We start from the raw sequence: 115,343 nt of genomic DNA, 5'->3' as shown, positions 1-115,343 counted from the left end.
AATCTTCATGGTTTCACGGAGGTTGGCGTCAGGAATCGGCATGCCGCCGCGTTCCGAGTGGTTACGGTCGCTGCGGGTATGGCCGATGCGATGGATCGCCGAAGCGATACAATTAACTGCTCGTTTCAGTGATTCGCCGGGAAATTCGGACGACAAGGGTAACTTTGATGGCAGCAAGCACAGCCGAGACGGCGTTTCCAAAGCTGAACGAGCGTGAGATGGAGATCGTGTCCGAAATCGGGGATCTTCGTGACGTTGCCGATGGGCGTGTGCTTTTTCGCGAAGGTGATCGTGAGTTTTCTTTCTTCGTTGTTCGCGAAGGAACCGTCCGCATCACCGAGGCGTCGTCGGGAAGTCCAAACGAAATCGCGGTTCACGGCCCCGGCGAGTTTACCGGCGACGTATCGATGTTGACCAATCGCCCTTCGGTTGTAACGGCCGTTGCGGTCGGGAATTGCCAGTTGATCGAAGTGCCGTATTGCCAAGTCCGCCAGATGATTGCGGATCTGCCGGAACTGAGCGACCGTTTGTTGGACGCCTTTCAGGTACGACGCCGTATGTTGGAGGATTCGGGATTTTTGGGAATCCGAGTCGTCGGCGCGGCCAATTCTGGTGAAACGCTACGCTTTCGTGAATTCTTTTACAAAAACAAAGTGCCCTACACATTTATTGATGTGGCCAGTCCCCAAGGGCAATCAGCGATCAAGGATTGGGGCATCGAGAACGAGCAAACACCGGTCATCGCATGCAGCCAGAATGTCATTCCGCGACCGTCGCTTGCAAAGGTCGCCGAATGCTTGGGGATCGCCAGAGATGTCCGCAGTCGTCCCTACGATGTGGTCATCGTCGGGGCCGGGCCGGCCGGTTTGGCAGCAGCGGTTTACGGTGCCTCCGAAGGTTTAGAAACGTTGCTGGTCGATAGTGTCGGACCCGGCGGTCAAGCGGGTCAAAGTTCACGTATTGAAAATTACATGGGGTTTCCGGCCGGTTTGCCGGGAACCGAGTTAGCCAATCTCGGGTTTCTTCAGGCCATGAAATTCAATGCTGATTTCTTAGCTCCCGTTTCCGTCACCTCGGTCACTCCGACATCCGACGGCATGCATCAGGTGCAGTTTTGTACGGGACAATCGGTCAGGACCAAAACGATCCTGATCGCCACCGGCGTTTCTTACCGACGGTTGCCCGTCGATGGTGCCGATCGTTTCGAAGGATCGGGGCTCTACCATTCCGCGACCACCGTCGAATCGCGGTCATGTCGGGATTCGATGGCGGTGGTGGTGGGAGGCGGAAATTCCGCTGGTCAAGCAGCGATGTATTTGTCGGGGCATGCCAGCGAAGTTCGATTGCTGATTCGCGGTGACAATCTGCGCAAGAGCATGTCGGACTACCTTGCGCGTCGAATCGAATCCAACGCAAACATCCACGTCATGTTGAATACGGAAATCGATCGGTTGGATGGTGAAGATTGCGTCCAGCATATTGTGGTTCGCAACAACCAAGATCAATCATCCCAAACACTCGGCTGCCAGGCCGTTTTCGTTTTTGTCGGCGCCAAGCCGCACACCGATTGGCTGGGGGAAACGCTGGCACTGGATCGTCGTGGTTTCATTTTGACGGGGCCTGCTTTGCGACAGGCGGACGCGTGGCCGGTGTCGCGTGAACCCTGCGAATTGGAAACCAGCCGACCGGGAATCTTTGCCGCCGGTGATGTCCGCAGCGGAACGACAAAACGTTGTGCGTTTGCCGCGGGCGACGGCGCACTGGGAATCACTTGTGTTCACCAATACCTTCAAAACCATGTCGAACACTCGGCAACTTCGGATCACCCGAACTGATCACGACTGTTTGGGTTTCATCACCGGACAGTGCTGAGGGATTTATAAAACGCGGGCTCGGAGATACCGACTCCGGAGTCAAGCGTTGTTGGTTCCACCGACGCAAACCGCTGCGGTGTTTGTTCTCGTGTCGACTCTTGCGACGGGTGGGTAAGTCGTTTCCAAAGGTGGCGACTGCGACGATTTGCGTCAGCCACCGCATGGCCGATTTCGGTGTGAAAGCCGCTATGGTGCAAGTTGGTCGTTCGGCACGCGACGCTCGCTGGCACAGGGCACTGCTGTGACCGCCACCGCATTTTGACCGTCTTGGCGGAACGATCTTCTTTCCGGTCATTGATTGACTGAATGTGCGACATGTCGTGATGTCGCGATGTTTTTGCTTTGTGGAGTGTTCTGATGGATCCGCTGGCAGTCGCGTTCGGTGCGATCGTCGGTTTGGCTCTGGGGCTGACCGGCGGTGGGGGCGGAATATTCGCCGTTCCCTTGCTGGTCTATGGGTTGTCGGTTTCACCCAGGGAAGCCGTGGGGATTTCTCTGGCGGCGGTGGGGGGAACCGCATTGCTGGGCGTCGTTCAAAGGGTCGCTCGGCACGAAGTGGAGTTCCGAACGGGAATCCTTTTCGCCGTCGCCGGTATGGTCAGCGCCCCGGTTGGTGCTTTTGTTGCAACGCGGTTGCCGGGCGGGTTGCTGTTGGTGTTGTTTGCGATCTTGATGCTGGTGGTGGCTTGGCAACTATGGCACAAGGCGAATCATGCACCCGATGTCGCCCCAAACAATTGCCAGTCGGAAGACGGTGAAACTGATCGTCGACGTTGTCAGCGGGATGCCGATGGTCAGCTTCGTTTGACTTCCCGGTGCGCACGCTTGTTGCTGCTGATCGGCCTGATGACGGGTTTCTTGTCCGGAATCTTTGGGATCGGCGGCGGGTTTGTGATCGTCCCGGCATTGGTCTTGGCCAGCGGTATGTCGATCCACCGAGCCGTCGGGACATCGTTGTTGGTCATCGTCTTGATCAGTGTTAGTGGCGTCACGTCACACCTCGCCGGGGGCAATCACATCTCTCTCTCGATCACATCGCTGTTCATCGTTGGTGGTTTCGCCGGCATGTGGCTGGGAGGGGCGGTCGGAAAGCACTTACCCGCCGCGTCACTGCAGAAGGTCTTTGCCGTCGCAATCGTGTTGGTTGCCGTCTTTATCGTGTCGAAACAGATCGTCTTGCAAATGTCCCTATAGACAGGAGTGTCCAAGGTGTTGTTGAAATATTTTTATGATGACAAGCTGGCTCATGCCTCGTATCTGGTCGGGTGTCAACGAGCCAACGTTGCTCTGATTGTCGATCCAGGGCGTGATATCGAACAGTATCTGGCCGCTGCCAAATCCGAGGGCATGGAGATCACGGCGATCGCCGAAACGCACATCCATGCGGACTATGTTTCGGGCGCGCGTGAACTTGCGGAACGAGTCAATGCGAAGCTGTACGTTTCCGACGAAGGGCCCAGCGATTGGAAGTATCAATACGCTTCCCAGTATGACCATCAACTGCTTCACGACGGCGATGAATTTTTGATCGGCAATCTGAAGTTCACAGTCATGCACACGCCCGGACACACGCCCGAAAGTCTGTCCTTTTTGCTGACCGACATGGGCGGTGGGGCTGATCTGCCGATGGGGATTTTCACCGGGGATTTCGTGTTCGTGGGGTCGATCGGACGGCCCGATCTTTTGGAGGAAGCCGCAGGAATCGCGGACACCGCGGAACCCGGTGCTCGTGATCTGTTCGCATCGATCGAACGGTTTCGTGCATTGCCCGACTATCTGCAGGTATGGCCGGCACACGGGGCGGGCAGCGCTTGCGGAAAAGGATTGGGCGCGATCCCGTCGTCGACCGTCGGGTACGAAAAACGGTTCAATCCGGCGCTGCAGTATCAAGACGAACAGGAATTCGTACGGTACATCCTGGCGGATCAACCGGAGGCGCCAAAGTACTTTGCGGTAATGAAACGCGTCAACAAAGAAGGCCCGAAAGTTCTTGGCCCTGACCACCGGCATCAGATGTTGTCGGCGTCCAAGATAGAAGACGCCATTGCAACGGGAAATGTGGTCGATCTGCGTTCCGCCGATGCCTTCGCCGAAGCACACGTTCCTGGATCAATCAACATTCCCGTCGGCATGCTTGCGGGATGGGCGGGGTGGTTGTTGGACTATGCAAAGCCGACCTATTTGATCACCGGCGAAGAAACGCTTGAGGAAGCCGCCAGGGTATTACACAAGATCGGATGCGATCAGATCGCCGGTGGTTTTGATGCAAGAGAGTTGATCGTCGGCGGGCACGCTTCGGAATCCTATCGCAATCAATCCGTTGATCAACTGAGCGAAGCGGTGTTGTCCGGCAAGGTCACTTTGCTGGATGTGCGATCGGCGGATGAATGGAATGCCGGTCACATTGAAAACGCACGCCATCATTTTCTAGGACGCTTGCCGGACACGGTCACATCCGTCTCGGCGGATCAGCCTGTCGTGGTGCAATGTCGCAGCGGGGCCCGATCTGCGATCGCCGCGAGCGTGCTGCAAGCAGCGGGGATTAAAAAGGTGACGAACCTAACAGGTGGTTACATGGCTTGGAAATCCGCGGGCTTGCCCACAACCACACAAGACAAATCTGTGCCCGTGTGATCGTCAGGGCTTACCCACCGACAGAACAAACCTGACAACTTTGATTGATGATGAAAGAAAAAGAAACGATGGAAACCTTGGCTCGGTGCATGTCCGTTCGCGCCGTGGCGTATTGTGGTTTGGCTTTGATGGCGGGCGCTTTTTCCACAGCAGCCTTTGCCCAAGACTTAGAACCGCTGCCCGATTCCGCAGCCTTATCATCAGATACCGTTGCGAAAGTGCAACTGGGAAAGAAACTGTACTTTGATCCGCGTCTGTCGGTGACCGGTACCGTTTCTTGCAATACTTGCCACAATCTGATGGAAGGTGGCGATGACGGTCGCATCAGTTCCATGGGCGTGCACGGGCTGACCGGAGCAAGAAATGCGCCGACGGTTTGGAATTCGGCTTTTCAAGAAGCGCAGTTCTGGGACGGTCGAGCCCCGACGCTGGAAGAACAGGCCAAAGGTCCGCTGGTTGCGGACGTTGAAATGGGCATGGCACACCATGATCAAGTGCTTCAGCGTATTCGTAAGATACCGCAGTACGTCGACGAATTTGCCAGCGTGTATGGATCCGACGAAGGTGTCACCATTGAATTAGCGGTGGATGCGATCGCAGCATTCGAGCGTACGTTGATCACCCCAGACTCTGCCCTGGACCGATACCTACAGGGCGATGCAACCGCGTTGATGCCCGCCCAAAAACGCGGCATGGAACTGTTCGATGGCGTCGGGTGCACCGAGTGCCATGGCGGACCCGCCCTTAACGGATGGACCCCCGGCGAAGAGATCGAATACGCGGAGTTTCCGCGGTATGTCGATTCGCCGCTGGTGACAAAGTATGACTTGGCTTCCGACACAGGGCGTGGCGCACTGACCGAGGAGGCGTTGGACGAAAATATGTTCAAAACACCGACGCTGCGGAATATTTCACTGACAGCCCCTTACATGCACAATGGTCGAGTGCCGACGTTGGCTGAGGCCGTTCGTGTGATGGCTGTAAGTCAGTTGGATATGGATTTGGACGAACGGGACGTCACCGACTTGGTACGCTTCTTGGAAGCAACCGAGGGGCCGTTTCCGGAAATCAGTCTTCCAAGGCTGCCATCGTTGTCGGGCCAATCGATCGTCAAGGATTGATCAGTCCAAAGCAGCGTGTGTCGGCGTGTTGAATCCGGTCCCATTTGTACCGGATACAATGAACGAGACTTCGTTGGTCCCTGTGCTTCAAGAGTACGTTTGCATTGACTGTTCGCCGGATTGTTTTGTTGGGCATCGGTCACACCAATGCCGATTTCGTCCGGCATTGGATGGATCATCCGTTGCCCGACGTGGAATTGGTCTGCGTTTCAAAGTTTGACCAAGCGACGTACTCCGGAATGCTGCCCGGAACCTTGGGTGGGCAATTCCGCCCTGATCAGATGCAAATCGATTTGCGTCGTTTGGTGGACGATGCTGGGGGTAGTCTGGTCGTCGGCAACGTGGTCGCGATGGACGCGATAGCAAAAGAGTTGCAGTTGGACGGTGGAGATCGTTTGCGTTACGACGTGCTGTCGATCGGTGTTGGTTCCATCCCGGCGGGGTGTGAAAACTACACGGATGTGTCGGGCTTTGTTCCCATCAAACCGATGCAGACGTTTCTGTCTCGCTTGCACCGGGCACTGGACCTTGATCGTGCTGCAAGGACGCCATCGATCGCCATCGTTGGTGGCGGAGTTGCGAGTGTGGAAATCGCCTTCTGCCTTGACCAGTGGATACGTTTGCGTTCGTCCCAATCGTCGGCACAACTTCAGATCTTTTGTGCCGATGAACACGTTGCAAGCGGAATGTCGCGGCAGAGCGTCAAGCGATTGGAAGTGTTGCTGGCGAATCGTGGAATTAATGTCGTCGCCAACGCTCGGGTGACCAATGTCCAGACCGGCAAAGTCGTTGTAAATGATGAAAGTCCTTTTGACGCCGACATTGTGGTTTGGGCGACCGGGGCCGCGCCGCCTCACGTCATTCGATCGCTGGGGCTTCCAACCGATTCGCGAGGTTTCATTTCCACCCAGAAGACTCTGCAATCAACGGGCGACCCTGCCGTGTTTGCCGTGGGGGATTGTGGAACCGTGGTGGATTCGCCACATCCCAAGGCTGGTGTCTATGCCGTCCGGCAGAGTCCGGTGTTGTGGCACAACATCCGCGCTTTTCTCGGCGGCCACACTCTGAAGGAATTTCAGCCGCAGAATGATTTCTTAAAGCTGTTGAATACCGGCGACGGGAAAGCAATGTTGGAGTATCGCGGTTGGACGATTCATTCCCGATGGTGCTTGTGGCTGAAAAATCGAATTGATCGAGGTTTCATCCGCCAGTTTCAACGCTAGGGCTGGCATTGTCGCCTTTGGTCGAAATCGCACCCATCGGCTTTTCCAATCGATGGCATTTATGGTTGGGCGTAGTGAAGGCTGTGGTCGTAGTAAGGGTCATCGAACGGTGTTTCGATGGCTAGTGGCTTCGCTTTTCGATCATCCAAGTCGATGATGCCCAGGGGATGTCTTCCGCCGACCCAGTGATTTGTGTTGGCGAAGCGGACCGCTGGTTCACCATTTGCGGGATCCAAAATGGCTATCGCCAGGGCATACGACCCCGTCGTCGCAGGAAGTGAAAACGTCTGTTTCACGGGAATCGTCTTTGGTGGGATTTTCCATTGGGTCGTTTTCGATTCCCAGGTCCCAGCAACTCCCGGCCAATCGTCGCTGGTGTTCCAGATCGGAGGCGTCCATTGATCCCCAGGGAGCCACGACCGCAGATCGACGTTCGTAAAAATTTGTTTCCAAACAGGCTTTTGGGTATTCAGATCAAGTAGCGAGATTTCCAATGGCCAAGCGTAGTAAAAGGGAGCGGAGCCCTCGTTGCGCACCTTTAGGGAAACGTCCAGTTGAGCGCCCGCGACGGAAAAACTTGCTTCTTCGATGACGAAACGATAGCCCAGTGCCTTTTGAACTTCTTCAGCACCGGCGTTCGCCCCCGGGGCGTCGGGATCATACTTCGCAATCCACTTCAGTTGGGTGCAATGCAGCCAACGTATGCTGTTGATCACGTGGTTGCGGTGAATCGGATCGACCACTGAATCGGTGGGCGAACTGCCCGGTTGATTTTGGTAGTCGCCCCAGTTGTAAGCCACCTCGCCACCAATGTAGGCGTGTTTCCATCGGCCATTCTGATTTAGCTTTGCGATCGCGTTTCCGTGCGGCCACATTTGTTGGATGTGCGCCCACGAATCCCAGTACGCACCGAACGGTTGGCTTTGAAATTCCGACCAGGGATGTCGGACCGATACCAATTTGTCCGGAAATGCTTCTCGAAAGGCGTCCGCCGCGATTGATTGCATTCTGGACGTGGGGGATGGGGAATGTTGCTCGCCCCATTTTCCAAAGATTCCCAGTTCGACGAATGCGACTCGTGGATCGTTGTTCCAGCACTGACCCAACCGCTTGATCAGCCGCAGGAGTCGCTTTTCAAACTGCGGACTGGTGTAGTCACCGGCGGACATGTCGGAGGGCCAAAAGTACTGGTCTTCCTTTTCCCAGTGCAAGTAAACCCGTGGAATCGCTTTGATGTTCTTTTCCTCAAAGCCATCCCATTTTTGATTCGATATCGCAATGATCCGATCGATGCCGTCCGATTCATCATCCTCCAACTCGTTCCAACGAATGTAGGTGTGTTGCAACGTCTGCCATTCGCTTCCTGAAGTGAATCCTTTCAACGGATTTCGAAGTGCACGGGGATAAGCGACCGGCCGGAAAACGACCTCCTGCGCCAACAGCGTCGGTGCGATGATCGCCAACAGGAAGCAGCAGGCAATCCAAAAGATCGGCCGACGGTTGGGCAATCGTTTCATCATGGCTTTCTTTGGGGGCAGATTCCCGGAATGGTGGTCCCGCAATGGATTGCCGGTGCTGTTCGATGCCCATGCACACGGCTGTCTTCTATCAGGCGTCTCGTCGAACCAAGATCACCCAATCCCGATCAGGTTGGTTTGGTGGCAGGCCGATGCCTTGCGACTGGCCCCCTTCGACAGATTTGACGGTTCCGGTTTGCAATTTGCCACCGTTTCGCGGATCCAACCATTGTATACGGTAGGAGTGTTCCGAATCGGGAAGGTCGATGGCCAACTCCGGTTCAGATTCCTTGGCCGGTCGGTAGATCACGTAAAGGTCTCCCGGTTTGCACAGGCAGTAACCGTTGCCTCGAACGATCAAGGCATCGTCGTTGGAACAATCCATCAACGGGAGTTTGGATTCGAAAAACTCTTTAGCAATTCGGGTCTGTTGCCATAGGGATTCCCGTGAACGCCAATCTTCCGCCATCAGATCGTTATGGTCGTATTCATAGCCGAAGTACCATTCGACGCCGGACGCACCGGCCATCAGGCTCCCCCATAGTACAGGGCCGCGTACTTGGTCGTGCATTGGATCGTCGGCATCGGGAACGGCACCTCGTTTAGCAGGGCCGATTTCATCCATGGATTGAATCCATGGGTGTCCTGACTCGGTCGACAAACGTCGCCATTTCAATACATCCGAATGGACCCGTTGGGGATCGCTTACTTGCAACGAAACGCCGTCAAGCGTGTCATGACCCAACAGTGGTTTCAGGATGTGTTCCTGGGCATCGCGGGCGGCGTGCGAGTGAATCAATACCGGGTGGTCATAGGGATCCGCACCGGCGAAAAAGTCGGACATTGCCATTTCTTGTTGAGTCGTTTGCCCGATCGGCGAAAAGTTTGCCGGGCCGTTTTCTTCACCCAGGTTCCAGACAACCGCCGGGTGATGGGCAAAGCGAGAGATCAATTCGTGGTAATACAGTTGTCGAAATTGTCCGGTGTCGCCCTCATCAAGCAGGGTCTCGTTCTCCGTTTCTTGGGTAACGATGTGCAGCAAAATCCCTTTTTGTTGCATGTGTTCGAAGACAATCTCCCACTGGTCCAACTTGCTACAGTCAAAGCGTGAAAAGTCGTCCGGTGAACGGTAGGGCCACACGTCTTTCCCATCGCCGCCGATGTTCATTGTTAGGAAGTAGCACGAATTCATTCCCACCTGGGACAGGTAATTGAACGCGCCGATCAGTGACTTCCCCTTGCCGTCTTGCCAGGTCGGGTCCCCTGAGTTCCAGTCGGTCAAGTGTGCCGTGAATTGATGCAGGTCCTTGGTCGTCTTTGCTTCGCCACGGTTTTCACTTTTTGCCATCCGATAGGTGTCATCAAAGTCCGCGTAGGCCAACAAATTTTCCGGCGAATTTGCACCGCACTTCAGAAAGACCTCACCGCCGGGGGACATTCGGAAATAGTGACCGTCGGCAACGATGCGGCCACGGCGACGAAAATCGACGTCGTCATCGGTCGGCCAATCGGAAACCCGAATTCGACCGCTGCTGGAATCCAACGGCAACTCCGTGCCGGTATCGGGATCGGATCGGATCGCGATCCAATCACCCCGCCGTAAACTGGCTTCATAGGTCCAGTCGCCCGGTTGGTCCAAGGCGACGCGGCATTGCCAGATTCGCCCGCTGTCAGCGCTCGTTTCTGCGGCAGTTCCGTCCGCCGCATAGAAGCCCCGGACGATCAACTCCTGGTCTTCGTGTTTTAGTTTGACCAGCAAGCGTGTATCGGTGAACGGGTTCTCTTCGGCTGTTTCGGATGTATCGGGGCCCCGAAACGTTAGTGTGATGGTTTCCAGGGTTTTGGCATCCAACACGGAATCGGACGCTTGTCCGTGCGACAATCCGGTTTGGACAAAGACACCAAGAAGTAACGCAAGCTTGGACAAATAGGAACGAGTCACGACCATGGAGCAGACCTGAACGATAGCGTGGGATCAATGTTAAGCCCACTAATTGTATCCGTTCCGGACGGCTAAAGATGGAGGGATACCAGCCCTACAGTGCGTGGCCGCGGGAACGTTGGTGTCACGTTCTGGCCGACACGTTTGGTTTGTTTTCGCATCAAACCACCGAATGATCCGCTGGCAATGATCGGCAACCGGAGCCTGGCCGCTTTACGCGTGAATCTTGGCGACTTCGCTGAACCATTGATTGACAGCTTTGTCGTCGCCGTCGTCCACATCGATGGTCTTGAACATGCGACTTGCCCCGCTTGATTGCAGCCATTGATCCAATTGACGACCAAAGGCGCAGTATTCGTCGTAACTGCTGTCACCCAAAGCCAGCAACGCGTATCGCAGCGATGTCAGTGGTTGGGGACGCCCCATCACTTCCAAAGAAAAGTCGACCGCATGCCCAGGCGGTTCGCCTTCACCCGCGGTGCTTGCAATAAAGAAAACCGTGGACGCATTGGCAAGCGAATCAATAGATACGGCATCGATGGGTAGCATTTCCAAATTCGGAAAGCTTTTCCGTAGCCGCGAAACTGTTTGTTGAGATAGTTCTTTTGCGAATCCGGTTTCGGTGGCATAGATGACACGTGCGTCCACGCGAGCCTGTAAGGCCAATTTACCGGAGGCCTTGGATGGTGTCGAAGAAAAACTGGCGAGGAACCATCCAAGGGTTGCGAGGTAGACCGCGGCAACCCCAATGGCCAACGAAATGCGGTCGGACATCGGTGTCGCGACCAGCCATGGACCTTCATTCCAATAGGCAAGTCCCAGTGCAATCACCGATAGGATCAGCAACAGGGTACCGTTGACTCGTTTGGAATTCCAATGAAACAGCATCATTGACGAAAGACGAAGTTCGAAACGGCTGTGAAGACAAAATGTCCGGCATGCCACGGATGGCGTGCGATCACGATTCCATCGTTAAATGAGTTCGATCGATCACTGTGGAAGGACTTCCAGGGTGGCGGTGTAGCCCAGGCGGCGCGAATTCGCTTGATCCACACTGGTGTGTGAATCCTGGATGCTGGTTTCGATCCAGTACATGCCAGGTTTCGGCCACGTGATTTGAAATTCACCGTTCGCGTCCGTGGTCACGTGGATCTCATCCTGTGCGTTACGATAACGAGTTCCTCCACGCAAGATGGTGACTTCCAGCCCTTTGGATGGCTCCGCGTTGACGACCAGGCGAAAGGTTGCCTGTTCCCCTTCGAACAAATCGTTTGGGTGTGTTATGGGAACCAATTCAATGCCATTGCCAGTCGGCTGAAGATTTTCCGTTGTCAGTGGTCCGTTGCTGACAAACGTCTCGATTCGACTAACGCTTTCAGTCACCCGTAAATTGGTGGCTTCTTTCGGGATCTCGGTTGCCATGGATTCCGGCTTTCCACGCCATCGCTTTCGTTCACCATTCAATTCGTATCCGGCGAAGACGCCATTGCTGACGCGTGCAATTCGATAGGTGCCCCGTTGAGTCAGTGGCACATCAAAGACGCTGCGGTATTTCAGCTGTGCAGCGTTTTCAGGTTCAACGGAATTTCCGTCGGGTGCCGTGATCTGCAAGCCTTCCAGCCCCAATGGGAAATGGTTGAAATAGAACAGGTCATTGGATACCGCGGCGTCAACGGTAAGCCATGGATCATTGCCGGAAAATACCGTCTGCGAGGGAAGCAACCATGTCTTGTGTGCAGATGCTGTGATTGGAATCAGGCATCCGGCGGCAAGAATGGTAAGTAGGAAACGATGCATCAGAAGCTCCTGAAAACTGCTGGTAGAAAGTACGGAAAACGCTATTTCGAAGGTTGGATTTTTAATGCGGCGACGCCCAGTTCTTCTTTGCCTGTTGACTGTGCCGATTGGCCGGTCGTCGCAGGCCAATCGAACGGTAGTTCAAGGAGTTCCCGTCCCCCGACTTCCCGCGATGCTTCGATCATCACGCTGTATTTTCCTGGGGACAGATTGGTCAGCCGTTTTTCGTCCAAGGCCAATTCAATCGAATGCTTCCCCGCCGGGCGAGTTGCCCCCGAAACGCCATCAACGGGCATGTCCAGACTTCGGCCCGATCGTCTCCACCACTGTCGCAAATCTGGCAACCATTTGGTTCCGCCCCCTTCGGAAGATCGTTTCATTTGGTACCAAACGGCCAAGTTGGCAACCGCCTGTTTGTTTTCGTCCTGAATCCAGACGGCAACATACGGTCGGTGATACTCGGAGACGTTCAGTCGTGGTATTTCTATCGAAACGGCGAACTTGCCTCCGGATTCATCCGCATAACTTGGCAGTGAAGCGAGTAAGAACAGGATGGCGGTGCATCGAATGGATGGCATGACATCTCGACGGGGTAACAGGGAATCAATGAATCAACAGGATGGCCACAAGCATTGGTGCAGCAATGCCCAAGCCGACCATCGGCCAAGTCAGTTTCCGGCGTGGAGCATGCTGTAACAAAAGCAGCAGCCCGGTAATGCAAAACACCAGCGTCGCAAGGGCATAAAGATCCAAGACCCACTTCCATGCGGCGCCGGTGTTCCGCCCTTTGTGTAGGTCGTTAAAGTATGAGATCCAACCACGTTGGGTCTGTTCAAATTCGACGTCGCCAGTTTCGCGATCGATGGCCAGCCAAGCGTCCGAACCCGGGCCGGGCATCGACAAGTAAAGTTCGTTATCAGACCAGTCTGCGGCGCGAGATCCGATCGGTACGTCAAGTTCATCTCGCAGCCATGCCGCAATTTCCCGAGGAATTGCGGCAGCCCCGTCGATGTCCTGTTCAGCAAGCAGCGCATGCAAGTCTTGGGGCAGCTCGAGTTGGGACTGACGAACCGACGGCGTCGTTTCGATCTGCGAAGCATGGTTCAGTGTGATGCCGGTGATTGCAAACAACAGCATGCCGAACAGGCTGACGGCTGAACTGATCCAATGCCATGCGATGATGGTACGTGACCAGGACATGGAGGAGTTCTTTTTGCCAGACGGCTCGGGGCCTAATGATGATGTGCCAATCGAAGCGGTCATTTACTGCGCTGAGGATATGGTTTGAACTTCGCGTCCGTGTCGCGTCCAGCTTGCGTGCCAGGCATCCTTGTCAATGGAATCGGTGACGTTGTTGACGCTGCCATCAGCCATTAGGACCTTCACAAGTCCTGTGTGATAGCTTCGAGGGCCGGTCAGTTTGGATGATCGATAGGACAGATCGGGAATCACGCTGTTGGGCGTCAAGAATCCATTCATGACCGGGCCGTTAGGCACGCTGCCACGCAGCCAATAATGATTCCGATCGCCCGACCAGTTTCGGATCGATGCGGTGATCAGTTCATCGTCTTTGTCTTCAGCGGCAGCCAGCAATGAATCATTGAATGAAGTGGTGGTGGCGGCGCGGTAACCGCGAACGTCCATCATCGCTGTGGGATCGGTCGATTCAGCACCGGCCCCGATGGTTGATTCAGCAAAAACGATGGTATTGGATGTTCCGTCAATGATGTCGCGAAAGCGAACGCGAGCATCAACCCAACACAGTCCGTCCGAAGGCGTGCCGTTTCCCGGGTGAAAGACGCCGTCTAGGCCACTGCCCTGGTTCATGCTGTAGCTGGTACCCGCGATTTGGATCGTCTGGCCCGAGGGCATTTCCAAATCATGCAAACTAGAACCAATATCGCTGGGGCACTCGAACGTTGAGACACGCGTACCAGCCGCGACGTGTAACTCGACGGGTAAATCCGCGCGGGCAGGGTGCCCCATGTAGATGTTGAAATCGATCAAGTCTTGAAGATTGGACTGTTCCATGAACGGCAACAGCTTGGCATGGGGCGAATAATCGCTCGGATAGCCGCCGGGCCAAGAGTAGCCGTTGTTCGGAAAGGCCCCTTTGAACGCCGAGGCGTAGTTGTGCAAGGCAAGTCCGATCTGCTTTAGGTTGTTGCTGCACTGCATCGATCGTGCCGCCTCACGCGCCGATTGCACCGCCGGCAAAAGTAGTCCCACCAGGACACCAACGATCGCAATGACGACCAGCAATTCGACGAGAGTGAAGCCCGATTGATTCACACCCACAGTCGAAGATTGAAGTGTTTTTTCCCCGGTGAGAGCGGGGGACGGGAAACAGGGGAGCGTCGATCGGTTGCTTTGCAAACGGTACATCGAATTGACCAGCCTCGTGAAAGGAGTAGCGCACTTGTGGTTAGGGCCTGTCGGCAATTGCCGAATCGAAGCGTGGCACCCGTTCAGGCCGAACGTAACGTGGCTGGCTAAAAGACCCTAAAACGGGCCCGTGGCTGGCTAAAGATCATTCTCGCTGGGTGCTATTGCGAGTCGTTCTCAACAAGATTGCGGTTTTCACCCTAGGACACAAGCCCCGTCTTTGGATTTCTTCGTTTCGACCATCGTCTGTCACTTTCCCAACAGTGAAATCGCAGCAGGCCCAGGGACAAGTTGGCGCTTTTCCCAGCGTTTTTAACGTCGCTGTCCCTCCCAACCGACTTCGCGGTATTTGTCGCCTTCAGTAATTTCGCGGCCTTGCCTTCAAAGCCAAATAGCCACCATGCAATCGACTTTCCGGTTTTCGTCCGCCTTGCTGGGCAGCCTTTTTTTCACGCTGACGTCGACGGTCTGTTCATCGCAATCGGCCGATAACGCGCCGCCGATCACAGTCGCAGACCAAACGTCATTCGATGACAACAGTGACACCGGCCCGGTGCTCCGCGGTCGTTCCAGGGGAAATGGCGCCCGTGAAGGTGGCAGGAGTCGAGGTGGTGGAGGGAGTGACGAAGGGCCGACAGTTTTGGATCGGCAGTTCATTGAAGGCAAACTGCCTCGCGGCGTCCGCTACGTTTCCGATGTGTTGTTCAAAGAAGTGGATGGATTGGAGTTAAAGCTTGACTTGCTTTTGCCGGCGAAAAGCGAGTTGGAAAAAACACCGGTTGCTGTTTGGATTCACGGTGGTGCGTGGATGCGTGGCAATAAAGCCCGCGATCTTCGACGCTTCGATCAATTGGTTGCCCGCGTGCTTCGTCGTGGCGTTGCATTCGTCTCCATCGAGTATCGTCTTTCGGGGCAAGCGACGTTCCCGGCACAAGTAGTCGACTGCAATGATGCGATCGCCTTTCTGCACCGGAACCGAGATCAGTACAACCTTGATGTCGGCTCTCTCATTTTGATGGGATCTTCGGCAGGTGGGCACTTGGCGACCCTGGTCGGCGTGACTCATGCCAAGGGCATTCCCGGCTTTTCCAGCGGCTACGATTCGTCCGATGTCCACATTATGGGTGTCGTTGATTTCTATGGTCCCATTGACTTGCTGAAATTGCAGGGCAAGCGAGATGCGGTTGACCTGAGTTCCGATCGTTCGCCCGAAGCAAGGTTGTTGGGGCATTCGCCGCGGCTTCGACCTGAATCGGCGCGGTTGGCATCGCCGTCGACGCATATCGATCCTGAATCGCCACCGTTTTTGATCTTCCATGGCGATCAGGACAAGCGAGTGCCACTGGACCAGTCCGAGTTGCTTTTGTCATTACTTCAAAAGCATGGTGTGCAAAGTCGTTTGGTGATCGTGGAGGGAGCCGTGCACGGGGACGAAAAATTCGACGAGACGTCGTACAACGATGCCGTCCTTACATTCATGGATTCTCTTCTACGCGAATCGCCTGCCAAGTAGCTACCGCGAAGACGGTAACCTCCTTCTTCGTCACCACACGCTGGTGATGGTGATCCAAAGCGTTCTCTATTGATGACCTGGCCAACTCACAGGTTTTTGTGTGTGTGGCGCACGGATCACAGGCCAGATTGTTAAGATAGGCCACGTTTGGAGTCCGTCTCGTTTATTGAGGAGGCTTGGGTGGTAAAATTCTTCAAGTTACCGTTGATCGTCACTGCGATCGTCCTGCCATTGATGCTGATTGTTGGCGTCCTGGTCATGATGTGGTTGGACGGCCAGGGGCTATCCAATCGTGAGTTGTCCGAACGAGCGTCCAAGCTGGGATCGGCGACCGCGGTCATCGGATGCATCATCATCGCACCTTTTTGGTTGATCGCTGCGGCAAAATTTGGAAAAGCCAAACGCGAATCGCGTCTCTAGCCGTTCACGCGGCTTGGACAGCAAAAATCACAATTGCGAAATTGGCGTGATCCAAGCTTTGCACGTTCGTGATCCAGGCGTTTCGCCGAGCCCGACCGTCAAGGTGTGCTAAACCGCTGGATTATCACCTGATGGGGGCCCTGATTCGTGGCACCAAAGACGACGTCAACGGAAAACGAGAACTTCCCGCCAGGCAAAGCCATTCGGATTTTGTGACCGCGTCGTTTTCCTTGCTGAATGATTAGTTTTTCTGCGTGGTCGCCTGCTCGTATCGTGGCCTGACCGGAGTTTTGCGCGTCGGTGAAAACCAATTCAACGTCGTAGGTGCCGGGTTTCATACTTTCCAACAGCCAGAACCCGTTGGAATCGGCCGCCCAAGCTCGGCCTTTGGTGTGACGCCAGTCTTGTCGGGTCAAGACGGTTGTCGGTTCATGGTCAGTTCCGATAACGATCCGCGGCGGGGCATAATTGTTCGGGCGTGTTGAGCTGACGTCGGCGAACCAAGCTTCGTACGCCTTTTGCAATCGGGCTTTCACATCGGGGAATTCGTCGGATACGTCATGCTGCTGTCGAGGGTCTTCGCGTAGGTTGTAAAGCTCAAGCTTGGGCGAACCGGGAAAAGTTTCTTTCCCGAAGCCGCTGGGATGGACCAGCTTCCACGGATCTTCGTGCAGCGAGAAGTGATGATACTGTTGCGGGACATCACCACGGTGGGCTTGGATCACGACTTGCCGTTTTGGCCAATTTGCTTCTTCGTCCATCAATAGCGGCAAAAAGCTACGACCGTCAATTTGCAGATCCGATGGAAGGTCCACATCACACGCATCCATCAGCGTCGGTAGAAGGTCGATGTGGGCACACAATTCATCTCGTACAATTGGTACGGCGATCGCAGTCGGCCAGTGGAATACCAGTGGTGATCGTACGCCGCCGTCATCGACATGCGTTTTCATGCCCCGCATGTCGCCGACATACCGCAGCGTGTTGGGTCCGTTGTCATTCAAGTAGATGAGAATCGTGTTGTCACGGATCTTTAGATCGTCCAACTTGCGCAACAACCGCCCGACGTTTTCGTCGATGTTGGTGATCATCGCCGCAATCCGAGCAAGCTTGTCGACCTCCGCTGGCACTCGCTTTGCAGGAAGATCCTTGACGAAAATCTCGCTTAAATCGGCCGTCAGGTATTCCTTGTAAAGCTCATCGGGGACGTCATGGAATGGTCCGTGTGGCGCATTGGTGGCGATGTACGCAAAGAAACTGTTCTGTTCGGCGACCGCCGATTCGATGAACGACATGGCGGCGTCGAAGTAGATGTCAGTGCAATAGCCTTTCATCGGGGTTTCGACCCCATTTTTCAACAGCGTCGGGTCGGTGTATTTGCCTTCGGCGCCGATTGGATCCGACGGTTGTCCGATACCGCCGCCCCGATGCACCAGACAGTCTTGAAACCCTTGATCCATCGGTCTTAAGGGGTAACTATCGCCCAGGTGCCACTTTCCATAGATTCCCGTTTGATAACCGGCGTCACGAAGCAACTCTGCAATCGTGACTTCCACCGGGTCCATCATTGCGCGTCCGACATAGGTGTCGATGCATCGGGTCCGATAGTTGTATCGACCGGTCATCAAGCTTGCCCTCGTCGGGGCACAGACCGGGCTGACGTAGAATCGGTTCATCAGCGCACTATGCTGAACCAAGGCATCCAATTCGGGAGTCTTGATGACTTCGTTGCCCATGAATCCGTAGTCGCCGACACCCTGATCGTCACTCATAATGACAATGACGTTTGGACGTGCCAACGCCGATGCCATCCAGGCAATCGACGTAAGTGTCAGTATGGCGGTGCGGAAAAGCACGCGATGGTGATCACCAATTTTCATGCGAACGATCCTCTGTTTGGATGGACTTGGGGTTGGTCGATTTGAGTTCAAAGATGAATTCCGTTCCACGCGTTGGACGAACAAATCACCAAGCAGGATCCAGTCTCAATGTGACTCTCGTCTGGGGGACGGAGCGTGCAGTGTGACGCACTTGTATCGTTCCTGGCACGACACGATGTCAAAGGAGACCAACCGCTGGTCTGGCCGAGCCGCGCTGATGGAAACGCTCAGTCGTTCTATCGCCAGGTAGTATAGCGACCGCGTGTTCAGTCCGTGGCGTTTCGGACGGTGGTGATCCCGTCAGAATGACCGGATAGGGCCGTCCATTCGTCGGTGGAACACCGCATGTCTTCGGAGGTTCGGATGCAGCCACACGCCGGACTGGTGCAAAATTGCCGGCAGATTTTTGGCTTGCCGAGCACCGTTGCGTTTTGGACCAATCGGACGCCTGCTACAGTGGCGTGACTTCCGCCTGTCGTCAACTTCCATGAATCGGGATTCGTGATGTCTTCTCGTTCGCCTGCGGTGCGTGTCGCGTTTGTCGTTTTGCTGATTGGATGGTTGACTGCTGGCGAAAAGCGTCTGAAAGCAACGGATCCGGATCGCAGCAAGGTGCCGATGCGTTTGACTCCGTTTGAAGGAGAAATCGGCAAGACCTACAAAGACTCGGTGTCCGACTGGCAAGGGCCCGTTGCCGCACCAGAAGGAGCCCCCAATGTTTTGTTGATCCTGTTGGATGACGTGGGGTTTGGCCAGACTTCCACGTTCGGTGGATTGATTCCGACACCGAATTTGGACGAGTTGGCATCCGAGGGCATTAAATACAATCGATTCCACACGACGGCAATTTGTGGGCCTTCGCGTGCGGCATTGCTGACCGGACGGAATCACCACCAATGTGGAAACGGATTCTTGATGGAGTGGGCCACTGGGTTTCCCAATTATTCCACGATGCTGCCAAAGAATACGGCAACCATCGCGGAGGTCTTGAAGCACAACGGGTACAACACATGGTGGTATGGAAAAAACCACAACACGCCTGACTGGGAAACCACTGTTGCCGGTCCTTTTGATCGCTGGCCGACGGGGATGGGTTTTGAGTACTTCTATGGCTTCAATGCCGGGGAGACCCATCAGTATTACCCGGTCGTTTTTGAAAACACGGTGCCTGTCGAGCCAAACAAGACGCCCGACGACAGGTACCACTTCATGACCGATATGACCGACCGCGCAATCGCTCGGATGAAGCTTGCCAAGTCGGTTGCCCCGGAAAAGCCATTCTTCATGTATTTCGCTCCCGGTGCGATGCATGCACCCCATCACGTCACCGCGTCTTGGCGTGACCAATTCAAAGGCAAATTTGATATGGGGTGGGAGAAGTATCGCGACCAGGTGTTCCAAAACCAGTTGCGGATGGGAATCGTTCCCCAAGGAACACAGTTGACGCCACGTCCCGAGTGGGTGCCGGAATGGGAAAGCCTGAGTGAAGAACAGAAAAGCGTTTACTGTGCGTTGTTTGAGAATTTCGCTGGCTACTTTGCCTTTACGGATCACGAAATCGGACGGTTGTTGGATGCGGTGAAGGAGTTGCCCGACGCTGAAAATACCATGGTGATCTACATCGTTGGCGACAACGGAGCATCAGCCGAGGGTGGGCCCGACGGAACTTTGAACGAAATTCGCAACTTGAATGGGTTACCGACGGATCTGGACGAAGTCGCAAAACATCTGGATTTGTTGGGTGGCCCCGAGTCGGAGCCGCACTATCCCGTCGGCTGGGCATGGGCGGGCAACACCCCATTTCAGTGGGTCAAGCAAGTGGCGTCGCACTTGGGCGGAACCCGAAACCCGATGGTGGTCAGTTGGCCGGCGAAGATTCAGCCCGATGAACGTTCCCGCGATGCATTTCTGCATTTGGTGGATGTTGTCCCGACGATTCTGGAAGCCGCAAACGTCCCGATGCCAAAACAGGTCAATGGAATCACGCAGCTTCCATTGGCGGGTAAGTCATTCGTGGAAAGTTTTGACAATGCCAGCTATCAAGGCCGGCAAGAACAATATTTTGAGATTTTTACCAACCGGTCGATTTATGCCGACGGTTGGAAAGCCAATGCCCAGCACACCATCCCCTGGCGACAAGACTTGGCACCGGGGAACTGGGATCAAGACCGTTGGGAGCTTTACAACTTGGAATCAGACTTTTCGGAAGCAAATGATCTGGCGGCAAAGATGCCTCAGAAACTCGAAGAATTGCAAGAACTTTTTAATGCAGTCGCGGAACGGAACTCGGTTTATCCGTTTGATGATCGCGGTGCCGGTCGATTGGCCATTCCCAAGCCATCGGTTCCGGGCTGGGATCAAGAGTCAAAGACGTACATTTATTACGCAGGAGCCACCCGGATCGCTGAGCCAGCTGCTCCGCCCATGAAAAACCAAAGTTGGTCGTTGACGGCCAACATCGATGTCAATGAGTCGACGGCCGAAGGTGTGATCATGGGATTCGGTGGGGTTGCCGCCGGAATGGTGCTTTACTTGAAAGACGGTGTGCCGGTTTTTGACTACAACTTTTTTGAAGAGCACACGTTCATTCAAAGTGATAGTCCGGTTCCGAATGGGAAATCAGTGATCAGAGTAGATTTTGATTATGACGGCGGCGGTGCCGGGAAGGGGGCGACCGTCCGGCTTTCGGTCGGTGACCAAATGGTCGATTCAGCCGTCATGTCGGCGACCGTTGGGGGCCGTTTTGGGATCGACACGTTTGGAATCGGTGCTGATACCGGACAACCCGTGACCAAGGACTATCAGCCGCCATTCGAATTTGTCGGTTCGATCGACAAGGTCGTGATCGAGATTCGATAGCCACGTGATGGCGGCCCAACTGTCCCGCTTTGAAATCACCGCTTGATGTGTTCTCGGGGGCGGGTGCGGCATTCGTGGGCGAATCAAGCCAGGGATGCGGCACAGTCAGCTGCACCGTCGGGCCCGATCAGCTGCAGGTTGTAGGTGTCCTGCAATCGCTTCATGATATTGGGCGAGATGAATGCCGGCGCCGCAGGACCGATGCGGATGTTGGTGACCCCGAGCGACAGCAGCGTCAGCAAAACGGCGACCGCTTTCTGTTCGAACCAACTGAGGACAATCGTCAGCGGAAGATCGTTGACGGAGCAATCGAATGCGTCGGCCAAAGCCGATGCTACCGCGATCGCGCCGTATGCGTCATTGCATTGGCCCATGTCCATCAGGCGCGGAAGGCCCAGGTGGGTACCGTAATCAAAGCCATTGATCCGATACTTTCCGCATCCGAGGGTCAGGATAAAGCTATCGTGCGGCGTGGCTTGTGCAAAATCGCTGTAGTAGTTTCTGCCGGGTTCTGCGCCGTCGCACCCGCCAATGAGAAAGAAGTGACTGATCTTGCCCTCTTTACAGGCGGCGACAATCTCCGCGGCGCGATCCAACAGGACTTCACGATGAAATCCGATGGTGCTGGTGCTGACCCAGTTGTCATCACAGGGAACACATCGCAATGCCGATTCGATGACCGGACCATAGTCATCACCGTCGATACGAACACCCTCGGGGACGGCGGTGACGCGTGTGTGGAACAGACGGTCTTTGTAACTTTCACGTGGCAGTAGCAGGCAGTTCGTTGTGGCCAATACCGGTCCGGGGAATGCGGCGAACTCGGTCTTTTGTTTTTGCCAGGGGCCACCAAAATGCCCCGCCAAATTTGGGTGATCGCCAAGGACCGGATACATATGCGCCGGCAGCATTTCGCCGTGCGTGTAGACGTTGATGTTGGTGCCCTCGACCTGCTTCAACACATTCAGCAAGTCCAACATGTCGTGACCGGTCACCAAAATTCCCGGACCTTCGGCGGTGCCATGCTTCACCTCCGCGGGACGCGGGTGGCCAAACATTTCGACGTGTCCGCTGTCAAGCAGTTCCATGACGCGAAGGTTGATGGTCCCGCATTTCAGAACGAGTTCCAGAAGGCTGTCGACATCGAAGTTGACGTTCGTCACTGTTGAAAACAGTGCCTCTTCGATAAACTCGCTGACCGATTCATCCGTCTTTCCCAGGCGGCGTGCGTGGTGTGCGTAGGACGCCATGCCTTTGAGACCATATAGCAAGATCTCCTGCAGTGACTGAACATCCTCGTCTTTCCCGCACACGCCCGGGTGTTCGGCAATCATGCATCCACGCCCCTTGGAGGTTTGTTCGCATTGGTCGCACATCAGCGGCGGTCGGAATTCATTCATCGACATTGTTGGATTCCCGTGGAAGGGTGAATGGCATCAGGTTCCCAGCGGCCATTATGGAGCCCGCTTTGGATTTGTCCTTGACCAAGATCAAGGGGGCCACGCGATGAAAGAAGTTTCTGATCCGCGGCCTGTTCGTGATGTGTTGGCCGCGTGTGGTTTGTTTCAGGGGCTGGATGATCAACAGATGTCGTTGCTGTGCGACATGGGGCGTCGGTGCCGATATCGGGCCGGTGAAACTGTATTTCAACAACAAATGCCCTGCCCCGGCATCTTCGTTGTCGATCGGGGGTTGGTGCGTGTCTTTCGCAGCGGCCCGAACGGACAACAGCATGTGTTGCACCTTTGTGGCCCCAACCAAACGTTCGCCGAAGTCGCGGCCATCGGTGGTTTTCCATTACCAGCATCCGCATCAGCCGCCGAGCCGACCGAATGTGTATTGATTCCCACAGATCGGTTGCAAACGGAGTTGTTGTCCAATCACGCGTTGTGCCACCAATTGCTAACGGGGATGGCGTTTTGGGTGCGCCACTTTGTTCAGCTGGTGGAAGACATCGCCCTGCGTGACGCGATGTCGCGTGTGACCCGTTTGTTGTGTGACCTGCCTTGTGACGCGAACGGCAGGATCGCCCTGCCCGGGTCAAAGAAAGACATCGCCAACCACCTGAACTTGACCAGTGAAACGTTTTCACGCGTGTTGCGTCGTTTAATGGAAAAACAGGTGATTGAATCGGAGGGAAGTCGGACGATTCGCGTATTGGATGCGGATGCCTTGGGCGACATCAGCGATCATCGAGAGTAAGCGGCTGCCCGGTCGGCTGGTCCAGACGCAGTGCGGCTTGACCAACAGGGCTCGCCGGCGAGTGCGTTGGAATTGGGGGGGGGCACACGGTTTGCTGCGAAACCGTGATGTCCATAGAGGGCCGCAATACGTGGTCGATTGACCTGCCTCAGTTCGATTCCGCCAGGCTGGCCAAGCGGTCAGCTTCGTCGATCGTCTTGGCCACATCGGCCGGTGCCGACGGACCCATCAGCTTGTAGCACATGGCGATTGCTTGGCGACTGTAGTCGACCGATTCGGCCAGGATGCGGGCGGCTTCCTGGCGGGCGTGGAATCCTTTGCTGTTTTCGCTGGCGATGTAATCCAGCCGCCACATGGCCTTGCGTTGCAGGTCACGAACCGGTGCCAAGTCGTCGTCGGAAACGCCGGCTTCCTGCGCCGCTATGATCGCGTCCAGCATCTCGGTCATTGCTGCGGCAGCACGATCGATCAATTGTTCCGTTCGGTCTTGGATCACGGCCACGCGATCAACGATCTCTTGTTCGGGAATGTTGTGGCACGTCTGGCACGCTTTGTTGATGTTCAACATCGGGCTGCGGACCCAGTGGCTGCTGACCTTAGTCGCACCCTTCTTTTCGTAAGGCATGTGACAGTCGCTGCAACTGACACCGCTGCGGGCATGAATCCCTTGACTCCAAAGCTCAAACTCGGGGTGTTGTGCCTTATAAACCTTCGTTCCCGTTTCCTTGTGGACGTAGTCATAGAACTTTCCGCCGTCGGGAAATTCGGTGCTATCCCATTCGGCTTCCAGTTGTTCCATTTTCAGGCCGTTGCTCCACGGAAACGTCAGCGTCATCTTGTTGGCACAGTAGTACTCCACATGGCACTGGCCGCAGACAAACGATCGCATTTCCTGGCGGGTTGCCATGGTGTTTGGATCGTAGTTGCCTTTGCTGCCCTTGTCGCGCCATTCCTGGATGCTTGGCAGGTGCGGGACCGGAGCATCGCTTTTGGCCAATTTGTCGATCCCCAAGATGAATCCCGGGCGGGTCACTCGAATCGACATCGTTTCCGGGTCATGGCAGTCGATGCATGACACCGGGTGAGCGCCGCCCATGTGCGGATCGCCGTCTTCCGCTTTGGTGACACCGTCGGGCGTCTTGGTCAGTTCGGCGTGAACTTCTTCGTAGTTCTTTTGACTGACCGCTTGGAACCCAGCCAAAACCGCGTCCCATTGGTAGCCTTCGGTCATCGCTTCTTCAGTCGCTTCTTTGCCCATCGATTCCAAGCCGATTCGTCGGTACGTGGGAATGATCGATGCGTGGCAGTGAAGGCAAGCGCCGGCTTGTTGAACCTCGGTGACGCGTTTGGTGACCTCTTGGTCGGACAGCATGTGGGCATGGCCACGTGCTTCGCGATAGTCAATGCTGAACGCATATCCGGCGAACAACCGCTTCAGCCAAGGATGCTTTTCCAGCTTGCTGGGCGGCAACGCGTGGTTGCCACCAAAGTCGGTGTAATCGTCGTTCACCGTCTTTAAGTAATCTTCGTATTGCTGGGGGAAATTCAGGCCCCAGGGTTTAGGGTCGGTGCTGACCTCGGTGACTTCGGCCACCTTCACGAATGGATTTCGAGCTTCTTGTTTCCGCTCGAAAATGTTCACCAATAATGCGACCACGCCGAACGTGACCGCAGCCACGATCGCGGTTAATAGGGCCAGCCAGCCGAAACTGCGTTGGGTGTTCGATGACATGGTGATGCTGGATTCGTGAAGGGATGAAGAAAGAACAGTGGATGGCAAATTGCTTCGGTCGGCGGATCAGCGACCCGCGTGGCCGACGTCGGCATGGCAGTGGACACAAGACTGCATGTCGCGGCCGGCGGCGTCGGGCAACATGCTGTGTACGACCGATTCGTGACAGTGGACGCAGGTGCCTTGTGTGACACGGCGATTGCGGGGTTTGATTCGGATCGGATCTTTGAATCCACCCGTTGTGAACGCGAGCGAGTGAAAGAACCCGTTGTCAGCTTTGGTGACCCATTTGCCGATGGGGTGATGTGGCAAGTGACAATCGTTGCAAACCGCGACGTGGTGGTGGCTGCTTTGTTGCCATGAATCCATGTGACCCTGCATCACGTGGCAGTTGACACACGTTTTGGGATCGTTGCTCAGATAGCTGGCTCCCTTGCCGTAGCCGAAGGTGAATGTTCCAACGCCGGCAAGAAGTCCCAGACAGCCTGCGAACAGATAGGCGCCGGGCCCAAACAGCCGCTTGCGCGAAGGCTTAGCTGTCATGGGGTCGTCTGGTGAATCGGAGTCCGACGATGTTCCATCTTGATCGGATTGCATTACCGCTGTCTCCCGCCCCGTTCGGCAATGGCGACCTGGAAATGGGCTGCAAAACGATTGGTACGCCCAAGGTCGGTCGCTGGTCTACGCAGAGTCTATCGAATCGGCCGGCTGGATTCCATCAGTCACCGAGGCCGTGCTTGATCTAAGTCAAGTTTCGTGATGATCGGCGGCCAGTTTACGCCTGAATACCTTGGTTTTGCGAGCAACGCGATCCGTCGCGAATCCAAGTCGTTGTGGCTCGCCAATGTCTTTGCGTGTCAGGGATCGGACAGAAGGCTTGACCAGCCGCACGCGATCGCAACCGCGACCTGGGCCGATTGAGTCTGCAACAACCGGCGCTGCAACAACCGGCGCTGCAACGACGGGCCGCGAGTGCGCGGTCCAGCGTCTGGATTGCGTTGGGGATCCCAACACGCGGGCACGGGTGGAAGGGGGGGCGTGGATCTCTCCGATGTGATTGCCTGCAGCAGCAATCTGTGCATCGGTATGCTCATTGTCCGCGGGTGAAAAAAACACAGCGTGCCTGTGAATTGGGCCGGGGTGCTTAGGCACTGCGCACGCAGAGGCCCCCGTGAAACTTTTGAGAAACGGTTTCGGCGTGGCACTACGGTTGTCTTCGGCCACCTTGTGTCGATTTAGCGATCGCCGTCGCCGCCTTCGCTCGAGAAATCGGAAGACCGCGACGTTCTGGCGCACTGCCTGCGATGTCAGCAAGTCACGTTTCGGTCTCGGGCGCCTCGTTGCACCGGAGGCATTTCCGGTTTCTGGGGCGACGGCATCAATTTCAAGGCACAAGAGTTGTTAAGCAATATCAAGGGTCAGTTAGAAGAGTTAGGTCGCTGGTGTACGGCAAAGCGGTGGCGCACAGCGACCGTCGGGAGGGGCATGACGCAGGCCGGTGTCGCGTTAACGGTCTTGGCGTTGTCCGGGTGTGCACCCGATAGCGTCACATTGGAAGATTTGGAGGCTGCCGCGGCAAAGGTCGATCTGGGCGATTTGGATGCCGAGCAGTTGCTGCAAGAAAGTTCGACAAAGCTGGATTTGGAAAAGACCGACCTAAAGTTCGGCTTCATCAAGTTGACCGATTGCGCGCCGCTGGTGATTGCTAAGGAGAAAGGCTATTTCGCCGACGAGGGATTGAATGTCGAAATTGAAGCCCAGTCGAACTGGAAGGTTCTGCTGGATCGGGTGATTGACGGGCAGTTGGACGGAGCTCACATGCTGGCCGGCCAGCCAATTGGCGCGACGATTGGTTTCGGTACGAAAGCCGACATCATCACCGCTTATAGTTTGGACTATAACGGAAACGGCATCACGGTCAGCAATGAGATTTGGGCCAAGATGCAGGAGAACGATCCGAAGTTGGCTGTCGACCAACCGGAGCACCCCATCACGGCAGATTCGCTGAAGCCGATCGTTGAAGAATACAAGCAGGCCGGCAAAGACTTTCAAATGGGGATGGTCTTTCCGGTCAGTACCCACAATTATGAAATACGATACTGGTTGGCTTCATCCGGAATTCATCCGGGCATGTACACCGCCCAAGATATCACGGGGGTGCAGGACGCCGATGTGTTGCTTTCGGTTACCCCGCCGCCGCAAATGCCGGCAACTTTGGAAGCCGGCACGATTTTAGGCTACTGCGTGGGGGAACCCTGGAATCAGCAGGCGGTTGTCAAGGAAATTGGTGTTCCCGTCACCACCAACTATGACATCTGGAAAAACAATCCAGAAAAGGTGTTCGGGGTGACGCAACAATGGGATCAGCAGCATCCCAACACACACGTCGCCGTTGTCAAGGCATTGATGCGAGCGGGCAAATGGCTGGATGCCGTTGATGAGGACGGCGTCTTTCTGAACCGCCAAGAAGCCTGCGAGATCTTAAGCCGAAAAGACTACGTCGGTGCAGACGCTGATGTGATCGACAACAGCATGACGGGAACGTTCGTGTTTCAAAAAACGGACGTTCGGCCCATGCCTGACTTCAACGTCTTCTTCAAGCACAACGCGACTTTTCCGCACTACAGCGATTGCGTTTGGTTTCTGACGCAAATGCGTCGCTGGGGTCAGATCACCGAATCAAAGTCGGCTGAGTGGTATGACGAAATGGCGAAGAAAATCTATCGGCCTGACATTTATCGTCAGGCGGCAGATTTGCTGATCAGTGAAGGAAAGCTGGATCCCAAGGAAATCCCGGCGCCGGGCTATGACGGATATCGCCCAGCGTCCACCGATTTTATTGATGGGAAATCCTACGACGGCAAAGACCCGCTCGGATATTTGGCTGGCTTTGAGATCGGTCACAAAGAATAGCGTGTTCGGTTGCGATTTTTGACGGGCACGCGTTGTTCGTCGTCACGGAAGTCTGGTGCCGCAAGGATCGCGGCTGATCAAAAAGCGACGATGGTCGCATTCGATGACCACCTTTCAACAGATAAGAAGATAGTGATGAATTGGCGCGGAAACGCATTGCGATTTTGCAACGTTGCGGGGTTGCCCGTGTTGGAACCGTTCGTTCGGCTTGCGGCCGGCGAAGATCCGAAAGAGCAGATGGCGGGGATTGCCAAGTTCATTCTGCTTCCCATCGTGACCGTCGGCATCTTTTTGGGGCTCTGGTCGTTGGCAGCGAAAACCATCGTCACCGGAAGTGCCAAATTGCCCGGTCCGGCGGCAACATGGAACGCCGGCGTGGAATTGTTTGAAATGCATCAGACGCAGAAGGCCGCCGATGCCGAGATGCGTCAGGAAAAGCTGAACCAAGCGGTGGTGGCGATGGCCAAGGCACGCTTGATGGACGAGGCTGCGGCAAAGTCCAGCGGTGAAGAAGCGGAGAAGTACCTGGCGTCTGCCACGACGTTTCGTCAGGAGGCCGTTCGAGCGGCCAATTATGTACCCTCCAGTGCACCAACTTTTGTGGATCAAATCCTTACCAGCCTGAAGACCGTGTTTTTCGGCTTTGCCATCGCAACCTTGATCGCGGTTCCGCTGGGTGTGTTGTGTGGTATGAGTCCCTGGTTCAATGCGGCCATGAACCCGTTCATACAGGTTTTCAAGCCGGTCAGCCCGCTGGCTTGGCTACCCTTGGCGGGGCTGGTCATTATCTGGGCGTATTCGGGTTCGACAGCGGGAGAGACGTTTTTCGAGAAGGCGTTCTTGATTTCTGCGGTGACGGTTTCCTTGTGTTCGCTGTGGCCCACGCTGGTGAACACCACCCTTGGGGTCGCAAGCGTTGATAAGGATTACATGAACGTTGCGAAGGTGTTGAAGCTTTCGTGGTCACAGCAATTGTTCAAGATCATCCTCCCGGCCAGTCTGCCGTTGATGTTCGCCGGGCTTCGTATCAGCCTGGGTGTTGGTTGGATGGTGCTGATCGCCGCCGACATGTTGGCCCAAAACCCTGGTTTGGGGAAATTCGTTTGGGATGAATTTCAAAATGGCAGCAGCCAAACGTATGCACGAATCGCGTTCAGCGTGATCATCATCGGCGTGATCGGGCTGGTCCTGGATCGCATCATGATCTGTCTGCGAAACATGGTCAGCTTTGGGAATCCTTCCCCGGCATGATGCCTTGTGCGCAACCGCTATCCGTTTTATTTGAAGATTTCCAGTGGCAATCACACCTTTCATCCGCGTCGCTTTGCTAGATGGCTGGACGGAGAACGTATGAGTATTGCAACCAGTTCGGAGATTACGGCCGATCACTTGGCTGTCATTCCGAAGTCCGTCGAGACGCAGCCTCCGGCACCCGCGCCGATCATGGCGGTGCGGAATGTCAGCAAAGGCTACGGAAGTGGCGCGACACGCGTTGGTGTGTTGAACGGGATCAATCTGAACTTGCGGGAAGGCGAGTTTCTGGCTGTCGTGGGTTTCTCCGGTAGCGGAAAGACCACTCTTGCGCAATTATTGGCAGGGCTGGTCAAGCCGGATTCCGGCGAGATCACGATGGATGGCGAACCGGTCACTGGCCCGGGGCCGGAACGGGGGTTGGTGTTCCAAAATTATTCGTTGCTTCCTTGGTTAACGGTACGTGGGAACATCGCGCTTTCGGTCGACCGTGTCTTTCAGTCTTGGTCCAAGACGCAACGCCGCGAGCACGTCGATCGATTTGTTGAATTGGTGGGCTTGACACACGCAATTCATCGGCGGCCGCATGAGTTGTCCGGTGGGATGCGACAACGCGTTTCGCTCGCACGGACATTGGCCATGAAACCAAAGGTTCTGTTGCTAGACGAACCGCTGTCGGCGTTGGATGCACTGACACGAAGCGTCATGCAGGATGAGATTTTGAAGATCTGGCAGGAGGAGAAACAGACCTGTCTGATGATTACCAATGATGTGGATGAAGCAATCTTGGTGGCCGACCGGATCGTACCACTGAATCCGGGGCCTAATGCCGGCTTGGGACCGGCGTTCACCGTTGGCTTGGAGCGGCCCCGAGATAAGACCGAGCTAAATCACAACGAGCGGTTCAAGCACCTGCGAAACGCAGTGACCAACTATTTGGTCGCCGTACGGCAAAGGGCACGATCCCGAGAAACGCAGAAAGGCGGCGCTGTGGAGATTCAGCGTCCCGACATCCAACCGGTGGATCTGACGTTGCCTCGAAAAGCAATACTGAATTCACCCATCTGAAAAGGCGGTCACCGATGAATGAATTTGTAGAGATTTTCAATCTCGGAAAAACATATGATACGACCAATGGGCCGGCGGTCATCGTCGAGCAATTCAACCTAAAGATGGCTCAGGGTGAATACGTTTGTGTCCTGGGGCACAGTGGATGCGGCAAGAGCACCGTTTTGACGATGGTGGCAGGCTTGAACTCGATCACCACCGGAGGTGTGGTGATCGCCAATCGTGAAATCGATGGCCCCGGTCCCGACCGTGGGGTGGTATTTCAATCACCTTGCTTGATGCCGTGGATGACCGCGATTGATAACGTTTTGTTGGGAGTGGATCAGGTCTACCCCCATGCGAAAAAGAGTGAACGCCACGACATTGCTGCGTACTACCTGTCTCTGGTCGGCCTGGGAAGCTCGTTGCACAGTCGCGCGGCGGATCTAAGTCAGGGCATGCAGCAGCGGGTCGGGATCGCACGAGCGTTTGCGCTCCGTCCAAAGATGCTGTTGTTGGACGAACCATTTGGCATGCTGGATTCGCTGACGCGGATGGAGTTGCAAGAAATTTTGTTGGAGATCTTGGTCAAGGATCAGGTGACCACGATGATGATCACGCATGATGTCGACGAGGCATTATTCATGAGTGATCGCGTAGTGATGATGACCAACGGGCCGCGGGCACGTGTCGGTAAGATCTTTGAAGTTCCCTTTGATCGTCCCCGAGTGCGTACTGAGGTGCTGGAGCATCCTGATTACTACGACTTGCGTGGCGACATGATCGGATTCTTGGAAGAACAGGATCATAAGAAATTGGTGGCCGATGCTGCCAAGCGAGAGCACGCTAAAGCGTCGGAAGAACAGCAGATGGCGTCGGTGGGATGATGCACCGATTCGTCAGTCGTGAGAGAAATGGGGGAGACACCCGATGAACCAAGTCGCAACCTTGTCGTTGCCGCCACACAGCTTTCTAACCGACGCTGTGGTGGCGAACGTCTCGGCTGAGGGTGTTTGTACCTTTGGCGACCTGAAACTAGATGCTGCCGCGGCCAAGTGCATTGCCGATCGCAATGCATTGGTGGTCAAACAGCCGTCGGACTTGCCCGACGCTGTCGCGTCAGCGGTCTTCATCCCCGTTTTTGTGGAACAACGCATCACGTCGCTGGTGATGCTGACATCCCGCGATCAGATGCCTGCAGATTCGGTTGTTCCCGAACCCGTCGGTGTGTTTGAAGTTTGGCAGCCCGTGGGGCCGTACGAAGAAGTGGCGCTGTCAGGCGGTTACTACGGAAGAATGGAACGATTTGAAAATGTCAGTTCATTCGTACGTTTCGAACGCGGTACCGGTTTGCCTGGTCAAGTCTGGGAAAAGCTGACTGCGGTGATTCACGATGATCTGGGAAATCACCCGGGGTTCCTGCGGGCCGCTGGCGCATCCGCCGACCTGCTGCAAACCGCGGTCGGCATACCGGTGGTGGATCAGGATTTCATTTCCAGTGTCGTGTTGATCAGTTCCCATCGGTCGCCGATCTTTCGTGGCGTCGAAGTATGGCAAGCGGCGTCCGACGGATTTGACTTATTAGGTGGTGCATACGCTGAGTTTCCTGATTCCATGACGCTGAATCGTCCAGTGCGTATTGCGAATGATGAAGGATGGCCCAAGTTGTTGTCCGATGCGAAGGCGGCGGTGTCTAGTTTGGACGTTGGAACGATCTATCCGGGGCGTGAAGCGGGGGCCAGTGAAACGCTTCCGGATTCTGCAATCGCGATCCCTCGGTTTGACGGACAAACGCTTCACAGTTTCATCGTTTTGATGTTTTAGGTTTGCCGTCCGCCATGCACGCAACAGACGTCACGAATGAACCGGAAACAGCCAGCGAATCGAATTTCGATTTGGTGGATTTGTTGTTGGAAGAACAACAACAGTTGTCTGCGGTCGAACTGTTTGCACGCCGTCACGAGAGTGGGCAATGCGAGTTGCCCGCAGACCGTGCCCCAGATCAAGCAAAATACTATCGGTCATTGCTACCCGCGTCATCGCCCACGCCTGAGCAGCAGTTCGCTTTCGAGGTGGACTTGGACGCCTGTAGCGGTTGCAAGGCGTGCGTTGTCGCCTGCCACACTTTGAACGGTCTCGAGGAAAATGAGACTTGGCGATCAGTCGGTGGTGTGATCGCTACCGAATCAGCATCGGGTTCCGATTCGGCGACCGAAGGCTTGCCGATTGCCATTGGTGTACGTCACGTCACGACCGCGTGCCATCACTGCGAAGATCCCGGGTGTTTGAACGGGTGTCCTGTCAAAGCCTACGACAAAGACCCCGTGACAGGGATCGTTCGTCACTTGGACGATCAGTGCATTGGTTGCAAGTACTGCACGATGATGTGTCCATACGAAGTTCCCAAGTACAGCAAACGTTTGGGAATCGTTAGAAAATGTGACATGTGTTACAACCGTTTGGCGGTGGGGGAAGCGCCGGCGTGTGTGCAGTCTTGCCCCAACGAAGCGATCAAGATTCGTCTGGTCGACCGCAGCCTTACCGAAGCCGACCGAAAGGTTGCTGGTTCGCGAATGATGGTTGCTGGCGCTCCGTCGTCGTCACTGACCCTTCCCACCACGCGGTATGTCAGTCAAGCGGAATGGAACGGTGCCGCGGCGATGGATTTGGGCATTGATGAAGTGTCCGAAAGCCACTGGCCGCTTGCGGCACTGCTGGTTGCAACACAGATCGGTGTCGGGATGGTTTTTTGGGACCGAGTGGGTGCCCTGATCAGTCTTGTTGCCGGCGATGACATTTCGGGCGGTGCAACGCCAGTTTTGGCCTTGGTCGCCTTGTTGGTCAGTGGAATCGGGTTGAACTTGGCTCCGCTGCATTTGGGGCAACCTCTTCGCGCGTGGAGAGTTTTCCTGGGGTTGCGAACCAGTTGGCTATCACGCGAGGCCGTGGTGTTGGGGAAGTTCGTCGGCGCCCTGGCTTTGGCGTGTCTGTTGCTAGGCTTGCCGTCAATCCAGGCCTGGTTACCTGAGAGTATCAATGAAGCGGTCGGAAACTACATTCCGAGTTGGGCCGGCTCGGTGCTGCTGTGGGCTAGTTTGCCTTTGGGCATTGTTGGGCTGTACTGCAGCGCGATGATTTACATCGCAACGGGCAGGATTTGGTGGCGTTTTGATCGAACGATGGTTCGATTCGCCGGTACCTTTGTCGTCGTAGGATTGATCGGGGCCTTGGCGGTCGCCGCGTTGACGCAGCTTGCCAGAAATGATGCGGGTGTTGAGGCATCATCGGTGGCATTGATGCTGGGCTCGATCGTCGCGTTGGGATTGGTGATCGCAAAATTCGTCTATGAATGGCGGATTCAATTGGGGCCGTCACGAAGCACCGATGATGCGATCGATCTGCGTTCACGACGATTGACGATTCGCTCGCTTTCCCAGTTGCGATTGGCCCGTGTTTTGACATTCAGTCTTTCAGCAGTATCCCTGTTGGTCGCGACGATCGCGATTGCCACGGTTGGTGCACTCACACCACTGGTCGGGCTGTCATTGGGGATCGCTTTTGTTGGGGCGGCAGGTGGCGACATGATTGAAAGATTGCTGTATTTCATGGCCGTCGTCCATGATCGGATGCCTGGAATTCATAGGTAACGGAGCGTTTCGATGAGTCTAGTGCCACCGGAATCCGCTTCGGCGGACCTAACAAAGGGAACGGACGAAGGGTTCCGATTCCAGTTGCCTCAGTTTTTGCAAGCTCGTAGCGGGGCGATGACCCGCGAACTGCTGTTGCAACCGGGAAAGCATGGTCTGGGGATGACACCAGATTCGCTGCTTGCCGACACCACCACCACCGCCACGTGCGGGTACTGTGCGACCGGATGTGGATTGCGATTGCATCTTCGTGACGGGCAGGCTGTTGGCTTGACTCCCGAAACCAACTATCCGGTCAACATGGGGATGGCATGTCCGAAGGGTTGGGAGGCACTGCGCGTATTGGATTCGGAGCATCGGGCCACACATCCACTGGTGCGTGATCCGTCCGGGGAATTGGTGACGACCGATTGGAAAGAAGCACTTCAGAAGTTTTGTGATGGATTTCGGAAGGTTCAGCAGAACCATGGGCCTGAATCCGTCGCGTTTCTATCGACGGGCCAGATCGCTTGCGAAGAAATGGCGTTCTTGGGTGCGTTGGCCAAGTTCGGGATGGGGATGCGACATGGTGACGGGAACACGCGTCAATGCATGGCGACCGCAGTCACCGCGTACAAAGAATCGTTCGGCTTTGATGCGCCACCTTTCACTTATGCGGATTTCGAACAGAGTGATTGCCTGGTATTCGTCGGGGCCAATCCGTGCATCGGTCACCCGATCATGTGGGAACGCGTGCTTCGCAATCCCAATCAGCCTGACATCATCGTGTTGGACCCGCGACGCACCGAAACCGCGAATGCAGCCACGCAGCACCTGCAACTTCGACCCAAATGTGACTTGAAGGTCCTGTATGCGATCACGAATGTTTTGATTGCCGAAGGATTCGTTGATCATGAATTTGTCAACTCGCATACCAGCGGATATGACGATCTGGTGCGTTGTGTTCGGGACTTCTCGGTGGAATCGGTTGCCGAAGAATCGGGGCTGGAAGCCGAACGCATTCGCGAAGCTGCACGGACCATCGGTCGATCCAGCGCGGTGTCGTTGTGGTGGACGATGGGTGTCAACCAAAGTTATGAGGGCGTGCGAACGGCACAGGCCATCATCAACATCGCACTTTTGACTGGAAATATCGGACGACCTGGCACAGGTCCCAACAGCATCACGGGGCAATGCAATGCGATGGGGTCACGGTTGTGGAGTAACACGACAAATTTGTTGGGGCATCGCAAGTTTGAATGCGAACAAGATCGAATGGACGTCGCCGACATCCTTGGGATTGATGTCGGCCGTCTTCCAACGGAAGGAAGCTGGGCCTACGACCGAATCATTGATGGGATTCGAAACGGCGAAATCCGTGGGCTGTGGGTGATTGCGACCAATCCGGCTCACAGTTGGATTCAAAGAAACGAGCTGCGCGAATTGTTGGGGCAGTTGGATTTCTTCGTCGTTCAGGACATGTATCGAAACACTGACACGGTGGCACATGCTGATTTGGTGCTTCCCGCGGCAGGTTGGGGCGAGAAGGATGGGACGTTTATCAACAGCGAACGGCGGTACGGGCGCATCAAGAAGGTGAAGCGAGCGCCGGGGCTGGCGTTGGCGGATTTTCAAATCTTTCGAGCGATTGCCCACGCTTGGGGATGCGGCGACATGTTTCGTGGTTGGACCGATCCCGAAAGCGTCTTTCAGATAATGAAACGACTCAGTGCGGGCCGACCTTGCGATATCACCGGTATCGAAGGGTTTGATCAATTGGATCAATGTGGCGGTATCCAGTGGCCTTGGTCAACCGAGGATTCCCAACGCGGTGCGCCCGACCAAGAGCGGCGACTTTTTGCCGACGGTGCATTTTGTACCGACGACGGTCGTGCAAAACTAATCGTCGACCAGGTTTCGCCAGCGCCCGAGACGCCCTGCGACGACTATCCGTTCTGGTTGTTGACCGGGCGTGGTTCAGTCAGCCAGTGGCATACACAAACCCGCACCGACAAAAGCCCGGTTCTGCGAAAGCTATATCCCAACCAGCCCTACATCGAAATCAACCCGAGCGATGCGGCCCGGTTGATGATCACCAACGGTGGGCTTGTCAGTGTTCGTTCACGACGCGGGGAAGTCACTGTGCGATCCGCCGTGACAACCTCAGTTGCCGCCGGGCAGCTATTCATGCCGATGCACTATGAAGAAGCCAATGTGCTGACGCTTTCGCATTTCGATCCGCATAGTCGTCAGCCTAGCTATAAGGATTGTGCCGTCGATTTGGAACCTTTGAAAGACTAAGACGCGATATCAAACATGAACGGTTTTACGGAAGAACAAAAGCAGTACCTTGCCGGCTTTACGATGGGCAGCGACGTCGCGCGTGCCGTCAACGGTTTGCCTGTGGTATCCGGAAGTGGCGCGACGACTTCGGCAATCCGTATCGGATCTGGCGGAGCGTCAGTTGATGGGCAACCTCTGGTTGCGGGACCCGATCAGTTGGCGTTGGAGGCCCAGGATCGCTTCACCGCTGCGGGGCAGAAGTTAGCAAAAGAAGAGCAGGCGAAGCGGGACAAGAACCCGTTGGATATGTGGGACGAAATCATCGCGCGCAGCGACGCGGGAGAGTTTCCGAAAGGAACTGATGTGTTCCTTCACAAATTCCACGGCATGTTCTACGTGACACCTGCCCAAGATGCCTACATGATGCGTTTGCGAATTCCCGGAGGCATGCTTCGCGGTTGGCAACTGACCGGCCTGGCTGATTTGTCGGACCGATCTGCGGGCGGCTATTTGGACATCACAACTCGCGCGAATCTGCAACTGCGAGAGATCCCTGCTGACCAAGCCCGCAGCGTCTTGTACGGCGTTCGCGAACTGGATTTGGTCAGTCTCGGCAGCGGAGGAGACAACATTCGCAATTGTACGGCCAGTTGTCTTTCGGGAATTGACCCTGACGAATTGGTGGAGACGATTCCTTATGCCCGCCGAATGCACCACTACATTTTGAATCATCGCGAGATGTATGGCCTGCCCCGCAAATTCAACATCGCTTTTGATGGCGGTGGACGCATTGCATCGTTGGACGACACCAACGACATCGGGTTTCGCGCCGTTCGTGTGCCGGAATCCAGCGCGGGGCCCGATCTGACCCCGGGGGTCTATTTTCAATTGACCTTGGGCGGTATCACGGGGCACTGCGATTTTGCACGGGACACCGGGGTCTTGTTGACGGGTGATGAAACCATGGCCGTTGCCGGTGCGATTGTCCGTGTCTTTGTCAAGAACGGTGATCGAACCGACCGCAAGAAGGCACGCTTGAAATACCTATTGGATGACTGGGGGTTTGACAAGTTCTTAGAAGAAGTTGAAGCCGAATGGGGCCAAAAACTTCGGCGTATCAGCGACGACCGCGTCGAGGCGGTGGACCATGAAGATCGCTTCGCGCATGTGGGGGTCCACCCGCAAAGGCAAGTCGGCAAAAGCTATGTCGGCGTCGTCTTTCCCGTGGGACGAATGACCAGTGATCAAGCGAGGGTTCTTGCCCAGTTGGCGGACCGCTACGGGAATGGAGAGATCCGGTTGACGGTTTGGCAAAACCTGATCCTGCCGAACATCGACGACGCCGATCTTCCCGCGGTCTTGCAGCAGATCCGTGATTGTGGATTGGAGTGGCAGGCCAGTTCGGTCCGGGCAGGATTGGTTGCCTGCACTGGGTCGGCGGGTTGCAAGTTTGCAGGTGCTGACACCAAGGCCAATGCAATGGAACTAGCAAAGTTCCTGGAATCGCAATTCGACTTGGATGTTCCGATCAATATCCATTTGACCGGTTGTCATCACAGTTGTGCACAACACTACATCGGTGATGTCGGGTTGATCGCATGCAAAGTTGAGAAAGGCGATGACATGGTCGATGGCTATCACATCGTCATCGGCGGTGGTTGGGGTAGTCGGCAAAAGATCGCAAGGCAAATCTATGAATTCGTCCCCTTTGAGAATGTTCCGGCGGTCGTTGCCGCGGTGATTGCCGCATACATGGAAAAACGAAACGAGGGCGAATCGTTCGATCAATTTGCCGCCCGCCAAACGAATGATGAATTGAAAGGAATGGCCGTGGCCGCGACCTGAATGCGATTGACCAATCGATTTCGAATTCAAATCTTTCTACTCAAGCTTCAATACATACTATGTCCAGCTTTATTCCTGAATCGGCGCCCTTTAACGAAGAACAGCGTGCTTGGTTAAATGGATTCTTCGCGGGACTGACGGGGATTCAGGGGGATGCTGGAGCGACCGGTCAAGCCGTGCTTGCCGGTGTCGACCAAGCCGCAATCACCGCTGCAACTGTGGAGGAACAGGATGATGATTGTCCCTGGCATGATCCTTCGCTCCCGATCGTTGATCGGATGGACATGGCGGCGGATCGCCCGTTGAAGCGAAAGCTGATGGCCGCGATGGCGCAACTGGATTGTGGGTCTTGCGGCTATGTATGTGAATCTTACGCCGAGGCTATTGCATCGGGTGATGAATCGAATTTGTCGCTCTGCAGTCCAGGCGGCAAAGAAACCAAACAAATGATTAAAAGGTTGTTGGCCGATGCACCCGCGGAGGCCAATGGGGCGTCGTCGGGAAATGGCAGTGCGATGTCCAACGGGAACACTGCAGCGAAAAATGGCGATTCCGGGTACAGTCGCAAGAACCCGTTCACCGCGAAATTGCTGGAATCGCGGTGTCTGAATTTGGAAGGTTCCGCCAAGGACACTCGGCATGTCGTTATTGATCTGGTCGGGTCCGGGATGAAGTACAACGTCGGCGACGCGTTGGGGGTCTATCCGACGAATTGCGGTGATTTGGTCGAGCAGATCGTACGGACTTTGGCGGCCGATCCGAATGTTTCGGTGGAATCTCCGCTGGGTGGGATGAAACCCTTTGCACAATCGCTTTGCGAGGATTGTTGCCTGAAAGATCCCAGTGACGAATTGCTGGAGTTGCTAGCCAGTCGCGTTGTCGATGATTCGGTTCGCGATCAACTGAATCAGCTGATCCGTGACGGTGTGCCCGACGGGTTTGATGTTTTGGATGCGTTGGAGATTGCGAAAGACGTGCGTGTTGCTTCCGGTGAGTTCATCGAACGTTTGGAACCGCTGAACCCGCGCCTATATTCCATCGCCAGCAGTATGAAAGCGGTCGGCGACCAAGTGCATTTGACCGTCGGCAAAGTGACTTACGATCGTACCGGTCGCACCCGAAAAGGCGTTGCCAGCACGATGCTTGCCGATCGAGTTCCACAGGGCGATTCCGTACGTGTTTTTGTGCAGCCGAACCATGCCGGATTTACGGTTCCATCGGACCCCGCATGTCCCATGATCATGGTCGGCCCAGGGACCGGAATTGCCCCATTCATCGCGTTCCTGCAGGAGCGTGCCGCCACCAAGGCAACCGGTGAGAATTGGTTGTTCTTCGGTGACCAACACGAGTCAAGCGATTTTCTGTATCGCGAGGATCTCCAACAGTACAAGGACGATGGTGTGCTGACCCGTTTGGACACCGCGTTCAGTCGTGATTCCGAACAGAAATTGTATGTGCAAGACCGAATGGCACAGAATGCGTCGGAATTGTACCAATGGTTGCAGCGCGGGGCTTGTTTTTACATCTGCGGTGACGCATCGCGAATGGCGAAAGACGTCGACCGAACGCTGCGTAAGATCATTGCGGACGAAGGCCAGATGTCGCCCGAAGCTGTGGACAAGTTTGTCGACCAGATGATTGCCGACGGACGATACCACCGCGATGTCTACTAGCGGTAAAGCCCACCCGACAGTGTGTGCTCGGACGTCGCATTGATGTCGATTGGCCTGTCAGACTTTAACGATTGCAGCAGATCTGGAGGGGTTGGGCCATTTCCGGCAGCATGTAATGAATTTTCTTTCCTGTAATTCTAGGTCCGTGGCCTTTCAACCGGTCGATAGATCCATGTGGACACGGAAGGGTTTTGTGCGCCAGGCGGGAAAGATTGGGTGGCTGTCAAACGGCGGTGCCCCGTTCGGTCGTATCGATGCACCGAGGAAGAGGTAGCAATTCCCGCTGTTCCGTGTTTGGAACGACCACTTACCTCTTGCATGAGTGCATGGAGCAATGCATAGATCGAAAATTTCACGGATGCTTTGGGACTCGCGGTGGATCGCCACTCCATTGGCCGCGGTGCTAATGGCCGCCGGTGCCAACGCGAATGACTACTTGGCGTCGGAGGGCGAGCTGCAGTCGGTCACCGTCCAGACGTCGGGCGAAGAAATTGCCGGCGAATCCATCCAGCCGATGGTGGATTTTGAAACGCTGGAGTCTGAGCAGGCGTACAACGCCCAGGTCGGGTTTCACGAATTTGCACCCGCCGCGTCGTGCAACTGCTGTCAGACGACATGTTGCACCAAAGAGAAGAAAGAAGCCGCCACGAAGGCGATGAAATCGGCATTCGCCGGTGTTTTCTATGCCAACAAATTCGACTATTTGAATGATCCCTGCTATGACGGTCCGTCATTTTGCGGTGATTGTCTGAAGGGGATGTCGACGCCGCTGGGGACGTTAAGTTTGGGTGGCGAAACACGCTTTCGCTATCACAACGAGCGGAACCACCGAGGCGTCGGTATCACCGGTCGTGACGACAACTTTTGGTTGTTCCGTCAACGGTTGTACGCGGACTGGAAGCTGAACGACATGGTTCGGTTTTACGCCGAGGGCCTGCATGCGGAATCGATGGGCGAACAATTCAACGCTCGTCCCATCGAAGTCAACAACATGGACTTCTTGAACCTGTTCGTGGATGTCAATCTGCTCAGCGGTGACGCCGGTAAATTGACGGCTCGTTTGGGGCGCCAAGAGCTGTTGTATGGTGCCCAGCGAACGGTATCGCCTTTGGATTGGGCCAACACACGGCGAACGTTCGAAGGTGTTCGTTTGCTGTACCAGAACGATGACACGTCATTGGACGGATTCTGGACGGAGTTTGTGCCTGTCGACCCGCGTGATGGTGATGAAGGGGACAACAACCAGCAGTTTTATGGTGTCTACGGCACCCAGAAGAACACCGCATTGGGGCAGTTGGAAGGTTACTACCTCGGCTACGACAACGACACTGCGAATTTTTCGTTCCACACCATCGGCGGTCGCAGCAGTGGCAGTTCCGATGGCGGAATCCTGTATGACTTCGAAAGTGCGTACCAATTCGGTGAAAACAGCAACGGCTCAGATCACTCCGCCGCTTTCGTCACCGCCGGCTTGGGGCGCAAGGTGAACACGGCGTTATGGAGTCCCACGGTTTGGTTGTATTACGACTACGCCAGTGGTGATGATGATTTTGCCAATGCCGCACCTGGTGACGACGGGTACAACCATCTGTTCCCGTTGGCCCACAAGTACAACGGCTTCATGGATTTGTTCGGGCGTCGAAACTTGCACGACTTGAACGTGTTTTCATTGACGCCGCTGAACGACAAGGTCTCATTGATCCTTTGGTATCACTACTTTGCTTTGGCCGAAGCGACAACGCCGTACAGCGTTGTTATGACGCCTTACAACACAACGTCTCCCGCGGGCGATCGAGAGCTTGGGCATGAAATTGACGTGCTATTCAATATCAACCTGAATCCACGTAACAATATCTTGGTCGGGTACTCGCACTTCTCCGCTGGTGACTACTACGACACGACGATGGGCTTGCCCGCCGGCGTGGCGGACGATGCCGATGCGGACTTCTTCTACGCCCAATTCCAAACCCGCTATTAATCGGCAGTGATGGCTTAAGGCTACGAATCGGGCGACGCCATTGGGTGTAATGCTTGATTGCAAAATCGAAACGCGACGGGTGGAAGTTCACTGGACTTTCGCCCGTCGTTTCTTTTTCGACCTACGTGTGGCGACTGAGTGCGTCTAGATTCGTCAGAATGGTCGACACTTTTTGACGTTCGGTCGGTTTGAAGTGATGGAACGGTTCGGCCATGAAGTCACTGCAGATTTCCAGGATGGACAAGGCGCTCTTGGTTGCCTTGATATGACGCGATGCGTATTTGCCGATTTCGTAGATCTGTTGCAGATCATCAATCGAACATTGCAGACGGACGCATGCGGCTTCATCGCCATCGCGAGCGGCTTGAAATACCTGGGTGAAGATCTGTGGGAAGATGTTTGCACCGCCGTTGACTCCACCGTCGGCTCCCATCTGGACGCCCGGGATCAACAGGTGTTCGGGACCCAGAAAGAATGACCAATCCGGCCGATCATTGCGCAGGGTCAGCAAGTCGGCGAAATAATCCATATCGCCGCTGCTGTCTTTGACGCCGATGATCTGATCGACCTCTGCCAATTTCCGCAGTGTTTCCGTTTCGAACTGAAGCTTTGTCAATGCCGGCATGTTGTATAGCATCAATGGCAATGGAAGCTGTGGCGTCAGTCGACGGATATAGCCCAGCAGTTCTGTTTGTCCAACCGGAAAATAGTAGGGCGTCGTCAGCACAAGTGCGTCGGCACCCGATTCGGCGGCGCTGTTGGCCAGCGAAACGCTTTCGACAAACGCGGTGTCACTGATCCCAACCAAAACCGGCACGCGTCCGTTGACCTGACGACAGACGAGGTCGATCAGTTCACGACGCAGTCGGTAACTAAGGTTCGGGGCTTCGCCCGTGGTTCCAAGTAGAAAGATCCCGCTGACTCCGCCCGCGATCACATGTTCGACCAAGCGATTAAGCCCATCATGGTCCAGAGAGTCGCGATCCAGCAACGGTGTTACCAGGGGTGGGATGATACCCTCAAGCCGCTTCATTTTTGGGTGTGCCTTTGAAGAAGATGCCGACCGCAAAGCCGACAAGAATGATGGTGGTCGTGCCGATCACAGGAATCAAGAATGCATGCAGTCGGTCGTCCGTACCCGCCGCGGATGCCGTTGCGGACAGTTGCGGGATCGAGAGCCAGAGTATCATTGACACTCCGGCGACGACGCCGGCGATCGCCCCAGTGTTTTGGACTCGTCGGCTGATCATGCCGAGCAGAAACAGACCGCACATGCCGCCGCCAAAAATGCCCGACAGTGTCCACCACATGTCCAACGCACTTTGGGTCAGTCTTACGAGTACCAGCGAAAGAAGCGTGCCAAGGATACCCCACAGAATCGTCCCGGCATAAAGGACTCGCATTTGCTGTTGCTCCGATGCTCGGGGCGAAACAAAGCGTCGGTAAAAATCGCTCATGATCAGCGTGGCCGATGAATTCAAGCTGGTCGACACGGTGCTCATCGCGGCCGCAAAGACCGCCGCAATCAACAGTCCTGTCATTCCCGGTGGTAAAGACGTTCCGATGAAGTGCGGAAAAACACGGTCTCCGATGTCGGCAAGCTTCAGGTCGACCGCCGTTTCTGACTGGAAAGCGTCAAATTCGGGTGTTCCCTCGTCCAGGCCTGATTGAAGAGCTTGTTGTCTGGCAACGATATTCTCCACCGCCGCGATGCGATCGGATGCCTGCGGTCGGTCGGCGGCGTAGTAAACGTAAAGGGTGGTCCCGATCAGAAAGAACAGTGCGCTGACCGGAACGTACAACAGTCCGCCAAGCCAAAGACTTTTCTCGGCTTCGCGGTCTGAACTCGATGCGACGTATCGCTGGACATAGCTCTGGTCGATCCCAAAGTTTTGAAGATTGATGACAATTCCATAGATCAGAACCACCCAGAACGTTGGTGTGGTCGTGGACCATCCGAAATCCCCCAACGAAAACTTATCTCGGCTCTTGGCAACTTCGATGACCGCAGGCAATCCGCCAGGGACGTTCGCCAGCATCAGTCCCAAGCAAAGGACTGCACCGGCCATCAAGACAATGGCTTGGATCGCATCGGTCCAAATCACCGCCAGGATCCCGCCGATGAACGCATAGAAGGTCACGCAAATCCCCGTGACGACAAGAACCACTTGTATGTCCCATCCGAATAAAACCTGCATGGGCAAGGCCATCAGGTATAACACCACCGCAATACGTGCAATTTGTGTCAATAAGTAAAAAACGCTGGCATAGACACGCGCCCACACGCCGAAACGAGTTTCCAACGCCGCGTAGGCTGATACTTGCCCCGAGTTTCGGTAGTAAGGAAGGAACCAACGGACGGCGATCCATGTGACCAGCGGGATGGAAAGCGAAAAGACGAACGGGTTCCAATTTTCGGCAAACGATTTTCCCGGAAGTGCCAGGTAACTGATGCTGCTAAGGAACGTCGCGAAGATCGACAATCCACAAACCCAACCCGGCAGCGCATGATTGGCCGCGGTGAAGCCTTCGGTGTTGCGAGTCTTTCGATAAAAGAATGCGCCGATACCCATGGTCGCCACGAAGTACAGGCACAGCACGACCCAGTCGGCGGGATAAAACGATGGGGTGTGCATCGACAGATGGTCTCCTTGCCGGCGGGCGGATGGCGAAAGCGTTTGGGCGGGTGTGGGCGGGTGTGGGCGATGTCGCGCTGAAACTAACCTAGCGACTTGAAGCATCCCACCAGCGATGGTCGTCGTCGGTGATCCCAGCGAGCGAAATTTCAAGGCCATTGCGGATATGCACCGCCATTGCATCGCGGGCCGCGTCGGGTTTCTTGCGTTGCAGTGACGTTAGGATGCGTTTGTGGTCGTCGCAGGTCGCTTGCATCACCCCCGCGTCGTATCCGTGACGGGCCACCGAGAATATTCCCGTCAAAAGGTGTGAATTGCCAACGGTTCGCAGCATCGTGCGATTTCCCGTTGCTTCGATGATCAGCATATGAAACGCCAAGTCAGCTTGTTCAAAACTGCGAACGGTCTTCTTGGGTACGCTTTTCGATGATGATTGACGCGTCCGTTCGGTCAACTGGGTCATGCGATCCAGTTGCTTGCCGATCTGATCAAGTTGCGATTGTTCGATCCGTTCGGCCGCTCGCGCCGTCGCGTAGGGTTCGATCGCTTCACGCAATTCGTAAAGCTCGATCACTTCGTCGCGACTGATTTGTCGAACCACCGCGCCGAGTTGCGGAACCAATTCGACGAATCCTTCGTTGGCCAATTGGCCGATTGCTTCGCGCACTGGCGTTGCACTGATTCCCAGTTTTTTTCCGACCGGTCCGTAGCGGATGCGTGCGCCCGGAAGGAATTCGCCCTGGACCAGGCAGCTTCGAAGATAGTCATAGGCCCGTTGGGCGTTCGTTTCCTGCATCTGCTTGCAGTCTCCATAGAAGTCTATAGACTTAAGGATTGTACGGCCAACTTGACGCCTGTCAAAGGACTCTCAACATGATGACCGCATTTCGGATCGCATTGCTTCTTTCCATGCTTGGTGTTTCCGCCTACGGCCGAGCGATGGCTGCGGAGCCCGATCAGTGGAAGTTGCAGCCGCTGAAGTACAACCATCCTGGGTTGCAAGTGGACTTGGGCGTCGGGCTTTGGGCCTGGCCGCTGCCCATGGATTACGACGACGACGGGGATCTGGACCTGTTGGTTTCGTGTCCTGATAAGCCGTCCAATGGTGTGTATTACTTTGAGAACCCCACACAGGATCCGTCGGTCAAAATGCCGGTTTTCAAAGCCGGGGTTCGGTTGGGGCCGACCAAAACGAACACACAGGTCAGCTACGTCGATGGGCAACCGCGATTGCTGGTGGAAAACAATGAACTGACCGCATTTCGCGACGGTGACTTTTCCACCCAACGCAGCATCTATCCCGACGCGAGTTTTCATGTCGGAAAGACAAGGGCACGGATGTGGCGTTATGTGGATTGGGAAGGCGATGGCGACCAAGATCTGATAGTTGGCATTGGCGACTGGTCCGATTACGTCTGGGATCAAGCTTTTGACGCGCAAGGACGCTGGCAAAACGGGCCGCTTCACGGCTATGTTTATTTGATCGAACGGATCTCCGGCGATGACTACGCACGGCCACGAAAGATCACCGCCGGTGGATCACCGATCGACGTTTTTGGGTGGCCCAGTCCGAACTTTGCTGACTTCGACGGCGACGGCGACCTGGATTTGATTTGTGGCGAATTCCTGGACGGGTTCACCTATTTCGAAAACGTGGGGTCGCGATCGCAGCCATCCTATGCGGTTGGCGTCATGCTGAACGGGGACGACGGACAGCCGCTGGTGATGCATCTGCAGATGATCACGCCCACCGCCATCGACTGGGATCGTGATGGAGACGTGGACCTGATCGTTGGTGATGAAGACGGTCGCGTGGCGTTGGTGGAAAATGTCGCGTCCGGTCAAACAGGCACCCCGGTGTTTCGGCAGCCGGTCTATTTCCAACAAGAAGCGGACACGTTGAAGTTCGGCGCGCTGGCCACGCCCTTTGCGCACGATTGGGATGGGGACGGCGATGAAGACATTTTGTGCGGCAACACGGCGGGCAACATCGCCCTGTTTGAAAACCTGGACGGCAAAGGCCAGCGTTGGTCGGCACCCGAATTGTTGCAGGTCGACGGTAAGGTCTTTCGAATCATGGCGGGGCCCAATGGGTCGATTCAGGGGCCTGCAGAAGCCAAGTGGGGATACACCACGTTGTCGGTCGCAGATTGGAACGGAGACGGCGCTGACGACATTTTGGTTAATTCCATTTGGCCTCGCTTGACGCTGCTGCGCGGCACTAAGAACGGATTGACCGAACAGCCGTTGCCGTTTTGGAATCGGGAACCGCCGCCGCGTTTTTATTGGTGGAATCAACCCGCGGAAAACCAGCAATCCCAGTGGCGGACGACGCCGTTGGCCACGGATTGGGATCAAGACGGTCAGCTGGACTTGGTCATCTTGGACCAGGAAGGTTATCTGACGTGCCAGAGTCGAGCGACCGATCAAACGCGAGTCTTTGTCGACGAAGATGGCAAGCCCGTCCGCATGAATGCGAAATCTGCTGGAGGTAGCGGGCGTATCAAGCTGGCGTTGGTCGATTGGGACGGTGACGGACGACAGGACATCTTGGCCAACAGCGAGAACGCGGTCTGGTGGCGGAACTGTGAAGAACGCGATGGGAAAGCGGTGCTCAAGCGGATCGGCAATCTAGCCAAGCGGAATGTTGCCGGTCATACGTCCAGCCCCGCCGTTTGTGATTTTGACGGCAATGGAAAGCCGGACCTTTTGGTGGGAGCAGAAAACGGCAGGATCTATTTCATCCGTCACGAAGACTGCACCCAGTTTCCTACCGACCAGTTGGTGGCACGAAAACCGAAGCCGGCGGACACGCCGCGGTTCCCCGGTTGGGTCGACGACGAATTCATCTACACCAATGCGCCCTTCCCGCAGTGTCATGCATCGACAATCTGCGAAACGAATCGCGGTTTGGTAGCAGCATGGTTCGGTGGGACTCGTGAAAAGCATCCCGATGTCGGGATCTGGTCCAGCTATCACGATGGGAACCAATGGAAGCGACCGGTCGAGGTGGCCAACGGGATCCAGCACGATGGCCTGCGATATCCCTGTTGGAACCCAGTGCTGTTCCAACCACCCGGTGACGCGCCGCTGATGTTGTTTTTCAAGGTCGGTCCGAACGCACGCGATTGGTGGGGCGAGGTCATGTTCAGCTATGACGGCGGGCGGTCCTTTCGCGATCGTCGTCGCTTGCCGGAAACGATCGACGGTCCGGTGCGTTCCAAGCCGATGCTTTTAGGTGATGGTACCCTGCTCTGCCCGTCTTCCAGCGAACACGATGACGATTGGCGGATGCATTATGAGATTCTGTCGGATCTCAGGCACCCTGAACTGGGAACTTCGTGGCGAAGAATCGAACCGGAGAATCAGCCGTTTCAAGTGATTCAGCCCAGTTTCTTGACGCATTCCGACGGCCGCATCCAGGCTTTGATGCGATCGAAGCATTCGAAGATCTTTCAAGCTGTCACGACGGATTCCGGAAATACCTGGAACGCGATGACGGAATTGGGATTGCCCAATCCCAATTCGGGTATCGAAGCGTTGACGTTGGCCGATGGTCGCCACCTGTTGCTTTACAACCATGCCGGTGGCAATCGCAAGGACGGTTGGGGATCACGACAGACGTTACATCTTGCGATCAGTTCCAATGGCATCGATTGGAACAAGGCCGCGGTGGTCGAACACGTCGATAAAGGTGAGCTGTCATATCCGGCGATGATCCAGTCACGTGACGGCAAAGTCCACGTGACGTACACCTGGATGCGCAAGCGAGTGAAGCACTTGGTCATCGATCCCGATGGTTTGGAAACAGGTGCCGAGCTGGGGTTGGACCCATGGGAAGCGAACTGAATCTTCCGACGCAGGCTTCAATGGTCAATTGGCAAAGACAATCATAAAGGGGGCCCTGATGTGTTGGCGACGAATCGTATGGTTGGTTGTGGCGGCCGTCCCGATCATTCCATTGACCTGTTGTGGGCAGGCGACAGCGGATGCGAAGGCGGGATTCGGATCGCCAGAGCGTCCCAACGTGATTTTGATCTTTGCGGACGATTTTGCGCTGGGGGATTTGGCTTCGAACAACGGTGGTGCCAGTCGGACGCCCAATTTGGATCGGTTGTCGGCCGAAAGTGTCCGGTTCAATAACGCCTACAGCGGATCTTGTGTTTGCGCACCGGCTCGTGCAGCGATGTTGACGGGGCGTTACCCGCATCGCACCGGCGTGGTCACGTTGAACCAAGAAAGTTTCCCCAAGTTGTCTCGATTACGTTTGGATGAAACCACGCTTGCCGATGTGCTTCGCGCGAACGGTTACGCGACCGGGTTGGTCGGCAAGTGGCACTGTGGAATCGAACCGGATTATCATCCAATGAAACGAGGCTTCGATGAATTCGCCGGTTTCATCGGTCCCAACTCCTATTTTGGTTTTCGGTTGGATGTCAACGGAACGGTTTCCCATGGCAACAAAGGGTATTTGACCGAGGAACTGACTGAGCGAGCGATCCGTTTTGTTCAACGACACCATCGCGACCCGTTCTTTTTGCACTTGGCCCACTATGCGCCGCATCGGCCGCTGGAGGCACCGCAGGAATTGATCGACTTCTATGTCGATCAAGGATTGGAGCAGTCAACGGCGACGATTTACGCGATGATCGAGGTGATGGATCAAGGCATCGGCCAATTGCTGGCCGAATTGGATCGTTTGGATCTGTCACGACGAACGTTGGTGATCTTTGCCAGCGACAATGGGCCGGATCCCGTGACGGGAACGCGTTTTAATCTTCAGCATCGCGGCACGAAGTATGAGGTCTATGAAGGTGGAATACGTGTCCCGTTGTTCTTTCGCTGGGCTGGCCAATGGCCGTCGGGCGAGCGAGAGCAGGTGGTGCAGTTCATCGATTTGTTTCCGACCATCCTGGACGTCTGTGGTGTTTCGCATCCGCCGAAGCTTCCGATCGACGGTACCAGTTTGAAGGGTGTTTTATCCGGGGCCTCGGACCCACTTTCACGTCCCTTGTTTTGGCAGTGGAACCGGGCAAACCCCAATTACACGCACAACGCAGCGATGCGAGATGGCAACTGGAAGTTGGTGAAGCCTTTTGTAACCAGGAAATCAAATCCAAAAGATTCTGATTTGAAGCCCGTCTTGTTCGACTTGTCCGCCGAGGAACCGGAACAACGGGACGTGTCGGAACAGCATCCGGAGCGATACGTAAAGATGTTGCGGGAGTTGAACGCGTGGACCCGGGGTGTGGAACGGTCGCGAAAAAGAAAGATGTTTGCCAACGGACAGTGATGTGACACAGCGAGACAAACGAGATTCGGAAATTTCAATTCTCAAGCTTCGATGTCAACGCCGTTCATGCAGTCGGCTTTGCACAATCGCCATCATGCTTGTGTGTGGTATCGGGGTGGAGACCACGCACGCGAGTGACAACGTGCTGCTGATTTTGGCCGACGATTTGGGGTGGGCGGATTTGGGGTGTTACGGCAACCCATGGTTTGAAACGCCTCATTTGGATCGTTTGGCATCCGAGGGCGTTCGTTTCACTCAGGCTTATTCCGCGGCACCGATTTGTTCCGCTTCACGAGCCAGTTTGCTGACGGGAAAATCCACCGCTCGACTGGGGTTCGAATTCGTCACCAAGGACAGGCCCGGATACCAGCCGGTGGTGGCCCCGCTGCGTGCGCCGCCCTTCACCTTGGATCTTCCGCTGAGGGAAGTCACCGTCGCGGAATGCCTTCGCGATGCAGGGTATGAAACCGCGTTTTTCGGTAAGTGGCATTTGAATCGCCACCACGAACGATATTTGGGTTGGAGCCCGACGCATGGTCCCGCGAAGCAAGGGTTCCAGGTCGCCGAGGAGGATTTCGGTTGTCATCCCTATTCCTACTACAGCGACCATGCAAAGCGTGGTTGGGTCGAAATACCCGACGGTGAATTTCCGGTCGATTCAATGACCCGGCGGGCGATCGGTTTTTTGAAGAAGCCGCACGCTGGTCCGTTCTTCTTGATGGTGTCACACTTTTACGTGCACACGCCCGTTCATACTCGGGTGAAGTGGCTTTATGATCGCTGTTTGGCAAAAATCCCAGAAGGTCATCCGCGGCGTGAAGCGTTGGCAAATTACGGGGCCATGGTGACGACCCTTGATCATCATGTGGGTGAATTGTTGGCAGCGTTGGATGCATCCGGGCACGCAGATACCACTCTGGTCGTGTTCACATCGGACAATGGCGGGCATCCTGAGTATGCCGGCAACGCTCCGCTTCGCGGGTCCAAATGGAATTTGTACGAAGGCGGCATTCGGGTGCCTTTTCTAGCTCGGTGGCCTGGGAAAACGCCGCCAGGGGAAACCTCCGCTGCCATGGTGACGGGCACCGATCTGTTTCCGACCTTTGCGGAGGTGGGGAAGGCGTCACTGCCGGGCAATTTGGACGGCCAGTCGGTTGTGCCCGTGTTCTTGAACCCCGAATCATCGCTTCAGCCGATGCCCGTGGTTTGGCACTTTCCGTACTACCATCCGGAGAGACGGTTCGCCAAAACGCCGCGAGCCATCGGGATCGATGATGGGTACACCAGTCAAACGCGTCCTCATTCGGCGATGCGTTCGGGATCATGGAAGCTAATGCACTTTTATGAAGACGGCCGAGACGAACTGTACCATTTGCCCACCGACTTGTCGGAACAGACGGAACGATCACAAAGCGATCCCGCGATGGCGAAGCAGTTTCGTGCTGACCTGGAACATGCGTTGAAGCAGCGCAAGGCTCGCATGCCGATACCGCATCCCGATTGGCAGTCGCCGTCACAGTGATCCGTCAAGCGAATCGCTCAATCGGCTTGGCGGTTTACCAAAGCGCCGGCTGGTGCGATCCGTTGGTGGTCAGTCGTGGGTGAATTCCAAGCGGCGGCATCGCGGGTCATCAAAGTCTTTGGGGCCCTCGGTTTCACCGGGGCGGCAGGCGGCGATTTCCAGGCGACCATCGGCGAATCGATAGATGCCCAGCGATTCTTTGCCTTTGAATTCGTCGATCGCACCCTCCTTGATCATCGCGTTGATTTGTTTGGGCGATGTGGACGGATCCAAACTGAATTCTGCCTTGAACCATTCGCCTGTTTTCGGGTTGCGATATTCCAAGTTGTTTTTGGCGACCACCATCACGACCGTTTCTTCGTCGTCGATTGCGGTCCATTCACCTTGCATCCGCTTCAGATCCGAATCGGCGGAATCCTTCACCGCGAAAGCCGCCAGTATTCCGGCGGCAAAAAGAATCAGCATCGTTTTCATGGAATCTTCTGCGTGTAAATCTGGCGGGACGAATTGGCGAATTTGTCTAGGTTGCGGCTTCCCACCGCAAGGCTTCCGCTGCGCCATCATAGGGATCTGGAAGCCGTGGGCGGAGTCGCCAGTTGGATTTGGTGTGTGTTCGGGCGTTCACTGCTTTTGCGAGGCCGTTCTTGCAGAATTCCACTCTTGGTTGGTGGCGGCGACGCGGATGATGAAGAACCCATGTGCGGGCATTGCTGGGAAAACCAAATGCGTTGACCCTTCGTAATGACGCAGGCATACTGGATTCCGCTGTAAATATCGGCTGGGACCGGTCGCGCGTCGCCGTGCGTCGCTGCTTGTGCATTCTGGTCCTCTTCTTGCGCTGTAGTAATCTGTGTTTCCGTTTCAACGAGCTGTCGCCAGCCTGACCGTGCTGCTGTTGCTGATAGGCAACTTTGCCGGGTGGCTGCACGTCGGTTGCGTGAGTTCGTCGCACTGCGAGTGTGTCGGCGAGACGGAGTTGTGCTGCTCGGGTGACGTTCATGGCGGGCAAGTCCATGTCGCGGCCGGGACGCGGCATCATACGTCCGGACACACGGCGGAATGCTGTGACCACGGGCATCCGGCTGACGCCCAGCAATGCCAGTTGCCGCCGGGCGAATTGACGCCCGAAATGCTTGCCGACGCGGCAGACGCACCCTCCGGTGATTCGTCGCCGGGGAAATCCCATGATTCGGATCGCTGCAGCGTTTGTCAGAATTTTTACACCGCGCGGCACGCCGCTCCGGTTGTGATCGCGGCCGTCTGCTTCGGCACCATCGACGTCGCCTTGGACGAAATTTGGGTCGACGTTTGTCTTCCTCGCGAAGTTTCTCTCTCAAGCATCTCGTTACGAGGACCGCCGCGAGTCTGAACGACTTGCTGCCTTTTTCTTCGTTCTCGTAGATAGCTTGAGATGCGCTCATGTCGATTGCGCCTGATGCGTCCAAGGCATCCAGTTGGTTGGTCCGTGCGTTGACCACCGACTTTTGTCCCTGGGCGAATCGATTTGTTTATTGGTTGAAGGAACCCGTCGGCTGGTTCGTCTTGGCGACGGCGGCCAGCGTGATGATTGGGGCTTTTCTGGCTCCGATTGGCTGGACGCTTGCGGCCGCTTTGGCGGCGGTCATCTTGGTGGGAATGGTCTGGCCGTGGGTGGCCGTCCGGGCGGTGTCCTGTCGTTTGACCCCGGAAGTCGATTGTGTCCACGAGGGCGATCGATGCCACTTGGCTCTCTCCGTTCGAAACGTTTTGCCGATGCCGGTATGGGGCTTGGCCGTCGAAGGGTTTTTGGATCGTGTTTGTGATGAGGGGATGGCCACGCATCCGCCCACGGCCGCGTTGGCGTACGTCCGACCCTGGGCAGTCAGCACGTATCGCTTTGGCGTCCAACCCGAATTGCGCGGACACTATCCCGATGGTGTGACTTCGTTGACGTGTTCCTTTCCGTTCGGTATTTGGACGGCGCGGCGTCGGATGGGGGACGTATTGCGAGTGACCGTTTGGCCCAAGGTGTATCCCATTACGGGCCAGACCGCGTTGACCGGGCGTCGTCGAGCCGAGACCGGCGACGGGAACCGGATTGGCCGATGTGGGGACATCGTCGGTGTCCGTGAATACCGGTTGGGCGATGCGGCCAAGCAGGTGAACTGGGTGGCAACCGCACGCGCCGATCGGTTGATCGTTTCCGAGCGTAGTGGTCCGGAATGTCCCCGGATCCACGTGGTGATCAGTGATCAGGCCGGAAGTTCACGGGCCGAACTTGCGGACCGGATTCGAGTTGCGGCCAGTTTGATGGCGAATTTGCATCGGTCTTCCATCCCGCTTCGGATTCGCATCGGCAATCGTCAAGTCATCCCACGAGTGGGGCGTGACGGATTCGTTCAGATCATGAACGCGTTGACCGATGTGCCGATCGATGGTGTGGATCAAGTCACGCGGATCGGCCGAGCCGACGGTCACACAATGATCGCGATTGATTCCGATGCCGACGGGAATCCGAGGGTCAGTATCAGCGACCCCGGACGGAACCATCGCGTCAAAGCCGAACACGACGATCGGGTGATCCGCCGTGACTTGGCTTTGGATGACCAGTTGTTGGCGTTGTGGACGGAGGTGCGTGATGCCAACTTGGTCGCGTAAACGTTTCGAAGCCATCGTGCTTTCGCTGATCGCCTTTGCTTCCCTGGTGCCGCTGCGGATGCCTGTGGAACATCGGCCAACGTTTGTTTCCGAATTGGTCTGTGTATTGGTCCTGACCATTGCGGCGGCCTGGAAGCCGTCTCGGGTGCAACGTGTTGCAACGTTATTGTTGCCAGTGACGCCAATCGCGTTCGCCGCCCTGGCGCGGTACTTCACGACGCCGATCGCCTATGAAGTCACCATGTTGTCGGTTTTCGGTGCGGCGGCCATTGCGATGGCCGTCGGCGGTCGCGGGGAACGCTGGCATGCACTGTCGCTGGTGTCCAGTGGTTTCCTGGTCTTGTTTGCCGCCTCGATTTCCGATCACGCCTATGCCGTGGTGTATCCGCTGGCGTGGATTTTGGTGTGCGTTTGGCATTTGGTTGCCAACCATTGGGAACGCTTGGATCTGGCAATGCCCGATCAAGTCACGCGAACGTGGACGCTACGTCCGGGATCGGTCCTGGTTGCGGCGGCCGTTTTAGCAGTGGGTGGCCTCGCCGTCAAAGACCGGTTTACCGAATCGAAACACTTGACGTTTGGTTTCATGCCGACCAGCGGCGGATCAGATTGGTCTGACCCCGCAGCCAAACGTGGCGTCGGTTCGGGTGACGCCGCGATCGCCGCAAAGGACTTTGCCGAATCTTTTGGTGCGGTGGATTCAGAACTGTTTCTGGAGTCTCAGGAGTCGACTCTGTTTGACATGTTCAATGATTTGATCGGCGAACCGAAGAAGAAAAAGAACAAGATGGAACGTCGCCAGGCGATGGCGAACCAAAAGATCATCCCCAGTCATGAACGTGCCGCCAAAAGCGAGCAAGGTGGCGGATCGTTTTCCACCGACCGTGTACCGCCGGAAAAACATCAGCACTTTGATGATGCCAATGATCCGGGAATCGTTCAGTGGGATGGTCCCGTGGGAATTCGTCTGGCCATGCATCGTTATGACGCGTTCGATGGCATCGATTGGACACAAGAAAAGGATCTGTCCGAAGACGAGTTGTTGCGAGTCGATTTCGGTGAAGATGCTTGGTTCTTTGACCCGGGGCGAAACGATCTGATTCATCAAGATCCGGACAAGGTGCAGGTTGGGTTGCTGAAGGCGATCAAGTTGGGATCGAATCGTTTGCCTGTGCCGATGCTGACCGGTGGGATTCATATCAAAGAGGTCAATCGTCAAGATTTCTTCGGCATTCAGTCCGACGGATCGTTTTACATGCCGGGCCGGGACAAGGTGCCACCGCTGACGGTGGTTCACATCGCAAGTGAAAAGCTGACCGAGGATGAGATTCGAGAACATTTGGTTCCGTCCGAAACGGTCATTCCCTGTGGCATCGGAGAAATCGCCGACCTGGCGGAGCAAATCGTCGATGATCATGATCACCCCTATGATCAACTGCGGGCTTTGATCGGTTACCTACGAAGCAACGGTACGCTGGATCGACAGGCCGTGAGTGATTCGGATTTGCCGATCAGCGAGTTTGCTGGATCCGCGCGAGGCGGCAGCCATCTGTTTGCCACAACCGCTGCGTTGTTGGCCCGAGAAATCGGATTGCAATCACGTCTGGTCACCGGTTTTTACGTCCGCCCCAGCGGATTCGACGTGATCGCCGGTCACACATCGGTTCGGCCGGACGATGTTCACGTGTGGGCTGAAATCCGGCTGAGTGATGGTCGCTGGTTCGAAGTGGAGCCCACGCCCGGGTACCGTGAACCTCATTACCATCCGTCGCTGTGGCTGCGTTGCCGCCAGTTCGTTGCCCGGCAGTGGCCAGCCATTACGGTTGGTACCGCCGCTGCATTTCTGGCATATGTGACCCGCCGGATTTGGATCGACTGGACGTTGTATCTGGTCTGGTGGCTTGCCCCGATGCTTCGTCCACGACGTCGACTTGGTTTGGCAATGTGGACGATTGAAAATCGCGCCAAATTGGTGGGCCAACGTCGACCACGAGGCCAAAGTCAGCGTGATTGGATGGAACAACTGACACGCGATGATCATGGTTTGCAAACGGCGTGTCAGCAATTTTGCGATGCCGCCGATCGCCTTTTCTATGGCGGTAACGATGACCGGGTTGAAAAGTCATCCACCCGAATCGTTCGGCTTTTAAATACACAAACGATATCCAAGATTACAAAGGAGGCAGCCGTATGAGCGTTGCCACCGACGAAGAACAGTCAGATTGCCAGTCGCACGCCCAGTGGATCTCGGGGCTTCAGTTGCATTTGCGGCACGTGTTGCTGGGCAAGGACGAACAAATCGATTTGGTCATTGCTTGTTTGTTAGCGAAGGGGCACCTGTTGCTGGACGACCTTCCCGGGACGGGAAAGACGACCTTGGCAAAAGCCATCGCCGATGCGCTCAACAGCCGTTTGGCCCGTGTCCAGTGCACCCCCGATTTGATGCCCGCGGACATCACCGGTTTCAGCGTCTTTAACCAGAAAACACGGGAGTTCGAATTTCACGCGGGGCCCGTTTTTGCGGACGTCTTGCTGGCGGACGAATTGAATCGGACAACGCCACGGACACAAAGTGCACTTTTGGAAGCGATGGCTGAACGTCAGGTCACCATCGATGGAAAGCCGCATCCGCTGTCGTCGGCGTTCTTCGTCATTGCCACGCAAAACCCGATTGATTCGCATGGTGCCTATCCATTGCCGGAGGCACAGTTGGACCGCTTTTCTATCAAGCTGAAAATCGGCTATCCGGACCGTCAGGCTCAACTGCGAATCCTGGAACGTCAGGTGTTGGGCAGCGGCGACGAATCCGCAAATGGACCGAACCCGACCGCTTCGTCGCTGACCCTGGATCAGTTGCGGCGTTTGCAAATGGACGCGCAAAGCGTGAAGGTTCACCCGCGTGTCAGCGAATACTTGATCGATCTGGTGGAAGCATCACGCGATGACGCCGGTGTCGAATTGGGCGTCAGCCCCCGTGGGATGCTTTGCTGGCAAGCAATGGCCCAGGCTTGGGCGCTGATGCAGGGGCGGGATTTTGTGACTCCGTCTGATGTCGCCAAGGTTGCCCAGCCCGTTCTTTCGGTGCGGTTACTGACTCGGGGTGAAGACGTCGACACGGTCATTGATCGAATCATGAACTCGGTCGACACCCCGGAGTACAAGTGATGAATCGTTACGTGGTTTTTTGCACCGCTGTTGCTGAACACCTTCCGCCCATTGACTTGGTGGTGCATCGTGTCGCCATGATGACACGATGCGGGGTGGGGATCTTTTTCTTGTTGCTGCTCGGTTGCGGCGCATCTGATTCTTCGTCGCCGGCGACCCCGGTGGGGCACGATGGCGAGATGGTTGATTTGCCTCTGTCTCTTGGTCAGCTATGCGCGGAATCCAGAAACCTTGTCGGGAAATTGAAAGATCAACCTGATCATGTCCCGTCGCAGCAAAGACTCTCGCAATTGGTCTCGCTGACACCAGAGTATGCCGCGGATACCGCCATCACCGAACGTCAGTGGATTCCAATCTATGAGCTGAGCGAGACAATTCGAACGTCGATCAATCGTCAGCCCGAGCAGTGGGACGCCCCACGGATCGACGAAGTGATTCGGCTGTGCCAGATCAGTGAAGACGCGTGGGAAAGCTTGGGACCGGAAGGCCAGAAAGAACGGTTGCTGGCTCTTGAACATCAACATCGTGAGGACGAGCACCACGATCACGATGACCATGATCGGGACGACGACCATGATGAGAATCATGACGGGCGGGCGGAGGATGCAGATCGTCGACCCCCAGGGGATGGTCAGGCACGTCGTGGCGGTCGCCGAACCGATGGTCTTGGCTTGGCATCGGTGTTGAACTTGCTAGCTGAAGGAGGCCTGTCGTGAACAACCCGGTTTTGAATGCGGTCTTCGGCGGTCTTTTGCGAATGACCGAAGCGTTGATGGCATCTGCACCGACGCTGTTGGTCGGCCTGGCGGTCGCTGCGATCTTGCGGTTTTACTTGGGAGCCAACGGAACACGACGTCTGTTTGGTGGCGACAGTTTGCGTGCACTGCCCCAGTCATGGGCGGTGGGCATGTTGTTGCCGGTGTGCAGCATCGGCGTCCTGCCAATCTTGATCGAGATGCGTCGTGCAAAATTGAAAGCCGGAGCGTTGTCGGCTTTTGCACTGGCCGCGCCCTTGTTCAATCCCCTGTCACTGCTTTACGGCGTGACGCTATCGCGGCCCTACGTGATCTTGATGTTCGCGGTCGGTTCGTTGTTGGTCGTGACGTTGGTGGGGATGTTTTGGGATCGCTATTCGGCCGCTCGAGAACGCGAGGACGACAGCCAGGCCCTGGCGAGTGAAAAAGATCCTACGGATATCGGTGTGCGTCGCTTGTTTGCGGTGATCGGTTACATGTGCCGGCAACTGGTCGGTCCGGTCGGCGTCTGGACATTGGTGGCGGCGTTGGGCGTCGGGCTACTGGCCTGTTTTCTGCCGTGGGGGGCATTGCAGCACTCGATCAATCGTGACGACTGGTGGGCACCCGCGCGGATGGCCGGTGTTGCGATTCCCGCTTACGCGACGCCGATGTTGGCGATGAGCCAACTTGGGATGATGTTCCAGCACGCCAATTCACCCGGCGCCGCCTTCATTTTGCTGGTGATTGGCGCCGGGGTGAACCTGGGCACCATCGGATGGTTGGCCCGACATTTCAGCAACCGAAGTGTTGCCGTTTGGTTCACATGTTTGATGGTCATCGTGGTGGGCATTGCCTATGCACTGAACCGGCCGCTGATCCCGCCGGGGGTCACACCATCGGACCACACGCATGCTTTTGATATTTATACGAATCCGATTCACTTTTTGGATTCGAACGTCGGCGCTTTCGCACGCGAGAAGCTCGCAGAGAAGTTTGGGCCGGTTGAACAGATCTGCCTCGCCATCTTTGCTGCGATGGGGTTGGCCGGGGCAGCCTTACGTTTGCTGGATCGGACCAAAGGCGATGGGACGGAATCGGTATCGGCTGGTTCGGAATCCGTCGATACGCCACCCCAGTCAACGATGCTGGGATACGATCGCATTGTCAGTTCACAGGTCGTTGGCGGCACGATGATCATTGGATTGATCGTCATCAGTGTGGTGATGTGCTACAGCTTCTACCCTGCCCCGGAAGAATGCATGGAAGAAATTCGGTTGATCCGAGCCGAAGCGATGTCTGCTGCACTGAGTGGCGACACCGAGCATGCCAAGTTCTGGGTGCCGCATTGGGACCAGTGGTCACGTCGTGCGGAAGTCGGAGCGTTTTTGCGTCGTGGCACGATCACTCCCTATCAACGGATGCAAGGGTTCTTGTTGCGTAAAAAGTTGGACTTGTTCGAACACGAATTGGAACATGAGCACGACGACCCGTTTGAGATCCGTGGCTTCGTCGACGATGTGATGGCAACCGACACTCGTTGGCGGACTGCGTATCGCGAACCCTATGGATCCAGCGATGAAGAAGTTGTCGTCAACAATGTGGTCATCCCAAGCGATCAGGACCTTTAACACGGTCTTCGTGCAGAGGAATCTTGGGTGATCTTGGTGACACGGAAGCGGTCGCTCCATGCGATCGTATCCGGAGTGCCGGGTGACGTCGGTGAATTTGGTATGGACTTTGCTTCTGGAAGATTCAAGCAAAAACGTACCCTTTCATCACCGTCAGAATCCCCACACAACCCATCATGTCGATCTCTACGCCTGCGAAACACTCTGCGTCGTCCAACCAAGCCAACGCTTCTGATTTTTCTTGGCACGGATTCAAGACACGATCCATGCCCGAAGTCCCGTCTTGGGTCGAAACCTTCGGGCGATTTGGTCATGTGGCCAAGGGCGTTGTCTACTTCATCATTGGGCTCTTGGCGTTTCAACTGGCGATCGGTGCCGGAGGTGAAATATCCGGCTCGCGTGACGCTATCCGGGAAATTGGCCAGCAACCGTTTGGTCAGTTCTTACTTGGATTGATGGCGATCGGGTTGATCGGTTTCACCGCATGGCGATGGGTGCAAGCGGTCAAGGATACCGAAGGCGCCGGGAACGAAGCCAAGGGGATTGTGAAGCGAATCGGGTATACGGTCAGCGGTTTGGCCTATTTGCTGCTCGGCTGTTTCGCCGGCTCGCTGGCTCTCGGATTCGGCAGTCCTTCCGGTTCGGGCGGTAACAACGCCGCCAGCAGTCTGCTTGATTCAACCTGGGGACGCGTCGTCCTGGGAATCGCCGGCGCAGTGACGATCGGTGTGGCCATCTACTTTGTTTACAAGGCGTACAAAGCAAAGTTCATGACGAAGTACCGTATCGCCGAAATGAGTGACACCGCGCGAGAACTTGCGTTGAAGGCGGGACGATTCGGTTTGTCGACCCGTGGCGTGGCGTTTGCGATCATTGGAGCGTTTATCCTGGTTTCGGCGATTCGCGGCACCGCTGATGGACAGGTCGCGGGGATCAGCGATGCCTTGGCCGCGATCGCCGCTCAATCCTACGGGAAGCTGTTGATTGGCGTGACTGGATTCGGGCTGATGAGCTACGCTGTGCACCTGTTTTTGATGGCACGCTATCGCCGTTTCAACGTTGCGTCTTGATCGTCGACGTCAAAGGATCGCAAGCGTTTGGCCAGACGCCCCGTGGCCTTCTCGGTGCGGATGTCTGCGAAAAGGACTCCCGCTTCACCGTAAGGTTGATGCGTTATCAGAACACCGTCAGGATCCACCACCGCCGACGTTGTTGATGCGCCCGGCAGGGCGCAATTGACCGTGGCAAAGTAACACGTGTTTTCCGCGGCACGACACAGGGCCGCCTTCTCATGAAAGCTGTTCGTCGGATCGGCAAAACCTGATGGAAAATAGTCCGTGGCTTCGACGACTTCGAAATGCGGGTGAAACACCACATGTGCACCATTGTGTGCGGCCCAGCGAACGGTTTCTGGATAACGCCAACCCTCGTGGCAAATCACGACGCCGAACACCAGTGGCCCGCAATGGAAGATCTTGCGGCTACGCCCGCTGATATAGACGGCTTCTTCGGATGGGTCGAGTTGAACCTTGTCTTGAAAGCCCGCAGAACTGCCGTCGAGGTTTGTGACCCGTGCCGTGATCTTACGTCCGTCTTTTGCGACTCGTTCGGTGCCCAGGATGACACAAATCGAAAGGTCGGCAGCTTTTTCATCCACCACGGCCCAGGCTTGATTCAGCCACGTTTCACTTGGCTGCCGTACAGAAGGCTCCGTTCGATACCCCGGCAAGAAACACTCGGGGAAACAAACGATGGACGCACCTCCCTTTGCCGCCGCCACCATCGTCTCCAATACGATTTCCAAAGCATGATCGGCGTCGCGGGCGGGCCGCACGTTGGCAAGGGCGATGCGGATGGACGGCATGTTCGGATGGTGGGGTGATGCGATTTGCAGCAGAAATGGACACGTCAGCGGGCGCTTGTACTCAAGACCACTTTCGTCCTTATCCATGGTTCGTGAAGACGAATGGATGATCGCAGAGGTTCGCGTTCGAAGCCGAAGGGTCCGCGTGGTCGATGAAGTATCGACATGAGAAGCCAGCGGTCACCGTGATAAGGCGGGGCTGAGCCGTTGTTCGATGTAGAACTGGCGAGTCATGTAAGTGTCCACATCCGGATAACCATCGGAGGTGGGAAGCAGCGTGTCCCAATGATTCGGCCGAAACATGGATTGGCGGACAAGCGTTTGCCGCAGTGCGTCCTCTGTCGGTTCTTCGGTGGTGTCCAGCATTGTCGGCGGTAGGGTTCCGTCGCCCTCGCGGCGGACCGCCCACCGTGGCGTTCCATTGGCATCGACATCAAATTGCGCGGCTTCTTGGGTGTGAACCTTGGTGGTCACCGCGATGCCCAGGCCCCGGTCAACGCCCGGATGTTCAAAACCAACCATGAACGCGTAGCGACGTCCTGATTGCAACGTGATTTCGTCTTCGTCAGTCAAGTCGAATCTTACATATCGAAGATGGCCGTCTTGAATCCCAAAGGGTTCGCCGGGACTGCGGCGGTACGCGTACCGTGTGGTCGGTGGGATCGATGTCGGAAACACGCCACCGGTCACGCGGCGGATCGGACGATAGGTGACGCCTTCGATAAAGTCATCGGCACGGTTGTACTTCATGTCAAAGCCATGTGTGGCACGTTGGCCCTTGGTCGTTCCGTTTTCGTTGATGCGAAGTGTCTGTTCGGGAAAATCAACGACTTCGAAGAACTGCAGGTACATCTTCGCGCCGGGCGTTCCCGCCATCACTGCGTTGTTGCCGCGTGCGGTTCGCAAGACGATCGCATCGATGGTCACGTCATCGCCGTCAGGAATGTTGATCACTTGGCCTAGATCGCGATTGCGTTGGAAATAGCCGAATCCGTTGGCATTGGGATTGCCTTTCCAGTCCAAGTGATCGGCGGATTCATTGCGAATGCTGGTGTTACCGCCGATCACGTCTTCGTCGCGTTCGATGTGATTCCGCAGATGAGCAGGCGTGATGCTGGGGTCAAACGTGTAGTGCTTTCCCAGATCAGAAATGACCAGTTCTCCGGACGACGGTGTGTTGCACGAAGCCATCCATAGGACCAGAAACAGACCCGACAGGGGACGGAGCGTGCTGCGGCGGAACATGGCGGATCCTGGGGGGCCGATGTCGAAATGGGACGATGCCAAAGTGTAATGCGCCAGCTAACCGCCGGCACGCCTTCAGACATTCGGCATGCGCCCTTGGTCGGAATCGGTTCCGCAACCCCTTCGCCCCGCACGCTCAGCCAGGGCTCGCATGCATCGCACACGAATTGCATGTGCAGGGTGTTTGCTTTAGTCTGTGCTGTCTTTGGAGGTTGCGGCCTCTGGCAGTGAATTTCGATCTTGGGTGGCCTTTGCTTTGTTGCCAAGCATGAGTATCGACACGGCTGAGTGCACCGGTTCGGATCCATTTCGCACCACGTTGGTCGGCGAATACATCCGGGTGTTGTTGTCGGTCACCGCGGTGGCAACGGTTGCGTGTTGGTCGCCGTCTGCGATGCAGGGGCCGGTTGCCTTATGGTTGGTGGTGGCTAATCTGGCGGTTCTGGCCACCTGTATTGATCTAGGTCCATGCGGGTTGCTGCGGATGCTGGGCCTGGTGACGTTGGCGGTGGCTGCGTCGCTGCGTTTTTCGACCGAGGATGTCCCTTGGTGGGGCCCGATTTGGTTCATGTCGCCTGGTTCGACATTGGTGTCCCTTGGGGTTTTGGCCGCGCGGGATCTGCTGGCCATGCTTTCGCGACGAGGTCGCGATGGAAATGGAAGGCAGGACTCGGGCGAATCGATCGGGATCAATCAGATGAGTGAAAAATCGAGCGAGGACGGGGGGCGGACATCCGCTTGGTCCTATCGACGGATTGCCATCGTGTTGGCTTGTATCGGGATGACCATCTACATGATCATCGTCCCATCGGGATCGGCGGTAATGGAATCGTTTGCCGAGCGCCCGACCAGTTACGCGTTGGAAGACCTGACGGTGCTGGAACTCTTGCGGGTTCGTACCGCAAAGCTTGCCGTGTTTCTGGTCTTTGCCAGTTTTGGGGCCTGTCTGGGCAGTTTTCTGAACGTCGTGGCGGCAAGTCTTCCGCGTGGCGACTCGATCGCGCTGCGGTCGTCGGCATGCCCCCAGTGTCACACGCCAATCCGACGAATCGATAATCTGCCGATCTTCAGCTATCTGAATCTTGGTGGACGTTGCCGTCATTGCCAGGCGGCGATCCCCGTGCGTTATCTAGCTGTCGAAGTCTTGGCGATGCTGATCGTGTCGCTGTTGTTTTTCTGTGAATTGATCACCGGTGCGGCCAACGTTCCCGGATTTCCCTTTTATCAATTCACCGGAATCGTTTGGATCATCCTGTACACCAAGTGGCCGGTGGTCGGGATCTTTTTTTTCCACGTTGCCATGATGTGCATGGTGATGACGGTGGCGCTAATGGAACGCGACCGTCTGCGGCCTCCGGTCTGGTTTGCCATCACGTTGTGGGCGTTCTTTGCGTTGTTGCCGGTGCTGGTGCCGACGCTGCGCCCGATCGACTTTGGACGGCATCTGCCTTCGATACTGCAACTGACGATTCCGGAAGTTGCCGACCGGGCGGTGTCTAGTTTGTTGGGCGGAAGTGTCGGATGGTTGATGGCATTGTTGGCCGACAGGATCGTCAAAGTTTCGCGAAAGCGCGGCTTGGTGACGGCGTTTGTCCTGGTCGGCATCGCGATGGGGTGGCAGGCCGTTGTCACAATCACCGTTATCTATTGGTTGATGGTGTGGGCCCTGTCGCTTCGATCCTTCGGCCGGCGGTGGATGTTTCGCAATGGGGCGACCGCGGTCCTGCTTGCCGCGGTAGTTTTGCATCATCCGTTTTGGAAAATGATCGATCGATGCTGGTGATGCACCGACATGAGATGTCGGATCGCTAGAGAGCCACAAATTTCGGAGCGTCACAAGTTACTGCGACGCGCAATTCTTGCAGCGTCCGCGAAGCAGAATTTCGGTCACTTCGCCCACCTCTTCGCTGGCGCGCCGGCTGCTCGCAGTTAGCTTGACGCTGTCCATACAGCAGACCGAGCCACAGACGGTGCAAACGAAGTGGGGGTGGGCGTCGGCGACCGTTTCTCCCGACCTCACTTCTTCGAAGCGATAGACGTGGTCCCCCAGCTCGGTCCGTCGCAGCAATCCCACGTCGGTCATGTCGCACAGATTGCGAAACGCGGTGGCTTTGTCGATCCCGTTTTCGGCCAGACGCTCGGCGACCTCCGCGTGCGATAGCGGCGAATCGGCATCGCGGACCATCTGTAGCGTGGCCAAACGCGCGGGGGTCGCACGCAGACCGGCCGCTCGGATCGAATCCCGGATGGAATCCGTTGTCGTCATCGCTTGTTTCATAAAGAGAAGGGTGGGGATTCGGAAGCGTCGCTTCAGCTGACGACGTTTACCGGACCATGGTCGTCGCAGTGGTCGCCATGGGGGTGGTGCAAATGACCGTCGACCAAATAGTCGATGTGATCCCCATGCGGAATCGGTTCGTGGCCACAGCCCGGACCGTGCACGTGGTTCGGGTCATGCCCGCTGCACTGGTGTGCCGGGGTGCAAGTGTCGGGGTTGGTCTCGGTGACTTCTACGGCATGTTCGACCACCGTTCCGTCAGATTCAACGTGATGCATGTGACCATCATGAAGATAGTCGACATGGTCGCCGTGCTGAATGCCCGTGTGTTCACAATCGGGCCCGTGTTGATGGTCGTGGTTTTCGTGAACGTGCGACATGTCAGTTCCTTGGCGAAAAATTTGGAATGGTCAAGCGTCTTCCATTGCATGCATCACGCCGTTGGTCACCAAACGCGAAATGTGACCGTCGGCCAGACTGTAAAACACATGCTTGCCTTCGCGACGCGATCGAACGATCCGCTCGCTTTTCAGGACGCGCAGTCTTTGCGAAATCGCCGGAAGCGGTTCTCCCAATGCTTCGGCCAATTCCGAAACACAGCAAGACCTAGCCTCCAACATGATCAGCAAACGCAGGCGTTGTGGGTCGCCGAGCGCACGAAAGATTGCCGCGGCGCGTTCGCAGGCGACGTCATCAAAACCCGTCAGCGGATGCTGATGGTCGTCGCTGCAGCAGCTGGGCGAATCGTCTTCGGTCGCGGCTGATCGGTGATTGGTCGGCGTTTTTTGCATAAGCTTACAGTTGCATGACTGTGCAAGTGTAGGATCGTTTGCCGCTCGGGTCAAGCAATCATCTTGTCCGTCGCTTGCGTTTTCTCTGGTGGACTTGCAGCCGGCGGATAGGCTCGGCCTGCGACAAAAACCGGATTCGGCAGCCCATGACGGCATATGAAATCCGATTGCATCTGGGTATTTTGCCGGGATGAATACGTTTGCACTGCTTGCCGTCTATTGCTGTCTGATCGCCTTTGTCTCCTTGGCCGGTGGGCGTCTGACGTCGCTGATCCGGATGACGCACCTCCGAACCCAGTTGCTGATGAGTGGCGTGGGAGGATTAATGTTGGGCATCGCTTTGCTGCATTTGCTGCCACACGCCACTGAGATTCTGGGATCGCCCAGTCGGGCCGGTACGGGCGCACTGTTGGGGCTGACGGCGATGTTCCTGTTGATCCGGCTGTTTCACACGCACGACCATGCCGTGCCCGTGGTGGATGATTCGGGGGAAGGGGCGTCGTGTGATGGCGACGGATCCGACCGTTCACACGGCGATTCGGGACGTGGTCACGCGCCGGTTTGCGACCATCACCATCACCACGGCGTGAAAGGTATTAGTTGGGTCGGATTGTTCTTCGGGCTGTTGCTTCACACGTTGGTCGACGGCATCGCGCTTTCGGCCAGTGTCATTGCCGAAGCCGACCACGGTGCGTGGCTGGGGTTGGCGGGACTGGGGACGTTTCTGGCTGTTGCCCTGCACAAGCCGTTGGACGCGTTCGCGATCACTTCGGTAATGAATCGCCAGCGATGGTCGGTCGCCGCACAATGGGCCGCCAATTCCGTGTTTTCCCTGGCGTGTCCTGTCGGAGCGATCGCGTTCTATTTTGGCGTCAGCGGGTTGGTGGACCATTCAGATCTATTGGGGTGGGGATTGGCCGTGAGCGCCGGATTCTTCATCGGTATCGCCCTGGCCGATTTGCTGCCGGAGGTCGCGTTCCATGATCATGATCGCGGCAAGCTGACTCTGGTGTTTCTGTTGGGAATCGTGGTGGCGTTTGCCATCGAAAATCTGCCAGGTCATTCCCATGATCATGGCCACTCCCACGGCCATGAATCGAGGGCAGATACGCACGACCACGGCGAACATGATCCCAGTCACGCGGATGGTCATTCGCACTAGCGGACTCCAGTCCGAATACTTGTGCGATCGGTCTGTCGCTGCGGCGAAGCCCTTTGGATGTATCCGCATCCGGCATCGGCGGCTCATCTGTCGACCTACATGTATTCGCGTGCCGCAGCGACACCGGTCGTTGATGCAAGTGGAGTGTACGCGTTCTTTGAGTCGGAGGATTTCCTGGGGCTGGACTGGTCAGGCCAACCGCGCTGGCATCGCAATGAAGCCGATGTGTTTGGGCAATTTGGCAACAACCACGACATCGGTTCGTCGCCCGCCGCCGATGATCATTCGTTGTATCGATTGATTGAGCATGACGGTCCGTCTTCCCTGGTTTCCATTTCAAGGAAACCGGTGAACCCCAATGGAGCGTCGATCGTCCGTCGGTCAAATCGTGGTCGTCGCCGATCGTTACCAACGTCGATGGATTCACTGTAGCGACCGCCGGTCAAATCCGATGTGCCGCCAATCCCAGTGATGCCACGTCGCTTCACTCCGGCGGTAGCGGGCACATTACGCTGGCTGCTGTTCCGAATCGTGTCGCCTGTGCGGCCTGGATCGCCCCCGCCGGGGTCGATGCGGGACGAGTGGACGTGGTCGGTTTGGGGGAAAACCAGGGACGTGGGTATTCGTTCCAGTCTCCGTCCGGAATGCTGCACGGTGCCGCGGTCAATTCCGGCAAAGCCTTTTTCGCTCCCGCCGACGGAGTCTGCTGGGTATCGGTGGACCCGGAAGTCGACGACGCCGACAACGTCAGCGTTCACCACCTTTCTCTAGGGACGGATGCCGACGATCAGCCGCTGCGAACGGGGGCAGTCGAAGCGATCGGACGCCATGTTTTGTTCGCCGCCGGCAAAGGCATGACACCAAATTTCGTGTCATCGAAGCAAACGCTGCGAAGCCCACCGTCGACCGCCTGGTTTTTCCGTTGTCCGATGGCGAAGCAATGACAACCCCAGTGGCCACCAAGACGCGGTACGGTCAGACGTTGGCCATTGTTTTGTCGAACAGAAAGATGCACCGGAGAATGACAGGCTGAAGATCATCGATCAGGATGTCAATCGTGACGGCAGCTTGTGGGTGATGTCGCTGACGGATTCTGACGTCTTGGCCAAGTTGGTCTCTGGCGGCGCACCGACCCGCGTCGTCGCCGTGGGTGGCCCGTGATCGTGGGTGGCCCGTGATCGTGGGTGGCCCGTGATCGTGGGTGGCCCGTGATTTGGTTACATCTGGTCGCGGCTGTGCGAATGATAAGGCGGCACCTGCCGAACGGCCGAATCAGACGACCAGTCGCGCGGTGTAAAAGACGCCGATGCACAGGATCAGCCCGGCCCGAATGTAAGACCAGGGCAGTCGCGACAAATTTGATTCGGCCGAAAACAATCGAGTTCCAAACACCTGCACGATGATGCCAAAAAAGGTGATCGAACAGGCAATGCCGGCGGCGAACAGCCCAATGACGGCGTATGCCGCCACCGGTGTCCCGGTCGACATGCTGGTGAAATAAGCGGCCATCGCGGACGGACAGGGAAGCAGGCCAAATGCGACACCCAAAAGTGCGCTCATCGAATAACTGGTGCGAGACCCAAAACCTTTCTTGGTGTCGCAAGCTTCGTCATGATGGCCGCCACAGCCGCACTTCGAAGGCTTGCCGCGAAAAGCGACCGCCAGCATCCAAAGGCCGACACACAAAACAAGGCCGGCACTGATCCACTGCATCGCCGAGGTGACCGCCACATCGTCGTGATGATGGTCTCCGGTGACCAGGTGATGGGAAAGGTGCACCGCTGCGGCGATCCCCATCATCGACAGACTGTGCGCCGCGGCACTGGATAGGCCCATGACCAGGGGATGCAGCCAACTTCGCCGCTCGCCAGACAAATAAACCAGCATCGCGGTCTTTCCGTGTCCGGGTTCGAGCGCATGCAGAGCTCCCAAGCCGAACGCCAGGCCCAGGGTGAATTGATGAGCGTGATCATGCATCGTGTGAAAAGCCGCGTTTGGGGGCGTGCTGATCCGTCGTGCAGTCTACGCCCCACTTTATCCGCCGGTTCGCTCAAAACCAGTCAATTTCATCCGTCCGAACCCATCACTATCCCGCCGTCCCCTTAGAACCCTCTGTCGGCCCTTCGGCGTAGCTGGACTCGCCAGAGTTCAGTCACCGTCGCCTTGCCCTCACCAGCTGAAGCCGCCGTCTTGTTCGGGTTCAGCCGCAGAAACACGGCGACTCCCCCTTCGAACCATTCGCCACCGCTTCATCCAAAGATGCGTCGTCCACACCATCGCCGTCCACTCGGCTACCAAAAAAGACCTCCGTCCCCTTAAATCGCTCCGCATCTACGATCGCAATTTGTTCGGTACGTTGAGCAGGCGGGGCTCACGCCTTGGCCGCGGATATTCCAAAATCTGCGAGCGACGGCACTGACCGACTTGGCCGACGCGTACCCGATCAACATGGTTTGCAAATGGCTGGGCAACCAAGTGCAGGTGGCGATGGACCACTACGTGATCCTTCGTCGCCGTGAATACGAGGGGCCCCGCACGGGCGCTGGAGGCAAGACGTCATGACAGCCACATGTTCGACCCCCTCGATCAAAAAGGGGACCAAAAAGTGGACCATTTGGGGACGTACGGAGTCGTACAGAGACTTGCCGGAAAAAAGAAAAGCCGGAAAACACGGGGATTCACGTGTTTTCCGGCTTGGGCAGTACCCCCGCAAGGGCTCGAGAATCGTGCTGGTGAAGGGCGATTTGGCACTTGCGCGGATGACGTGGTGTCATCTGTGGTGACATTGCCGTCTGAATTGACCGAGCTCTGGTCGCAGATGGATCGTTCACAGCGTGACCTGCTTCTGTCGCTTGGACGCCAGATGGTGAACGCGTCTGGTGAGAACGCATCGGTATGAATCCACAATCTTCTTTGGTAGGCCCGAGGTGCTCTGAGGTGCTCTCGTTTGCGCGGGCTGTCAGTGGGAGCTGAAAAGGGACAAGCAATGGACGCCTGAAAGTCCTCCGCCTTGTTAGGGGGGGGGCGTTGTCGATTTTGCCTCGTGCGAAGCAGTCAGCTAACGCATTTGAATATTCTCTGGAGCTGGTGCTCACTGATGAAGCGCTGGTGCGTGGGAATCGCAAGATCGATCGCGACGCCCGCCGCGCGAACTTTCGCGATGAAAGTCAGCTGAAAGACTTTGGCTTCTCTTTCAACCGTAGCGTCGATCGAGCGCGGGTATTCGACCTGGCCAGCGGTCACTTCCTTAGCGGTGCCAAGGACGTGTTGATGTGCGGCCCGCTCGGTACCGGCAAGAGCCACGTGGCCCAAGCGATCGGTCACGCCGTGATTCGCATCGGAGCCGTCGTCTTCTACCAAAGTATCTTCGACGTGGTGCGAGACTTCTTGCACGACGAGGCGATGGGAGGCGAAGAGAAGGTGTTGACGAAGTACCTGAAACCGGACCTGTTGATCATCGACGACATGGGAATAAAGCAGTTGCCCAAACGCAGCGGTGAATACCTATTCGAGATCATCATGCGTCGTCACGAGGTTCGCAGCGTGATGATGACGACGAACCGTCCACTGGAGGACTGGGGCAAACTGATCGGCGACGTGCCCGGCGCCAGCGCAATTCTGGATCGGTTTATGCAATCGGCGGAGATCATGAAGATCGCCGGCCGAAGCTATCGTCTGAAAAATGCCGAGAAAAGTTCAAAGGGGACCAGAGACGCCCCCAGGTGGCCCCTTTTCAAACGCCCCGTGACAAAAAGAAGCCAAATGTCGAGGGTCGCGTTTTGTGATTGCGAGCGTATGGAAAAGAAGAGTTGAATTTTGAACTAGCGTTTTCTCGACGTCGTTGAAACATCACGAGGAGTGCATACCCTCCAGTGGGAGGATGAGGCCGAGCAATTAGCTCATCCAAAGGACGATTAAACGGGAATGGATGCCTGGATACTGCCGTGCAGACTTTCGTCAATGAACGAGAATCACGTAACCATTCGAGCGATGTGCCGAGAAGTCGATGCTTTGATGCGAGATCATGGCATGGAGTTCAGCGACGCCTGCAAACTCGTTGGGCTAAAGTCGCTGGATTACCTGGTTGGGTATGCACCGATGGAATGGATTCCCACACCCGACTGCATTCGCAAAGCAACTAGTGAAATTCAACAGCGTCCAGATTTTGATCCGATTTCACGAAGTTACGAAATGCCAGACTAAAGTTCAGGCAAGAAATCATCTGCGTCCCTCGATTCCCACTGGGCTTCTTTGATGAACCCAAGCAATCGGTTAGATGTCAATTTTTGACAATCACAATTTCAAAATGCCGTCGAAGTGGATGTCACCAGTGTTGGTCACGCGGGAGTTACCTAATTCAGGTATTTGTTTCGGTCGCCGCGCAGTGAGCTTCGGGAATCTGATTTGGAACGCCGTCCTTTTTGGCGCTGCCGGAAGATTCGCGCACACGCAGCAAAGATTAGCATTGACGCCGCTGCCCGATACAAGCTCGGTTCGGGAACTGGAATGACTGCAAATACGCTGGTCCCAGAAGCTTGATCCCCAGCCGAAAGCGAGAAACGAAACTGGGTGTGCATCGACCTGACGGCGTCATTGATCGAAACGATCCCATGGGAGTCTGAGGCTGCACTGGTTTGAAAGAGTCCTGCCGAATCGTCACTCAGTAAGGAAGCAAAGAGTGTTCCGCTCGCACTGTCTCCGTTGTAATGGGCTGTAAACGACTTCCCGTCAAGCAGGCCCGATCGAGTAACTGAATCGCCAGTTGAATCTGAAATCGAGATTCCCGCGCTAGCGATTCCCACGGTCGGAAAAAGAGGACTAAATTCCAGCAGTCCCGACGAGATGGTGACAGTCGTATCCGAAGCTCCTGCAGTGACGGAAAAATTGAGCTTCACCACCGGGTCCGCTTCGTAATAGACAAAAGTCTGTTCGGCCTGAATGGTTGCAATGACCGAATTGTCTTGGTCCAGAATCTGGACATCGCTTGGTAGCCAAGCCTGGAAATGGCCGTCTTCCCAAGAAGCCGCATTCGTTTGCCAAGTATAGCCACCGCCCTCCCCTTCACTCGTCACTGCGTCCAACCTCAATATCTGATCGAGAAATGCCGCATAGGAACAGGTTGGGGAAAAGAGAGCTGCGATAATCAGTATAGCGGTTGTTCTATACATAGAAATTCCAAATTGCGTAGCGGTGCTATCTCGCCGATTACGAATGCACCGCCAATCGTTTATGCCGAATGAAAGAAAACAGCTGGATGGCAAACGGTGTTTGAGGCGGAACACGAAACCTAGTTGGTCGCAAGCGATTCGCGGCCATCGTTCAAGTGACCAACAAAACTACCGTGTTCACCAGTAGACGTATGTTATTGTTGTGCGTCCGGAATTGTACAATGAACTTTGTTAAAACCACGGGAATTGTATGTGCTAAATATGAAGTGAGTTTTGGTTGGTGGAAACCAACGATTTTCTTCCGATTTACATCGTGTTGATTTGCCTTTCGATCGGGGGTCGTGTTGGCGTGGCATGGATGATCGGAGACCGGTTCAGTGTTCCGGCGATGGGTTGCAGAATGCGGCCTCAGGCGGCAAGTAACGTCGCGTATTTTGGCGTCCTAGGAAGGCTTTTGCAATTGTGAAGGTGAGCAGGCGCGTGTAGACGAATTTTTAATTTGACGAGACTTGTGGTTCGGATAAAACCACTGGTGGATTTGGACCACATCCTAAAACATGCCCATCACGCTATTGGTATCCGAAACATGGACAAGCTTAGTCTCAGCTTCAATTCGAAGAAATGTTTAAGTGTGCACCTTGGCGACGAGGCTGGTGAAGAGATAGCCGCATTGCTTCGAGGGTTAGCGGAAGAGATTGAAGATCTGCGTCGGTCCAAAGTAGATGTCACCCAAGTGGCTCCTTCCACGAATACGGAAGGCAAGGGATTCAATGATGCGGCTTCCGGCAAACGTTTCCTGGGCCCAGCCTGATATTGCCAATAAGTCACGACGAAAGAGCCCCTTTGGGGCCTTCTCAAGTCGTTCCACCGTGGCCGAAAGCTAGCTCGGGTGCCGTCGCTTCAGCTTATAGTACTGAAGCCGACGGTTTCTTGATGCCAAGACAATGACACCCAGGCCAGTCAATGCCAAACTCGCAATCGAAGTCGCAACCTTGGGGGAGTGGACACGGACAAGTTTATAGTGGATGTCAATATGGCCGGACAAGGAGAGTGGTTCGCAACCATGACTCGAATCGTTGCCGTGCGTCGATAAAGTATCGGTGGAAGGCGTCAGCAGGAGATCCCAACTCAGGATGGCTTGCATCTCAAAGCCAGTGGGCGGAATCAGGAAGATAGCGATCCATGCGTCAGTGGGTTTGCCGCAATCGGGACCGTCGGAAACGATTGAAATCGGCGGCGAATGCCCTGAACGCACAACCCCCGGGGATATTCCAGACGCAGTCCCGCCGGCCGAAGGAAGTAGATTTGACAACGCAAGAGGCGTTCGAGCTGTCTTTTGAATTCCCGGCGGTTCAATAACTGAATCGGCGTACGGCGAAAACGCTGCCGAGGCGAATTTGGCCTCGTTTGTAGCTTCGCGTTTAATGGAAGGCGTTCTGCTTCCAACGATGGGTTGGCCCGAGGGTGGTGCTTGGACTAACGCACCAGCGACTCGGGGACTTTCTGGGCCGACTGCAGTATCGGCAATCAGCGGAAAGATCACGCAAAGAGCACCAAGCAAACCGGTCACGACTCAATTCCGCTTCTAAAAATTTGCCTGGGCACTTTGGTTTCGAAATGAGTCTTGCTATTGAAGAGTCGAAGGCTCGCAAGCGAAGCACCTGTTTGGATTAATCGGCATCGATTATGTGCCCATGATCAGTTGCGAAAACGGTGCAATGTCTAGCGTGTCAATGATGCCATCTCCGGTCAAGTCACCAAGCACATTGGGGTCGAATCCTGGAAAGGCTTGTGCGTAAGCCTGTGGGTCAATTATGGCGATTGAAAACGGCGCAATGTCCAAACTGTCAATGTGACCGTCTCCGTTCATGTCTCCACGTAGGGTGACATCTTGGATTCCAACGGTAATGTCGTTTGCAGTCAAGTTTGCGAACGCTTGGTCCGAACTTTGTGAGGAGATTGAAATCGCGGACCAGTGGTATCCTTCCACAAACCCATCGATCTCCGCTGAAACGAAAACGCTCTGAGGGATTCCCGAATCCGCTGGTGTAAATGTCAGTACCAGAGGAACGCCCGTGCCAGCGCCCAGGTCGATCTGTGCATTGGTCGGCGTTAGAGTAACGAGAACGTTTGAGTTGGGGGTTCCCGTAAGCGATACCTGAATGCTGTCCGCTATTCCGCCTTCGTTGACAGCAGTTGATCCATGGGACTCGGACACTATCAAAGAGGCGGGGGCTGGCAATGCCGGGAAATCGCCCGGAGATCCGACGTCGGTTGATGAAAACGGCGATGAAGCAGCACGTGCTCCATCGATCCCCACGGAGGATCGCGTCCAGTTGTCGCCCATGCTGTTGTCGGCCAGCAAGTCAGTCAGGTAGATGCTCGGTCCATCCGGGCTATCGGAGGGCCAGGGGAACGCATCATCATAATTCACGTAGTCGATTTCAAATGCTCCGGCATCGAACAGCCGCAGTACCTCATTGCTGGATGAAGGAGAATTGGAAAGGCTTCCCCATTGGACGCCGGAAACAATCGCGTCGCTGGGGATGTTCCATGCAGACCGAAATACTGAGTCGGATGTAAAGCGATTGTCGTAGACGACGGCGGCCTGATTCGGCGGAAGAATCGTGCCGGTAGGAAAGGATCCCCAGCTTGCGTCTTCATCGGCAAAGTACCAGCCACTGAGGTCGACTGGGGATGAGCTAGTGTTGACAATTTCAAGCCATTCCGGAAGCGAGCCAACTTCGCTGGTATCCGGATTGTACATGATTTCTGAAATGACCACGGACTGAGATGGCGATAAGTCATTGTCCGCAACCTGAGCGAATAGTTGCTCGATTGCCAGATCATTGTATGACGGGTCGCTGCTGGATGTCGCATGGTATATTCCGCCCAGGTGTGGACCCTCTATCACCGCATCGTCGAACGCCACAACGGTAACGGATTGAGGGGACTGCCAATTTGATGGCGTAAACGTCAGAACGACTGATGTTGCCTGGCCAGAACCGAGATCCAGTTGTCCATCCGGAGTAACTGTAACAGACACGTCGGAGCTTGGGGCAGTATCCAAAACAACCGAATAGCTGTCGGATTGGCCACCTTCAGCAACATCCAATCCACCACCACTGTGCGTGATGCTGATTCCGGGGCCGTAATCATTGTCAATGATGTTGACAGAAATGTTTTCGATCGATAGCCCATTAAAGTCTGGATCGGAACTGAAGGAAGAATGGGAGATTGTGCCAAGATGGGGGCCTTCGACGACCGAGTCATCCACGCCAGTCACTGAAATCGTCTGTTCCGAAGACCAATTTTGAGGTGTAAAAATGTATGATCTCGCCACACCCGCTCCGTAGCCCAGGTCCAATTGAGAGTTGGGATCAACCGATACGGTGACGGAGTGGCTGGGCGGATGGCTTAGCTTAAGCGTGTAAGTATCTGAAACTCCCGATTCCGCAACCGACGTGCCTCCACCCGTCTGATTGACTATCACCTGCACCGAGTCCGAAACCTCAAAGTCCGAAACAACTGGAAGGTGATCACTCGCTGACTCAAGAGCGTGCAAGACGCTTGGGCTCGCACCCGTACCTGTAAGGATGCTTCCGTTCAGTGTGTGTGTCCCATTGTTCCCAAAAACATGGTATGACCCATCGATGTAGTCAATGCCCACACCATCGAAGAATTCACCACTGGCAAATTGGATATCGAAGCGGTCGTCCATCCCGGCACCGCTAGTCCGTGGATCTTGGGAGTGCAGGTGCTTAAAGTTTCCGTTATCGTTCCAGCTTCCTGCACCCCCCGGCCCATAGATGTCCAAGACCTGTCCGGGGCCGGCAGCGGTTAAATTGCTCCACGCGGGCTCACTGCTCGTTTTCATATTGAAATCGCCAGTGATTAGTACATTTGCGCCCTCCCCCAAACTGTTGGCATCATTGTGAAGCAGCGAGGCTTCCGTTCCTCGCCTGGACCGGTCGGAAGAACTTGTTCCTGCCTTCAGGTGAGTCGAGTAAACGAAAAAGTCTTCAGTTCCTGATGTGCCGATGGGGCGAAACTTCGCACGCAACGTCGTGTGGGTGAACGCGCCGGGGACCAGAATGCTTTCTTGTAGAAGCATAGTTGACGTGTCATAGACAAAACCCGTTGCGTCGCCGCCCCCGTCCGATGGTGAGATGACGTAACCGAAATCCGTGTGAGGATAGAGTCCGTCAAGAATCGACTCAACGCGAGAGATCGAACTGGAGTCTGTTTCGCTGAGCGTTAATAAATCCAGTGATTTTGTAACAGAGCCCACGGTCTCGTTGCCAATTGCTTGCAGAACGGTCCGAAAGTCTGCATCTTCCGTCGTGTTGTCAGGATTGTTGAGGACATTCCATGTTGCGACTCGCATCGCTGCGAGCAACCGCCGCGTTTCAAGGATTTCGAGAGTGAGGCGATTGCGACGACCGCAGCGGACAAAATTTGAGCGCATCCAATACACCAAGGAATTCAGCGGAGCAAAACGAGGGCCAGAATATGTGCACGCAGCAAACCGCTACGCTGCAGACTTGCGAGAGTCTTGAACGCCGCAAGAACGGAAAAAGTGTATCAAGACAGCAAAGTCAATGAGTATAAGTTTCTCATGATCTCGATGAATTGAATGTGAATGGCAAGGGGCTGTGTGACTATCAGGCAATGCAAAGTTGGTCGCAGCACACTGGCGATCGTGTTCGTGTGGGGCGGTTCTCATAAGGCAGTGAGCGTCTCGATCGCTCCGCGGTCCGCTTGGGGCAACGTACGGCAGAACTGGCGAGTTGCAGAAAGATTGGGGCCGTTACGCCGTACTCGAGCGAGCTTTCGGCATCAGGATGCGTTCGGCTCGTTATTTGGCAGTGACGACGCAGAGGGGTGTATGCCAAAGCAGATCACCGAGGCGGCTGAGCTTCGCCTGGCTATTTGAACGCCACCACAAGTTGACAATCTGTCTCGTGCGGGCGTTCAGAAGGGCTTCGGCATGATAGTCAGCGGACTGTTGCGGCACAGGCAATGCAGCATCGCAGATGGTCAGCGTCCCAGGCTGCGGCCGTCGTGAATGGCTCACTGAGTTGTGGAATGCGTGAAGCATTGAATACCGATTGCGGGTTACCGGTACTGAGCCCCCCCCACGAGATGATGGTGCTTTAAATCCCTGGCGGAGGCTGGACTTGGCGGTCCAGGCGTCGGGCTTTTGCGAATTCTTCACGTGCGGTCGCGACCTCGCCTGCCGCGGCATAGACAGCTGCACGAAGGGCGAAATACTCACCTTCACTTGGTAGGCCTTCACGCATGATGTCCGCGACTCCCAATCCTTCTTGCACCATATTCAAGTGACCCAGGCATTTCGCACGTGCCACGCCAGCCTCCACGTAAACATCCGGCTGCAACGCGCCTGACATGGCCTCGGCAAGCAGCGGCTCCGCTTTGGCGTATTCTTCCAATTCAAAAGCCGCCATTCCTTCTGAGAATGCCGCCGTGGAACTTCGGCGAGTTTCAACCGTCGTCCCACTGCAGCCAATAAGGCAAAGAATCACCGTGATCGAAAAAGCGAGTGCGACCAGTTGTTGCGTTCTTGCTAGGTCCTGTGAACCGCGTGCAATCATCGTCATTGGGTTCATTGAACGTCTTCCACTGTTTCGTTGCCATTGCGTGTTCCCATGGCCCTCCATGCATCCAAATCAATGCTCTCAGACACGAACGTTACGGAGCCATCGGTCTTCAAACCGTTCACGCCACCGGGGTGCATGCTTCTGGCCGAAATGATCGCTGCTTCGCCAGGAGTGTCCGGAATTGCACTTGCGGCGCCGCAATCCTGGCCCCGCCAATTAGGTGGTGCCACGTGGTTGTACATCGTCGATGAATAGGCCGCTGTTGCCCAACCGTTGGACCAATCAGATCCATCAAGCCATCGGCCTGCGGAGAAAAAGTTGTACCCACTGATGGACGGCGTGTAGTTGAGGCATTCATCAAAAATTTGATCGCGGTCAACAAGGCCTGTTGTCACCCGCGACGGCATCGTAATGATATCCGATTTGGTCGGCAGAGTTCCTTCAAAACCGCTGCCCAAGGTCCGCTCTGCGAAACAAAACGAGTGACTCGACCCATCCGTGAAATCACGGAATGCCAACTGCTGTCCGTAGGTAAACGCACCATTGCCTTTCGCGATCGTCTCGCATCCGTTTAGGCAATTGTTGTCGTACCAGTCGTTCGCTCCCGCGTACGGAGTATCCCCACCGAAGTTGTATCGAAAGTTTGTGTTCGTCGGGCGACCGTCATTATTGGCGTCAGACGGACATGTATACAGTGACACACTTTTGCTGAACGCTTCGTAGTTGTCATGGGCCGGTTGCCCGTTGACCGTCAGTCTGGGGGAACTGGAACCCGTGTGGTCTACCAGATCATAGATGGCCGTGTTCTCGTGATACGGCAATAGCGCCAAGTGCACGGGCTTGTTCCCGTACCAAAACATCTCGCCAATCGCCAAGTAGTTTGTGTAGCGGTTCTTTTCAGGATTTCCGAACAGTAGGCGGTCATAAAGCATGCGCCCGTTCGGGAACGCCTTGAACGAGGAATGGTAATTGTGCAGGGCTAGGCCAACCTGCTTCATGCGGTTGGTGCACTGCATCCGACGGGCGGTTTCCCGAGCCGATTGAACTGCGGGCAACAATAACCCAACCAATATGCCGATAATGGCGATCACAACCAGCAATTCGACCAGTGTGAATCCCTTGCGACTTTCGTTTGTCATTGGTTTGCGTATTCCGAGATAAAGCATGAGTGCCAACAGCCTGATTTGGCCAGCGATTTGTTGTAGCCATCTCTCTGCACGCTGAACAATCCCTACGAAGCGTTTTGCCGCAACCTTCACGGGTTAACCGAAACTTCATGAAAAGAGAGAGGGGCGGACCATGCCGCTGCTCAGGCCATGCGAGGAAAGAGTTCAATAAAAAAGCGGCACGACAAATCGAGATTTGTCGTGCCGCGAATTCAAAACTTGTCGCTCTGAAAGGTCGATTACTTGCGGCGACGGCGTGCGACGATTCCGCAGAGTCCCAGAGAAATCAGTGCAACCAGTCCGGTCGGTGCCGGAACTGCAGCGACGTCACCGGTGAACTGGACGTCCGTGAAGCTGCCGTTGTCGAAGTAGTCCGTCACGCGGAAGGTGCCACCGTTGGAAGTGTTTCCGCTTCCATCGGCTTGGGTATTTCCGATTTCCATCAGGCGAACCTCGAACGCCCCAGTGATTCCACTGAAAGCTGAAAGGTCGATGATGCTATTTGCGTAGTCGGTTCCCTGCTGTGTGATCGAGTACACCGCCGAGGTGAAGCCATCTTGGTTGGTAAAGACACCAATGGTTCCGGGGCCGGTATTCGACGATCGGGTTCCGATGATCAGTTCATCCAAATCAACCGCTTGGCCAGCGTCGACGGTGAAGCCCATCGAGATATAGTCGGTGGTGTCGGTCGATCCCCAGCCGCTTGAGCTCAGTGCGTTGCCCGCCCCTGAAGTGCCCAGTCCCGGGCCAAGTTTCATGGGATCGGCGGTGACGAACGCAGCCGACGCAGCGGGGTTGACGCTGGAAACGGTGCCGACACCGTACATGTCCCATGCGGCAAGTTGGGCAGCTGAAACGCTTCCCGCCGAACCAAGGACAATCAAGGCTGCGACAGCGAAGCCCAGAATTTGCTTCTTCATCTGTTTCTCCAAGAAGATTCTACATATCAATATTTCGAGACAGTACTTCTGTCCCTAAGCAACGCTTCGCCTGCACCGTGCAGGAAAGCACATACTTTCTTTGAGTACCGAAGCTAATTTCGCATCGGTGGCGCATTGTAGGGCGTGCTTCTTCGATATTATGAATTTGAATTGAATACCGCATCATGCTGGCGTTTGCCTGCACTCAAAAACTTCATTAAGGATGGTCAGGCCGTAGGTTTCGCCAAATGTCGGAACGACCGTACTCGCCTACCAGAAAACGCAAGCTTCATTGTCCAAGCGAAGGGGCGTCTACGAATGATGCTGGCCAAGAGGCTCGGACGTGTCCTCCATTTGCGCGACATAAAGTCGTCACATGCGATGGACTTTGCCTGACGCACGACATGCGTGTGCGCAAAGTTAGGCATATAGCCAAGATTGCCGCGCATCGATCCCGTTGGTTACTTTGGCATTTCCGACTGATTCGCATCCGCAAGTAATAGCGGCCGGAGATGCCCTTTAGGAAGAATTCCTGAATGTTGCAGATGCAAATGGCCGCAAGATGAACAAACCTGAGGTATCACGAACCAGTGTTAGGCGAAAAGGCCTATTCATCACGCTCGAATTCTTCGTCATAGATCGCTGCTTCAAGTTCCTGCTGCAACGAACTGTCGACGTTGCGAGGGCGAACCGGAGCAACTTTGGGCTTTTCTGAGCTTGCATACAACTCTTTGCGTAAAACGCCAGGCTCACGCAAGCGATCCGGAAACGGAAACGGCTTTCCTTTCATCTCGTCCAGCTTCTGCTGCTGCTCAGGATCCAACGCCGCCAGCACGTGAACTTCCATTTCGTCCTTGAACCCATCAAGCATCTGTTGCCTCGCTTGACGGTTCTCGTTTGCGGACAAGTCTATTTGCCCCAGTTTCCGCAAGAACGTCATCTGACGCTTCAGGATGTCTTGTCTCTGTGTGATGGTGATCTTTAGGTCACGCATGACCTCTGGATCTTGCAGGATTGAAATTCCGCGAAACTGAAGCGAGATCTCCGTCAAACGCTTTAATTGAGCGTCCGAGAGGACGTCCTTCACTTGTTTACGTCGCTGCTGAAAAAACTCTCGAAGGTTGGTCTGATGTTGGATGGTCGCGTCATGGCGAGCCTGCGGATCCATGGTTCCCCATTCCGACCTGTCGAAAGTCGGAGGTGGGGTATTCATTCCATTCGCTTGTAACTTGGACTTTTGGGAAGAATCCAACTCCAGTTCATCTTGGACTTCGCGCAAACGAAGCAACGGAATGGCTCGGTCCAGGATCGTTTGCACGTATTTGTCAGATCGCTCGCGATCGTTGGTATTGCCGGCACAAACTCGTATGCCGTCACTGGATGCCAGGGATACGGCAAATGCAAGCCAGCAGACCAAAAACGGCCCGCGGCATAGGAATTGGACGTTACGCATCAGTGCTTCCCATTCGGTAAAACCATATTGTCTTCCTGCATGAACAGTTCACGCAGGGACGAAATTGTGTACGATAAACCAACATTGGCTTCATTGGTGGCGATTAAGGACCAACCAGAGCCCCCGAAAATCCACTGATATCCAACGAGTCAATGACAGAATCGCCGTTGAAGTCACCGATCACGTTGGGGTCGATGTGCGGGAAGTTCTGGGCATACGCCGACGGATTAACCAGTGCGTCAGCAAAGTGGACGATGTCGAGAGTGTCGACACTGAAATCTCCGTTCATATCGCCCTGAACCGTGACAAAGATTTCTTGGTCGAACGCAAAGTTTGGGTTCGCGGCTTGTTGGCTGTTCGTCGATACCGTCAAGTTCGCGGTTTTCAAGCCAACGCTTGTCGTATCAACCTGTATCAACTCGAATTGACCTGCACCCAACGCCGGTTCAACACCGGAACCGGCGCCGACCAGCCCCGCGGATGCAACAAACGAATAATCCAGTTCGTCGGCAGCCAAAGAAACCGAAACGGGGGCTGTGTTTTTCACTAGAAACGCAACATCCACGGTGCTTCCAAGAACCGCGGAATACGGTACGGAATCCATCTGGACGTCCATCACTGCCGGGATTTGATAGTCGGCAACCACCGGAAGGTGATCGGACAATTCATAGAGCGCATCCAGCACAACATAAGGCTGTTCGCGACCTGGCGTCGCGACATTGATCGGGCCGTTGTAAACCAGGCCATCATTTCCAAATGCGATGTAGGAGTGTTCAAATCCGGGAAATCCCGAGCTGGAGAATCCAAGGTAGGAAAGCCCTTCCCCGTCCAGAAACTCTCCACTGACAAGCTGCAGATCGAAACGGTCGTCGATCCCGCCGAAGGCTCCCCCGTCAGGGAGCGGGATATCTCGTGTCGATTGAGTCAACCAGAATCGAGACGACACTCCCGGCCAGGTCGGCAAGAGCAGCGGGTCGACTGCTTGACCTGGTCCTGGTGCATAGAGTGTTAGGACACTGGACTCATTATGCCCCACGAAATTGAAGTCGCCCATGTAGATCACATGTGTTCCTTCGCCCAGTGCATCGGCGTTGGAGCGAATGTTCTGTGCCTCAAGATTTCGCTGATAGTTATCGCCCGCGGAATTGCCCGCCTTTAAGTGCACGCAGTAGGAATAAAATGAAGCGGAGCCTCCATAGCCGAACAGATTCCACTGCGTGCGAAGCGCCGGACGAATGCCGATATAAACTTCGGATGAAGACACCGGGGTCACCGTTCCCGCGTCGTAAACGTATGCGTGACGGAACGATCCGTTGGACAGCAAGACTTGTTGATAGTTCGCGGACGGAAATTCGGCATTTAGTGCGGATGCGAAGTTGCTGACCGTCGCAAGGCTCGTGTTTTGCTCTTGAAGGCCCACGATGTCCACCCGCTTCGCAACTCCATTCGCGGGTCTTGTCGCGATTGCTGAAAAAATCGTGCGAATCTCACCGATGTCAGTCGAATTCGCAGGCTTGGAAAGCGTGTTGTACGAGCAAATCCGTAGTTGCCCGTGGCACACGCTAGGGCAAACCGAAATGCCAGACAAAGCGACCGAAGCAAGCAAGAGCCAGCCGTTCGTTTTCGTTATCATATGACCGTCGTCCATAATGGTTTACATGAATCCACCACGCCCACGCCGCCGGACACCCGCGGATGACGTGGGCAAATCACCAGTCAGCGCTACTCAAACGCTCTTGGCGTTTTGCAACTTTCGTCGTCGGACCTGAAACGCGGTGGCGGCCAGTCCGCAGGCGATCATCGCGAACGACGAAGGTTCCGGGACCGCACTCGCGACGACGGTGGCAGTACGAAAGTCCAAACCCGGAACTGCGCCGTTAGAAGCAATGTTGCCAATGCCTCTTTCAAAGCCGAGTTCCGTGGTTCCGCCGCCGATCACGTCGAAGGTCAACACACTGTGTAGGACTGGTCCATCACCATTTTGGATTCCCTGGTAGAACGCCAAGCCACCCAAGCCCGGAAGGGCAGCACCTAGGGAATCGTTGACCAGAACGCCGGAATCGTTAAGAGTTCCGTTGCTAATCGCCAAGTTCCAACGATCCAATCCCGGGATGTCTTGAAAGACGGGGTTCTCAATCACGTGAGACGTGGCAACGACATTGCCGTTGTCCGCAGTAATATCTAGACCCAAGCCTTCGATGTACGGCTCGACGCTCGCATCGCCCGACAACTCCGCCCAAACGAAAAGCTGATTTCCTGCTGATCCAGGATTCACGAACAAGCTGCTTCCAGCGTTCGGATCAGTTCCGGAGGTGCTAAACGTCATCGTTAGAGTAGCACTCGCGTTCCCGCACACAAACGCTGCCAGCACGAGTTGGGCTGCCAACAAAGCCTTCATTCTCATTTTAATTCTCACTTGTAAATCGCCGGCATGCGGCATAATCGTCGAAGTACGAAACTCAAATAGCGGCCACACGGTTCGCGACACTCCGAAACCAGGTCGCCGTACACATGACACGCCGAAGAATCTAATCGTCGTTGGGGGCAAATCAATCGTGCGCACCTGGATTTAACTGGGCGCGTCAATACTTAATAAACTGAAGAAGCTTAGGCTGCCGGAACTTAGCCTGCCCCTTCCGTTGGTCGACGCATGCTCATGACACCAATGGCGGTGTCCGTAATCGCAATAGGTACCGTCTATCGGCGACGACCACGTATGAACACAGTGCCGGTGGCAACCAGAGATAGCAGGCCGGCGATCGAACCCGGAGCGGGGCAAGGCGTGGGAGCAAGGCTTCCCACAAATGCGCTGCCAAAGTTCAAGGGCGGAACTGCGCCGTTAGAAGCAATGTTGCCAATGCCTCTTTCAAAGCCGAGTTCCGTGGTTCCGCCGCCGATCACGTCGAAGGTCAACACACTGTGTAGGACTGGTCCATCACCATTTTGGATTCCCTGGTAGAACGCCAAGCCACCCAAGCCCGGAAGGGCAGCACCTAGGGAATCGTTGACCAGAACGCCGGAATCGTTAAGAGTTCCGTTGCTAATCGCCAAGTTCCAACGATCCAATCCCGGGATGTCTTGAAAGACGGGGTTCTCAATCACGTGAGACGTGGCAACGACATTGCAGTTGTCCGCAGTAATATCTAGACCCAAGCCTTCGATACCGTTTTCATTGCCGGTTGCGTCGACCCAAATGTACAGCTGGTTTCCGGTCGATCCGGGAACAGTGGACAAGACGTTTCCAGCGTTGGCATCGGTCGCCGAAGTGCTAAACGTGATCGTCACGGCTGGGCATGTATTTTCATAAATAAACAATGCCAACGTCAGCAGGACGACAAAAAAGCTGGTTCTCACGAATGCAGGTTCTCTCGAAAGCTAAGTGGGCGGTCAGAAGTTTTGTGACGCATGGCAACCTGACGAGCAAGCGAGGGACCCCGTACATTGCCGGTTCGGTCCTTTCTTACGCGTATTGAAGTTGCGTTTTTACCCGAGGCAGTGTTTTTTTGGTCACCCGAAGTGCCAGCGAGGCGATGTCAACATCATTCTTTCTTCGCTCACGCGTCGGGGTACCAGCAAAGCGATGCTGCAAGACTGACGCGTCGGGTTACAAAACCCGACGACTTTTGTCCATCTGCTATTCATGTTAAGCCGCCGGCACGTGGCATAATCGTCGAAGGGCGAAACTCAAACAACGGCCACATCGTTCGCGACGCGTCGAAACAAGGCCGCCGCGCACACGACAGGCCGGGAAATCGAATCGTCGAAGTGGGTAAATCAATCGTGCGCATCTGGATTGAACCGAACGCGTCAATACTTAATAAACCGAAGGAAGGGCGGGCCGCCGACGCTTAGCCCACCCCTCCACAAGTCAACAAAGGCTTGTGACACTGGTGGTGGTGTCATCTATCCTTATAGATGCCGCTTAACGGCGACGACGACGCATGACGATGGCGCCGGTGGCGACCAACGACAGCAGGCCGGCGATCGAACCCGGGGCGGGAACCGCCGCAGCGTTAACGGTAGCGCTACCAAAGTTCAACGTAGGAACTTGGCCGTTAGCAGCGATGTTGCCAATACCCTTTTCGAAACCCAATTCTGTGGTTCCAGCACCCAGGGCATCGAACGTCAGAACACTGTGCAGCACCGGACCGCCAACGTTTTGAATTCCCTGGTAAAACGCCAAGCCACCCAAGCCTGGAAGAGCAGCGCCAAGAGAATCGTTGACCAGAACGCCGGAATCGTTAAGAGTTCCGTTGCTAACAGCCAGATTCCAACGATCCAATCCCGGGATGTTTTGAAAAACCGGGTTTTCAATCACGTGAGACGTGGCAAACAGGTTGCCGTTGTCCGCTGTGACATCCAGGCCCAAGCCTTCGACGCTGTTCGGGTCGCCGGTGGCATTGGCCCAAATGTACAGTTGGTTGCCGGTCGATCCAGCAGCAACGTTTAAGACGTTGCCAGCGTTGGCATCGGTCGCCGAGGTGCTGAACGTGATGTCCAGCGCGTTCGCACGACCTGAAACGGCCGCGATCACAACAATTGCCATCAAGATGGACTTTTTCATCGTAAATTCCTAAACCAAAAACATGAAACTCAACATCAAACAACAAACGTGGCACGCCCAGCAGGCGGCCATTGAATCAGGGGCTGGCCAACTTGCTGCCGAAGGGCGCGATGTCCAGCGAATCGAAAACGCCGTCGCAGTTGAAGTCCAGCACGAAGTCGGGGTCGATTCCCGGGTTGGCCAGCTCATATGCGGCTCGGTCGACCAGCGCCAACGCGAAAGGCGAGATATCCAGCGTGTCGACAGTCAAATCACCGTTGGCATCACCCAGAACGGCCGATTCCAGTAGAATGTTGTCGTACGCCATGATCTCGAAGCTTGCGTTCTGTGCGGCAGTCATGTTTAGATCAAACGTCGTGCCTACGCCCTTCACGACAGCGGTGAATTGCTGCATCTGGTTGTCTAGTTGGACACCTGAAATCTGTTCGACCATCGGGTCTTTAAAGGCCTCGATTTCTTGCTCGTCGAACGAGCCATCGGTGTAAGCACGGGTGACACCGGCGGGATCGCTGAAGGTCGGTTCGGCGATGAATCCGTTGAATGCGGTTCCATCGTCGTCGGCGCCACCGTTGTCATTGGGGTGGTAGGTCACGCTTCCCGATGGTCCGTTCAGAACAAGGTTGTTCCATTCGTTGACGTCAAAGAACGCGCTGGGCTGGAAGTAGAAGTCGTACACTCCACCGGCTTCCATGGTCACCTGATACAATGTGTCCGCTGCATCCTGAGCGGCCGAAAGGCCGAAATCGAAGAACGTTGCACTCGGCTGACCTGTGACACCGCCGCTGAATACCACGTTGTCATCGCCGGATTCGAAATCGCCATAGGCGACCATCGTCAGCGAGATACGGTGGACGTCGAACGGGCTTGCTCCCTGTGCGGAAATGTCGAATTGCCAATCAGCAAACGCCAGTCCGCTCAGGTTGTCGTTGTTAGCCAAGTCGGCAATTGCGACGAAGTTGTCGTTTGGGAACAACGATGATGCAAAGCCAAACTGATCAATCGGGAACGTGCCAGCCGAGTCGTCCGCGACATCAAAGTTGATACGTCGGTCGGTGATTCCGTAGTAATCGAAGTTGCTGCCGCCGAAAATTCCCCACCAGAAACCAAAGTTTCCAGAGTTGTCTGGGGTGATGGTTCGGCTAGTGAAAACTTGGTTGCCGCCGGTCGGCGTGTTGCCGCTCCAACTGTCACCAAAGTCGTCTTGCCCGGTGATGGTTTGCGCTTGCAGCGACGGAGCACATGCCATCAAGCCGGCGATCGCAAGTGATGCGATTCGTACTTTCAAACGTGTCATTCTTTTGTTCCTACGGGTTCAGATTCTGAAGTGGGGCGAGCGCCTGGCGGATCGTTGTCCAGCAACACGTTTTGACGTCGTGAGTGAAAGCAGCGAGAACGCTCTCGCTATTTCCGCACTCGATTTAGTGTTGGACAGCATCAACCGATGCGATCAAGTATCGAAACGGCATTCGAGACCAAAGCCGTCTGACGCTCGGTTTATAAGGGAGGGTTCCGCCGGCGCAATCACATTTGCGGTCGGATTCACCACCATTTCACCGCCTTCATCGAATCGAAATGACTACCCTCGATTCGGCGGCGAAGGTATATGGTTTCTCCAATATGCGCACCCCACGAGGGCTTCATATTGGCATCATGAGGTTCGGCGAAACTTCATCTGTCGCTGTAGTGGGCGCGACGGCGTATATCGAGTTTTACGCTGACTTCTCGATACGGCATATTGCGATTCATATTGTTGCGTGCCAGGCCGGTCGCAAAACCATTCCTGCTTGTTTGACCATCATCTGGGGCGAATCAGCGACATAGTGTTGCCAAGGCAAGTGTGTTGACGCCGCCGCATTGGGGGATGGGGGCCTATCAGAAAGAGCGTTCCGGCTCAGAAGGGGGGGGCTGTTCGAACGATTCCCAACTAGGACCGGCCGAATTGGCCCGCAGCCCACAGAATCCCATTGACCGTCACAGGCAGAATGCGGATGGGCATTTTGAATGGCCATGCCCGCCCTTTTGGGGCAGAAGCAGGCGTGGGATCACCGAAAACGCTGAATATTCCGCCGAATCTTAGAAGCCGCCGACGACCTTCCGGCAGATCAAATGACTTTCACAACGATCGGGCGATCCCATGGTCCAAAGACACGTCACGTTTTCGCGAATGCGGCTTTCGGCTACCAATCAAGAGATGGGGGTCCCTATCCGCATTGCTCTTGCAGTATTTTGCCTGGCGTTAGTCCCCGCATCTGGCGGGTGTGTTTTTCATTCGGCGTTCGAGTTGCAGGGCTGTCACCCCCCCAAGCATGTGCGTTGCTACTATGGATACCAGCCGACGCACTGGAACGACGGTGATGCTTGGTGTGTCGGCAGGGGTAATTGCAGCAACTCCTGCATCAGTCAAGACGGGCTTGATACTCACATGGGCTCGAAAATTGTCGGTCATCTGGACGTTTCCGTCAGCCAATCGGTTGCATCCGATCAGTTGAATTCCGTTCCCGATTTAGGCGTCGAGGAGTCGTTCCCGGAGGAAGTTGAAATTGATGGAAGCTTTGAACAGTTGATCCTGTCAAATTCACCATAGCTGTCGGTGGCGAAAAGAAGCAGATCGCCAGACTTGTTGGTAAACTTCCGCCTTTCGGGTGCTTTTCATGGAGACGAACGACGCTTAGAAGTTTGTTCGTGGGTTGCCGCCACCACTTAAGACTTTGCCTGACATGCGGGTGGCCGTTTCGGCCCCCAGAATGCTGAAGCCCATGATACGCTCCAGCGGAGCGGTCAACTTGGCAATACCATTGTCGAATGCCATCATCGGATCATGGTCGATATAAAGGCGATCGCCTGGCAGCAGCTGATAGTTCGTCTCGGTCGCGGCGAGCGACGTCAGGTCCGCCCAATCAATTGGCATCGTGACGTACTGTCCTTTTTCTGGTGTCGGACGTGCAACCCACATGCGATAGCTGGAGCCCTGAGGCAAGCCTTGAATCAGCGACAAGGCATCCAAGACGGTCTCATTCCCCGTGACGGGAAACCGATAGACACCGTCGCCCAAACCACCACCATTGGCGATGATGTAGAACACTTTGCTGTTGTATGACAGAACGGAGGTGGCAACTTGCGGCTCATCCAGGTAGATCGCAAGCTGGGCTTCGACCAGTTCGCTGACCTCTGCAACGGTCAGGCCCGCCACCGGCACCGATCCGTAGATGCCAAGGGTAATGCTGCCATCAGGTCCCACCATGTGTTCGCCCACGATCTGTTGCAAAATGCTTGCTTGCAGCAAATTGATTGTAATCGCCGGAGCTTCAAAGAATTGTTTGAAGTGTTCGTTCAGCATTTGGCGGGCTTTGGTGATGGTCAGCCCGTCCAGGGCGACGGCACCATAGGGTGCTCCGAAATCGACCGTCCCGTCCAGTTCGATCGAAAATTCACCGTCCACCGGAACTCCCGCTTGGGACAGCGCGACGTAGGTCTCGGGAAGCTTCAAAATTTCATCAAGCTTGGTCTCAATTCGTTCCTCGGCTTGTTCCAAGGTGTCCCCGGCGATCTTCACACTGCCGTAGTTCGCACCCAGGCTGACGGTGCCGTCGGGCTGAATGAGAAACAGGTCATCAATAGGGGCAAGTGCCGGCGCCGCGGGAACGCGGATTGTGACCGTGTCACCGGGGGCCAGACGCCGAAATTCAGCTCGTTTGACCTGAATCCGCAATACATCCGTGGTGTTCAGTCTGTAGTCCGATCGAGGAACGATACGCACCGCCTCGATGTCTAGGATGTCCGGTGGCTCGATGCGATAGGTCGGAAGCGTCGTCTTGCAAAGCTCTCTTGGGGTATTCGCTGGTTCGATGGCAACCTTCTGGGCTCGTGCGGCGATTCCCTTTTGGTGACGAGTTAGATGGCATCCACTTGCCAGTGGCAAAATCCCTAGAATTACAAGGACGTGAATTCGAATGGTTGGCACGGCGTGTCTCCGCAGGGAGCCCAAATCGAGTAGTGGACAGTCGTTCGTCCCGGGATTTCCGGTCAAGTAGAAACATCTGGATCTATCGCAACGATCGGAGTATCCGCTCCGTCCACTACAACTCGAACAAGGTAATCCGCAAAGTCAACCAGATCCGCAGTCCGTATTTGGTCGCTGCATCTATACACGTGTATCGATTGTGGCAACAAATTCAGGTATGTCGGTGAAACATCCGTTTCATGACGTACTTGGGTATCTTTCTGTATGCGATTTCGAATGGCCACGATGCATTCGCGCAAATAAAATGGGCCTCCGGATGCGGTGAAACGCATCCTTTGGCCCGTCGATGGTTGCAATCGTCCCGAGCGATAATCAGGAATCGATCGGTATGGTCAGCTGTCGCTGAAAGTCGTCATAAAATAGGGCGTATCGGCCACCTTCAATCTGCGACCCCTCCAAGTGGGCGGTCAATTGTTTTTTAAGTTTCGTAGCCCGACGCGTAAGTTTTAAAGTTGCGTTTTTTTGGTAACCCGACGCGTGAGCAAGGAAAAAATGATGTTGACATCGCCTCGCTGACGCTTCGAGTTACCTAAAAACCAATGCCTCGTGTAAAAACGCAACTTCAAAACGCATAAGCAAGGAACGAACCGACAAATGGGGCGATCACTCGCTTACCGGCGTGTTGCCATGTGTCGCAAAACTCCTGTCGGTCTGTTTAGATGAAGTACCAGTGTTTTGTGACGGCGACGCCGACCATTAGCGTCAAATTGGCGGCCACGTGAACAAAAACAAGTGACCACATGGATCGTCGCCAATAGAACCACAAATTGGTAACGGCTATCCATGGGATGGCCACCCACCACTCCCAAGTTGCATGAGCAAACGTAAACAGGACCATGGTCCCGATGAAACTTCTTAAGCTGAAAACGCCGATGGGATGATCACGGAATGAATTCGACGTTTCGCTATCGTAAGTATCGATGAATCTCATTGAGAAACTGCGTGTAAAAATTTCTTCCAGCAACGGTACAGCGATCACCATTGCTGTGCCTCGTGCAGCCCAATCCATCAAAGTGCTTTCGCCCGAAAGTGAGCCCGTTTCCGGTGTCGGCAACTGGCCCAGAGCGTACGGCAACATCCACCCCATTCCGGTGGCAATTCCGAAGCAAAGGTCGACGGGAATCCATTGGAATCTCAATTCCGTAGAACGCAACTCGGGATAGAATCCTCGATATCCGAAATACGCGATGATCAGCAGGGGCACCGACGCCTCCAATAGCGAACCCCATGGCGAACCCGGTTCCAAACCCGTGCCACGCATTTGGACGAGCAATAGAAATGCGACGTAGGGAAGCACATGGGAAGCCATTCCGCCCGCCGCATTCTCACGATTGGAGGTGAAGGGCTTTGGGAGATCAACGGAAACGTCGGGCAAGGCTCTTTTCCTTGGAATACGGAACGCGGTTGGGGCACTATTTTTGCAGCATCTGGAACCAACCCAGTTCCCGTTTACCAAACTGGTCCGATTCAAGCCCGATTGCGATGGCTTTTTGAAAGTCGGCATTGGCCAGATCTTGATTTCCCGCTTTAAGCTGGGCAACCGCCCTGTGAAACAGAAACATGGCGTTTGGTTCTTTTTGCGTAGCCTCGTTCAGCAACTCCAAGGCGACTTGGTTCTCTTTCGATGCGATTGCAATGACTGCTCGAGTGTCCAGTAGTGCCGGCATGCGCCCCGCAATCTGGATGGTTAGATCGGACAGGTTTGCTGCCTCGGCCAAACTGCCGTCGGATTCGCTTAGCAAGACCGCCAAGTTGTTCAGTGCGATCAAATTCTGCTCGTCGGAACCTAACACATCGCGATAGATTTTGCTTGCCTGATCGACGTCACCCTTCGATTTCGCAAGTGAAGCACGGACCATCTGAAGAGACGACCTTTGCCCAAAATCTTCTATCAACGACTGCGTCAAAATCTCAAGCCTTTCCAGCTGTTTTTCGTTAAGCTGCTTGGATACGGCCAAGGTGTCGAGCGCCCGTATCGCCAACCCGAGTTCAGCTTCCTGCACAGGGGTACGCTCTAGCTGAGTGATTGCAGCATCAATGTTGTTCTGGTGCAAAAGCGATGATGCCAAATAGAATCGTGCACTGGCATTCAAGTCGGTTGCACGCTGGAACGCGGCAGTTACAACTTTCGTGTAGCGGGATCGAGCATCGGAATCGACGCGATTTGCAATTCGCTCTGCTGCTTGCCCAACCTGGGTTAGCACTGCTGCGGTTGCACCTGCTGAATCGGAATCTCCATCCTTGGTGATGGTGTTCAGGATGTCTGTCAGTAACTCAGTTGCCCGGGTGTGATCTCCCTTTCTCGCCGCCAAATCGGCCCGAATCAAATGGGTGGCTTTTGATGCCTCGCTTTCGTCTTCGAGATTTTCCAGCCAGATTTCCGCTTCGGACAACTGGTTTTGATCCAGCAGCCATCCCGCGTACTGGGTGACCATACGGTTGCGTTCTCCGGTGGTCTGGGCCGCCGCAATTGCAGATCTTTGCTCAGCCAGAGCGCCCTGAAGATTTCCCGATTTCATTCGAGCAAACGCTAGACTGGAGTAATCGCTCGCCGTCCTTCCCTGGGAAGATTCGGTCACTGCTTCCCAAGCGGATACGAGATCTTGCACCTGAGTTTCCGGTGAATTCGCCAGCAGTCGAGCTTTGACCCGCAAGTCGGAGGAATTCGGGCCTGCTTCGTCCAGATTTTTCTCAATCAGTGACAGTGCATTCTCGTTTTTCACCATTTCGGGGCGCATGAGCGACATTAGCGCGATCTGCCGCCGAGCCCAAAACAATTCTTGTTCGCTCGTTCCGTCTGTGGAAGTCAGCACTGTCAACGCATTCTTTGCTTTCTCGAACAGGCTTTTCGACAGATAGAATTCGCTTGCTTTTCGCAAGACAGCCGGATTCGGGTTTGGCGACGAAATCAATTCGTCGTACGTGTTCTCGGCCTGAGAATCTTTGCCTGTCATCCACTGTATTTGTGCCCGCAACGCGGCTTGATCCGCCTCCGCGACGGCCTCAATCGCCTTTTGCGAAAGCTTGGCCAAGTCTTCCGGTTGCTCTTGCCGGCGGACAATATCGATGAGTGAGATCCACGATTGGGGGTTTTCTGGGTTGATTTCGCAGGCGCGACGGAATGCGTTTTTCGCTTCGAGTAGCAACGCATTCCGGTCCACATTTGATTTTTCGTCGGCACCCATCGTTTGTGCCGTGGCAAATGCCACACGCCCGTACCACAGGTGATCTTCAAATGAGTCAGAAGCTTCGGCCGCCTTTCTTGCTTTCTCTAGCCCACGCTCGGTGTCTTCCAGCCCTAAGGACACAACGGACGAAAGACGCCCCAGTTCAGGGTCCGCGGTGTCGACAAGATTTAGGATTCGGTTTGCTTCTTCGAGTTCGCGGCGTTGGTAGAGTGAAGCAACCGCTTTTTGAACCACTGCCTTGGACCGCACTCCGTTCTCAATGGCCGAAACCAATTGTGTGATGCCAAGATCGTCGTCCCCTTGATCCAGAAGAATCTCCGCTCTCAGTACTGCGGGAAGTCCCCAACCTGGACGCATCTCTTCAGCACTATCAAGGTGCGCGAAAATCTTTCGTTGGTCGAATTCTTGTTCCTTGCCTTTCACAGCCGACCAGTCTTTCACCGCACTGAAGTAGTGCCATAGAGAACTTTCGCCCTGGATTGCACGGATCCGATCGAGGCTTTGAGTTTGGAGCAACCGGTCGTTTTCGGACAGCGCTAATTCGAAAGCTAACTGCCACACGGACACTCTTTCTGGGTGTTCTTCTAGATAGGGCCGCACCATCTGCAACGCCGTGGAAGAATCTCCCAAGTCACGAACGATCGCCGACAGTCGTTCAGCCACCCTGACTTGATCTTCGCCGTCCAGGCCAGTCGCATTCTGGGCGATGTCTTGGATCGTTGAAACTCCGTCGCTTCCGTCACGCCGTGCGATCAACAATGCCCTCTCGATGATCAGATCAGCCGACATGCCGAGCTTCATCTCAGCTTGATCAATCAGGGATTGAGCCGTTTCCCAGTTGGATTGCCCCTGAGCAAGCCTTGATTTGGCAAGCAAGAGTGTCCAGCTCGTGTCGTCGGAACCTGCGGCAGCATTTGAGGAATGATCTTCCAGTAGTTTGCTCGCAGTGTCAGTGTGGCCTTGAGCAATCAACAATTGTGATTTTAGGACCGCGACATCTGGGGTATCGCCCAGTTCTGCGACTGCACGATGCACGATCTGCTCGGTCGTCGCCCAGTCACGCTCTGCGAACGGTCGGCGTGAATTGATAGCGAGTGCGAGTCGTCCCAGCTGAATCAGGCCCTCGCGGGGCGCACTCGGAAGGGCCATCAGATCGACCATTTCCGCGTATGCCTTTTCAAGTTGGCCGGACGCTTCGAGAACACGCACCAGCGCGAATCTAGGGGCAATCCAGTCCGGAGCCGACTCAATCGAACGTCGAAAGGCCGACATCGCTAACTCGGGTTGTCCCAAAATCTCGTGTCCGGTCCCCAGAACGAAATCCAACTGTCGAAGCACCTGTAGGTTTCCCACCAGGGAAGGCCGCACAAGCTTCAGTTGTTTGACCGCATCCAACCATTGGCCCTTGGCTGCTGCTACCCTGCCCTGCAGATATCCCAGCATGGCGGGGGCCGCTCCGTGTGATTGCATCTGGGCAATCGCCAGCTCCGCGTCTTCCAGTCGCTGTTGATCCAAGTAGATGCCCGCAAGGCTTCCGTACAAGGGTACCGTTGCGGGGGTGTCTCCGATTTCTCGAATGCCGTCGGTCAGCCACTCGATCGCTTTGTCGATCTCATCGGCACGGACTTCCAGCTCTGCAAGAAGTAGTGTTGATCGCGGATCACTCGGCGACAGAGTCTGCGCAGAAAGTGCAGCCTTTTTCGCAGCCCCGGGATTGCCTGCCAATAAGTGAGCATTTGCCAGCAGCACCAAGCTGTCGGAATCCTCTTGGTCCAGCTCCACAGCATTTTCAGCTTCCTTGAGCGAACGGGAAACCAACTCAATAGCGTCTTCCTCCTCGCCGATTGACCGCGCGTGGGACGATCGCGACAGCAAATACTGTGAATAAAGCCTATGAGCGATCGTTGAATCTGCGTTAGCCGAGATCATCTCCTCCATCACATCATCCGCCTCCGTCGGGCGGTCCATGACGCGCGAAAGCAGGTTTGCTAGACGGAAATGAACTTCGGCTTGGTTGGGGTCAATTGCGATCGATGATCGAAATAGCCGCTCAGCCTCCTCTGGCTCCGAACGATATTGGGAACACTGTGCCAGCCAGTCAAGCAACTCAGCATCCTGGCCGTATTCTTCAATTCGATGAATGTGTTCATCTGCGTCCGTCGCACGTCCGGTCAGCATCGCGCAGCGTGCAGCGAGTCGGCGACTCTCGGTGGCGTCCGGTTCCAAACGCAACGCGTGCTCAAGCTCCTCGCTAGCGGTGCCATACAACTCCAGGTCAAAGAGATACTGTCCAAACTCTTTCCGTGCCTCATTGTCGTCGGCTCGAAGTTTCAAATACGACTTGTAGCTGCGGATGGCTCCCTCCACGTCAGCCTCTTCTGCGGATTCCCGTGCAGCCGACAGGAACAGTTCCGCACTCCGACCCTTCTGGAAGTAGTGTAAACCGACTGCGATCGCAGAAACGGATGTAACCGCGATCAACAATATGAGTGCAGCTTTGGTATTGACGGTGCGTTTCAATTTGGCTCTCGGGCAATCTTGGTTGGAGGGAAGCCGAAAGAAATCCGGGTTAGGCTCGAAACTTCGAACACGCGTCCGGCATCGTTGCCGAAGTGGCGGTTCGGAGCAGCATTCACACTGAAGACATTTAGTTAGCCAGGCTGATGCTTGCCACCACCACGGCTGTGGCCATCACCAAGGATTCACCTGAGCCACGTGAAATGCTAACGCTTCGTCGGTTGCGTCGCCCGTGAAGTCACGCTGTCCGAAGTTTCAGCATTTAGAAGCGGGAGGTCCGCAGACCTCGACCACGTAAAAAGGACTTTCGCCTTTACCAAGCATTCATTGTATACGAATGCAATTTTGCCAACCTGCCCGCTGTCAGAGCAAGAATCAGCCATTTCCAGCAGCAGTGGAACCTACGTCGCAGTCAGATTCCACACGGCAGTATTTCCGCCGTCTATGGATTCAACGACGGATAAAACGTCGAATACCGCAGGAAGCTCGCGCGAACGCCCGTGGTCAAATTGCCGGGTGCTTGCGGAGTCGAGACACGGCGATCCAGAGACCGGATGGCACGCCGCTGACGCTGGATTTCATAGTTTTGACGTTCGATTTGTGCTCGCAGTTGAATCTTTGGCCGGACAAACTGCTGGTAATTTGGGAGCACACCACCATCGTTTCGAAGTAAATCCAGATAGGGGCTTAGCGTCGGTGACCTGGGATACGAAGACCCGATCCCTTGCCCGCAGATCGCTCCAGTTGATGCGAGCACCAAAAAAGTCAGCAATGTCAATCGCACCATCGATCTGCACGCCCGTGGGCGCCTCCCCGGTTTTTTTGCCATTCCGTGTGGATGGCCTCAACTATCCATCATACCTACTAAGCGGGGATATCGGCATTTGGAAGATGGTACTTGAGCCTGTATTGGTGGAATCAACGAAGACCTCAAGCCATCTCGCGGATGAATCACATCGGTCATCAATTCATCGAGGGCCGTGATAATCTTCACATCCGAATTCTGTCAATCGACTACGATGGACACGCGACGAAAACCAGCGGACGATTTGACGAGAACCAGCAAAAGGTGACTGATGGAGAAGTGGTTTCGGATTTCCCTGTTCGGGCTACTGTGGTGCGCGACCGTGGTCGGGTTCACTTCCGCTCGTGGACCGGAGGTTCTGTCTCTGATCGTCTTCGAGAGCGAGTTCCTTTTGAACTATGTCCATTTTCTTTCAATGCTACTCCTCAGTGTCGCAGCAAGCTGGCTTCGTGTCCCCCCTAAAATTGCGACCCGATATGTGTTTCTTGCCTGCTACGCAATTGCGATAGAGGCAACTCATCTTGTAAGTCCAGCTCGCTCATTCGAGCTCGTCGATCTGGCTCAAAACCTTCTCGGGGTGCTAATTGGATTCCTGATCACGGCGGTGCTTCGCATTGGATGGACCAAGCAAATCAAAACCGGCTCTGATTCTCCCAGCGATTACCTGTCTCTTCTTAATCGTGTGGACAGTCTCGATTAATCGATCGGCTGACCGTTAGGAAAACGGTCAAGCGTTAGATATCGTCAAGCGAGACGCGGTCGCTTGGACCACGTCACAAACGCGATCCACAGCGTCGTCGCTCATTGATGTGCCGCTCGGCAAACAGACGCCTTCGGTAAATATTCGCTCACTGACACTTCCGCCGCGAATAGTCGCTCCCTCGTACAAGGCTTGCAAATGCATCGGTTTCCAGGTTGGGCGACTCTCGATGTTTTGTTGTTCCAACGCATCGATGACGGCGTCACGTCCACAGCCAAATTCTGATTCGTCAATCAAGGCAACCGTAAGCCATCGCGAGCATGTGTTCCCAGGTGCCTCGGGCATGAAGCGGATGCCCGAAAGGGGCCCGAGCCGAGAGACGTATTGATCAAAAATTTGTCTCCTGCGTCTCACGGTCTCATCAAGTCGTGCCAGCTGAGCACGCCCGATCGCGGCCAGGAGATTGCTCAGGCGATAGTTGTAGCCGAGCTCGGAATGCTCGTAGTGTCGTGTCGGCAACCTCGACTGTGTTGCCCAGCGTTTTACTGATTCAGCCAGCGCGGCATGATTGGTGACAAGCATTCCACCACCACTGGTTGTGATGATTTTGTTTCCGTTGAATGAGAAACAGCCGATTTCGCCAAATGAACCTGCCGACGCCCCATTGCATTGTGCCCCCAGTGCTTCCGCCGCATCCTCAATCAACCGAACACCGAATTCGTTGCACGTATTTCGGATTCTGGTGTAATCGGCGCATTGACCAAATAAGTCGACGGCAATCACTGCTCGGATCGGAGTCCCCTTGGCATCTTGTTCGCGAATCTCTTCCCTTAAGAGCTGCGGGTCGATATTCCACGACGCTTCTTCACTATCAATGAAGATTGGGTGAGCGCCAACGTAGCGGATCACATTTGCTGAAGCGACAAAGGTCAATGTTGAGACAGCGACTCGGTCTCCCGGCATCACACCGCAAGCGAGCAAGGCAAGGTGCAAGGCAGCTGTTCCGCTGCTTAATGCAACGGCATGACGAACCCCAACCCTTTCGGCGAACTCGGTTTCAAATGCATCAATCTCTGGTCCGATCGGGGCGACCCAACCCGAATCAAAGGCTCGTAAAAGCGCAGTCCGCTCCGAGTCAGTCATGCACGGGGGGGACAAATAGATTCGGCTATGGGATCCAGTTTGTGTCGGCATGTTAAGTCTTCTTCATCTCTTTGGGCGAATCGTGTCTGTTTGCCGAATCGGGCGGGCTGGTGTTCCCACCACAACTTGGCCATCTGCGATGTTGTTAATCACTGTCGCGCCGGCCCCCACCACGGCCCACCTGCCCACCGAGACCCCTGGCGTGATGGTGGCACCCGCACCGATAAGCGTGCCTTGTCCGATCGAGACATTACCGGTCAGGCATGCTGCCGGGGCAATGTGGCAATAGTCGCCGACCGTGCAATCATGTTCGATGGTCGCGTGCGTGTTTACGATTGTGTGCCGTCCGACGACGGCATCGGCCTGAATGACCGCTCCGGCCATAACGACGGCCCCTTCCGAGACGGAAGCCGATAGGTCCACGGTTGACGCGGGATGGACGATTCCTGGAACAAAAACCAGTGTGTCGCAATCAATCTGTGCCCTCAGACGATTGCATCCGATGCCAATGAATTTTCGTACGTTCCAGTACTCGTCGATCTCGCATAAACGACCTAGAATTGGAAGACTCGTCTGGCCTTGTGGGTGGTCGTCAAGGGCGCCAATGATGTTCCACCCGAGCAAACGCAACGTGGAACAGACGACTTTACTGTGGCCGCCCGCGCCGATGACCAGAACATTGTTTTCGTGCCAGATCCGGCCTTGTGAATCCGCGTTTTCTGTCAACTTAGCTTGTTGAACCATGATTTCAGGCACCCTTTATATTTTCGGAAGCCATAGCACGGCGCTCGAGATTGCGGAAGCCGCCCTCGCGAACAGCACAACCTTCAATAGTGCGAAGTTCGTTGTGCCAGAGAAGGAGTATTCTGACCGAGATCTGCAGATCCCGATCAGCGACATTGCAACGATCAAATTCTCGGCCCATTGTGGATACATTTTGTCGATGGCGAACCAGAGGGTTCGACGCAGTTGCCTAAGCATTGCCAAGTCAAACGGGTTGACTCCCTCTACCGTGATTCATCCCACGGCATTGATCTCCAAAACGGCTCAGATCGGAGAGGGCGTATACGTCGGCGCGCACTCAATCATCTCCGTCAATGCAAAGATCGCAGATCATGCAATGATCAATTTTCAGGTGTCCGTCGGTCACGACGCGTCGATCGAAAGCCACGCGACGGTGAATCCCGGTGCCAAAATCAGTGGTAACTGCTCGATCGGTGCGCGTACCCTGTTGGGAGCAAACTCATTTGTTCATCAAGGCCGTCGGGTGGGTGAAGACTGCCAAGTTGATGCCCTGACGCATATTGATCGCGACATCGCGGACGGCATGCTTTGCACCAGCAGGAATTTGAAGATTGTGAAACGCCCGTTCATTCAATAAGACCTTGCTGGTTTCACGCACGGCTGCCTGCGTCCACCACGATGTCTGTTCCAGTGATGGATTTTGCGTCCTCACTTAGCAGGAATGCCACCGTGCCTGCTACCTCTCGGACGTCGACCAGCTTTGACATTGGACTTCGGCGGGCAATTGTCGAAAGCTTATCGGCCGACATTGACTTTGTCATGTCGGTTTCCATGTAGCCAGGGGAAACACTGTTGACGGTAATTCCAGCTTTGCCCAGTTCCCGCGACAACGATCTGGTGAAACCAAGCATTGCCGATTTGCTTGCCGCGTAGACGCTTAGTCCGCTGTACCCAGTGTGTCCAATAATCGACGCTACATTAATGACTCGCCCAGTGCGGCGTTTCAGCATCGACCGTGCTAGATGCTTAGTCAGCAAGATCGTCCCAGTGACATTCACATTAATCAGCTCAATGATCTGTGTTTCATGCATGGTTGCAAGAATTCCATCTGTGCCAATTGCAGCGTTGTTCACAAGCCCAAGGATCGGCCCGTGTTCCTTCTCGATCGTCCGTGCCGTTTCCCGAATCTTGGTGTGATTCGATAAATCAAGCTCGGCAAACTTAACGTGGTTCTGGATTTGGCGGTCGTCTTCGAGCTCGCAAAACTGCCGGCTTTTTGATCGACCGGTGGCAATCACTTGAAAGCAATCGTTTGCGAGTCGCGCAGCAATGGCCAAACCCAGGCCACGGGTTGCCCCAGTGACGACGACAGTTCCTCGATGTTCATGGTATGGTTCGTCAGGCATCATTGACGCAAACGGAAGGGGGGCAGTATCGATTCGGTAGGAAGCCGCATCGGTCAGACTTTCAATTTGAAACTGTGGTGAATGTCTTAGGGTCAGACGATTCCTGTGTCGCTCTACGAAGCTTTCCATTGTCGGACAGCTGCAGCGAATCCACTATTCTCAAGCTGGCAGGAACCTGATGTGGCTGCAGATGTCCCCTACAGTGGTTCATGAGGGACGTTTTGATTTCTCGTGTGGGACTCAAGCCGGTTCGCAACACAACATGGGCCTGTACAAGCGAGCCAACGATAGGGCTCCGCCGAGCAAAAACATGGGCCATCGAGACACTGTCATGCCGCAGCAAGCAAGACTCAACTTCAAACGGATGAACTTTTCTTCCTCCCACATTGATCACCCCATCGGCACGACCACAAAACACAAAACGATCTGCTTGGCGACGGACAAGATCACCGGAGTCAATGAAACCGTCGGCGTTTTGAATCGGCCGTTTGGAACCAGCATAATGTTGGTCAAAACATTCAGGGCGAATCAGTAAGGTACTGTTCGAGCTGACGCAAAGTTCCAATCCTCGGGGGGGAGTGTGCAAGTAGCTCGCTGGGAATCCCTCACGTGTATCCGATATCGCAAAACCCGCGCCCGCTTCCGTTGAAGCATAAATATGAGTGACCCGACTGTCTGGAAATGTTCTTTGCAACGTGTCCAGTATCAGTTGATCCGCAGGCTCTCCCCCCAGTGTTACTTGCTTCAATCGCAATGACGCAATCGCGGTGCTCATCAGAAGGACGCGCCATGTTGATGGAGTCGCTGAAACTGCATTGCATCCAGAATCGGCCAAGAAATTCACTCGATCCTGTATCGGCTCTTGATGGTCGACCATCAAGAGTTCGGAACCGGCATACCAACTCTGTAGAAATACTTGTAGACCCGCGAAACTGGAAAGATCGTAGATGGATGCCCAGCGAAATTTCGCACCAGCCTCCGTGTTTCGTTTCAATGATTTTGTCAGCGACCGCAGCGTGTGGCTAACCCATTTCCGTGGCCCGCTTGTGCCAGACGTACACATTTGCCATCGGGTGGCTTGCCCGGTTCGTTTGGTTGCATTCCCTTGAGGCGAGCCCAATGCGAATTCTGCACTCGATTTACCCAATTTGCCAACTGCGATAGGGTTCGTTGAATTTATCGATTTCAGGCGTACGGCCGGAAAAAACTCTGTGACAGGCGCGTTTTCGCAACAAATCACCCCATTGGCGCCGGAAGATTTCAGTAGTCGATTGCGTGTGGTCTGATCAACGCCTGACGGAACGATGGAAATCTGCTCAAGGGCACCGTCAAGGACCAATAGCAACCAGGCGAGATCAAGACTGGACGTGGCAACGATAGCGACACGACGAGGAAGTCGGTTCAGGGTTTCGCCAACGGTGTTCAGTTCGTCCAGCAATCGATTCGCCGTGTACGTTCCCCCATCCTGTGTCGACCAGAGACGCCGGCACGGATCAACGTTTCGAAGTTGATCGCGGAGGCTCATGTAGGCGAACCCGACTCTTTCGACTCGGGCATGTTCTTGAAATAGAAGTCGACAAAATCGCCAAAGGTTTTCGGATAGAACGCATCATCCGAGGCAGCGAAAGGATCCACGTCGAGATCGTCCTCTAGCCTAGCAACAATGATCGCAAAATCTAATGAGTCGAGACCAGAATTCAGCAGAACAGTGGAATCTTCATCGCGCAAGGCAAATTCTTTTTCCCCGTCCTTTGCAACTTCTTCAAAAACTAATCGAATTCGATTCGACAATTGAGATCGGTCAAGACTATGGAACGAATTTTCGGGCATTCGAATTACTCCAGGTGTGTGCGTTCAGTTGATGTTCGGCAATGCGTCTGCTGGATCGTAGACGCTGTTCGACGAAGGCCTTCGTTCAAACTTTGGCATCGTGGCGTGCCCATCGGCACTAATGTCACTCCGCCGAACAACCTTCCACGCCGTCAGCATCAGGATGTAAAGATCCAACCACAAACTTTGATGGTCGACGTACCAAACGTCCAGCCGGAATTTTTCTTCCCAGCGAATCGCGTTTCGTCCGTTGACTTGAGCCCAGCCAGTAATCCCTGGACGCACCTCATGCCGACGATTTTCCTCTGCCGTGTACTTCGGCAAGTACTCCATCAACAGCGGCCTTGGTCCAACCAGGCTCATGTCGCCACGGATGACATTTAAAAGCGTGGGAAGCTCGTCCAGGCTACTCGATCGTAAAAACCGTCCGAATCTTGTCATTCTTTGATTGTCCGGAAGCAAATTTCCCATTGCATCGCGCGCATCGGTCATCGTCCTGAACTTCATCAGTTCAAACGGCTTGCCCTTTAACCCGGGGCGACGTTGCCGAAAGAAAATGGGCGATCCCAAGCGTAGCCTGACCAAACCAGCGACCACAAAAAGGATCGGGCTCAGCACCACTAACAAGCATGACGAGGAAAGCAGGTCAAACGTGCGTTTATGCATATTGGTTTTTCTGCAATAGCGTCAAACAGCCGCGAATTCCAGAACTTCGTCCACATAGTAATTACAATACCAATCCACGAAGTTTGCGATACCTTCTTCAATGCTCGTCCTCGGACGAAAACCGACGACACGCATTAGATCATCGACGTCCGCGAAGGTTTCCAATACATTCGCCCGGTTGCATGGGTTGGTAATTGATGTTGGCCTTGACGCCCAGACTCTCTTCAATGATCTCAATAAACCTGGAAAGTTCGACCGGTTGGTTGTTGCCGAGGTTTATACGCGGTACAGTGCCGTACTCGATCCCGGGTCAGGGTCATTGCTGTTCCAGGAAAGATTGGATGTGGCTGTATGGTCGACAATGCGAACGATGGCCTCTACGATGTCGTCGACATAAGTGAAGTCTCGCTTCATACGGCCATGGCTCAAAAGACATTGATCGGTTCCCCACGCAGAATGGCCCGCGTGAACTTGTAGTACGCCATATCCGGTCGCCCCCAGGGACCGTAAACGGTAAAAAACCTTAGGCCGGTTGTCGGCAATCCGTATAAATGGCTTTAGCAGTGCGCTATCAGTTCATTCGATTTCTTCGTCGCTGCGTACAAGCTGATCGCATGATCGACGTTGTCATGTACGGAAAAAGGCTGCCGAGTATTCGCCCCACAAGCACTGCTGCTGCTGCTGGCGTAGATAGGGTGTTTCACACTATGGTGACGGCAACCTTCCAAGATGTTTCCTGTGGCAACCAGATTGGATTGAAGATAGACCTTTGGATTATCGATTGAGTAGCGAACTCCCGCCTGGGCGGCAAGGTGGATGGCCCTTTCAAAGTCAAACCGCTGGAACAAATGCACCGTTTCAGCATCATTGGCAAGGTGAAAATCCTCGAATGCAAATCTGTCAAAAGACCTCAGTTTTCGCAAACGGACACACTTCAGGTCTACGCTGAAATATTCGTTGAGATTATCGACACCCACAGCACTCTCACCGTCTTCAAGCAACCGCTTTGCAAGATGAAAGCCGATGAATCCAGCACATCCAGTGACCAAAATGGTTCGTTTTGACTGTTCAGAAATCACTAAGCAATTCTTCTGTTGATTTCAGATATTTGCTCTGCAAATCCGTCAAGTCATCAATCGATCTAGGGAAGTATTCCGTTCTCGGAAAGCTGTTAATTCAAGCGAGTTGCGAATACAATTCAGCTAAACCATTCCAGATGATTTGTTGTCGAAAATGATCGTGTACTCTCTTGCATCCTTGCGTTCCTAAGCTCATTCGCAGGTCTGGAGCAATTATCAATTGCTCAAGAGCTCTTTGCAGTGCTTGTGTGTCTCGCAGTGGCACTAAAATGCCTGATTCACCATCTTCAATCGCTTCACGCAATCCCATGATGTCGAATCCCACGACGGGCAGTCCCGCGGCTCCAGCCTCCAAGGCGACGTTGCCAAATCCCTCCCGATAGCTGGGCATGGCGACGATGTCTGCCGTCCAAAAGGCGCGTTCAGGATTGGGCAACCACCCGAGTTCGTGAATTCGATCGTTCGATTTGATTTCAACTTCGGTTTCGGAGTTGATCGGGTCTGAAGATTCCGGGCTTCCCACCATCACCATGTGCAAATGGGGGTAGTGGTTCAATAGTGGCTTCATGGCCTCGACCAATTCATTGACTCCCTTCTCGCGTCGAATTCTTCCCACGAACAAAACGACGATGTCTTGATTGTCGATGCCGAGTTGTTTCCTTAGATCAGTAGCTGTCGCTTCGGCTTCGGCGTCACGATGGAATCTTGAGGCCTCAATCCCGTTGCTGGATCCTTTGCCGACAAATCGCAGCTTCTCTCGCCGACAAATCCCTTCACGAATCACTGCATCGCCAAGTTCTCTGCAAATGGGAATCACCAATTTCGCTATTGAACAGGTCGTTCGATCAAGACCGGCAAAAAGACCTCGTTTAAGACCCGAAAGGTTTTCGTAGGTGCGACCCCGTAAGGTAAACACAATACAAGGTTGACAAGCCAATCGTGCAGCCACGGCACCCAAGAACCCGGCTTTGGGTGTCGAAACATGCACGATGTCAAATCGTTCCCGTCGCAGAAACCGCCACAAACGATACAGTGACATCAAATCGCGGGTGGGTCTGGGCTCTCGCTCCATGGCAATCGGCTCCACTCGTACTCCGAGTTTCTCAATCTCTTCCAGATCCGCTCCGGGTGCAGAGACTGCCGTTACTTGCATTCCCTCGTTAATGAGAAAATCAAACTGTCCGCGATAAAGGGCACTGAGAGTCACTGAGGCCGTGACAATCACACAAAGTTTTTTTCCCTCAAGTGGTCTTTCCTTGAGGCACATTTCAGGCGTGGCGACGATACCAGCGTTGTCGATAGCCGTGTTTTGGGCGAGTGGAGATGATTGTTCTGTCGCTATAAATATACGGGCTAGTTCTGAATTTGACACTGTTGCACCACACTACTGGGATTGTCGATACGCTCTCTAATTCTAGTTGCGGGGGCGCCACCTACAATCCAATCATCTGGCATGTCTTGGGTAACGACTGAGTTTGCTGCAACCAGGCAGCCTCCGCCGATGCTGACGCCAGCGGTCACGACGCTATGAGACGCGACCCAGGAGCCTCGTCCAATACGAATTGGCGCCGGATGGGCGCCTCCAAACCGTACCGATCCATTCCTGAAGCCATGGTTACTTGATGCGACTACGACGTAGGGAGATAAGACGACTTCGTCATCAATCGTTACTCCTCCCATCGCATTGAGCCACGTTCCTTTCGCAAAGTAGCAGGACTGTCCAATGGTAAGCCGATGTGTGTTGAGCAACGTTACGTCCTTTCCCAGTTCAAATTTTCCGTCGCATTTCTTGACGAAGAACGAGACCAACCAACCACGCAATCGAATCGCGATTCGGTTGTCCGGCATCCAACCGGTGACCAATAGGCAGAACCATACCGGCAACGCCCAACGAATTTGAAGCCAAAGAGTATTCACTTTTTCGGTCGTTATATGATGGCGTCGTTGCAACCGGCTTGATTGGCAAGTGCCTGATACATTCGCGTTCTGCGAGGCTCAAGGATGGGAGCCGTATATTGACGTGCCGTGTTGATGGCGTGCTCACTTGCAGCAGAAAGTTCTTTGGCACTCCCGGCAAAACGTTTAAGTATTTTCGCAAGATGGTCTACGTCGCCTAGGGAAAATACCTCGGTCTCCCTGGCCAAGTCGGGAATTCCTCCAACTTCCGAACCAGTCGCAGCAAGCCCCCGAGACATCCCTTCCAGCATGGATCGCGGCAAACCTTCCTGTGCAGAGGGAACAACAACCACGTTGCATCGATCAATGATTTCGTTGAGTTCCTGCGCATCAGCCACATAACCGTAAAACGTCGTTGCATCGGAAATTCCCAGCTCTTGACAGCGTTGAACGATAAAAGATTTCTCCGGTCCGTCACCTGCCATGTGCAAATGAAAGCTGATTCCTGCTCGATGGAGTATCTCGGCAGCGTGTATCAAGTCGATGTGACGTTTGTAACCCAGAAAACTGAGTAAACAGAGGACCTGCAGAGTCTTTGGGGGGGCATCATAAGCTTTTGATTGAAGCAGTCTATCTGCGGATAGTCTGACCGAACTGTATTCCTCGACTAGAGCATCGTCGGCAGCCGGATAACGCACACCGAGAATTCTCCGACTGACGTAAGATGCCAGTTTCTGTTGTTTCATGAACCGTTTGAACCGCAGATAGTAAATCCACCCGAGTGCCTGAAACGCTGGCCCTTTTCCATAGTTCGAGATCGAGTCCAGGGGATCGCCGACAACCTCAGCCAAAAATGGCTTACGCAACTTCTTCGCAGCATGATATGCAATGAACCCCGTAGTCGACGGAACGCGTGAAACTAATGCATCGGCCTTTTCGGCAGCAGTCGAGATGGAGGACCGAATTCTAGTGTCACATCCGAGCAACCATCTAATGCCATGGACGTTGGGCAGGCCGACAAAACGAATTCGTTCGCTGTCGGTCCGCGGTAGATCCTTTGGACGTTGATCCACTTGCTGAACTCGAGCACAGATTGTTACAGTGTCAAAAACCTTTAAGTATGCATCGAAGAACTCTCGGCCGAAGACGCGAAGCCCAAAGATTTCATTCTCATGCTTTGTGTAGACCGAGTCGGCGACGAAGAGCAGATTGCCATGATATTTCATTTTTAGATTGCTTACAGCGCACTCTTTGAGGGTGATGAGAAGAACTTGATTTTCGAAACTCCGAGAAACGAAGCGCACTAATTTAACTGGCCTTCAAGCTTAAGCGGTTCGGTCAGTCCAGCGTTTGACGGACCTGAAAAGGTCGTATGGATCCCGTGGTTGGTCAACGCCTGCCGTCTTGACACCAGGATAACAAAAAGTAGCGGAAAGGCGCCATTCTTGAACAACGCAAACACTACATTCGCTTGATCAAGCATCCAAATAGTTAATAGAACTCGAAAGACGAAGGGATAGGCTAGAAAACGCATGTCACACAAAGGTGTATTGCGAACAAAGGCTCTCGACCTAGACATGACGATCCCCACAAGGAAAAATGCAACGGGAATGAACCAAGGTCCGAAATTCAGCATCGCTTCACCTGCAACCCCGAAGATCCGTGTTGATCGAACAGCTCCCTTGCCGTAGCCTGTGTAGCTTCCCATCCCATATAGCAAGTCTGTGCCGGCGATCGTACTAGTCCGCAGCGGTGGCCTGAGCGACCTTGGCGCCAGCAATGTTACTGCGGCAAGGTAAGTGCTTCCCTTCGCATATTCGTAGTCGTCTCCTGTTGATAGTTTATATAGTGTATAGGCTTCGATACTCGATCGACCAATGTCGCCGATGATCATTCCCTGCCACGTTCGATTATGTGTGGACGATACTTCAGAAAACTCTTCAAGTGATTCAACTTCAACGATTTTGTGTCTTAGGCTCTTGTAAACACCATAAACGACCAGGAATGCAAAGATGGGAATTGCACTCATGATTAGCCAACGCCGCCTTATACGCTGCTGTGTGTAGTGCATCAACGTTGCAATTGAGATCACGCCAGCCAAAAAGTTGCTCCGACTGCCTCGTAGTCCACCGAATGCAAACATCAGCAAAATCGTTGCAAGGAATAGCCCAAGCAATATTCCAGAGGGTATCTTCCGGCCATCGATTCGAAAGTATAAAACGATTGAAACAAAAAGCAAATAGGGAAATGATTCGGAGAAAAGGAATAGAATTCCCATTCCACTGAGGTTGGCTTCCTTGGTTACAACTGCACCCAAACCGCCGACTCGCACCAGGAACAATGCTTGTGCAGCCAAAGATAATGATAGTAGCAACGGGGCCACAACAAAAAAGCGCTCCGGGCAAACTTGCCAGGACTTTCCCCTCCCCGGTTTGGCAAGGTCCGTCAACGCCCGTGCTGAATAGTAGGCTAGAAGCCCTAGAGCATTGAATGATGCAACCATCCCAATCCAAGGTCTGTAGTCTTCCGGCTGATCAAAAATAAACGCAAGCCTTGGACCGAACGGAATGCTGAAGACAGGGATCAGAAAAAAAAAGATTACACCAAATAATCCTGTCACATTGTATAGGTCAAGGGAATCTCCCTCGCGTGCAAACCAGGCCACCGCGTCTGGAGATACTAGCAGCCCACAAAGGGTTAGGGGAAGCACGTACCAATGGTGGCACTCTTCGAAAAACAGAAGTGCCGACCCTAAAGCTAGCAGGCAGAATGTCCACCCAATCGATATTCGAAACAAAAGATTCAACGCGATTGTTCTTATCAGTCTATTATTATTGCTGGAATTCGCTCAGCGTCACCGGGAATCGTGCGAGCCGGTATCCCCACCGCGACGCTTCCAGGACTAATGTCCGAAACCACCACGGAATTGGCCCCGACAATGACGTTGGAGCCGATGCAAACAGGGCCGAGGATTTTCGCACCCGCTCCCACTACAACCTGGTCTCCAATTACGGGCTGGTGACGACCATCGGCGTTTTTCTTGATTCCTAGATGATTAAAGCTATTGCCGATAAGAACTCCCTGAAATATCACGCATCGACGTCCCAGTCTCGTTCCACCGCCAATGGTGATCGCGCCCACGTGCGCAATTTCTAATCCCGGACCAATTTCTGCTGCTGAACTAATTTCACAGAAACACAATTGGAGATTGAGGATGTCAAACAATCTCGCCAGAATACTCAAGCGATGCGTTCGAAACCATCTAGCCAATCGATAGAGAAACACGGTTCGCAATTGCGGTAGAAATAGAACGGAGGCCGAGACCGCAGCGAGAGTCACCAGCGGTATGCGACTGGAGAATTTCCTCCGAACTCGCAAAAAGTCTTCTTTTAAGTCGTCAATCATGAAACTGCCGCGTGACGCAAGTCCCTCACCACACTGGCAAGAAATACCGCATACAGAATGCACATGATGATATTGCTGACCACCAGTGAGTATGCAGCACCATGCAAGCCGAATCTTGGTATGAAAAGCAATGCCGCAATCAGTGCCATAGAGCACTGCGAGAGTGAGGCAACGAGTACTAGCGAAAAACGGCGTGCCGAAGCGATGATCATGCCGCAAATACACCCAGCAAAAGAGCCCGTCGCCGCCAACATGCAAATCACGAGTACAGACTGATATTGCGAATACTCTGGTGTGTAGAGCAATCGCAATAATCTCTCCCCAATGAGCGAAGAGACGCAGACCGCAGTAGTTCCAATAGCGATAGCTACGGCAATCGACCAAAACGTCAAATATACAAACTGCTTGACGTCACCTTTTTGATGAGCTTTAGACAGTCGCGGCATAAATACGGTTCCTAGGGCTGTTATCACCATGGAACCGATTGCAATTACCTGAGAGATCGAACCAAAAACACCGAGAGCTTCCAGTCCATTTTGGTAGTTTAGTATGAGTCTGGGGATCTGCGGTGTTAGCGAGCCAGCTATCGCATTGATCCCCAGTGGGAGGCCTATGCACGTCAATGTGCGTGTCGATTCCCAGGAAAATTTGAGCCCAAATTCGGGATTGGGTCGCCAAGTGCGTTGTTGTCCAAAAAGCGAATTCGCAAGAGGTAAATCATGAAAGAGTACAAGGAAGATCCGAGCGATTCCCATCGCTGCGATCGACGCGACGACATTTCGAGTTGAGCAAAATGTGCATGCGAAGGAGCCAAAATTAAGGATTCCCCGAAACATGGTGGTTCGCGCGGATAAATCGAGACGTTCCTGTTTTTGAAATAGCCCACAGAACAAATCTGAAATTGACAGTCCAGCTGCAGCTATTCCCATTGCGACAAGAGATAAAACGATGCTTGTGTTTGCATCTGGCATTATCAGCCCGATAGCGACAACGAAAACCAACAGAAGCACGCTATAGACTAATCTTGCACACACGAATTCTCCAAACCGTATGTTTGCAGCAGCGTCCGTTACCCAGACAACACGGAAATTAAAGTTAAAAAATAGAGCAGCGGGTGAAACAATGGCATGCGCTAATAGAAACAACCCGGCTGCTTCGGTGGACCCTACCTTATTTAAAACCGCAAGAATTCCCCATTGAGAGGCAGCGTAAACGGAATTGCCTATGAACGTCCACTGAAATCCAGTACGCAAGCTCGTTCGATACGAGCGGTTTGAGCGAGGTATGGACTCCTCGGTTCGACCAGGCAATTCTTGGATGGTGGGGGAATTGGCCTTCACTACGGCATCCGCCAATGGGCTCACCGCTTCATCGCCCTTCCGATCTTCTTCCTCGAATTCTCGTATTTGAATCGAAAAAAGTATGGATAGAAGAAACGTGGACGTCCCAGCCGACGGATCCTATCGTCATTTAGTTCCCCTGGGAGTTCGACAATTTGGTTGGGTACAACCAGGAATCGATCGATCTGCTCAGGCGATACGCTTAGCCCCATCGGGCGTTTCTGAAGGTGCAAATATAGCAACTCAGTCTCAATAATCCTATCTTGGGCAATTCTGTGTCGTTGCAACCGTCCACGATCGAAGGAAAAAACCGAACGGCTAGTTGGATGCTGTTCAGGAAGATGGGTAAACCTGGACAGTTCAAAATGTCCTTTCGGAATATGGATATTGGCAAATGGCCGTTCATCAAAAAGCGAAAGCCCGCTATCAAGTAACAGATCGTTGACACCGTAACGTTTCAGGCTCCACTCATCAAATGCGTAGCCATCTTCTGTGGAAAACACCGTTTCAGCGATCGACGCTTTGGTGCTCTCCCATCTGCTGAGGTTGAGCTCCCACTGATCGCGGTGACGCGACTCCAATGGTCCCAAGTAATCTCGACGATACTCACGCGAGCAACCACCATAATCCGGCCGACCAACTATCGCCTCATTGACGATTGTCGCATTGCGAAAAAGTGCCAAATGCCCAAATCCCAAACATTTGTCGTGGCTATCAAGAACGGAATCGGTAAAGTACTGTCGGATATTCCCGTAAAGAAGATCAACATCCGTGTGTCCCCAAAAATCAGAATTGACGAGATAGTCTTCGAAGGCAAGTCCAAAGACAGGTTTGAAGTCACATAGCTTGTAAGGATGGTCGAGTGATATTTTGAAGGGAAAGATTTTTTGAAAACGCAGCTTCAACTGATCGAAAGTGATAAGTTCTCTGTGAACGTTGGGGGGGAATTTGTATTCCGTTTTGTCGTCCGTGAAGACAATCCATTCAATAGAAGGGTTGAACTCGCATGAACGTAACCAAAAAGGAAATAGCTGCGGGAGCTTTCCGACATAAACAACGATAATGGTTATTTTGGAGCTGTATTGCGTTTGCATGATACGACTACTTTCTAGGGCGACCATTCACGATATCACTTGCAACGGTTCACAGAACAAGCGTCGACTAAGCGTTTGTAGCGTTACAAGAAATTTGCCGTACAGAAAATGAACGTTTTGAAAACGGCGCGTAACGACTAGAGCTTTTTTCAGGTGTAACTGCGTTTATTGTGGGTAGAGATCGAGTCCGCCGCAGTAGAGATGGATTGATGGTCTGAAAATTACACGATTGCGGTAACCGCCAGCGAGGCGTTTGATCGACATGTTCTTGCTGTTGATCCCTGCGGTGACGGCGTTGGTGATCTCGTTCATGCAGTAGCTCATGACGTTGGTAAAACGTTCTTGATGGTTCGGGCAACCTTTTTCAGCGGATCCAATTTCGTATTGATGACGCGTCGATACCTATGACAGAAAATCTCCGTTGCAGTTTCGACGCTTTCGTTGCGCCAAAGGTCCCGAAGTATTTCTCTGTATGCCCACGCCTTTCCAGTCTCGAGTTCCTGCTTGTAGACCCGACAAGGTCGTGCTTTTTGGTCCTCTGTCAGGTTCTCCTGGTTGGTCAGCCAAGGAAAGCGAGTACCGGTCAAGCGAGCGTCACCTTATTGTCTAAATTGACGGTGTTCGCCCCGACGAATCTTGTCGACTGCTTCACCTGCCAACTTCATGACATGGAAGCGATCGTGAACGATGTTGGTCTCGGCCGGAGGGGTATTCCTCTTGGCACTTTTGGCGAAGGCTGCACTCCTATCCATCGCGATGGTCTCTACCGACTCGCGTTGCCGCGGAGAAAGCTGAGGAAAGGCAGGCGTTGCCACTCTCGGTGTCATTTCCGTCGGAGATTGCCTCGACGGTGCTGCGGTCGAGATCGTAGATCAGTGTGATGTAGTTCTGCCCTTTGCGGAATGTCTTCTCGTCGATCCCGATTCGAAGCATCGGCTCTCGAGTCTTACGTGCCTTGCCACGGGCGACCGCCTTTTCAAGGATGTGCCAGGTTTCGACCCAACTCGTTCGCAGGATGCTCTGTGCGCCCCTGACAGTCTGGCTTACCAAGAGGACATCAATCGCGAATCGTAAATGCAAGATCGTGAACTGACTGTTCTTCGCTGCCCAAGGTAAACGCGGTTGCTTGACTCCGTGTTGGGATTATTTCACGCGAGGAGGTTGGGCGTGCCGGATTGTCCAAAATTGCATTGTGTCCAGATGTCTCCAACGACGCCTGCCGGTGCGGTCATAAACTGCACACGGCTTTCCGCATTCGGGGCACTCAAAGGTAGTGGAATGCCCCCATTTCCTGATCCATGGTTATGAGAGTACGGGTTGGTTAAACGATTCCACAGTGGGCTGCTTCCGCGAAGGGAGCGCAGCGAACGAAGCGGAAGTAGCCCACTGTGAAGCAAAATCTGCTGGGGCCATTCCACCGATGCCGCTGTGCGGACGTCGATGGTTGTACGTTTGACGCCATGACTCAATGATCGACTGTGCCTCGGACAAGCTGCTGAACAGCTCGCACGATAAACACTCATCGCGAAGCCTGCTGTGGAAGCTTTCGACGTAGCCGTTCTGCCAGGGACTGCCCGGTTCGATGTAGGAAGTCCCCACCTCAATGAAGTCCAGAAAGGAGCGGACCGCCTTGCTGATGAACTCCGGGCCATTGTCGCTGCGGATGAACGACGGGATGCCGCGGCTGACGAATAAGTCGCTCAACAGCGCCACCAAATCGTCGCCGGTGAACTTTCGACCCACTTCCAGTGCAATGCACTCACGAGTGAACTCGTCGATCAGAGAGAGGATCTTCAACGAGCGACCGTCTTCGGTTCGATCAAAGATGAAGTCGACCGACCAAACGTGATTGGGGTACTCGGCCGATCGACGAATGACGCCGCCTTCGGAGTTGCCCAATCGTCGCTTTTTCGCCTTTTTGACCGGCACCTTGAGACCTTGTTGTTTCCAGAGTCGGTGGATTCGTTTGAAGTTCACACGCCAGCCTTCCTGCCGCAGAAGACGAGTGATGCGTCGATAGCCATAGCGAGGAAACTCGCGGACGAGTTCCAGTATTCGAGCAACCAGACGTGGTTCGTCTTCTTTTGTGTTTGGCCGGTATCGTTGGCTACTTCGCGATTGGCCGAGCGTTCTGCAAGCCCGACGCTCCAAGACGCCGAAGCAACTCTGCAACTTGCAGGCTGCTTCACGGCGACGCGTCGGGCTTAGAAGTTTCCCTCAGCGATCACCTTGAGCATTCGCTTATCGAGTTCTGCTTCGGCCAGCAGTTCTTTGAGCTTCTGGTTCTCGATTTCGAGTTCGCGAAGCCGTCGAGCCTCATCGGACTTCATGCCGCCGTACTGCTTCTTCCATCGCATCCAGGTCGATTCAACAATCCCAAGCTTCTGGTACACCTCCGCCAGGCTCTTGCCGGCGGCCAACATGGCTTCACCCTCGGCGATCGCCTTGACGATCTGTTCGGGCTTACGTCGCTTTCGTGCTTGTTTCATCTCGAGAGTCTCCTTGGCCGTTATTGGCCGGTACACTCTCATAACTCATGGACCAGTTTTTGGGGAGCACGCCAGTAGTGCTTTCGGGATGCTCGACAAATACATCATTTTGCTAGATTCGGTGGAAAGCATGACGTGCGCGACGAACCACGTATCTTCGAGACCGAGGGTCTATAGCAAAAATTTAGTTTCCCGCATCCGTGCTCTCTTTGCCGGAAGATTCACCCGAACCCACAGGCTTCCCGGATGGACCCCAAAAAAGGTGTTTGAAAGCCAAGGGGCTTGGTCTTGGCTGCATCGATGACAGACCAAACGTATCTGCCCATCGAATCGAACAGTGCCTTCAATTCATTCACCAGTCCGATGTTCACCGCCCGGTAGGTGTTTTCGAAGATGTTGAAGGCCTCTGCAATCTCGATTGAATCGACGGGAACGACACCTACGACGGCATGCGCTCACAGTGCACACGCCAGTTCTCGGCTGGTCGCGTCGAAGCCAACGACAACCTTTAGGATATTGGTAGATGCATAAACTGGATTTCCTAAATCGTCCCGTTCAGGACTATAGGCGACGAAGCAATCTTCTACGCTGTTCAACCCCTTCGTGTTTTTCTCAGGAAAGTGAACCATGGCATCTCGAGTGGTCGTCGGAAGGGTTGTGCTTTCCAGGACAATCAGATGCCCCTCAAGAAGACGTTTCGTGGTCACTCGCGTCGTGGATTCATTCTGGGTTTGGTCGGGATCACGGCAATCCAAAAGCGGCGTGGGAACAACGACAAAGACTTCATCAACTTGTCAATCGCCGACATATCTGTCGGCGTCCCATAATGTCTTGTACGGAAATTGCTCTTTAATCGCGTCGGAATCATATTTTTCAGCATAGTTCTGGTCTGAATTCAGGAGTTCGACCTTCTTCGGATCAGCGTTAAGCCACTGATAACGAAAGCCCGATTTGACAAATGCATCAATCAGAGGAAGGCCAGCACAAACAAGGCCGATCATGCCGAAAATTTCCGCCAGATTGACGACGGCAGACCGAAATTCCTCTGCATTAGTTTTGATCTGTGGTTCGATAGTGCTCGTTGCTTTCTCTAGTGGGTCGTTACGAATGAATCTTTTCGAATTTTGAATCAGCAAATCTTACTTCGTCGATTCGAAGTAGTTTTTGTCGAACGAGACTTGGATCGCCTTCGTATTCAAGCATCTTCTTTACGGCTTCTTTGAAGGCGACTTCATCGACCGGGACTGGCTGGATCGACATGATTTTGGGATGGCTTGTGGGCGAAATCATCCCATCGTCGTCAGCCAACTCTTCATGCATCTTTTCCCCAGGACGCACGCCGGTGAAGACGATTTCAATCGCGTTCTCGGGCAACCCGGACAGTCGGATCATGTCTTTCGCGAGGTCGACGATGCGTATGGGCGATCCCATATCGAGGACAAACAAGTCGCCGCC

Annotated in this window: 95 protein-coding genes and 3 pseudogenes (1 of these 98 only partly in view); 40 read left to right on the top strand and 58 right to left on the bottom strand. The window is 54.7% G+C overall.

The features are described 5' to 3' along the window. The first annotated feature begins 167 nt into the window (after positions 1–167). The 5 genes from Mal65_RS20990 (at position 168) to Mal65_RS20970 (ending at position 6,852) form a co-directional block, all read left to right on the top strand. Positions 168–1,835 carry an FAD-dependent oxidoreductase gene (locus Mal65_RS20990; RefSeq protein WP_145302158.1) on the top strand — a complete coding sequence of 556 codons (1,668 nt, stop codon included), beginning with the start codon at positions 168–170 and terminating at the stop codon, positions 1,833–1,835. A gap of 396 nt (positions 1,836–2,231) precedes the next feature. Further along, positions 2,232–3,068 carry a sulfite exporter TauE/SafE family protein gene (locus Mal65_RS20985; protein WP_145302155.1) on the top strand — a complete coding sequence of 279 codons (837 nt, stop codon included), beginning with the start codon at positions 2,232–2,234 and terminating at the stop codon, positions 3,066–3,068. A gap of 15 nt (positions 3,069–3,083) precedes the next feature. Next, on the top strand, positions 3,084–4,508 hold the full coding sequence (locus Mal65_RS20980) for an MBL fold metallo-hydrolase (protein ID WP_145302152.1): 1,425 nt from the start codon (positions 3,084–3,086) through the stop codon (positions 4,506–4,508). 47 nt (positions 4,509–4,555) lie between these two features. Beyond that, on the top strand, positions 4,556–5,629 hold the full coding sequence (locus tag Mal65_RS20975) for a cytochrome-c peroxidase (protein WP_231131199.1): 1,074 nt from the start codon (positions 4,556–4,558) through the stop codon (positions 5,627–5,629). 104 nt (positions 5,630–5,733) lie between these two features. Further along, complete coding sequence (locus Mal65_RS20970) at positions 5,734–6,852, top strand: slr1591 family oxidoreductase (protein WP_145302149.1); 1,119 nt, start codon at positions 5,734–5,736, stop codon at positions 6,850–6,852. A gap of 59 nt (positions 6,853–6,911) precedes the next feature. Here the strand turns inward: Mal65_RS20970 and Mal65_RS20965 are convergent, their stop codons facing one another. From Mal65_RS20965 to Mal65_RS20935, 7 genes are all read right to left on the bottom strand, one after another. Then, complete coding sequence (locus tag Mal65_RS20965) at positions 6,912–8,372, bottom strand: DUF4832 domain-containing protein (protein WP_145302146.1); 1,461 nt, start codon at positions 8,370–8,372, stop codon at positions 6,912–6,914. Positions 8,373–8,460: 88 nt separating this feature from the next. Further along, entirely contained in the window at positions 8,461–10,317 is a 1,857-nt protein-coding gene (locus tag Mal65_RS20960; RefSeq protein WP_145302143.1) for a DUF5060 domain-containing protein, read from the bottom strand. Between the two features lie 207 nt (positions 10,318–10,524). Beyond that, entirely contained in the window at positions 10,525–11,202 is a 678-nt protein-coding gene (locus tag Mal65_RS20955; protein WP_145302140.1) for a flavodoxin domain-containing protein, read from the bottom strand. A 99-nt stretch (positions 11,203–11,301) separates the two neighbouring features. Beyond that, positions 11,302–12,108 (bottom strand): DUF4198 domain-containing protein, encoded by an 807-nt coding sequence (locus Mal65_RS20950; protein ID WP_145302137.1) that lies wholly within the window; start codon positions 12,106–12,108, stop codon positions 11,302–11,304. A 41-nt stretch (positions 12,109–12,149) separates the two neighbouring features. Next, entirely contained in the window at positions 12,150–12,686 is a 537-nt protein-coding gene (locus Mal65_RS20945; RefSeq protein WP_145302134.1) for a DUF2271 domain-containing protein, read from the bottom strand. Positions 12,687–12,711: 25 nt separating this feature from the next. Further along, entirely contained in the window at positions 12,712–13,308 is a 597-nt protein-coding gene (locus Mal65_RS20940; protein ID WP_145302132.1) for a PepSY-associated TM helix domain-containing protein, read from the bottom strand. Between the two features lie 63 nt (positions 13,309–13,371). Beyond that, the gene (locus Mal65_RS20935; protein WP_231131198.1) at positions 13,372–14,400 is read right to left on the bottom strand and encodes a DUF1559 domain-containing protein; all 1,029 of its coding nucleotides are present in this window, start codon (positions 14,398–14,400) and stop codon (positions 13,372–13,374) included. A 733-nt stretch (positions 14,401–15,133) separates the two neighbouring features. Between Mal65_RS20935 and Mal65_RS20930 the strand changes: the two genes are divergently transcribed. After that, entirely contained in the window at positions 15,134–16,006 is an 873-nt protein-coding gene (locus Mal65_RS20930) for an alpha/beta hydrolase (RefSeq protein WP_231131197.1), read from the top strand. A 180-nt stretch (positions 16,007–16,186) separates the two neighbouring features. Further along, the gene (locus Mal65_RS20925; protein ID WP_145302123.1) at positions 16,187–16,426 is read left to right on the top strand and encodes a hypothetical protein; all 240 of its coding nucleotides are present in this window, start codon (positions 16,187–16,189) and stop codon (positions 16,424–16,426) included. Between the two features lie 98 nt (positions 16,427–16,524). On the opposite strand, the gene Mal65_RS20920 is transcribed toward Mal65_RS20925, so the two are convergent. Continuing rightward, positions 16,525–18,306 carry an arylsulfatase gene (locus Mal65_RS20920; protein WP_145302120.1) on the bottom strand — a complete coding sequence of 594 codons (1,782 nt, stop codon included), beginning with the start codon at positions 18,304–18,306 and terminating at the stop codon, positions 16,525–16,527. Positions 18,307–18,924: 618 nt separating this feature from the next. Here Mal65_RS20920 and Mal65_RS20915 point away from each other — a divergent pair. After that, entirely contained in the window at positions 18,925–21,165 is a 2,241-nt protein-coding gene (locus tag Mal65_RS20915) for an arylsulfatase (RefSeq protein WP_390621983.1), read from the top strand. An 83-nt stretch (positions 21,166–21,248) separates the two neighbouring features. Here the strand turns inward: Mal65_RS20915 and hcp are convergent, their stop codons facing one another. Beyond that, complete coding sequence (gene hcp, locus Mal65_RS20910; protein WP_145305094.1) at positions 21,249–22,544, bottom strand: hydroxylamine reductase; 1,296 nt, start codon at positions 22,542–22,544, stop codon at positions 21,249–21,251. 127 nt (positions 22,545–22,671) lie between these two features. Here hcp and Mal65_RS20905 point away from each other — a divergent pair, with 127 nt between their 5' ends. Continuing rightward, positions 22,672–23,367: a Crp/Fnr family transcriptional regulator gene (locus Mal65_RS20905; protein WP_196784344.1), complete on the top strand. Its 696-nt coding sequence runs from the start codon at positions 22,672–22,674 to the stop codon at positions 23,365–23,367. A 148-nt stretch (positions 23,368–23,515) separates the two neighbouring features. Here the strand turns inward: Mal65_RS20905 and Mal65_RS20900 are convergent, their stop codons facing one another. After that, a complete protein-coding gene (locus Mal65_RS20900; RefSeq protein ID WP_145302114.1) occupies positions 23,516–25,099 on the bottom strand; it encodes an ammonia-forming cytochrome c nitrite reductase subunit c552 in 1,584 nt (527 codons plus the stop codon). Between the two features lie 66 nt (positions 25,100–25,165). Continuing rightward, entirely contained in the window at positions 25,166–25,642 is a 477-nt protein-coding gene (gene nrfH, locus Mal65_RS20895) for a cytochrome c nitrite reductase small subunit (protein WP_145302111.1), read from the bottom strand. Between the two features lie 942 nt (positions 25,643–26,584). On the opposite strand from nrfH, the gene Mal65_RS20890 reads away from it, so the two are divergent. From Mal65_RS20890 to Mal65_RS20845, 10 genes are all read left to right on the top strand, one after another. Then, entirely contained in the window at positions 26,585–28,012 is a 1,428-nt protein-coding gene (locus Mal65_RS20890) for a CmpA/NrtA family ABC transporter substrate-binding protein (RefSeq protein WP_145302108.1), read from the top strand. A 135-nt stretch (positions 28,013–28,147) separates the two neighbouring features. Continuing rightward, positions 28,148–29,263, top strand: coding sequence for an ABC transporter permease (locus Mal65_RS20885; protein WP_145302105.1), 1,116 nt, complete (start codon positions 28,148–28,150; stop codon positions 29,261–29,263). 99 nt (positions 29,264–29,362) lie between these two features. Beyond that, positions 29,363–30,331 (top strand): ABC transporter ATP-binding protein, encoded by a 969-nt coding sequence (locus tag Mal65_RS20880; RefSeq protein WP_145305092.1) that lies wholly within the window; start codon positions 29,363–29,365, stop codon positions 30,329–30,331. A 14-nt stretch (positions 30,332–30,345) separates the two neighbouring features. After that, entirely contained in the window at positions 30,346–31,197 is an 852-nt protein-coding gene (locus Mal65_RS20875; protein ID WP_145302102.1) for an ABC transporter ATP-binding protein, read from the top strand. A gap of 43 nt (positions 31,198–31,240) precedes the next feature. Next, a complete protein-coding gene (locus Mal65_RS20870) occupies positions 31,241–32,134 on the top strand; it encodes a GAF domain-containing protein (RefSeq protein WP_145302098.1) in 894 nt (297 codons plus the stop codon). Between the two features lie 14 nt (positions 32,135–32,148). Beyond that, entirely contained in the window at positions 32,149–33,957 is a 1,809-nt protein-coding gene (locus Mal65_RS20865) for a DmsC/YnfH family molybdoenzyme membrane anchor subunit (RefSeq protein WP_145302095.1), read from the top strand. Positions 33,958–33,969: 12 nt separating this feature from the next. After that, positions 33,970–36,237, top strand: a complete 2,268-nt coding sequence (locus tag Mal65_RS20860) for a molybdopterin oxidoreductase family protein (protein WP_196784343.1) — start codon at positions 33,970–33,972, stop codon at positions 36,235–36,237. Between the two features lie 15 nt (positions 36,238–36,252). After that, the gene (locus Mal65_RS20855; protein ID WP_145302093.1) at positions 36,253–38,064 is read left to right on the top strand and encodes a NirA family protein; all 1,812 of its coding nucleotides are present in this window, start codon (positions 36,253–36,255) and stop codon (positions 38,062–38,064) included. Positions 38,065–38,123: 59 nt separating this feature from the next. After that, positions 38,124–39,737, top strand: a complete 1,614-nt coding sequence (locus Mal65_RS20850) for a sulfite reductase subunit alpha (RefSeq protein WP_196784342.1) — start codon at positions 38,124–38,126, stop codon at positions 39,735–39,737. Positions 39,738–40,095: 358 nt separating this feature from the next. Beyond that, positions 40,096–41,715 (top strand): alginate export family protein, encoded by a 1,620-nt coding sequence (locus Mal65_RS20845; RefSeq protein WP_165701431.1) that lies wholly within the window; start codon positions 40,096–40,098, stop codon positions 41,713–41,715. A gap of 121 nt (positions 41,716–41,836) precedes the next feature. Here Mal65_RS20845 and Mal65_RS20840 read toward each other — a convergent pair whose 3' ends face one another. The 3 genes from Mal65_RS20840 to Mal65_RS20830 form a co-directional block, all read right to left on the bottom strand. Beyond that, positions 41,837–42,748 carry a dihydrodipicolinate synthase family protein gene (locus Mal65_RS20840; protein WP_145302087.1) on the bottom strand — a complete coding sequence of 304 codons (912 nt, stop codon included), beginning with the start codon at positions 42,746–42,748 and terminating at the stop codon, positions 41,837–41,839. Continuing rightward, the gene (locus tag Mal65_RS20835) at positions 42,735–44,351 is read right to left on the bottom strand and encodes a sodium:solute symporter family protein (RefSeq protein ID WP_145302084.1); all 1,617 of its coding nucleotides are present in this window, start codon (positions 44,349–44,351) and stop codon (positions 42,735–42,737) included. Before Mal65_RS20835 ends, Mal65_RS20840 begins: the two co-directional genes overlap by 14 nt. An 88-nt stretch (positions 44,352–44,439) precedes the next feature. Continuing rightward, positions 44,440–45,147, bottom strand: a complete 708-nt coding sequence (locus tag Mal65_RS20830; protein ID WP_145302081.1) for a GntR family transcriptional regulator — start codon at positions 45,145–45,147, stop codon at positions 44,440–44,442. A gap of 77 nt (positions 45,148–45,224) precedes the next feature. Here Mal65_RS20830 and Mal65_RS20825 point away from each other — a divergent pair, with 77 nt between their 5' ends. The 3 genes from Mal65_RS20825 (at position 45,225) to Mal65_RS20815 (ending at position 51,166) form a co-directional block, all read left to right on the top strand. After that, the gene (locus tag Mal65_RS20825) at positions 45,225–48,200 is read left to right on the top strand and encodes an exo-alpha-sialidase (protein WP_145302078.1); all 2,976 of its coding nucleotides are present in this window, start codon (positions 45,225–45,227) and stop codon (positions 48,198–48,200) included. Positions 48,201–48,258: 58 nt separating this feature from the next. Beyond that, complete coding sequence (locus Mal65_RS20820) at positions 48,259–49,644, top strand: arylsulfatase (RefSeq protein ID WP_145302076.1); 1,386 nt, start codon at positions 48,259–48,261, stop codon at positions 49,642–49,644. A 142-nt stretch (positions 49,645–49,786) separates the two neighbouring features. Beyond that, entirely contained in the window at positions 49,787–51,166 is a 1,380-nt protein-coding gene (locus Mal65_RS20815) for a sulfatase (RefSeq protein WP_196784341.1), read from the top strand. A gap of 69 nt (positions 51,167–51,235) precedes the next feature. Here the strand turns inward: Mal65_RS20815 and Mal65_RS20810 are convergent, their stop codons facing one another. Then, positions 51,236–51,640: a TIGR03067 domain-containing protein gene (locus Mal65_RS20810; RefSeq protein WP_165701430.1), complete on the bottom strand. Its 405-nt coding sequence runs from the start codon at positions 51,638–51,640 to the stop codon at positions 51,236–51,238. 376 nt (positions 51,641–52,016) lie between these two features. Between Mal65_RS20810 and Mal65_RS20805 the strand changes: the two genes are divergently transcribed. The 7 genes from Mal65_RS20805 (at position 52,017) to Mal65_RS20775 (ending at position 60,403) form a co-directional block, all read left to right on the top strand. Beyond that, entirely contained in the window at positions 52,017–52,535 is a 519-nt protein-coding gene (locus Mal65_RS20805) for a hypothetical protein (protein ID WP_145302067.1), read from the top strand. 50 nt (positions 52,536–52,585) lie between these two features. Beyond that, positions 52,586–53,803, top strand: coding sequence for a DUF58 domain-containing protein (locus Mal65_RS20800; RefSeq protein ID WP_145302065.1), 1,218 nt, complete (start codon positions 52,586–52,588; stop codon positions 53,801–53,803). After that, positions 53,784–55,997, top strand: a complete 2,214-nt coding sequence (locus Mal65_RS20795) for a transglutaminase-like domain-containing protein (protein ID WP_145302062.1) — start codon at positions 53,784–53,786, stop codon at positions 55,995–55,997. The genes Mal65_RS20800 and Mal65_RS20795 overlap by 20 nt, the downstream gene beginning before the upstream one ends. Further along, positions 55,994–56,968: an AAA family ATPase gene (locus tag Mal65_RS20790; protein ID WP_145302060.1), complete on the top strand. Its 975-nt coding sequence runs from the start codon at positions 55,994–55,996 to the stop codon at positions 56,966–56,968. The genes Mal65_RS20795 and Mal65_RS20790 overlap by 4 nt, the downstream gene beginning before the upstream one ends. Then, positions 56,968–57,684: a hypothetical protein gene (locus Mal65_RS26830; protein WP_174820193.1), complete on the top strand. Its 717-nt coding sequence runs from the start codon at positions 56,968–56,970 to the stop codon at positions 57,682–57,684. Before Mal65_RS20790 ends, Mal65_RS26830 begins: the two co-directional genes overlap by 1 nt. Continuing rightward, positions 57,681–59,333 (top strand): permease, encoded by a 1,653-nt coding sequence (locus tag Mal65_RS20780; protein WP_145302057.1) that lies wholly within the window; start codon positions 57,681–57,683, stop codon positions 59,331–59,333. The genes Mal65_RS26830 and Mal65_RS20780 overlap by 4 nt, the downstream gene beginning before the upstream one ends. 176 nt (positions 59,334–59,509) lie before the next feature. Next, the gene (locus tag Mal65_RS20775; RefSeq protein ID WP_145302055.1) at positions 59,510–60,403 is read left to right on the top strand and encodes a DUF1206 domain-containing protein; all 894 of its coding nucleotides are present in this window, start codon (positions 59,510–59,512) and stop codon (positions 60,401–60,403) included. Here Mal65_RS20775 and Mal65_RS20770 read toward each other — a convergent pair. Both Mal65_RS20770 and Mal65_RS20765 read right to left on the bottom strand, forming a co-directional pair. After that, the gene (locus Mal65_RS20770) at positions 60,376–61,197 is read right to left on the bottom strand and encodes a carbon-nitrogen hydrolase family protein (protein ID WP_145305089.1); all 822 of its coding nucleotides are present in this window, start codon (positions 61,195–61,197) and stop codon (positions 60,376–60,378) included. The genes Mal65_RS20775 and Mal65_RS20770 overlap by 28 nt on opposite strands. Before the next feature lie 180 nt (positions 61,198–61,377). Then, positions 61,378–62,442, bottom strand: a complete 1,065-nt coding sequence (locus tag Mal65_RS20765) for a hypothetical protein (RefSeq protein WP_145302052.1) — start codon at positions 62,440–62,442, stop codon at positions 61,378–61,380. A 268-nt stretch (positions 62,443–62,710) separates the two neighbouring features. Here Mal65_RS20765 and Mal65_RS20760 point away from each other — a divergent pair, with 268 nt between their 5' ends. Beyond that, the gene (locus tag Mal65_RS20760) at positions 62,711–64,225 is read left to right on the top strand and encodes an A24 family peptidase (protein ID WP_145302049.1); all 1,515 of its coding nucleotides are present in this window, start codon (positions 62,711–62,713) and stop codon (positions 64,223–64,225) included. A 57-nt stretch (positions 64,226–64,282) separates the two neighbouring features. On the opposite strand, the gene Mal65_RS20755 is transcribed toward Mal65_RS20760, so the two are convergent. The 3 genes from Mal65_RS20755 to Mal65_RS27015 are packed head-to-tail and all read right to left on the bottom strand — an operon-like array spanning position 64,283 to position 65,511. Next, positions 64,283–64,720 (bottom strand): Fur family transcriptional regulator, encoded by a 438-nt coding sequence (locus Mal65_RS20755; RefSeq protein ID WP_145302046.1) that lies wholly within the window; start codon positions 64,718–64,720, stop codon positions 64,283–64,285. Positions 64,721–64,752: 32 nt separating this feature from the next. Then, positions 64,753–65,100 (bottom strand): hypothetical protein, encoded by a 348-nt coding sequence (locus Mal65_RS27020; protein WP_196784340.1) that lies wholly within the window; start codon positions 65,098–65,100, stop codon positions 64,753–64,755. Between the two features lie 30 nt (positions 65,101–65,130). Further along, positions 65,131–65,511: an ArsR/SmtB family transcription factor gene (locus tag Mal65_RS27015; protein WP_196784339.1), complete on the bottom strand. Its 381-nt coding sequence runs from the start codon at positions 65,509–65,511 to the stop codon at positions 65,131–65,133. 190 nt (positions 65,512–65,701) lie between these two features. On the opposite strand from Mal65_RS27015, the gene Mal65_RS20745 reads away from it, so the two are divergent. The 3 genes from Mal65_RS20745 to Mal65_RS20735 all read left to right on the top strand — a co-directional run bounded on the left by Mal65_RS20745 (position 65,702) and on the right by Mal65_RS20735 (position 67,617). Then, positions 65,702–66,673 carry a ZIP family metal transporter gene (locus tag Mal65_RS20745; RefSeq protein WP_145302043.1) on the top strand — a complete coding sequence of 324 codons (972 nt, stop codon included), beginning with the start codon at positions 65,702–65,704 and terminating at the stop codon, positions 66,671–66,673. A gap of 21 nt (positions 66,674–66,694) precedes the next feature. Continuing rightward, positions 66,695–67,105, top strand: a complete 411-nt coding sequence (locus tag Mal65_RS20740) for a hypothetical protein (RefSeq protein WP_146439390.1) — start codon at positions 66,695–66,697, stop codon at positions 67,103–67,105. A 149-nt stretch (positions 67,106–67,254) separates the two neighbouring features. Then, the gene (locus Mal65_RS20735; protein ID WP_145302038.1) at positions 67,255–67,617 is read left to right on the top strand and encodes a hypothetical protein; all 363 of its coding nucleotides are present in this window, start codon (positions 67,255–67,257) and stop codon (positions 67,615–67,617) included. Between the two features lie 328 nt (positions 67,618–67,945). Here Mal65_RS20735 and Mal65_RS20730 read toward each other — a convergent pair whose 3' ends face one another. Continuing rightward, positions 67,946–68,650 carry a HoxN/HupN/NixA family nickel/cobalt transporter gene (locus Mal65_RS20730; RefSeq protein ID WP_145302035.1) on the bottom strand — a complete coding sequence of 235 codons (705 nt, stop codon included), beginning with the start codon at positions 68,648–68,650 and terminating at the stop codon, positions 67,946–67,948. A 1,050-nt stretch (positions 68,651–69,700) separates the two neighbouring features. On the opposite strand from Mal65_RS20730, the gene Mal65_RS20725 reads away from it, so the two are divergent. Both Mal65_RS20725 and Mal65_RS20720 read left to right on the top strand, forming a co-directional pair. Next, positions 69,701–70,486 carry an ATP-binding protein gene (locus Mal65_RS20725; protein ID WP_315852826.1) on the top strand — a complete coding sequence of 262 codons (786 nt, stop codon included), beginning with the start codon at positions 69,701–69,703 and terminating at the stop codon, positions 70,484–70,486. A 147-nt stretch (positions 70,487–70,633) separates the two neighbouring features. Next, a complete protein-coding gene (locus Mal65_RS20720; protein WP_145302032.1) occupies positions 70,634–70,876 on the top strand; it encodes a hypothetical protein in 243 nt (80 codons plus the stop codon). A gap of 149 nt (positions 70,877–71,025) precedes the next feature. Here the strand turns inward: Mal65_RS20720 and Mal65_RS20715 are convergent, their stop codons facing one another. Beyond that, positions 71,026–71,841, bottom strand: coding sequence for a hypothetical protein (locus Mal65_RS20715; protein WP_145302030.1), 816 nt, complete (start codon positions 71,839–71,841; stop codon positions 71,026–71,028). A 586-nt stretch (positions 71,842–72,427) separates the two neighbouring features. On the opposite strand from Mal65_RS20715, the gene Mal65_RS20710 reads away from it, so the two are divergent. Next, complete coding sequence (locus Mal65_RS20710; protein ID WP_145302027.1) at positions 72,428–72,652, top strand: hypothetical protein; 225 nt, start codon at positions 72,428–72,430, stop codon at positions 72,650–72,652. Between the two features lie 69 nt (positions 72,653–72,721). On the opposite strand, the gene Mal65_RS20705 is transcribed toward Mal65_RS20710, so the two are convergent. The 11 genes from Mal65_RS20705 to Mal65_RS20655 all read right to left on the bottom strand — a co-directional run bounded on the left by Mal65_RS20705 (position 72,722) and on the right by Mal65_RS20655 (position 86,859). Further along, positions 72,722–73,411, bottom strand: a complete 690-nt coding sequence (locus tag Mal65_RS20705; protein WP_145302024.1) for a hypothetical protein — start codon at positions 73,409–73,411, stop codon at positions 72,722–72,724. A 114-nt stretch (positions 73,412–73,525) separates the two neighbouring features. After that, the gene (locus Mal65_RS20700) at positions 73,526–76,309 is read right to left on the bottom strand and encodes a lamin tail domain-containing protein (protein WP_231131384.1); all 2,784 of its coding nucleotides are present in this window, start codon (positions 76,307–76,309) and stop codon (positions 73,526–73,528) included. A 688-nt stretch (positions 76,310–76,997) separates the two neighbouring features. Beyond that, positions 76,998–77,462: a hypothetical protein gene (locus tag Mal65_RS20695; RefSeq protein WP_145302020.1), complete on the bottom strand. Its 465-nt coding sequence runs from the start codon at positions 77,460–77,462 to the stop codon at positions 76,998–77,000. A gap of 5 nt (positions 77,463–77,467) precedes the next feature. Next, a complete protein-coding gene (locus Mal65_RS20690) occupies positions 77,468–78,601 on the bottom strand; it encodes a DUF1559 domain-containing protein (RefSeq protein ID WP_145305087.1) in 1,134 nt (377 codons plus the stop codon). A gap of 266 nt (positions 78,602–78,867) precedes the next feature. Then, positions 78,868–79,548, bottom strand: coding sequence for a hypothetical protein (locus Mal65_RS20685; RefSeq protein ID WP_145302017.1), 681 nt, complete (start codon positions 79,546–79,548; stop codon positions 78,868–78,870). Between the two features lie 607 nt (positions 79,549–80,155). Next, positions 80,156–81,001, bottom strand: coding sequence for a hypothetical protein (locus tag Mal65_RS20680; protein ID WP_145302014.1), 846 nt, complete (start codon positions 80,999–81,001; stop codon positions 80,156–80,158). A 103-nt stretch (positions 81,002–81,104) separates the two neighbouring features. Beyond that, on the bottom strand, positions 81,105–82,649 hold the full coding sequence (locus Mal65_RS20675; protein WP_145302012.1) for an exonuclease/endonuclease/phosphatase family protein: 1,545 nt from the start codon (positions 82,647–82,649) through the stop codon (positions 81,105–81,107). Positions 82,650–82,727: 78 nt separating this feature from the next. Beyond that, on the bottom strand, positions 82,728–83,477 hold the full coding sequence (locus tag Mal65_RS20670) for a PEP-CTERM sorting domain-containing protein (RefSeq protein ID WP_145302009.1): 750 nt from the start codon (positions 83,475–83,477) through the stop codon (positions 82,728–82,730). Between the two features lie 221 nt (positions 83,478–83,698). Beyond that, complete coding sequence (locus tag Mal65_RS20665) at positions 83,699–84,355, bottom strand: hypothetical protein (RefSeq protein WP_145302007.1); 657 nt, start codon at positions 84,353–84,355, stop codon at positions 83,699–83,701. A gap of 568 nt (positions 84,356–84,923) precedes the next feature. Further along, positions 84,924–85,565: a PEP-CTERM sorting domain-containing protein gene (locus Mal65_RS20660; RefSeq protein ID WP_145302004.1), complete on the bottom strand. Its 642-nt coding sequence runs from the start codon at positions 85,563–85,565 to the stop codon at positions 84,924–84,926. A gap of 76 nt (positions 85,566–85,641) precedes the next feature. Next, the gene (locus Mal65_RS20655) at positions 85,642–86,859 is read right to left on the bottom strand and encodes a hypothetical protein (protein WP_145302001.1); all 1,218 of its coding nucleotides are present in this window, start codon (positions 86,857–86,859) and stop codon (positions 85,642–85,644) included. A 278-nt stretch (positions 86,860–87,137) separates the two neighbouring features. Here Mal65_RS20655 and Mal65_RS20650 point away from each other — a divergent pair, with 278 nt between their 5' ends. Together Mal65_RS20650 and Mal65_RS26680 are read left to right on the top strand one after the other, a co-directional pair. Further along, on the top strand, positions 87,138–87,386 hold the full coding sequence (locus tag Mal65_RS20650; protein WP_145301997.1) for a hypothetical protein: 249 nt from the start codon (positions 87,138–87,140) through the stop codon (positions 87,384–87,386). A 601-nt stretch (positions 87,387–87,987) separates the two neighbouring features. Continuing rightward, the gene (locus Mal65_RS26680; RefSeq protein WP_165701428.1) at positions 87,988–88,149 is read left to right on the top strand and encodes a hypothetical protein; all 162 of its coding nucleotides are present in this window, start codon (positions 87,988–87,990) and stop codon (positions 88,147–88,149) included. Positions 88,150–88,233: 84 nt separating this feature from the next. On the opposite strand, the gene Mal65_RS20645 is transcribed toward Mal65_RS26680, so the two are convergent. The 4 genes from Mal65_RS20645 to Mal65_RS20630 form a co-directional block, all read right to left on the bottom strand. Continuing rightward, the gene (locus Mal65_RS20645; protein WP_165701427.1) at positions 88,234–89,526 is read right to left on the bottom strand and encodes a polysaccharide biosynthesis/export family protein; all 1,293 of its coding nucleotides are present in this window, start codon (positions 89,524–89,526) and stop codon (positions 88,234–88,236) included. Positions 89,527–90,241: 715 nt separating this feature from the next. Beyond that, positions 90,242–90,961 carry a CPBP family glutamic-type intramembrane protease gene (locus Mal65_RS20640; protein ID WP_165701426.1) on the bottom strand — a complete coding sequence of 240 codons (720 nt, stop codon included), beginning with the start codon at positions 90,959–90,961 and terminating at the stop codon, positions 90,242–90,244. A 37-nt stretch (positions 90,962–90,998) separates the two neighbouring features. Continuing rightward, the gene (locus Mal65_RS20635; RefSeq protein ID WP_145301988.1) at positions 90,999–95,294 is read right to left on the bottom strand and encodes a tetratricopeptide repeat protein; all 4,296 of its coding nucleotides are present in this window, start codon (positions 95,292–95,294) and stop codon (positions 90,999–91,001) included. A 439-nt stretch (positions 95,295–95,733) separates the two neighbouring features. After that, a complete protein-coding gene (locus Mal65_RS20630; RefSeq protein WP_165701425.1) occupies positions 95,734–96,048 on the bottom strand; it encodes a hypothetical protein in 315 nt (104 codons plus the stop codon). 319 nt (positions 96,049–96,367) lie between these two features. Between Mal65_RS20630 and Mal65_RS20625 the strand changes: the two genes are divergently transcribed. Beyond that, positions 96,368–96,796, top strand: coding sequence for a VanZ family protein (locus tag Mal65_RS20625; RefSeq protein WP_145301982.1), 429 nt, complete (start codon positions 96,368–96,370; stop codon positions 96,794–96,796). A 27-nt stretch (positions 96,797–96,823) separates the two neighbouring features. On the opposite strand, the gene Mal65_RS20620 is transcribed toward Mal65_RS20625, so the two are convergent. Both Mal65_RS20620 and Mal65_RS20615 read right to left on the bottom strand, forming a co-directional pair. Continuing rightward, entirely contained in the window at positions 96,824–97,939 is a 1,116-nt protein-coding gene (locus Mal65_RS20620) for a DegT/DnrJ/EryC1/StrS family aminotransferase (RefSeq protein WP_146439377.1), read from the bottom strand. Positions 97,940–98,002: 63 nt separating this feature from the next. Next, the gene (locus Mal65_RS20615) at positions 98,003–98,695 is read right to left on the bottom strand and encodes an acetyltransferase (RefSeq protein ID WP_145301976.1); all 693 of its coding nucleotides are present in this window, start codon (positions 98,693–98,695) and stop codon (positions 98,003–98,005) included. Here Mal65_RS20615 and Mal65_RS20610 point away from each other — a divergent pair. Next, positions 98,682–99,320 carry a DapH/DapD/GlmU-related protein gene (locus Mal65_RS20610; RefSeq protein WP_145301973.1) on the top strand — a complete coding sequence of 213 codons (639 nt, stop codon included), beginning with the start codon at positions 98,682–98,684 and terminating at the stop codon, positions 99,318–99,320. The two genes, Mal65_RS20615 and Mal65_RS20610, sit on opposite strands and share 14 nt — an antisense overlap. A gap of 13 nt (positions 99,321–99,333) precedes the next feature. On the opposite strand, the gene Mal65_RS20605 is transcribed toward Mal65_RS20610, so the two are convergent. The 19 genes and pseudogenes from Mal65_RS20605 to Mal65_RS20505 form a co-directional block, all read right to left on the bottom strand. Then, positions 99,334–100,092, bottom strand: a complete 759-nt coding sequence (locus Mal65_RS20605) for an SDR family NAD(P)-dependent oxidoreductase (RefSeq protein ID WP_196784337.1) — start codon at positions 100,090–100,092, stop codon at positions 99,334–99,336. Between the two features lie 58 nt (positions 100,093–100,150). Beyond that, on the bottom strand, positions 100,151–101,614 hold the full coding sequence (locus Mal65_RS20600) for an AMP-binding protein (protein ID WP_145301970.1): 1,464 nt from the start codon (positions 101,612–101,614) through the stop codon (positions 100,151–100,153). Continuing rightward, positions 101,611–101,919 (bottom strand): acyl carrier protein, encoded by a 309-nt coding sequence (locus tag Mal65_RS20595; protein ID WP_145301967.1) that lies wholly within the window; start codon positions 101,917–101,919, stop codon positions 101,611–101,613. Before Mal65_RS20595 ends, Mal65_RS20600 begins: the two co-directional genes overlap by 4 nt. A 24-nt stretch (positions 101,920–101,943) precedes the next feature. Continuing rightward, positions 101,944–102,585, bottom strand: a complete 642-nt coding sequence (locus tag Mal65_RS20590) for a sugar transferase (protein WP_145301964.1) — start codon at positions 102,583–102,585, stop codon at positions 101,944–101,946. Between the two features lie 21 nt (positions 102,586–102,606). Then, a pseudogene (locus Mal65_RS27575) lies at positions 102,607–103,637 on the bottom strand (GDP-mannose 4,6-dehydratase). Positions 103,638–103,761: 124 nt separating this feature from the next. Beyond that, complete coding sequence (locus tag Mal65_RS20580; protein WP_145301961.1) at positions 103,762–105,036, bottom strand: glycosyltransferase family 4 protein; 1,275 nt, start codon at positions 105,034–105,036, stop codon at positions 103,762–103,764. Between the two features lie 556 nt (positions 105,037–105,592). Beyond that, positions 105,593–106,864 carry a glycosyltransferase gene (locus Mal65_RS20570; RefSeq protein ID WP_231131194.1) on the bottom strand — a complete coding sequence of 424 codons (1,272 nt, stop codon included), beginning with the start codon at positions 106,862–106,864 and terminating at the stop codon, positions 105,593–105,595. Next, a complete protein-coding gene (locus Mal65_RS20565) occupies positions 106,864–108,180 on the bottom strand; it encodes a hypothetical protein (RefSeq protein WP_165701423.1) in 1,317 nt (438 codons plus the stop codon). Before Mal65_RS20565 ends, Mal65_RS20570 begins: the two co-directional genes overlap by 1 nt. Positions 108,181–108,380: 200 nt before the next feature. Beyond that, complete coding sequence (locus Mal65_RS20560; protein ID WP_231131193.1) at positions 108,381–108,803, bottom strand: serine O-acetyltransferase; 423 nt, start codon at positions 108,801–108,803, stop codon at positions 108,381–108,383. Positions 108,804–108,961: 158 nt separating this feature from the next. Then, positions 108,962–110,218 (bottom strand): lipopolysaccharide biosynthesis protein, encoded by a 1,257-nt coding sequence (locus Mal65_RS20555; protein ID WP_145301949.1) that lies wholly within the window; start codon positions 110,216–110,218, stop codon positions 108,962–108,964. Between the two features lie 107 nt (positions 110,219–110,325). Further along, entirely contained in the window at positions 110,326–111,399 is a 1,074-nt protein-coding gene (locus tag Mal65_RS20550) for a DUF6625 family protein (RefSeq protein ID WP_165701422.1), read from the bottom strand. Between the two features lie 165 nt (positions 111,400–111,564). Then, positions 111,565–112,151: pseudogene (locus tag Mal65_RS27240) on the bottom strand (ISL3 family transposase). Continuing rightward, on the bottom strand, positions 112,144–112,479 hold the full coding sequence (locus Mal65_RS26675) for a transposase (RefSeq protein WP_165700971.1): 336 nt from the start codon (positions 112,477–112,479) through the stop codon (positions 112,144–112,146). Before Mal65_RS26675 ends, Mal65_RS27240 begins: the two are co-directional and overlap by 8 nt. A 63-nt stretch (positions 112,480–112,542) precedes the next feature. Continuing rightward, positions 112,543–112,695, bottom strand: coding sequence for a transposase family protein (locus Mal65_RS27570; protein WP_145305084.1), 153 nt, complete (start codon positions 112,693–112,695; stop codon positions 112,543–112,545). Positions 112,696–112,701: 6 nt separating this feature from the next. Then, positions 112,702–113,888, bottom strand: a protein-coding gene (locus tag Mal65_RS20525; RefSeq protein ID WP_145301935.1) for an IS3 family transposase whose coding sequence is annotated in 2 segments (ribosomal slippage) — positions 112,702–113,618 and positions 113,618–113,888 — 1,188 coding nt in all. Because the reading frame shifts where the segments join, the coding sequence is not laid out codon by codon here. 221 nt (positions 113,889–114,109) lie between these two features. After that, positions 114,110–114,301: a hypothetical protein gene (locus Mal65_RS27565; protein ID WP_390621982.1), complete on the bottom strand. Its 192-nt coding sequence runs from the start codon at positions 114,299–114,301 to the stop codon at positions 114,110–114,112. A gap of 42 nt (positions 114,302–114,343) precedes the next feature. Continuing rightward, a pseudogene (locus tag Mal65_RS20515) lies at positions 114,344–114,664 on the bottom strand (nucleotide sugar dehydrogenase); the annotation flags it as partial. 18 nt (positions 114,665–114,682) lie between these two features. Next, positions 114,683–115,024, bottom strand: coding sequence for a hypothetical protein (locus tag Mal65_RS20510; protein WP_145301929.1), 342 nt, complete (start codon positions 115,022–115,024; stop codon positions 114,683–114,685). Continuing rightward, positions 114,990–115,343 carry the 3' portion of a polysaccharide biosynthesis protein gene (locus Mal65_RS20505; protein ID WP_145301926.1) on the bottom strand. Its footprint extends 1,539 nt past the window's final position, so the window shows 354 of its 1,893 coding nt (coding positions 1,540–1,893); its start codon lies off the right edge, out of view — the gene reads right to left on this strand; its stop codon occupies positions 114,990–114,992. Before Mal65_RS20505 ends, Mal65_RS20510 begins: the two co-directional genes overlap by 35 nt.

Source organism: Crateriforma conspicua (assembly GCF_007752935.1).
Classification (GTDB): domain Bacteria; phylum Planctomycetota; class Planctomycetia; order Pirellulales; family Pirellulaceae; genus Crateriforma; species Crateriforma conspicua.
Note: the sequence above shows the minus strand (reverse complement) of the source record. Positions and strands in the feature narration are given on the sequence as shown.

Bases quoted from the DNA above. Each gene is read 5' to 3' on its own strand.
- Mal65_RS20855 (WP_145302093.1), top strand. From the start codon at position 36,253: ATGAACGGTTTTACGGAAGAACAAAAGCAGTACCTTGCCGGCTTTACG.
- Mal65_RS20720 (WP_145302032.1), top strand. From the start codon at position 70,634: ATGAACGAGAATCACGTAACCATTCGAGCGATGTGCCGAGAAGTCGAT.
- Mal65_RS26680 (WP_165701428.1), top strand. From the start codon at position 87,988: ATGGGCTCGAAAATTGTCGGTCATCTGGACGTTTCCGTCAGCCAATCG.
- nrfH (WP_145302111.1), bottom strand. From the start codon at position 25,642: ATGACAGCTAAGCCTTCGCGCAAGCGGCTGTTTGGGCCCGGCGCCTAT.
- Mal65_RS20595 (WP_145301967.1), bottom strand. From the start codon at position 101,919: ATGCCCGAAAATTCGTTCCATAGTCTTGACCGATCTCAATTGTCGAAT.
- Mal65_RS20985 (WP_145302155.1), top strand. From the start codon at position 2,232: ATGGATCCGCTGGCAGTCGCGTTCGGTGCGATCGTCGGTTTGGCTCTG.
- Mal65_RS20730 (WP_145302035.1), bottom strand. From the start codon at position 68,650: ATGCATGATCACGCTCATCAATTCACCCTGGGCCTGGCGTTCGGCTTG.
- Mal65_RS20865 (WP_145302095.1), top strand. From the start codon at position 32,149: ATGCACGCAACAGACGTCACGAATGAACCGGAAACAGCCAGCGAATCG.
- Mal65_RS20940 (WP_145302132.1), bottom strand. From the start codon at position 13,308: ATGTCCTGGTCACGTACCATCATCGCATGGCATTGGATCAGTTCAGCC.
- Mal65_RS20660 (WP_145302004.1), bottom strand. From the start codon at position 85,565: ATGAAAAAGTCCATCTTGATGGCAATTGTTGTGATCGCGGCCGTTTCA.
- Mal65_RS20680 (WP_145302014.1), bottom strand. From the start codon at position 81,001: ATGCGTAACGTCCAATTCCTATGCCGCGGGCCGTTTTTGGTCTGCTGG.
- Mal65_RS20600 (WP_145301970.1), bottom strand. From the start codon at position 101,614: ATGAGCCTCCGCGATCAACTTCGAAACGTTGATCCGTGCCGGCGTCTC.
- Mal65_RS20700 (WP_231131384.1), bottom strand. From the start codon at position 76,309: ATGCGCTCAAATTTTGTCCGCTGCGGTCGTCGCAATCGCCTCACTCTC.
- Mal65_RS20825 (WP_145302078.1), top strand. From the start codon at position 45,225: ATGATGACCGCATTTCGGATCGCATTGCTTCTTTCCATGCTTGGTGTT.
- Mal65_RS20875 (WP_145302102.1), top strand. From the start codon at position 30,346: ATGAATGAATTTGTAGAGATTTTCAATCTCGGAAAAACATATGATACG.
- Mal65_RS20830 (WP_145302081.1), bottom strand. From the start codon at position 45,147: ATGCAGGAAACGAACGCCCAACGGGCCTATGACTATCTTCGAAGCTGC.
- Mal65_RS27020 (WP_196784340.1), bottom strand. From the start codon at position 65,100: ATGTCGCACGTTCACGAAAACCACGACCATCAACACGGGCCCGATTGT.
- Mal65_RS20945 (WP_145302134.1), bottom strand. From the start codon at position 12,686: ATGCCATCCATTCGATGCACCGCCATCCTGTTCTTACTCGCTTCACTG.
- Mal65_RS26830 (WP_174820193.1), top strand. From the start codon at position 56,968: ATGAATCGTTACGTGGTTTTTTGCACCGCTGTTGCTGAACACCTTCCG.
- Mal65_RS20605 (WP_196784337.1), bottom strand. From the start codon at position 100,092: ATGATGCCTGACGAACCATACCATGAACATCGAGGAACTGTCGTCGTC.
- Mal65_RS20685 (WP_145302017.1), bottom strand. From the start codon at position 79,548: ATGAAGAAGCAAATTCTGGGCTTCGCTGTCGCAGCCTTGATTGTCCTT.
- Mal65_RS20620 (WP_146439377.1), bottom strand. From the start codon at position 97,939: ATGACTGACTCGGAGCGGACTGCGCTTTTACGAGCCTTTGATTCGGGT.
- Mal65_RS27015 (WP_196784339.1), bottom strand. From the start codon at position 65,511: ATGCAAAAAACGCCGACCAATCACCGATCAGCCGCGACCGAAGACGAT.
- Mal65_RS20840 (WP_145302087.1), bottom strand. From the start codon at position 42,748: ATGAAGCGGCTTGAGGGTATCATCCCACCCCTGGTAACACCGTTGCTG.
- Mal65_RS20695 (WP_145302020.1), bottom strand. From the start codon at position 77,462: ATGACGATGATTGCACGCGGTTCACAGGACCTAGCAAGAACGCAACAA.
- Mal65_RS20675 (WP_145302012.1), bottom strand. From the start codon at position 82,649: ATGGACGACGGTCATATGATAACGAAAACGAACGGCTGGCTCTTGCTT.
- Mal65_RS20820 (WP_145302076.1), top strand. From the start codon at position 48,259: ATGTGTTGGCGACGAATCGTATGGTTGGTTGTGGCGGCCGTCCCGATC.
- Mal65_RS20885 (WP_145302105.1), top strand. From the start codon at position 28,148: ATGAATTGGCGCGGAAACGCATTGCGATTTTGCAACGTTGCGGGGTTG.
- Mal65_RS20590 (WP_145301964.1), bottom strand. From the start codon at position 102,585: ATGCATAAACGCACGTTTGACCTGCTTTCCTCGTCATGCTTGTTAGTG.
- Mal65_RS20845 (WP_165701431.1), top strand. From the start codon at position 40,096: ATGCTTTGGGACTCGCGGTGGATCGCCACTCCATTGGCCGCGGTGCTA.
- Mal65_RS20860 (WP_196784343.1), top strand. From the start codon at position 33,970: ATGAGTCTAGTGCCACCGGAATCCGCTTCGGCGGACCTAACAAAGGGA.
- Mal65_RS20775 (WP_145302055.1), top strand. From the start codon at position 59,510: ATGTCGATCTCTACGCCTGCGAAACACTCTGCGTCGTCCAACCAAGCC.
- Mal65_RS20770 (WP_145305089.1), bottom strand. From the start codon at position 61,197: ATGCCGTCCATCCGCATCGCCCTTGCCAACGTGCGGCCCGCCCGCGAC.
- Mal65_RS20870 (WP_145302098.1), top strand. From the start codon at position 31,241: ATGAACCAAGTCGCAACCTTGTCGTTGCCGCCACACAGCTTTCTAACC.
- Mal65_RS20745 (WP_145302043.1), top strand. From the start codon at position 65,702: ATGAATACGTTTGCACTGCTTGCCGTCTATTGCTGTCTGATCGCCTTT.
- Mal65_RS20755 (WP_145302046.1), bottom strand. From the start codon at position 64,720: ATGAAACAAGCGATGACGACAACGGATTCCATCCGGGATTCGATCCGA.
- Mal65_RS20955 (WP_145302140.1), bottom strand. From the start codon at position 11,202: ATGATGCTGTTTCATTGGAATTCCAAACGAGTCAACGGTACCCTGTTG.
- Mal65_RS20810 (WP_165701430.1), bottom strand. From the start codon at position 51,640: ATGAAAACGATGCTGATTCTTTTTGCCGCCGGAATACTGGCGGCTTTC.
- Mal65_RS20610 (WP_145301973.1), top strand. From the start codon at position 98,682: ATGATTTCAGGCACCCTTTATATTTTCGGAAGCCATAGCACGGCGCTC.
- Mal65_RS20880 (WP_145305092.1), top strand. From the start codon at position 29,363: ATGAGTATTGCAACCAGTTCGGAGATTACGGCCGATCACTTGGCTGTC.
- Mal65_RS20905 (WP_196784344.1), top strand. From the start codon at position 22,672: ATGAAAGAAGTTTCTGATCCGCGGCCTGTTCGTGATGTGTTGGCCGCG.
- Mal65_RS20710 (WP_145302027.1), top strand. From the start codon at position 72,428: ATGGACAAGCTTAGTCTCAGCTTCAATTCGAAGAAATGTTTAAGTGTG.
- Mal65_RS20690 (WP_145305087.1), bottom strand. From the start codon at position 78,601: ATGACAAACGAAAGTCGCAAGGGATTCACACTGGTCGAATTGCTGGTT.
- Mal65_RS20765 (WP_145302052.1), bottom strand. From the start codon at position 62,442: ATGTTCCGCCGCAGCACGCTCCGTCCCCTGTCGGGTCTGTTTCTGGTC.
- Mal65_RS20795 (WP_145302062.1), top strand. From the start codon at position 53,784: ATGCCAACTTGGTCGCGTAAACGTTTCGAAGCCATCGTGCTTTCGCTG.
- Mal65_RS20915 (WP_390621983.1), top strand. From the start codon at position 18,925: ATGCGTTTGACTCCGTTTGAAGGAGAAATCGGCAAGACCTACAAAGAC.
- Mal65_RS20550 (WP_165701422.1), bottom strand. From the start codon at position 111,399: ATGCAAACGCAATACAGCTCCAAAATAACCATTATCGTTGTTTATGTC.
- Mal65_RS20715 (WP_145302030.1), bottom strand. From the start codon at position 71,841: ATGTATAGAACAACCGCTATACTGATTATCGCAGCTCTCTTTTCCCCA.
- Mal65_RS20900 (WP_145302114.1), bottom strand. From the start codon at position 25,099: ATGTCATCGAACACCCAACGCAGTTTCGGCTGGCTGGCCCTATTAACC.
- Mal65_RS20760 (WP_145302049.1), top strand. From the start codon at position 62,711: ATGAGTATCGACACGGCTGAGTGCACCGGTTCGGATCCATTTCGCACC.
- Mal65_RS20960 (WP_145302143.1), bottom strand. From the start codon at position 10,317: ATGGTCGTGACTCGTTCCTATTTGTCCAAGCTTGCGTTACTTCTTGGT.
- Mal65_RS20965 (WP_145302146.1), bottom strand. From the start codon at position 8,372: ATGATGAAACGATTGCCCAACCGTCGGCCGATCTTTTGGATTGCCTGC.
- Mal65_RS20950 (WP_145302137.1), bottom strand. From the start codon at position 12,108: ATGCATCGTTTCCTACTTACCATTCTTGCCGCCGGATGCCTGATTCCA.
- Mal65_RS20890 (WP_145302108.1), top strand. From the start codon at position 26,585: ATGACGCAGGCCGGTGTCGCGTTAACGGTCTTGGCGTTGTCCGGGTGT.
- Mal65_RS20835 (WP_145302084.1), bottom strand. From the start codon at position 44,351: ATGCACACCCCATCGTTTTATCCCGCCGACTGGGTCGTGCTGTGCCTG.
- Mal65_RS20650 (WP_145301997.1), top strand. From the start codon at position 87,138: ATGACTACCCTCGATTCGGCGGCGAAGGTATATGGTTTCTCCAATATG.
- Mal65_RS20850 (WP_196784342.1), top strand. From the start codon at position 38,124: ATGTCCAGCTTTATTCCTGAATCGGCGCCCTTTAACGAAGAACAGCGT.
- Mal65_RS20975 (WP_231131199.1), top strand. From the start codon at position 4,556: ATGATGAAAGAAAAAGAAACGATGGAAACCTTGGCTCGGTGCATGTCC.
- Mal65_RS20790 (WP_145302060.1), top strand. From the start codon at position 55,994: ATGAGCGTTGCCACCGACGAAGAACAGTCAGATTGCCAGTCGCACGCC.
- Mal65_RS20920 (WP_145302120.1), bottom strand. From the start codon at position 18,306: ATGAAAATTGGTGATCACCATCGCGTGCTTTTCCGCACCGCCATACTG.
- Mal65_RS20625 (WP_145301982.1), top strand. From the start codon at position 96,368: ATGGAGAAGTGGTTTCGGATTTCCCTGTTCGGGCTACTGTGGTGCGCG.
- Mal65_RS20800 (WP_145302065.1), top strand. From the start codon at position 52,586: ATGTCGATTGCGCCTGATGCGTCCAAGGCATCCAGTTGGTTGGTCCGT.
- Mal65_RS20655 (WP_145302001.1), bottom strand. From the start codon at position 86,859: ATGACACGTTTGAAAGTACGAATCGCATCACTTGCGATCGCCGGCTTG.
- Mal65_RS20990 (WP_145302158.1), top strand. From the start codon at position 168: ATGGCAGCAAGCACAGCCGAGACGGCGTTTCCAAAGCTGAACGAGCGT.